We start from the raw sequence: 115,343 nt of genomic DNA on the forward strand, positions 1-115,343 counted from the left end.
CCATAAGTTCCATAGCATGAGTAGGCAAAAAATAGATTACACTTTCTTGGCCGGGTGCATGTCCGCTTCTTCCGGCACGCTGTATAAATCTGGCCACTCCTTTTGGCCCTCCTATCTGGATGATGGTTTCCACAGGAGCGAAATCAACACCTAGGTCCAGGCTGGAAGTGGCCACAACAGCCTTTAGACGACCATTCCTTATAGCTTGTTCCACCCATAACCGTGTCTCCTTATTGATACTGCCGTGGTGCATGGCCAGTTCTCCAGCAAATTCAGGATATTTTTGAATTAGCCTTTGAAACCATAATTCACACTGGGAACGAGTATTGGTAAACAGCAAAGTTGTTTTGGACTTTTTAATAATAGGTGCCACCTCATCTATTAAATGCAACCCGAGATGGCCCCGCCAGGGAAACCGCTCCATTTTCTCTGGAATAATTGAATGAACCCTTATCCTCTTTTTTATTTTGGCCCTGATCATAACCGAATTCTTCCAGGCACTGGAACTCGGTCCAAGCAACACCTCTCTGGCTTGCTCAAGATTGCCTATAGTCGCTGAAACGCCCCAGATGCGCATCTCTTCTGAAAGGTTTTTTAACCGGGAAAGTGCCAATTCCATCTGAACTCCGCGTTTTGTCCCCATTAATTCATGCCATTCATCAACAATAACAGCATTAAGATTCGCAAAGGTTTTATCATAGTACTTTGAAGAAAGTAGAAGTTGAAGGCTTTCAGGAGTTGTGATCAATAAATCCGGCATCGATCTTTTTTGTGCAGCCCTTTCTTTTTGTGAGGTATCCCCGGAACGAATTCCTACTGTCAACCCGCTATTTAAATCATTGGCAAACTGGCTTGTTGCCTGTTCAATTTCTATTGAAAGTGCACGAAGAGGCGTGATCCATAGCGCTTTTAATCCTTTTTTATGCCTCTTCTTATAGTCAGGGTTTTTGCGTATGTAATCTAATACAATAGGCACCCATAGTGCGTAGGTTTTTCCACTACCAGTGGGTGCATTGAGTAGACCATTCTTCCCCTTTAAAAAGGCCTTCCAGGTTTGTTTTTGGAATGAAAAAGCTTGCCATCCTCTTTGATCAAACCAGTTTTCTGCTAATTTTATGACTTGATCATTTTCCATTTAGAAGATTTCTCATAAGCGTTAATTACCACAAAGTCTGTTCATGTTTATTCATCTGGTATCAGGGCCTTTAACTCTTCAAGGGTATTGGCTTGATGAATGTTCTTATCTTTCCGCCAACGTACCATTCTGGGGAACCTTGTGGCCACTCCACTTTTATGACGCTTCGACTCCGCTACGCCTTCAAAGGCAATCTCAAAAACATGATAAGGAGTTACACTCCGCACAGGACCGAAACGCTCAAGGGTATTTTTCCTTATCCAGGCATCAAGTTTGCTGAATTCAGCATCGGTAAGCCCGGAATAGGCCTTTGCAAAAGTCACTAGTTCCTTTCTTTCTTTATCCCACAAGCCGAAAGTATAATCAGTGAACAGACTACTTCTCCTACCATGGCCACGCATTGCATAAGTGAGCACTGCATCTATAGTGAGCGGATCGACTTTCCATTTCCACCAAGCTCCCTTTTTTCTACCTACCAGATAGGGTGAATCCATGCGCTTTAGCATTAAGCCTTCCGATTTTTCTTGGCGAGCTCTTTCCCTTTCTTCAGCAATTTCAGCCCAAGACTTAAAAGATATTCTTTGAGATAAATGAAGTGGTAAATTTTCAGAAGAAACCTCAGTATACAATAATTCTAGGATTTTTCGTCTCACGGCAAATGGATGATTCCTGATATCCTTCCCTTTCCATTCCAGCACATCGTATGCTTTAAGAATTACAGGGACATTTTTTAACAGTTTCTTGCTGATATTTTTTCGACTAATCCGGGTTTGAAGTTCATTAAAGGTTCCGATTCGTCCATTGGGAAAGGGAAGAATCTCACCATCCAATACGGTTCCGTTGGGGATTACTCCAATTAACTTCTTAAACTCAGGGTATTTATCTGTAACCAGTTCCTCACCTCTGGTCCAAACAAACAATTCCTTGTTGCGAACAATGACCTGAGAACGAATTCCATCCCATTTGTGTTCAACACTCCATTGGGAAACATCGCCCAACTCCTCCACATCCCTATCTATCGCATAGGCTAGATAAAAAGGATAGGGCTTGGATAGGAAATCTTCCTCGTTTTCTTTAAGAATTAGGTTCTCAAAGGAGGTATTTAATGGATCCCAGTTTCCCATTATTTTATAAGCCAAAACATCTTCATCTATTTTTGTAGCGATGGAAAGTGCCCGGGTCATTAATTTCTGACTTACTCCAATCCTAAAACTTCCTGTAATAAGTTTAGTAAAGACAAAACGTTCGTAATAATTTAGAGCTAACCAGTTTGTTTGAAGGTATTCTTTTTTTTTATCTTCACTCTCAAGCTTAAGATCGATTATTTCCCTAATAAACTGATTGAGGCTTTTTTCTGAAGATTGTGTTGCCGGGGGAATTACCAAAGCAATTGTTTCTGCCAGGTCTCCCACGATATGATATGACTCTTCAAATAACCAAAGAGGAATTCCCGCTAATTCTGTAGCCCATTTTCGCATTAATGTGGTATTGACAGGTCTGGACGGGCGCCGATGAGATAAAATTGCGATAGTCCAGACCTTATCCTTATCAGGGGCCGTCCGGAAATAATCACTAAGTGCCTCAACCTTAAGAGAGGTTTTATTGGTGACATCTAGTGTTCTTATCAGGGCTGCAAATCTTTTCATATATAGGTCGGCATCACTATGTAAACCATCTAATTGTTGATTTTCATTGTATTAACATTTCTCCCGCTTCACCTTCAAATTGCGTGTCTACAGTTCGAGCATCATAGCCCTGTTCGGATAAAAAACGGGAGAATATTTCGGTATAACCATGGGTGCAAATTATTTTATCGGCTCCTGTAGCTTTTATTGATTTTAATAATCCCTGCCAGTCACAATGGTCGGATAAGACAAACCCACGGTCAATGGCACGCCTTCTCCTGGCTCCTCTAAAGGTCATCCATCCGCTTGCAGATGCGCTTACATAAGGTTGCATTTTTTTCATCCAGGGGGTACCGTGCGCACTGGGTGGAGCTATTACCATATTACCTTTAATTTCCTCCTTCCTGACATCTCCAGTTACCCTGATGGTCTTGGGTAAATTTACTTTGGACCTCAAGACATCAGTCATATTTTCTATTGCTCCATGGGTGAAAATTTTTCCGTTGGAAGGGTCTAAATGTTTTAAAAGGCGTTGGGCCTTACCTAGAGAATAACCAAATAGCACCGAGGTCATACCGTTTTCCCGGTTCTGGCCCCACCAGGAATTAATCTCTTCAAAAACTTCCTTTTGGGGTTGCCATTTGAAAGCAGGAAGACCAAAGGTACATTCGGTAATAAAAGTATGACATTTTATAGGTTCAAATGGCACCGTCAATCCATCGTTTTCATCCTTATAATCGCCGCTAAAAACCCAGATCTCCCCTTTATACTCTACCCGTATTTGAGAAGATCCGATAATATGGCCAGCAGGATGCAGGGAAAACTTCACTCCATTAATGGTAAAACTTTCATTCCATCCCCTGCCACTTACTTCCACATCCCCTAACCGGTGTCTAATGATAGGAACATTGTTATGATGGGTTATATATTTTTTATGGCCAGAGCGGGAATGATCCGCATGACCATGGGAAATGATTGCTTTTCCCACTGGTCTCCAGGGATCGATATAGACATCTGCTATGGAACAATAAATACCCTTATGATCAAATACTAAAAGAGGTTTATCCATTTTTCCTTGCTTGTAATTGAAATTACCCAAATTGTCTTTTATAAAAAAACGATTAAGAAAAGATTAGGGAAAGTCCAAACCAACCTGCTTTTTAGCAGACTTTTAAAAGAAAATACTTTTGGCTTTAGCTATATTTGTAGTATAAAATTCAATCAAATGTCAATTTCAGATTTATTCGGATCGGGAGAACATCTCCGAAATATTAACCATTTTGCCTGCATTGTCAACCTTGCCAGTGTGGATGGAGAAATCAATGAACAAGAGGAAGTTCTATTAAAACGTTTCGCCGGAAAACTGGACATTACCGAGTCAGAATATAAGTCGGTAGTGAGAAATCCAGAAGAATTTCCGGTTAACTCATATAATAGTGTTGAACAACGTCTGGAGCGTTTACATGATCTTTTCAAAATTATATTTGCCGATAGTCATATTGACCGAGAGGAAGAGGAATTGATTAAACGTTATGCTATCGGGCTCGGGTTCTCAGGTAAGGCTTCTGAAACTATTATCAAACGTTCCATACAGATTTTTTCAGGACAAATAAATTTCGAAGACTATAGGTTATTACTTGATAGAAAAGAATAATTCCGATTTAAGATAATGTATACCAGATCCCGCAAAAGCGGGATTTTTTATTTCCGGCCGAAATAGCTTCTACTTAAATAGCTTCATAAATTCTTCTGCTTTCTCCACCATGTTCTTGCTTCCTGCAAAAAATGGTGCTCGCTGATGCAACTCCTTCGGTTGGATGTCCATAATCCGGGAGAAGCCGTCACTGGCTTTTCCTCCGGCCTGTTCAATGATAAAGGCCATAGGGTTGCATTCATAGAGCAGGCGTAATTTACCATTGAAAGCTTTCGAACTTTTTGGGTAAATGAATATTCCCCCCTTTATCATGTTTCTATGAATATCGGAAACCATGGATCCGATATACCTGGAAGTATAAGGTCTGTCTTCCTTCTCCTCCTGGCAGTATTTGATATATTTTTTTACTCCTTCGGGGAAATGCACATAATTACCTTCGTTAATAGAATAGATTCTTCCATTCTCAGGAAACTTCATATCAGGATGGGAAAGATACCAAGAGCCAAGTGCAGGGTTTAAGGTAAAACCATTCACCCCATGTCCAGTGGTATAAACCAGCATGGTGGAGGTCCCGTAAATTATATAACCTGCAGCCACCTGTTTATTCCCGGGTTGGAGGAAATCTTCCCTGGTAACCGGCGTGCCAATAGGTGTTACCCGCCGATAAACAGAAAAAATTGTTCCAACAGAAACATTTACATCGATATTAGAACTTCCGTCTAAAGGATCCATCAGGACCACATATTTATTTTTATGATCGTTATTGCATCCAGAAATTGTGATGAAGTCGTCATTTTCCTCAGAAGCTATTCCACAAACAATCTCCCTGTTAGTAAGGGTTTGAATAAATTTCTGGTTAGCGTAAACATCCAGTTTTTGTTGGTCTTCTCCCTGGACGTTGGTTTCTCCATAAGCTCCAATAATATCTACCAGTCCGGCCTTATTTACCTCGTGATTTACCACTTTTGCAGCAAGGCGGATAGAATTTATTAATCTGGACAGCTCACCAGATGAATAAGGAAAGTCGGCCTGATTATCAATTATAAATTCTCCCAGAGTTTGATATTGCTTAGCCATCATCTTGATTTTGTTGGTCAAAAATATCTAAAAATTATACTTGCTACAACGTTTTCGTAAATAATATATTTCAAGTTGTACTTTTGTTATAAACAAATTTTAATATGGATTATATTATCAGAAAAGCAGTTCCGGAAGACATGCCAGCTGTTTTGGAGCTTATTCAAGAGCTTGCTGAATTCGAAAAAGAACCCGACGCCGTAATAATCACTGCCGAAGACCTTAAAAGAGATGGATTTGGCGAGAAACCCTCTTTTATCTGTTTTGTTGCAGAAGTAAATGGTAAAATTGAAGGAATGGCCCTTTGCTATTATCGTTATTCAACCTGGAAAGGAAAAACAGTGCATTTAGAAGATCTGGTAATCAGAAAGGAATTCAGGCAGAAAGGTTTAGGTAAAGCGCTCTATACCAAAGTAATCGAATACGCTAAAGAACAAGGAGTAAAACGGGTGGAATGGGTAGTGCTGGATTGGAATACCCCAGCAAAGAATTTCTATACTAAAAGTGGAGCGTTAGTATTTGACGACTGGTGTACCGTTCAGATGGATGAGCAGGCAATGGAGGAATATTTAAAAAAAGCCCGTTAATTTAAAGCTAAGCCCCTGTATATTTAATAAATCTATTCCTAATTTTGATGTATACCAACTAAAAAGCAGAAATTATGAGTGTTGATTATATTATCAGGGAGGCTAACCGCGAGGATATGCCTGCAGTTCTTGAACTTATCAAAGAACTGGCCGAATATGAAAATGCCGCCGATGAAGTTGAAATTCATCTAGATGATTTGATAAATGAGGGTTTTAAGGAGAAACACTTTAAATGTTTTGTAGCTGAAGTTAAAGGAAGAATCGAAGGAATGGCATTGGTTTATTTCCGATTTTCCACCTGGAAAGGTCGGACCGTTCACCTCGAAGACCTAATTGTTCGAAAAAAAATGAGGGGGACTGGTCTGGGTGGGGCTCTTTATAACCAAGTAGTAAAATATGCCTATGAAAATGGCGTTAGACGCGTGGAATGGGTAGTTTCTGAAGGAAACAAAAACGCCATTGAATTCTATGAAAATACCGGCGCCGAAATTAAAAAAAACTGGTATACCGTACATATGGACGAAAGCGGGATCCAAAAAAACGTTGAGAAACTAGAATGAAAATATACAAGTTTGGAGGAGCTTCAGTAAAAGATCCTCTGGCCATAAAAAATCTATTAAACTTACTGACTTCTAAGGACCATGGGAGACTTCTTATTGTAATTTCAGCGATGGGAAAAACTACCAATGCCTTCGAAAACGTGGTGATAAAATACCTGAAGGATAACAGGGTTCCGGAAGAATTTCTGACCATTGAAAAGTCACACCTGGAAATTGCAGGAGAACTCTTCCCAGATACGTCTAATCCGGTATATTCCAAAATTGCCGCTTTAATTAAGGAGCTTCGGAATTTCATGGAGCACAATAAATCCAATCGCTATGATTATGTGTATGATCAGATTGTGAGTTACGGAGAATTACTTTCGACGACCATTATTAGTGAGTATCTTAATCTTCATAATTATAAAAATACCTGGCTGGATGCACGAACTGTCATTAAAACCGACAGTACTTATCGTGACGCTCAAGTAAACTGGGAAGATACTCAGGAAGCCATTGAAGAAACTATCAACAGAAACCAAATACATATTACGCAGGGGTTTATCGCCTCGGATCCAGATAATTTTACCACTACTCTGGGAAGGGAAGGAAGTGATTATACCGCTGGTATTTTCGCCTATTGTCTTAATGCTGAAAGTTTAAGTATTTGGAAAGATGTTCCCGGGGTCCTAAATGCAGATCCCCGAGAATTTACCAAAACTTCTCTGCTCAACCAGATCTCTTATGAAGAAGCCATAGAACTCGCTTTCTACGGCGCTTCGGTGATTCACCCAAAGACTCTGCAGCCGCTTCAGAAAAAAGAAATCCCACTGTACGTGAAATCATTTGTAGACCCTGATGGCACCGGCACTTCAGTAAGGAGAGGCCATAGGATTGAACCTAAAATTCCCTGTTTCATAGTCAAAAAAAACCTTGTCCTCATTTCGCTTTCATCCCTTGACTTTTCATTCATGATGGAAGAAAATATAAGTGAAATTTTCAGGCTTTTTCATCATTATCAAATGAAGGTGGATCTCATTCAAAATTCAGCGATTAGTTTCTCAGTATGTGTTGATAACAGATTTAACCGGCTGGAAAAACTTATCCAACATTTAAAAGCCAGATTCAGGGTAAAATATAATAAAGGAGTTTCCCTGTATACCATCCGGCATTTCAATGATGTAGCAATAGCTAGTCTGGAAAAGGATAAGGAAATTCTCCTAAAACAAATAACGCGGGATACAGTTCAGTTGGTTACGCGGGATTAATTGTATGTTTAGTCCCACGCCTGTTAATTTCATGTTATTCTATAACTTGTCTTAGGGAAATTTTTATTTCATTCTTATCTTTCAACTTATACGATAATTCAAAAAAAATACTATGGAAAGGATACTTATCGCTGGAGCGACAGGACATACGGGAAAAAGGGTGATTGAAATTCTCAACAATACTCAAAATTTTAAACCTATCGCAATGATTCGGGATGAGTCACAAAAGCAGATGTTTGATGATATGGATGTTGAAACTGTTTTTGCTGATCTAGAAGAAGATATCGACCACGCCTTTAAAAAGATCGATAGGGTAATATTTACAGCCGGTTCAGGTAGTAAAACAGGACCAGACAAAACCACAAGTGTAGACCAGGAAGGTGCAAAGAAAATGGTGGATGCTGCTAAAAAATATAAAGTAAAAAAGTTCATCATGCTCAGTGCTATGGGAACGGATGATCCTTCCCAAAATAAGGACTTGGAACATTATCTGAAAGCAAAAAAAGAAGCTGATGATTATCTTGTAGACAGTGGTATTCCATACACAATTGTAAGACCCGGAGCCTTAAATGATGATCTTGGCCTTGCTAAGGTAAAAATTGCACCAAAACTTGAAGAGCATGGGGAAATCTCTCGCGATGACGTAGCTTTCTTACTGGTAATGTGTCTGGCTGACCCACTGGCCAAGAATATGGCTTTTGAAGCTTTAGAAGGTGAGGAATCTATAAAATCTGCATTAATTGAATTGAGCCAGAATAATTAATGGCTGAAGGATAAAGGTCTGCATTTGAAATTAATTTCAAATGCAGACCTTTTAAATTTTTTATTTGGGAGCTATTTCTTATCTCCTTCCCCGAATTTTCCAATTATTTTTTCTGCTATAACACTGGCCAGTTTTTTATGAGATTCCACCGTCCACCCTGCTACATGAGGGCTAAGAATAACATTTTGTAAAAACATTAATTCTTGCATTGCTCTGGGAATATTATTTTCTACACTAAGGGCAATATTTTTCTTATTTGAAAACAAACTTTCAAAGGAATCTTTTTCATATTCCAAAACATCCAGGCCAGCGCCCAGAATTCTGCCATCCTTAAGAGCTTCTACCAGATCTTCCGTAACGACGCTTTTCCCACGTGCAGTATTGATAAACCAAAAAGGTTTTTTAAATTTTCCAATGAATTCTTTATTTACCATTTGATTGGTTTGAGGTGTCAACGGGGTATGCAGGCTTACTACATCTACCTTATTGCAAAATTCTTCAAGAGATACCTGTCTGGCATTTTCATCCTCTACATTTTCCTTTATATCATAGCAGAGTATTTCCACCTCAAAACCTTTTAACTTTTTGGCAAAAGCTTTTCCCATATTTCCATAGCCTATAATACCTATGATTTTTCCATCCAGTTCCAGCCCTCGGTTTTCCTCCCTATGCCATAATCCATCTCTTACTTCTCGATCAGCCTTATTCAGTTTATTGAAAAGAGATAAAAGCATTCCTAGAGAATGTTCGGCTACGGCATTTCGGTTTCCTTCAGGGGCAGAGAACAATTCGATATTGTGCTCCCTAGCATATTCTACATCAATACTCTCTAGTCCAGCCCCTACCCTTGCTATAAATTTTAGGTTGGGAGCCGCATCTATAAATTCCTTGTCAATGGTGTATCGGCTTCTGATGACAATCCCGTCATATAGGTGTTGATTAGCCAATGTATCTTCCCTGCTTTGGGTGTAAGCTTCGATATTATGGTGACCGGCTTCCTCCAGTTGTTTTATAAGGGTTGGATGATTGGTATCAGCGTGTAAAATGATCATTTTTTTTGTTTTAATTCTAAAAAATTAATGAAACGGCTGGCTTTCAGAAACTTTCGCCTGAAGCTCCAAACCTAACCAGCAAAGATAAAGAATGATGCCGAAACAAGGAAAAATCGAAGACAGAGCTTCTAAAAACCAAGGATAACCTTGGATAAATAAAAGAAAAGAAAAATTCCAAAAATATCGTTGCTTGTTGTAATGAATGGTCCGGTTGCAATTGCAGGATCAACTCCGCGTTTATCCAGGATAATAGGTACAAAAGTACCTATTAAGGCTGCCAAAATAATGACACTTAATAAGGAAACAGCTATGGTAAGGCTTACAAGTTGGGGTTGCCCCACTAGCTGTCCGAAAATTATAATTAATAACCCAAGGACCACACCATTGATAAGACTAAGGCCCAGCTCCTTTAAAAGCCGGTTAAAAAGGCTCCCCTTTAAGTTGTTATTTGCCAGACCCTGAACAATTATCGCACTGGATTGTACACCAACGTTTCCAGCCATTGCAGCAATAAGAGGTGTAAAAAAGAATAATACTGGAAAACGTGCGAGAGCTTCTTCAAAACCCTGCATCACGTATACACTCCCTAATCCACCAAAAAGACCGAGCACCAACCAGGGTAGGCGTGCACGGGTTAGGCGCCATAGACTGTCATCTGCTTCTACCCCTTCAGAAATACCTGCTGCCATCTGATAATCCTTTTCCGCTTCCTCTTTGATAAAATCTACGATATCATCAATGGTTACCCGACCTACCAAACGCCCCATTTCATCCACCACGGGGATAGCCTCCAAATCATATTTCTGCATTACCCGGGCAACTTCTTCCCCATCGGTATGCACGTTCACGTAATCAACCTGGGGGATATAAACATCACTGATATTGGCGTGACTAGGTGCAGTAAGAAGGTCCTTTAAAGACAACCTTCCTTTCAATTTATTCTTATCATCGACCACGTAAATAGAATGAACCCGAGTCACATTTTCCGCTTGTTGACGCATTTCGGTCATACAACCAGTGACACTCCAGTTTTCATTGACCTTTACTAACTCTTTGGCCATCAGACCCCCCGCAGAATTTTCATCATAACGCAACAATTCCACAATATTATCGGCATGTTCCTCATCGGCCATTTCAGCGATAACATTCTGCTGGCGTTCCAGGGATAATTCAGAAATAATATCCGCTGCATCATCGGTATCCATTTCCTCAAGCTCATCCGCAATCTCTTTAGGAGTAAGGGTATCGAGAATCCGTTCCCTGACATTTTCCTCTAGTTCCATCAAAGCTTCGGCTGTCTTCTGACTATCCAGCAGTTTTACTACATAAACAGCTTCTTCCAGGCTTAGTTCGGTAAGGATTTCAGCAATATCGGCGTGATGCACATCTTCAAGGTGCAAAAGCAGTTCCTCGTTGTTTTTTTCTTCTACGAGGAATTTTATTTTTTCTATTAACTCATTGCTGATCTGAAATTGCATAGGGCTGAATTTTTAAGGTCAATTCAATAAATGCATCGTGGCCCAGTTGCTCAGGACGCTTGTCAAATATAGCATCTTCCCTTAAACTATTGGGTAAATTGAAACTTTTTAAGCTATTTCTAAGAGTTTTTCGGCGTTGATTAAAAGCTGTTTTAACAATTCTAAAAAAAAGCTTTTCATCACAGGCTAATTTCAAATTTTGCTTCCGGGTTAATTTCAATACTCCACTTTCTACCTTTGGAGGTGGATTAAAAACCGAAGGAGGTACCGTAAAAAGATATTCGGCTTCATAAAAGGCCTGAACCAGAACCGATAGGATCCCATAAGTTTTATTGCCTTCTTTCTCACAAATACGTTTTGCTACCTCCTTTTGAAACATCCCCGAAAATTCAGGAATTTGCTCTTTCATTTGCAGCACTTTAAATACAATCTGTGTTGAGATGTTATATGGGAAATTACCGATAACAGCAAATGGTTGGTCACCAAAAATTTCAGAAAGGTTAAACTTCAAAAAATCCTTTTCATGAATTCGACCTTCAAGTTGAGGATAGTTCTCGTGGAGGTAAGCAACACTTTCAGCATCGATTTCAATTACATGAATTTCAGCATCCTTCTGTAGCAAATATTTAGTTAGAACACCCATCCCCGGTCCAACCTCAAGTACTTTTTTATAGTCCGAGAATTTTAAAGTGTCTGCAATTTTCTCAGCAATTTTTTCATCGGTAAGGAAATGTTGTCCCAGATGTTTTTTTGCCCTGACCTCATATTCAGAAAGGCCAGCTGTACGTTTTTTACGAGATTTCCCCATCAAATACCGGTGTTTCTAATTAGATTTCTGCTCGGTGATCACCTCAAGTTCTGTGCGAAAAGTCACCATTTTCCCTTTGAAGGCTTTTCCCCGTGAACGCAAATCCTGAGCATGCTCCCGATAATAATTCTCCAGGCTTTCTTTATCTGGTGCAGTGTATTGCACAGAGTAAGTGATTCCACCCATTTCTTCTTTTACCATAACACGTGTCATTAGAGCCTTTATGAAATTTCCGGTATCTAACATATCTGGAATATGCTCGGTTTTCATCCAGTCTAGCCATTGTTCATGGACAGACTCTTCGATATTAATTGTTACATTATAGATGTACATAGGGAATATATTATTCGATGATATCACCCCTAAGGCGACGATATTTTTTACGGGCTTCTAGAAAATAAATACTATCAGCAAAGTTAAAGATTATTTGCTCGTAATAATCCTTAGCCCTTCCTGGATTATTGAGATGATTCAAATAGAGTTCGGCAAGATAATAATTCGCATTATCGGCAAGAATATCTGTATTGAAATATTTTATAATTTGAAGATAATTCGATTCTGCCTTCTCATATTCTCCGATATTTTCGTAGAGTTTTGCCTGTTTTAAAAGGGATTCATCCTCAATCTTAGATCCTTTATGGTTGATAAGAATTGTATCTAGAGTCTCGATGGCAGTCTTATCTTTCCCCTGGAATGCCAAGAGATCAGCTCTGGCAAATTTTTTTAACGCCAATTGAGAGGTATCCTTAATGGAATTATCCTCAATCAGTAAACTAAGCTCCATGGCATCGTTTGCAATGAGTTGAGAAGTAGAAGATTTAAGGACATCCAACTGGGTTTTGGCCCACTTAAAATCCCCTTTAAAATAACTGGTTTTAGCCACTTTAAAACGGGCTTGTTGAGACATCTCGTCATTCTTAACAAGGTTTTGTATCTGAGAATAATAAATCAAGGCCTCATTAAATTTCTCTTCCATAACCAACACATCAGCAAGCTGCATTTTTATTCGGGCCTTGTCGTAATTTGACCGGGCTTTTTCTGGCAAATTTCTAAGTTGAGCTATAGCGCGCTCTGGCTCACCTAAATTAAAAGCAAGAAGGCGAGTATAATCCAGCTGAAGATTCAGGGTTTTTAAACCGAGTCCGAATTCTTCAAAAAGAGATTGATATTCCTTTTCAATCTCTTCCAAATTTGGATTAACATCCTTTGATTCCAGGTTAAGCAAAAATTGTTTTCCCTGCAGAACAATATTTTCTGACGGGGCTTCTTCTATGACATAAGCAACGATTTCTTTGGCTATTTGCAAATCTCCAGCACTTTCAGCCAGAACAGCGAGCTTAAGAATATCTCGTAAACCAACTTCTCCCCGTCGATATATCGCTTTTTCCTGAGCGAAGGCTTTATCAAAATCCTTTTGCTGAATGAATAACCAGGCTAACATTTCATTATAAAAAACTTGAGGATTCTCCTGTAGCTTTTTAAGTAACAATTTTCGAAAGATCAAATTGGCTTCCGATTTGGCATCCTCGGTGATATATCGGCCAAATTCCCGGTTGGCGACATGGAACAGATTGGGATTTTCCTCGATAAGTTCCAGATAATTAACAAACATCTCTTCGATCTTTCCTTGTTCACCATAGATCCTTGCTAATTGAAGGTTGAAATTGTGATCACTGTGAAGGGCCATTCCTTTTTCATAAGCTGTGGCCGCTTCATCCAACAAATTGTATTTTTCAAATGCCCTGGCGATGCCATAAGCATAATTAGGCCGGGCGTCTATCGCATCCAGAGCTTCTCTGTAAAATTCTTCCGCTTTTGTAGCATTTTCCCTTAATTCGAAATTATGGCCAAGTTCAATTAGTAAATTGGGATTATTGGCTGTATTTTCAAGTTTTTCCCGTAATAACTCCTCAGCATCATCAAACTTTTCAAGTTGTTGATATGAAGAAATCAGACCATAGAAAAAAACAGGATTCCCAGGATTTTCTTTGATTAACTGCTGATAGATTTTCATGGCCTTCTCGTATTCGCCCTGGTCAAAGAAATTTCGAGCAAGATCGTCTGACTGGCCATTGAGTTGAAAAACCCCCAAAAAGAAAACGAATATTAAAAGCAAATTCTGCATCATGTAAAGATAAGAATTTGACTTGTTTTGCAGTGAATTTCAGTAGGTTAATCTATCCGATCAAAGCCAGTATAAGGAACTAAAACCTCAGGAATTTTAATTCCGTCCTCAGTTTGGTAATTCTCTAGAATCCCAGCAAGTACACGAGGCAGAGCTAGAGCACTCCCATTTAACGTGTGTACGAGCTCCTTCTTTCCATTCTTATCTTTGTATCGAAGTTTCAAGCGGTTTGCCTGGAAGGTTTCAAAATTTGAAACTGAACTTATCTCTAACCAGCGATCCTGCGCAGTTGAGAAAACTTCAAAATCGTAAGTGAGAGCCGAAGTAAACCCAAGATCCCCTCCACATAAACGCAAAATACGATAAGGCAATTTGAGGTCCCTTAGCAATTCTTTTATGTGGTCTACCATCTTATCTAAGGCCACATAAGAGTCAGAAGGTTTTTCAATTCTTACAAGCTCTACCTTATCAAACTGGTGGAGGCGGTTCAGTCCACGAACATGAGCGCCATAAGAACCAGCTTCTCTTCTAAAACAAGGGGTATACCCGGTACAGGAAATCGGAAGTTCCTTATCGTTTAGAAGATTGTTGCGGAACATATTGGTAATAGGAACTTCGGCCGTTGGGATCATATATAGATTATCCTCGCCCATATGGTACATCTGTCCTTCCTTATCTGGCAGTTGTCCTGTACCAAATCCAGAAGCTTCATTTACCATTAAAGGTACCTGGAATTCAGTATATCCAGCCTCAGTAGCTCTGTCCAGGAAATACGAGATAAGGGCCCGTTGCAACCTAGCACCTTTCCCTTTATAAACTGGGAAACCTGCCCCCGTGATTTTATTTCCAAGTTCAAAATCAATAATATCATATTTTCTAGCTAGTTCCCAGTGAGGAAGTGCGTTAAGTTCTAGGTCAGGAACATCGCCTTCTTTGAATACCACTTCATTATCCTCTTCATTAACTCCTGCTGGTACATCCTCATGGGGCACATTTGGAATGGTAAAGAGCAACTGTTCTAGTTTTTCGATAGTGACAGAAAGCTTTTCTGAAAGTTCTTTAGAGTTTTCTTTTAATCTTCCAGTCCTTTCTTTGATTAAATTGGCTTTTTGGTGTTCACCATTTTTGAATAATTTCCCAATTTCCTTAGAAAGTTTATTGGATTCAGCCAGAATATCGTCGAGACTCGTTTGGGTGTTTCGCCGCGTTTCGTCGAGGGCTAACACCTCATCCAGAACAGCCTTAGCCTCAAAATTCCTTTTTGCCAACGCCCTTATGTATTGTTCTTTATGCGCTCTTATATTATTGACTTGTAACATAGCTTTGTTTCTACCGGTTTAAAGCAGCAAATGTAACAAAAGCCCCGAAATGTTTTAGTCTAATTTAGAAGGTAAAATCCAGTCTTTGTGTTTAAAATGTTCCCATTTTTCCGCTGCCATATCAACTGTAGGATCAGTGAACTGTTCTGCCGGTCTGCCATTAACCCTTACCTGGGCATCGATATACACTTCAATCTCCTTTCCCTCTCTAGCATACTCTTCTTCCAAACGTTGGGCAAATTGCCAGAGCATATCGGGTTTAGAATTAATTGCTCGAAGTTGTTTGTTTGAGAGATAGTTTGATTTCTTTACGTATATGGTATCAGTCGTGCCTTTCTCCACCACTTTAAAAGTGCTCCTTCCTCCTTTGGAACGTAACATCATACGCCAACTTAATCGGTGACCTTCTTCTGTCCATAGGACATTATCCTTAAAGAACCAGTGACGCAAAGGCAGGGACACTTGCACTATAAACCACCCTGAAATAAGAAAAACAATGATGTTCCGGTGTTTTGGTATTTTAATTTCTTCACCATCATAATATGGTTTTCTACTGAAGAGAAACCATTTATTGATCTTTTCTGAAGGAAAGAAGAAAAGACTAAAGGCAAGTGAGAGATACGGAAATATCCCTATATGAAAAATAAAGCTATTGAAAAGGTGAAAGAAAATCGCTGCCAGGAAGGCCAAAAGTCTAGTTTTCTTCCAAAGAAGAGCGGGAATAATGAGCAAATCAAATAACAATCCAAAATAAGCGATGGCGTAACGCACCCACCATTGTTGAAGAAATTCACCTACAAGCCAATAATCCTGCTTGCTTTTCATTAAAATTGCCGGTAGGGTTCCATCCAGCCAGTCTGGATACATCTTTGCAACTGAGGCGTAAGTAAAAACAATCCATAACTGTAGGACTATCACCAGCCAGACCCAGCGAGGCATAGATATATTTTTGATATCTTTATTTTTCCAGGCATCAATGGAAAAATATCGGTGTGCCGGTAGAAAAACAAATATCATGCAAAGCAGCATCAATAAATAGTAATGATTGTTGTAAGAGGACTTCTGCATCAGGTAAACTGACGCCCACATTACCCCAAAAGCAAACATACTAAGCCGGTATTTGAACCCCAGCATTACAAAAATGCCCAAAAGTCCCATAACACCATAATACCAAAGCATTCCGTCACCGGGGAGAGGCTGAAGAAATTCAAAACCTATAAAATTAAAGGTGAATTGTGGCTCAATAAGAGTTCGTTTTATCCAACCCGTCCAAATAGAGCCCCAGGCTTCGATAGTGATTAGCAACCCAAAAAATACTCTAAAAACAATGAGTGCCGAATTATCTATTTCTTTAAAAAGCCACCTATTGAGCATAGTTATCCTTGATGTATTGCTTTGAAAAAGCTTCATCTTGTTTCATAGCATTTTTAAGAGCATTAATAGAATCGAATTTCTTTTCATCCCTTATTCTCACCAGCATTTCAATCCTAAGAGTTTTTCCGTACAAGTCTTTATCAAGGTTAAAAAAGTAAGTTTCAATTGTCCTTTCCTCTCCGCCCACAGTAGGATTAGTTCCAATATTCATCATTCCAAAAAAACTTTCCCCATCAATTTCGGACCTGACCACATAAACCCCATTTTTTGGAATGAGTTTATAATCTTCAGCAATTTGAAGGTTTGCAGTTGGGTAATTAAAATCTCTTCCTAAACCACGACCTTTGACTATTGCTCCACATAGTGAGAACGGCTGTTGGAGATAATTATTAGCTCGTTCTACACGGCCATCCAGCAAGGCTTTCCTTATCTTGGTGGAACTCACTGCAACCTGATCCACTTCCTCCTTTGTAATTTCATCCACTTCAAAACCAAACTGTTTGCCAAATTCTTTCAGGTTTGTGATATCGGCAGTCCGGTTTCGACCAAAACGATGATCGTAGCCAATAATAACATGGCTGGCCTTAAGTTTATTCACTAAGATATCCCTTACGAATTCAAGAGCGGTAAGCCGCGAAAACTGACGGGTAAATGGGTGAATGACAAGATGATCCACCCCCGTTTCTGAAAGTATACGCTTTCGTTCTTCAATGGTATGGATTAGTTTTATTTCAGAATCCTGTTGCAGGACCATTCGTGGGTGTGGAAAAAAAGTGAGGATTACCGAATCTAAATTACCGGCCTTGGCAGTATTAACCAAACGGTCTATAATTTTTCGGTGACCAGCGTGGACCCCATCAAAGGTGCCAATCGTAACCACCGTTGGTCGCTCGCTGATAAAGGCGTTAGCTCCATTATGTGTTTTCAAAGCCAGATCATTTTCCGTTAAAGGTATTCATTGTATTGTTCACTCCTGCAGTTGCGAACGATTTTATAAGTTCGTACGATTTTTCAAGCCTTTCTGGGAGCTTTCTAAGTTCCTCTTCCCCCCATTCTCCCAGTACATAATCAACCTGGTTCCCTTTAGAAAACTCATCGCTTATTCCGAACCTAAAGCGATTATACTTAGTCGTATTCAAAGTATTCTGAATATCTTTAAGACCATTATGTCCTCCGTCACTACCTTTGGTCTTAAGACGTAAGGTTCCGAAATCGAGATTCAGATCATCTGTAATAACCAACAGATTTTCCAGTGAGATCTTTTCCTTTTGGAGCCAGTAATTAACAGCCTTTCCGCTAAGATTCATATAGGTGGAGGGTTTTAATAAGACAAAGGTTCTGCCTTTAAAATTAAAACGAGCGATATCTCCTAGTTTATCAGTGCTAAAACTGATCTTTTCCTTTTCGGCCAGGAAATCCAGAATTCTGAATCCTATATTATGCCGGGTATTTTCATATTTTTGGCCGATGTTCCCTAGCCCCACTATCAAAAATTTCTTCATAGGATCTGTTTCTTCTTCCCAGTGCCTTTTATTATTGAGTAATCTTCCGAAGAAAGAAAGCATAATTTTCTTTTGGTAAATATAAAATTATTAAAATTCTTTACAACGAAGGTTCGGAAAAGCACGGACAATCTTTTAATAAAAAAGCATCCCTGGAAGGGATGCTTCTATATTTTTACCAAGAATAAAAAGATTAATTATCTTCTCCTTCTTTTACTGCAGCAGCGTCATCTGTTTCAGTTGATGGCACTTCATCTGCTGGTACCTCGTCTTCATCTTCATCCTCAATAGCAACAATATTACGGGATGTTCTTACCTGACAAATTACCGTGTTATCCGGATGTTGGATTTCATAACTATCATCGGCTACAGCAGTAACATAAAGCTTTTGACCAATTTTAAGTTTGGTTACGTTTGCAGTAATATAATCCGGCAATTCATTAGCCAAACCTCTTACTTTCAAACGACGCAAATTATAACGTAAAACACCACCATTTTTAACTCCTTTGGCAACACCTTCGGTATGGATAGGAATTTCCATAGTGATTGGTTTATCATCACTAATTTGATAGAAATCTACGTGCAAAATTGCATCGGTAACCGGGTGGAATTGAATGTCCTGAAGGATGGCATTAAATTTCTCACCATCTTCGAACTTAATCTCCACAGTATGCACATCTGGGGTGTACACAAGGTTGTTAAACGAAATTTCTTCTGTTGCAAAATGCAACGGCTTGGCATCTCCCCCGTATAATACGCAAGGAACCTGTCCAGCATTACGTAGGGCCTTGGTGGCTTTCTTTCCTACGCTTTCTCTTTTAGATCCGTTGATCGTAATTGATTTCATTGTTGAAAAATTTTAGGCTGCAAAAGTAAACTTTTTTGTGTCTATTAAAAACTTAAAAATGAATTATTTGCAAATATCTGTATTCTTAATTTTAATATGGAACTACATTATGAATTTTGAGCTAATTGACTCGTTTTCATGAACCCGCTTCATTACATCTGCTACAAGATCAGCGCAGGTTACTACTTTAATCTTTTTACTTTTCTTTTTAAGAGGAATTGAATCAGTAACAATTAACTCCTGTAGTTTAGAGTTTTCAATGCGGTCATAAGCTTCACCGGAAAGGACTGGATGGGTACAGATAGCTCGAACACTTATTGCTCCGCGTTCCATCATCACATCGGCAGCTTTAGTTAAAGTCCCTGCGGTATCCACCATATCGTCCACTAAAACCACATTTTTTCCTTCTACATTCCCGATTAATTCCATATGGGAAATCTTATTGGCTTTTGCTCTTTGTTTATAACAGATCACCACATCGCTTTCTAAGGCCTTGGAATAGGCATAAGCCCTTTTTGAGCCACCCATGTCCGGAGAAGCAATCGTTAAATTATCCAGATTTAGCGCCCGTAAGTGAGGAAGAAACACGGTAGAGGCAAAGAGATGATCAACCGGTTTTTCGAAGAATCCCTGAATTTGATCAGCGTGAAGATCCATAGTGATTATTCTTGTAGCCCCAGCAGTTTCCAGTATACTGGCAACCATCTTTGCAGCGATTGGCACCCGGGGTTTATCCTTTCGGTCTTGCCTTGCCCAACCAAAATATGGGATCACCGCTGTGATATGTCTGGCGGAAGCGCGTTTGGCTGCATCAAGCATTAAAAGCATTTCCATTAGGTGGTCAGAACCAGGATGAGTTGACCCAATAATAAAAACTCGAGAACCTCTAACCGATTCCTCAAAAGAAGGCTGAAATTCCCCGTCGCTGTAAGTGGATGTAATTACATTTCCAAGTTTAGAACCATAGGAAGCCGCAATTTTTTCAGCAAGCTCCCTGCTTTGGGTGCAATTAAAAATTTTTGCGTCGGGATGAAAAGTAGACATGGTGTTGTGTTGTTAAAGTGTTATTAAAACTGTGCGCAGCAAATTTAAAAATTATATCTGTTTAAGAGCCCTAACGTGCAATTGCTTATAAAATATTTTAAACAAGTTACATATTAGCTTTTCAAACCGATTAAAAATCAAAAATTCTCGCTTCCAAAACAGATTTTTTTTATAATTTTGCGCTCCACTAGGCTCGAGTGGCGGAACTGGTAGACGCGCTGGATTCAAAATCCAGTGACTTCGGTCGTGCGGGTTCGATTCCCGCCTCGAGTACTTTTAAGACTTCAAATGAAGCCAAAACCCCATAAACTTCACTGTTTATGGGGTTTTTCTTTTTTTATGATATCAAATAATATCATTTAAATAGGTATGAAAAGTGTCCTATTCGGTGACCTTTTTGAGTTTCAAAAATAGGTCACCGAATAGGGTGCAATGGTTTGATATACCGATATTTACAGGTGTTTAAATTAAATATAATTGGTTAAATTTAGCCATCTAAAGGAAACCATTATGCAGAATTTACTATCTATTCTCTTCTATATCAAGAGACGAAAAGTTGACAAACAAGGAAAAGTACCCATTTATATGAGAATTACCTACAATGGGAAACGAGCTGAAGTCAGCGCAATGAGAAAAGTGGAATTGAACAAATGGAATTCAAAAGCCAATTGTTATAAGGGCTATTCTAAGGAAGCTAAATTAATAAATAGGAATCTCGATATTATGAGGAATCGTATATATGAGATATATCAAAAACTTCAGGATTCAGGGGAAAATGTTACAGCTACCTTATTAAAGGATATTTATATAGGTAATGACGATTCCAAAAAAGGAATTCTTCAAATGTTCGAGGACCATAATTTCAGAATGAAAAAACTGGTCGGAAAAGATTATTCTTTTAGAACGCTTCAGCGTTACAAGACCACAGAAAAACACTTAACTAATTTCATTTCATCTAACTATAATGCAGAAGATTATCGTGTGAGAGATATTGACACTAAATTTATCAATAGTTTTATATACTATCTCAAAACCGAACTGAACCATTCTCATAATTCAGCTTTAAAATATTTAGCCTATTTCAAAAAAATTGTTCGGGTTGCCGTTGCCAACGGTTGGATCGACAATGATCCTTTTTATAATTTCAAGCTTAAACGCCAGGTTATTGATCGTGAGTTTTTGACCAAAGAAGAAATTATTAAAATAATGGAAAAAGGCTTCACCATCCCCAGGATGGAACAGGTAAGAGATATCTTTCTTTTCTCTTGTTACACCGGTTTGTCATACTCTGATGTTTCCAAACTCACTTCTAATGATATTATTATAGGTGTTGATGGCACCCAATGGATTAAAGTTAAGAGGACAAAAACCAAGTCTCTTAGTAGTATCCCCCTTTTAACCGTTCCGGAAGAGATAATTAAAAAATACAGAAATTTTGAAAATCCTAAGGGTACATTGCTTCCTGTATTTTCAAATCAAAAAACCAATAGTTATTTAAAGGAAATTGCCGACGTGTGCGAAATTAATAAGAACCTAACTTTCCATATGGCAAGACATACATTCGCTACAACAGTTACACTTTCAAATGGGGTACCTATTGAGAGTGTAAGCAAAATGCTTGGGCATAGATCATTAAAAACCACCCAGCATTACGCAAAGATTTTAGACAACAGGTTAAGTGAGGATATGAATAATCTAAGAGGACGAATGGCTGCCAAAGAGAACAAATAAAATTTAACCAGTTTTTTCTATTCATCCTACACGCTTCCATTCTTGAATATAGGAATTTTCCTACAAATCGTTTGTCAAAGAAGGCATTCACCAAGTATTTAAGTTGTTGGGCTGAAAGTTTTTTGCAGTGCCTCCTTTCTTCTTATGTTCGCAAGGCCATAACATAAGTAGGTTAAGTTCATGGTAGATTTGGGGCAAAAGGTGGATGATTTATCCGCCTTTTTTTATGTTCAATTTTCTGGAATCTGAATCAAAAAATAAATAGCAGAAAACCATCTTTCATCCTGATCTATAACGGGATAATTTTATGCTGAATTGAATAAATTTTAGGCGACTATTTCGAAATTTTGTCATAATTCTTCAGTTTCCCTCATTTTTCTATGAGATTTCCATTTTTAGATTCTAAGCCTCAAATGATCATTTTATATCAAATGATATCTTTCTGCATTACATAAATCATTCTGGTATATCAAATTACATTATTCTCAATCAAAATATATTATTGGTGTTTTATATTCATTTATTAATTCATTTTTGTAAATTTAATTGACTATTAATCAGTTATTACAACTAATGAATTAATTTCATCAATGAAGAATCCGAACTCATATATCAGAGTTGGAACTCAGTATTACAAATTGGTAAAAACGCCCAGTATTTCAGGCCAGGTAAATGAATCCATGGTTTCCTGGAATATTGAGACCATTCGACAAGATCACGGTAAAACCTATCTGGCCGCAATTCCAAAATTCGATGGCTTTACCTGTATTCCTGATCATATAAACTTTAAATATTCACATTACAATTTCTATAATACCTATGCCCCACTTAGCCATAAATTAGAAGAGGGGAATTGCCCTGTATCCCTGGAATTCGTCCGCCATATCTTTGGCGATCACTACGAACTGGGCCTGGATTACCTGCAGCTTTTATTTATAAAACCTATCCAGATCCTCCCTATTCTTTGCCTGGTCTCCAGAGAACGCTCTACCGGAAAAAGCACTTTTCTTAAGTGGTTAAAGCTCATATTCGAAAACAATCTTACCTACCTCACCAATGATAGCTTTACCAGTCAATTTAATTCCGATTGGGCCAATAAACTCCTGATCTGTATTGATGAAGTGCTATTCAATAAAGAAGAGCTTACCGAAAGAATAAAATATTTAAGTACCACCAATATCAATAAGCTTGAGGCCAAAGGAAAAGATAAACGTGAAGTGGAGTTCTTCGGAAAGTTTGTCCTGTGCAGCAATAATGAAGAGAATTTTATTAAAATCGACCATCATGAAACCCGTTTTTGGGTCATCAAAGTCCCTAATATCAAAAAGGAACATACTGATTTTTTAGAAACGCTTAGAGCAGAAATCCCGGCTTTCCTGTTTTACCTGAAAAATCGAAAACTATCAACTAGCCACCAAACCCGGATGTGGTTTTCTGCTGAACAAATAGAAACACCTGCTTTACGGAAACTGGTACAGCATAATAAAAACCGGATCGAAAAAGAGCTAGCCAATATTCTATTAATGGTCATGGAAAATCACGACCTGGAAGAGGTCAACATTTGTCCTATGGATGCCCTGAATGCCATAGGTAAAACCAGGCTTCGCACCGATCTTACACAAATACGAAAAATACTAAAGAAGGACTGGAAGCTAGAGAGCCAGCCTAATTCCCATAAGTATCAAAAGTTTACCATTTGGGGTGATGGAAGCACCACTTTCACAGATGGCAAAGGCCGCTATTTCACTATAAATAAAATGTTTCTGACAGAAAATTTTCCAGAGCAGCAACCTGGCTGAATTAGGGCTCCCGAGGAAAAAAATGATGAACTGATGACAAAATGATGCCGGAGAACCCCCAGTGTTTACAGGGGCTCCCGTGCGCTATCATCATCTCATCAAAATAAAGGCTGCTTTTGAAAGAAAAGGGTTTTATATCCTTCTATTTTTTGATGATTGATGACAGAATAAGATTAGACCAGTGATAGCAAGGGTTTAGGCTGTCATCAAAATGTCATCAAACTGTCATCAAAAAATAATGATGCCAAAAATGAGGTAGGAATTCAAAATCACAAACCGAGCTAATACTATTTAAAAAAAATGCTGATGAAAAAAGAAAGATTAAGCTGTGAAAAAGCCCGCAACATTTGCATCGTCAAAAGCCTCGCAAAGCTGGGGCACTTTCCCAGCAGCACAACGGAAAAAGAAGCCTGGTTTCTGAGTCCCCTACGGTCAGAAACACAGGCCTCTTTTAAGGTTTCTAAAATACGCAACAGCTGGTATGACTTCGGAATGGGAAAAGGCGGAAATTTAATTGATCTGGTATGCCTTATAAACGATTGTAAGGTTAAAGAGGCTTTACAATATTTACAGCAAGATAAAGTAACCCCCTATTTCAATCCACCCAAAAAACAGCCTTTAAAAAAAAGAAAAATTCAAATTACAGCTGTGGAACCTCTGAGTCATGCTGCATTAATAAACTATTTAAAATCTAGGAGAATTCCAGTTAAAATAGCATTGCGATATTGTTATCAAGTTCGGTACCGTTGGAAAGACAAACAATATTTTGCCATTGGCCTTGAGAATCATAAAGGCGGTTGGGAATTCAGAAATAAATACTTTAAAAATTCCAGTAGCCCAAAAACCTTTTCCTTCTTTGAAAAAGGATCTAAAAATCTACTGATTACAGAAGGGATGTTCGATTTTCTTTCCCTGGCATCTATGAATGAGAAGCTGGTAAAGAATTCAGACGCTGTTGTCCTGAACTCTTTAGCTTTTATTGAAAAGATAAAATCATTGATTCCAAAATATAAACAGGTACTTCTCTACCTGGATAATGATCCTGCAGGAATAAAAGCTACCGGAATGCTTTTAAACCTTTATCCCAATATCACCGATAAAAGTGATTCTTATAAGCCTTATAAAGACCTGAATGAAAAACTAAAAAATGAAGGGCTCTGAAGAATTTAATAACAAAGATGATCTTCAGAAAAAATTAAAACCTGATCATCAATATTTCCTTCCAATACCTCTGGAGAGTCAGCAAAATGAGGTTTCTACAGAAGATTACCGGGAAGTAAAAACTTCAGAATCTGGTAGAAATTTGGAAGGTAATTCAAGATGTGTGTCTGTGGACACAATCTTGATTTCTCCCGATGGTCGCAATAAAAAAAAGATGTTTAAGGGGAAAAGTGAGCTGGTGAAATTCAGATGCACGATTTATGAAAAAAAGCTCCTTAAGATCAAAGCTAAACACAGCGGAATTACCATTAGTGATTATTGTAGAAGAGCGGTTTTTGAAAAGGAGATCAAAGAGCGACTTTCTGATGATCATATTGAAATCTATAAAACCCTGCTGAAGTTTCATAACAACTTTAAATCCATCGGAAATATGTTCCGAAGGAAAGATCCTAAGCTGACCAAAGAGGTTTACGCTCTTGCCAACACAATTAAATCCAAACTTAAAGATTTAAAGCAATGATAGGTAAAGGCAAATCCATTTCACACACCCGGGCCTCCATGTCCTATGGTTGGAACCAGGAGAAAGATGCTAAGATAGTCTACTCTCAAAATATTATAGGGGAGACTCCTAAAGAGGTGACTGAAGAATTCAGGTTTATCCAGGAGCTAAATCAGAATTGCGAGAAGAATACACTCTCCTTTGTGATTAGCCCTACTATCGATGATGGGAAATACCTGCAGAAAAAAGAATTATCGAAGATATGTGAGAATTTTATGAAGGAGATGGATCTAAAAGATCGCCAAGCGATTGCTTTTGTTCATCAGGATAAATCCCATAAACACATTCATCTTTATGTAAACCGTATTGATTTTAAAGGTCAGGCCTACAAGGATAGTTTTATAGGAAAACGGAGTCAGCATGCTGCAGAGAAAGTAGCGGAAAGAATGCAGCTGACTACAGTGAAACAGGTGCAATGGGAGAAAGAACATAACTTATTGGCCATTAGAACGGAGATTAAGAGACGGCACGATCTAACGATGAAACAGTTTAAGCCACGTACTTTTCCCGCCTATATTAAAGCAATGGAAACCAATGGGGTTAAAGTGATTCCTTCGATTAATAAAGCGAATAAACTCCAGGGATTTCGGTTTGAGTTTGATGGGTATAACCTTAAAGGTAGTGAGATACACCGCTCGATGACCGGTGGGAATATTGGCAAGAGCCTGGCCTCAGAAAAAAGTATTTCCAGCTTCCTTAAAGAAAATACCCAGCTTAATCTGGCCGGGAAAGCGGTAGAACTTTCTTCCGGGATGGCTAAAGCAATAGCAAAACAAATAATTAAGAAAACAATCTCAAAAGGTCTGGATATGGGAATGTGATAATAAATTAAAAGTTATGACCAAATTAGAACAACTTAGTGAATTGCTGGTTGCAGAAATCAGCCAGTTTGAAAAAACGGTGGAGAAATTGGAGAAAATTCAACAGCAGAAAATCGAAATAGATAGCAGGGCCATAGAGTTACTATTTAGAAAGCATCAAGCAAAAGTGGAAGAAGTCCTGGAGATTCATTCCAGAGAAATCCAAGATCTTAAAGTACACCTACAAAATGCCAAAGCCTATCCGGCCTGGGCATTAATACTCTTTTGTGGGTCGCTAATTATTAATGGAATTTTGATTTATGTGTTTTTTACTTAACCAGTAAAATTTGAAAAAAATTTTTCTTTTACATTTCTAGAATTTTGGACCGACTTAAATCTATGATTTAGAAATAATGCATTTATCCCATTTTAAATGTTAATTAAAAAGTATTTTAGCTTTTATATAACGAGTTGGGACTTTTATTCAATGCTTCGAAATACGAAAGAAATACAAGAAAGAATTGGGCTTCTTCAAGAAGCTTTAAAGGAGTTTACGGACAATTATCAGAACCCCTTTGCAATGCTAGCGGAAATGATAAAAACCATCGAAGAAAAAGCTCCAGATGGATTTAGAGAATTAGCAAAATATGGTTGGTATTTAGATTATAGCTGTCTTCCAAAAACACCTTTAGAATTAGGAGAAAAATTGAAAAAAGGTAAAGTTGATGAAGTTGATCAATTCTTAATAAATTACTATGAAAACGAATTAGAGAATATCCGGACCCGATTAATTAAAAAAAATGGTCATAGAAAGGAAATTATAGATGAAGCCTTAGAGAATCATAACAAAAAGAACTATAATTCTTCAATCACATTATTACTCACCCAAGCAGATGGCTTATGTTATGACAAAACAAAAAAGCTATTTTTTAAAAACAATTCTAAACTATCGAGAAAGAATAAATATAAGCCGGAAATTGAAGAAATCTTAGCTAATGATACAGCCATGTTATTAAAGGAATTTTTAGCTCCTATGAATGAACCCACAGCTATAAATGAACTAAGTAGTAAACTTGAAAAATTTCCAGTTCGACTCAACAGACACGAAATATTGCACGGAATGGATTATAATTATGGAACAAAAATAAATTCCTTAAAGATTATTTCATTTTTGAGTTATATAAATGATGTATTGCACTAAAAAACTGGCTCCACCGGTGAATAACACAAATTGACAACCTTTTAAAATAGAATTTAACGGACAATTTTATCTATCCTTCCCGCAACTTGCGTTATTCGGGACGTTGGCAATAATAATTTTAAACAAAAATGAAAGAAACAGAATACGACACTAATTGTCGACCAATTAGAAGGGCTAACATTCCAAGCTACAGAAGATATCTTAAATAGAGCTAAATCCCACGCCAATATAAAATATACACTAACAAAAACTACTTAATATTCCTCTTTATATCCTCATAAAGTTCGTTAGTCCTAATCCAACTCCCATCACTGAGTAAAACTGACGCATTATGATTGTCGTTTGATAGTTTTGTAAGCTTCCCTTAAAACCGAACTGTTTAAAAGTAGAATAATTCTTAATTTTAAGCAGTATGAAAAAAAGTAAATTTTCCCCTCAGAAAATCTCTAAGATCCTTAAAGAATTCGATAACGGTAAAACCGCCGCTGAGATCAGCCGTGAGTATGGCATCAGCACAGCTGCTTTTTATAAGTGGCGTGAGCGTTATAGTGGCATGAATGGTAAAGAATTAAAACGCCTTAAGGAGCTTGAAGAAGAGAATCGTCGGCTCAAACAAATGTATGCTACCCTTTCTTTGGATCATGAGATGGCTAAAGAGATCATCGAAAAAAAGCTCTAAAGCCTTGCCGTAAGAGAACCATAGCTAAAGAACTTGCTCATTACGGTATAAGCAGGGCGTGCCGTGTCCTAAATCTGAGCAAGAGTGTGTTTTATTATATTCCGCTTCCTAAAGATGATAAGCCTATAGAAAAAGCCTTACAGGAAAAGGCAGAGAAATATAGTGAAGAAGGCTTTTGGATGGCTTATGAGAGACTGCGTAAAGAAGGAAAACCATGGAACCACAAGCGAGTTTATCGTGTATACAAGAATCTTGGGCTAAGTCTAAGGCGTAAAGTGAAGAAAAGACTACCAGCAAGAATAAAAGAACCCTTAGAAGTACCTAAAACCCTCAACCATACCTGGAGTATGGATTTTGTAACAGATGTTCTGGATAATAAGAGAAGGTTTAGAGCCTTTACCATTATTGATGATTACAACCGGGAAGCACTTCATATAGAAGTTGATTTTTCCTTGCCCAGCAATAGGGTAATTTGGGTGTTAAACCACTTAATCAACCGAAGAACAAAACCTCAGAAGATAAGAATGGACAATGGTCCTGAATTTATTGCTAAAATAGCTTCAGAATGGAGTCAGATGCATGGAATAGACTTCCAGTATATCCAGCCAGGAAAACCTACACAAAATGCTTTTATTGAACGATTCAACGGAAGTTATAGAAGAGGAGTTTTAAATAAATACATTTTTGAAGACTTGGACCAGGTAAGGGAACAAACACAAATCTGGATGGACGATTATAATCATCAAAGACCTCACGATGCTTTAGGAAAAATGGCACCTATAGAATATGCAAAATTTAATTCTCTATTAGAAACCACAGATCAAACGAAAAACAATAATTTTATACCATCAAGCAGTTCTAATTAGGGGAAGCTTACAGTTTAACAGCTTGTACTTCTGAAAATCTGATTAACATATCGCCATCGTCAGAATGTTGTTTGATAAAATCTTTCATAATCATTGTGTTTTACAGCCAAGATAAAAGAAATAAAACAGACATATTTGCGGAAAACCTTATTTTAAGTTAAAAAGATAAGTTTATCTTAGTTAATAAAAAGAAATTAAATGCGGGATTTTAAGATTATAGTGGGCCTCTTATTAATAGGATTTTCTCTTTTCACTTTTGGTAACACTTATGATCAATATAAAGGCGAAGAAATTTATGGTGCTTTAACCACATTTATTTTACTCATTTTAGTTGGTGTTGCCTTAATTTATAGTACACAGCATAAAAAAATTCAAGAAGAAAAAAGGAAAGAAAAAGCATATTTAAGGGAAAGAGCAATAATTAATGAAATTTCGGAAAAAGAAGAAAATTTAATAAACTTAAGAGATAAAGGTATTCTTTCGGAGGGAGAATTTAAATCTAAAATTTCAAAAATTCATCAAGATAAGGCTTATACAGAGCTTGAAAAAACTAAAGAATACCAACAGCTTAAACAGCTTTATAATTCGGGAGTTCTTACAAAAGAGGAGTATGATTCAAAAGTAAAAATACTAATAGAGAAACAGAATTCTGATTTGAAGGCGGGAGGATTAAAAAGTAAGCTTGAAAATACAGAATATCATCAAATAAGCCAGTTTAAAGAAAATCGAGGAAGAATATGGGACAAAAATCAATTGTTTGGTTTCATAGATGAAAATTATGATACTATTGTAGAGCCTAAATATACCATTGCAGAAGATTTCAATGAAGGGTTAGCTTTAGTTATGTTATATGATAATTATGGATTCATAAATAAAAAAGGAGATATTGTAATTCATTTGCAATATGAATTCGCTAAAAGCTTTGAAAACGGAGTTGCCAAAGTACGATTAGGAAAAGAAGAGTTTTATATAAACAAAACTGGTCAAGAAGTAGCCAAATAATATTAAAAAGACGGACACAACCCGCCTTAAACAAGAACCCTTATTTTTTGAAATATTTGGGTTTTGATCTGTAAAAGTACTTACGCCCATCTTAAAGGGCTTGTCTACTCTTACAAATTTGTCTTATGAATTCGCCATAGCTCTTCCATTTTGTGTGAATAAAAAGAGGTGCATTTTGAGGACCACCAAAGGGTTTATACGAGACGTTGCGCCTATTGTTATGGTACGGTAAAGGGAGATCCTTTACATAGTTAAAGGGACATAGTTTACACTTTTAAGATTTATAAATTACGTGAAAATGTAATTTATCATGGTCTGGAAAGCAAAAACTAAAATGGAACAAAAAGTAGAATTCATTCATGAATGGTTAACTCAAAAATACACCATCACAGAACTTTGTAGGTCATTTCATATATCCCGGCCAACCGCTTACAAGCTTATTTCCAGATATGAAAAAATGGGACTATCCGGGTTAATTGAGCAAGAAAGAGCTCCGATTAATCATCCTAACAGGACCGATCAAAAAGTTGAAGATTCGATTTTAAAATTGAAGAACAAACACCTGCTTTGGGGTGCCAAGAAAATTCGGATTTTGTTGTTTAAACAGTACCCTGAAGAACTTATTCCAAGTGTGGTTACGGTTCATAACATTCTTTCCAGAAATGGCCTGGTTAAACCTCAAAAGCGAAGCCGCAGGGTCAAGCCAGTATTTCCCATTTTTGATCCTAAGAAGTGCAACGAAGTTTGGAGCGCAGACTATAAAGGGAAGTTTTTAATGGGGAACAAAATATACTGTCATCCGCTCACCATTGCTGATTCCAAGAGTAGATTTTTGTTTACGGCAAAAGGACATTACAAAGAGAACTTTCAGTCTGTCAAGCAAGAGTTTACGCAGGTCTTCAGGAAGTATGGTATCCCTAAACAAATACATACCGACAATGGAAGTCCGTTTGGATCTGTGTCTGCTATTCAAAGATATACCAGGCTATCCTACTGGTTTATCGAGTTGGGTATTGATCCGGTTTATTCCGACCCGGCAAGACCAGACCAAAATGGTCGGCACGAGCGTATGCACCGTGATTTAAAGGCAGCTTGTGCGAAACCTTCATCATTCGACCTGAAGTCTCAACAACGTAGCTTAAACCGGTTTGTGAAAGAATATAACCACGTTAGACCTCATGAATCTTTAGGGATGAAAACACCTGCAGATTGCCATGATTTTTCTACAAGACCATACCCTGAAAAAATCCCTAATTATGACTATCCCTCGACCATGAAAGTGATGAAAGTATGTCAAAATGGATCCTTGCGTTGGAAGTCGGTTTACTGGGTATTTTTAACCTCAGGACTTAAAGGAAAATACATCGGTGTTGAAGACCAGGGAAATGGAATCTGGAGGGTATTTTACAGAGAAGTTTTTTTAGGTTACTTTAACGAAAAGAAAATAAGAGATAAACAAGTATCAATTAGACTAAGTCAGAATCTAGTGTAAAGTATGTGACTTTAACTTTGTAAACTATGTGCCTTAACGAACATATGAAGGAAATTTATAGAAATATATCAATTGTATTTGAGATTGAGAGATCCGTCAAATTTCTGATAATTGGATTAGGTGAAATTCAAAAAATAACTTCAATAAACGATTTTTATGATCCAATTTTAATTTACTTATCAAATGGATTAGAACGGTTATTTAAAACAATGCTTTGTTTAAGTTTTAAAGAAAATCACAATCGGCTTCCAAATTTAAATGAAGTTTGGAATAATAAGAATGGTCACGATTTATTATTTCTGAAAAACGAAGTGGAAAAAATTTGCATTGAATATTCCCAATTCTCATGGGACAAAGATTATGAGATAATTAGAAATGATAAATTAATAAATTCAGTTTGCGAAACACTGTCAGAATATGGAAAAAGGTCCAGATATTTTGATCTAGATGCTATTCTTGGCAAAAAACAAGAATTTAATGCTACTAAAGCCTGGAATAAAATTGAAACTCAATTAAGCATTGATAAATATGGAGAAGATGAATATTATCGAATTCTAGGTGATCCTAGAAACCTTGAGAAAATCTATTCAGATTTAAATAAAGAATTAATAATTCGCCTTGAATTATTCTTTAGAGCATTAACACGGCAATTTACACTTGGAAATTTTTCTAAAGATTCAAAAATTTATTATTTCCAGATAAAGGATTTTCTGGATATTAGAGATTCTGAACTAGGAAAGACAGATTACAGAAATTTAATTATAAAGTGAAGCCTAAAACAAAACTAGGGACAGTACATCATAAATGAAATATTCTTGTCTCTCAAAAAAATGTTTAATTTCTATTATTTTATTTTTAGGGTGGTGATTTTTTAATGAAGGTTTGCTTCATTAAGAATTCAATGTAAAAATAAGTGAGCCCACGCGTTGTATATGCTATTCGCATTTAGTGAGTGTGATTTATCGACCTCACCTTGCGGGTGTACAAGCACCCTCGAAATTATATCTTCAATCTATAATAAGTTCAATACCTGCTTTTTCGGCCTTGTACTTTATTTTAGTCATTAAATCATAATAGCTCCAGTTTCTAAGTATAAATTCCTCCTCTTTAGCGATGCCGATCTTGTCCTGCTGATTTAATAAAATTAGCGTCCCAGCCTGGTGTTTAATGCAAAAATCGATTAACCTCCTGCTGTATACGTGGATGCGATGGTGTACATAATTACGCTCCGTATTACGAAACTTGGTTACTGCTTTTGTTTTTCTTTTGCGCCCTTTGCCTGATTTCGAATAGGTTGCTCCAACCCGTGCTCTTTTACAGGCTGCTTGTATCGCTAACCTTCGGTGTAAAAACTCTTCCCTGCTGCCAATGCTAAGTTTAGCTTTACCGGTTTTCACTACAATGGGATATTCAAGGGACAAAGAGGCCTCCGCGATTACTTCCGGTTTTAGGCACTGCTTTTCTTTTTCAATTTCAAAAACCGGAAGCCAGAAGATTTTGCCATCTTTCAATTTGATATGGGAAGTACAAAGCTTGATTTCCCCTTTTACTACTCGGTGCAACAACAATGGTTTGTCAGTATAATCAGTACCTAAATAAGTTCGAAATGGTATTTGAAATAAACGAAAGCAAAAGACTTTTCTCTCTTCATTATAGGATAATCCGCTGATGCCTTCCAGGCTAAACGGAAAAGCCATGTCCCTCCTGAAGTTCTTTAGTGAGCGCTCTCCTCTCCAGTATTCCGGCCTGTTTTTATTGAAGGAAGAAATTAAAGCCCTGTTCAGGTTTGACAATATGTTTGTCGGGATTTCTCCTTTAAAGCGATCTGATACCACCCGGTAGGTTGTATTGATTCGGGAGCGTTGCAGGATTCCGTCCTCATCTTTTTTTTCATCAGCCAATTTATACTTTATCCCTTCTGATAAATAAAAAAATTCCTTGATCATTTCCTGTACATAGAGGTGGGAAACAATAAGATTGGCGGCTCTAAAGCATCGGTTCTGCCATTGGTAAAGTTTATCCAGGGCCTCCTTTCTTTCTTCTTGGGTAGGCAGGTCCACCACTAGCTGGATCTTTCGCGTGAGTTTTAGCTTAGACTTTTCCATATTAAGCCGATTGTGGTTGCTGTTGGTGTTTCTCCTCCATGAGTTTATAGGCGGCCATAAATTCCTGGTGGACCTCCTTTTGAGATAGGTTAAGCTCTGTAGCAATGGAAGCAAAAGAATAATTCTTTTCACATCGCAATTTTAACACCTTTTCCTGTTCTGCAGTCATTTCACCCTGGACCTTTATTGCTTTAGCAGGTTCCTCTTTCATTTCAAGCGTGCCTCCCTGATTGATAATGTTCTTGATATCCTGGATAGCCTTCTTTACCTCCTTACTAGTTTCCGTGATGCTTGTTCCCATCACCTTGGCAATCGCTTTATACTGAAAGCCATACTTCAAACAGAGTTCTATTAAATGTTTTCTTTCTGAAGTCAATAATGGCAATACGCTTTTAATCCGATCGAAAGCTTTTTGATCCTGCTCATGGTCCTTCAGACTTTCAGAATCACTTACTGGATCATATCCCACCAGATAGTCCTGGTAGTTCTCATAGCTTTCTAATGAATTGACTTTCCTAAAAAACTTATTTTTAGGACGGGCATAATAGGAAAAACACTCCCTTTTCATTACCATTCTTAAGAAAAAGAAAATATGCTTAGGGGTTTCTATGTGATCACGATGAACCCATAATTTTAAAAAGGTATCCTGAAGCAAGGATTCTACGACAAAATCATCATGGAGAATTTGCTTACCTACCCAGAAGATACTTCGGTTATACCTAGCGTGAATATTCACTAAAGCAGCAGGATCGCCCTTTTTTAATAATTCGAAATTATGATCCCTTGAAGTTGACAACATTCGATTACGAATAGTAATTAATTATTTACTAAAGGTAATTAAATATACTTAAAAAACAAATTTTCATTTATTATAAGTATATTAATCAATACCATAAATGAATTTGTTGTCATTTTAGGGTGAACAAAATACCCCATGACAAAAGACGACCAACATAAAGACCCTACATTACTCTCCATAGGATCAATGTTTGAAACGGGTAAAATCAAGAAGATGTATACGCTTTCTGAATTATATCCCACCAAAATAGCTAAATCACTTGGGATAAATTACGGTAGATATATGGTTAAACTAAGCCATCCAGAGAAGTTTACTATGGGAGAGATTGTAAAACTTGCCAACCTTTTAAACGTAGATCCTGATACGATTACAAAAGTTATTTATTCAGAAATGAAATAATGGTTCTGGGGCATAAATCTGACCGTGTAATTACGTCTGGAAATAATTGAGTCCTATTTGTAAAATAAATGAACCATTTCTGTACTTTAATCCAAACTATAAGGAGATAGTTGTTATGGTCTTTATAGTTCATTATGGTTTTTCGTACTCTCCTCTTATTCTAATGTTTTATATTTAGCAAAACCTCCGTATATCCCAGGATATTTATTATAAAAAAGGTAAATTAACTGGGATATAAGGAGTTGGCAGCAATACATCATCAAAATTCTGAGTAAAAATAAATGATGAAGAACAATAATTTAAAAGAATAATTATTATAAAGCACAAGTACTTAATTACAGAAAAAGAGTTTATTAATATTGCAAAGATTTATATTTATAATCTGCCTATTATTTTCATCTATACTTTATGGACAAAATAACACTGAACTAAAGGGAATAATAAGAACCGATTCAATTATCAATCCTGTTAATGTTGTAAATCTTACTCAAAAAACAGGAATTAGTGTCCTTCCATTTCAAAATTTCATATTAAAAGTCCGCAAAAACGATACATTAAGTTTTTCCGCTTTAAATCTTCAAAATAAAATAATCATAGTCGATACAGAAATACTTAGAAAGAAAACAATAGAAATTTTCCTAAAGGAGAAACTCAATGAATTGGAAGAAGTAAGAATTCACAAATTATCAGGGAACCTAGAAAAAGATATTGAAAGGATTGAAACTTTCGATAAATTTAAATTAAATGCTCCAATGTCTAGAAAAAAGCCTCCAACTCAAACAGAAAGAAAAATATACACAGCCACGACGGGACCTGGAGGAACAAAACTTAATCTATTTACCATATTATCAGGAAGGATCCCAATTGATCCATTATTAAATACAATTAATGGGAGAACTAAAAAATTAAAAAATCTCAAAAAAATAGATGAAAATGTAAAACTCTTGAATGAGTTAAAAATTAAATTTCCTAAAACATTTTTTGTGGAAATTTGTAAAATAGAAGAATCAGATATTTATCTTTTTCTAATGAATTGTATTGAAAATCCGGAGTTTCCGAATAAAGTAGAATCATTAAATCAAGTTGAATTAATAGATTCATTAAAAGAAAATTCCGTTTATTTTAACGAGGTTTATAAACAATGAGATGAGTTAGTAAATGTACTGCAGCCAACATCGGTAACCGTTGCACAAGCCTCTAATTCTCCTCGTTGAATTAGATTTTCAATTGATTCAAGGCTTTTTAAACAATTCCTTTTTTATGATCTGGGAAATCCAAACTCCAAAAAACAACCCTTAGAACAGCTTGAAAGGTCAATAATTCCCTATTTATAAAGGAAAAAGAATAGCTAAGGCCCTTTGGTAGAGCATTTGCCCCGGATTTAGCTTTTTTTGTTGTTGATTTAAGATATTTCTTCAGGTTATAAGCTATTGCGGCCAGGTGCATGCATTTGTTTGCCTGTCTGATCCCAATGGTGTTTACCTTTCGCAACCCCAGGAATTCTTTTAGAGTACCAAAAACAGGTTCTACAGTGCTTTGTCGTTTGCCTTTCATATAGCGGCCACGACTGCTCTTTACCCGTTCAATATTTCTTTCATACTCTTCGCGATAGGCGGTAATATTGATTCGTTTTTCATGGCTTTTGCCAATGCAGGCCTGTTTTATAGGACAGCCTTTACAGTCAGCCCGTGTAGTAAAATAATTATCCTTTAGATTACCGTTTTCCATTTTCTGCTTCCGGAAGGTAACTTTCTTACCCTGTGGACACAGCCAGTAATTACCATCTTTGATATACTCAAATCCTTCAGGTCCGCCTTTGTAGGTCCCGTGCGGTGGGATATAAGTGGTGAGGCCTTTCCTTTCGAAGTAGGCATAATTCTCTCCACTACTATAACCTGCATCTGCCAGTACATTTTCCCAGATGAGGCCTTCCCGGCGAAGACGTCTGTTTAATCTCCCGGCGGTGTCCTGAAGGTATTTAGTGTCTTTTTTATCTGCGTGGTAGGCTTGTACATCTGTTATCACATTTGTCCTGATATCAACGGCGATGTTGCACAGATAATTCAGTTTCCTGGCCTTGCCGGGTTTGACACTAATACGCGCATCGGGATCTGTAGGGCTGTAATGGGTTTTGTTACTGGTGTATTTACTGCCTTTGTTTTTTGCTCCGGGTTTCATATCCTGGTCCTTGCTCCATTTCTTGTTTCGGCTCTTGATTTCCTGTAGTTCAGATTTACTGGCCGTTATACTTTGTTGTTCTTTAGGAGCTTTGTTCCCTTTGGCCTTTCGGTCGCTGCTGCTTTGAACACGCAGCTTTGAGAGATGCTCCTCGAGATCTTCTGCCGGGACCTTGATCTCCAGGCTGTCCATGGAAGCATTGGCCTTTACAGGGGCAGAGTCAATAGCCTGAGTGTGGCCGCTTACGAGTCCTGCATCGATGCACAGTTTTAAAACTTTAGTGAACACGTCTTCAAAAACATCTTCGGGGAACAGTTGCCGGGTGCGGCTTATAGTACTGTGCCAGGGCAGTTCTTCGTCTACATCATAGCCTAAAAAGTAAAGGATGTCCAACCGCATTGAACAATGGTTCATCAGCCCGCGATCGGTAGTGATGTTCTCCAGGTATCCCACCAGACAGAGCTTGAAAAATACCACGGGGTCAATACTTTTTTGCCCACTACCACCATAGAATTTTTCGGTAGTTGAGTAAAGATACTCCAGATCGAGAATGTCCTTTAAACGCCTGTAGAAATTGTGCTCCGGGATTCTGTCGCTCAGTTGAAAGGAAGTGAAGAGTTTTTCCTGATAGTCTTTTTTGCCTTGCATACCATGAAATTACCTAATTTCAGTAACTTGTGCAACAGGCACATCGGTTAAGTGCAAATAGCGGGCATTCTGGTAAAAAGTGCTATTTTAGACATCAAGAAACAAACAACTAAGCCGACAAGAATGCGTCCCTACTCCACGCTACTTGCCTTAACCAAGACCGTTGGCAAGAATTAATATGAGAGAAGATTTTTCCAAAGAAGGAATAGAAAATCAAAAAAAATTAATAGGCGAATTTGTCATATTATTTGAAGATATTAATGACTGGATTCGTTTATTAATCCCAGAAATCGTATTGCAGAATAGTGCAAATTACCAACAAAAGAAGAACGTTGAAACTCTTCTAACTGATCTTACGGCTGAACCATTAAAATCGAAATTCGACTCGTTGATTTTTGATAACTTTTCTGAATTTCCAGAATTAATTAATACCAATAAAAAGTTATCGAAAAAAGTTTCTAATCTTAATATAATTAGAAACTCCATTGTACACGGATCTTACCGGTTAGGATGGAAAAATTTTGAAGGAGAATTAAGTGATCAAACTTTTTCAATAAGACACAGTAAAACAACAGGAAAAGGTTACCAAAAGCGTTCAAAAATATTTAGAACATCTGATTTAATTAATCTAAACAAAAATCTTAGAAAAATATCTGGTTGTTATAATAGCTTAGCTGTAATTATCCTTCATTCTAATATTTTCAAACAAAAAAATAACGCTGAAGAACAAATAAAAAACTTCCAAGAGTGTGTTGAGGAAATAGAAAATATAAAATTAGAACATTTAGATATACTAAATTAACTCTTGCCAATCGAGTAGACGGCTCCGCCGTTAATTGACGGAGTGCGCCTCTCACACCACCGTACGTAAGGGTCTCGTATACGGCGGTTCGATAATGAAACTCATGGATTATAGTATTCGATTAAACTAACATAACCTTTCATCTTTAAGTGTTTTATGGTAATGGTGGTACGCAAAATGGGACTTTGAGCTACCGCCCAGCCACCCATTCGGGTACGACTCCAGGCATAGGCTTGATCTGGATTAATTCCCAATCGAATAAGGTTTTTCCTCTTCCTCTCGGACTTTTTCCAATGATGACAAATACAATATCGTAAACGATTCCTTAACCATTCTTCCAACTTTTTAAGCTTTCCTAGATGGATACCGGTTTGAAGTAGTTTATCCATTTAAAGCGAATTATTACAATAATGTACTATTGAATAAATTAACCCAATCAGCGTAAAAATCGAACATTTTGTCGAAAAATTGTACTCACAGTTAATTTTTAGCTTAATCTGTTTGGTAATATCATTGTGATATATCTATATTTGTTTTATAAGTTCTTTGAAAGAGTGCTCATAAGTAATAATTAGTAATGGTCCGATTCCAATGTGTACTTGATTACACGGTATCCTACGCCTTTTACTGGTGGAATTCTTAGTTGGTCGCGCCGTGTCTCCGATAGTTCTGTTGAAATTCAGCTTAATGTAAGCTTGATAATATTATGATGCAGAAGGTTAGAATCGATAGGGAGCGAAATTGAAAACGCGCGAAGAAAGAGTCGCGATAACTCCGCTAGATACCTCTAGAGAAGACGAACTTGAAAAGTTTTATAAGTCTTACTTAAAATTAAAAACGGAATGAGCTGTGCTAGACACGGCCATTCCTAATTATTCACTTTAAATAGTAAGCTTATGATGCACAATTTTGATTATCAATTTGATGAACTCTCTGATTTATTAGAGATCATCCTTTCAAGGAACCGCAGTTCTTTGTCAATTACCGACGTAGCTTGTTTGGAAAGGTGTATTGCCTTAACAAATGAGCTGAAGAAAGAGTCAAGCCAATCGGGTAGGAAAGATATTTTGTATGGTATCGGTTTAAGGCTTCTGGAAATATTTTCAAAACCAGAAATACTAGAACCTCTTCGAAATATTTTGAATCAGCTTGGAAACCTTAATTGACCCGTTTTTAATTTATTATTACCAATATGAACTTAGGTGAAGCAATAAGGAACCAAAGAAAAAATCTAAAGATTAAGCAGAGTGATTTAGCTAAAGAATGCCAGATCACTCCTTCCTATCTATCTATGATTGAGAAAAATAAGAAAGAGCCTAACCTATCTACATTAAAAAAATTAAGTGAGAATTTAAATCTCCCGTTACCTGTATTATTTTTTAAATCTTTAGATTCTTCAGATATCCCTGAAGAAAAAAGAGAAGCTTACAAACTAGTTAGTGAAACTTTTAGTAATCTTATAAATAACATCTTTCTAAAAACAGATTCAAAGTAATGATCCAGTATCCAAAAGAATTAGCTTATAACCTTGGTTTTGAAATAAGCAAAATTCGAAAGGTTATTGGTGATATTGATTCTTACTATGATGGATTCTCTAAAATTAAATACGACAAATTCGGGAACCCTAAGATCAAAAATGGAGAGGTTCAAAAAAGACATTTCAAGTACAGTATAGGTGATTTAAGAATACTTCAAAATCTTCTCTTAAGTAGAGTATTAAAAGACGTTCCAATTTTGCCTAACCTAAAAGGTGGTGGTATTGGAGAAAGCGGTGTTAAAAATGCGAAAACCCATAGAGGAAATCAATTTATATTTCAAACAGATATACAAAGCTTTTATCCTTCTATTTCGCGAGAAATGGTCTTCTATGCCTTGAAAAATAAAGGTTTTTCTAAACAAGTGGCGAATATAATTACCGATCTGACTGTAATAAATTCTGGCGATTCTTATAGAGGTGAAACTCTCCCTCAGGGTGCTTCAACTAGTCCAATCCTATCCAATATTGTCTTTGAAAGAGTAGTGAAACGAATGCTTGATCTGTATGAAGGTTTAAATATAGAATTAACGACTTGGATTGATGATGTGACGATATCTTCCAACCATGATTTTAAAGATAAACTCCAAGAAACAATAGAGATAATAGGTAGGAATGGTTTCAAAGTCAGTCGGAAGAAAACAACTTATAGGCAAGGAAAGACCGTTATAACTGGTGTTTTAATTGGTCATTCAACAATGAAAGTTACCGATAGCTTTAGAATAAAAGGAAAGGGGGAGTTAACTGATTTACAACTAATAGGTAGAGAAGCCTATAAAGATTATGTATATAGAGTCGATAAAAATATAATTTAAGATCCTCCAACATTAATATAAACTTCCCTCCATTTCCTTTATATTTTTCATATTCCCACCCTCCAGGAATATTTAATCGCAGCCAAATCATTATACTCGGGCTATTTTAATAAACTACAAGACCCAACCTACCATACGTGGCAAAAACAGATATAGTTTTTGAAAAGGAACTCTGGTAAGCGGCCTTCGAAATTAGTAGTGCCATTTTCAGGATAAATACTTCTACTGGTATTTGAAGAACAAATTAATTGTCAATAAAGAAATTTAGTTCACATACTTAAAAAATTGTGAAATTCTTATCTTGCCTTCCTTAACAGCTCCTATAAATTTGAAGGAACAATTTAAAATCGTGTTGTAAAAAGCGATAATCTCGGACTAGAGCGCTAAATGAGTTTGTTCGCTACGTTATAGGTAATGAACTTCAACAATTTATTGTAAGAAAATTTGCATGACTAAGGAACACCAAATTGAGGAAAACTTAATCGCTCAGCTCAAAGAGCTAAAATACACCCATCGGCCTGATATTACTAACAAGAAAACGCTCGAGCAGAATTTCAAAGCCAAATTTGAAGCTCTAAACAGAGTGCGTTTATCCGATAGCGAATTCTTGCGCTTACGAGAAGAAATTATTAAGCCCGATGTTTTTGCGGCCTCTAAACTCTTACGTGAAAAACAATATTTTCAACGCGAAGATGGCACTCCTCTGCACTATACTTTAGTAAATATTAAAGACTGGTGTAAAAACGATTTTGAAGTAATTAGTCAATTACGTATCAATACAGAATACAGCAATCAGCGTTTCGATATCATCCTTTTGATTAATGGGTTGCCGGTGGTTCAGATTGAATTGAAAAAATTAGACATCTCTCCACGGAAAGCCATGCAGCAAATTGTGGAATACAAAAATGAACCGGGTAACGGATATGGTAATTCGCTACTATGTTTTATGCAGTTGTTTATTGTTAGTAACCGTTCCAATACCATCTATTTTGCTAATAATAAAAAACAGCATTTTCAGTTTAATGCAGACGAACAGTTTTTGCCTATTTACCAATTGGCCGATGAGAAGAATCAAAAAATAAGGCATCTCGAATCCTTCACCGAAAAATTTCTGAAGAAGTGTACTCTTGGTGAAATGATAAGTAAATATATGGTGCTGGTGGAAAGCGAGCAGAAATTGCTCGTCATGCGTCCATATCAGATATATGCGGTAAAAGCCATTGTTGATTGCATTCAACAAAACCGTGGTAACGGCTTTATTTGGCATACTACGGGAAGTGGTAAAACTTTAACTTCTTTCAAGGCTTCAACCTTGCTGAAAGATAATCCTGATATTGAAAAATGTTTGTTCGTAGTAGACCGAAAAGATCTTGACCGCCAAACCCGGGAAGAGTTTAATAAATTTCAGGAAGGCAGTGTTGAAGAAAACACCAATACCGAAACTTTAGTAAGGCGTTTACTTTCTACCGATTATTCCGATAAGGTAATTGTTACCACTATCCAGAAATTAGGCCTGGCACTGGACGGCACCTACAAAAGAAACTATAAAGATCGCCTGGAGCCTTTGAGCGATAAGCGTATGGTGTTCATCTTTGATGAATGTCACCGGTCTCAGTTTGGTGAAAATCATAAAGCTATCAAGGAGTTTTTTCCTAATGCACAACTCTTTGGTTTTACGGGTACACCCATTTTTGATGAAAATTCCACCCAGAAGATCAGGGAAGATCAATACGAAACTTACAAAACCACCGAAAGTATCTTTGAAAAGCAGTTGCACGCCTATACAATTACTCATGCCATAGATGACCGAAACGTACTGCGTTTTCATATTGACTACTTCAAAGGGAATGGCAATCAAAATCCTAAACCGGGAGAACCAATTGCGCAGCAGGCAGTAGCAGAAGCAATTATCGATAAACACAACGCGGCGACCAATCAGCGAAAATTTAATGCAACTCTGGCTACTGCCTCAATTAATAATGCCATTGAATATTATCGTTTATTTAAAGAAATTCAGGCAAAAAAGAAGGCTCAGAACCCAGACTATGTGCCATTGAATATTGCTTGTGTTTTTTCTCCTCCTGCTCAATTAATAGCAAAGAATGGGGACCAACAAAGTCAAAGAAATGCAGCCGATATAAAACAGCTTCAGGAAGACCTTGCCCAGGAAAAGGAAGATAACAAACAAAATCCTGAAGAGAAGAAAAAAGCTTTAATGGAAATCATTGCCGATTTCAATACTCAATACGGTACAAATCACGACATCAACAATTTTGATTTGTATTATCAGGATATCCAAAGTCGAATAAAAAACCAAAAGTTCAGCAATAAGGATTATCCCCACAAGAATAAAATAGATATTACTATTGTCGTGGATATGTTGCTCACCGGTTTTGATTCAAAATATCTTAATACGCTCTATGTAGATAAAAACCTAAAATATCACGGTTTAATTCAAGCATTTTCCCGCACCAATAGGGTACTGAATGACACAAAACCTTACGGTAATATTTTAGATTTTCGCTCGCAACAGGAAGCCGTAAATCAAGCCATAACCCTATTTTCTGGAGAAGAAGGTGGAAAAGCAAAAGAAATCTGGATGGTAGATCCAGCCCCGGTGGTTATTGACCAATACAAGGAAGCCGTTGAAAAATTGGGGGAGTTTATGCGTGAACATAATTTGGCAAATGAGCCTGCGGAAGTATATAACCTCAAGGGTGACGCGGCCCGTATTGGTTTTGTAAAAAACTTCAAGGAAGTTCAGCGACTTAAAACGCAACTGGATCAATACACCGATTTAGACGAAGAGCAGCAAGCCAAAATTGAGACTATCCTGCCTCAAGACAGCTTACAGGAGTTTAGAAGTTCCTATATAGAAACCGCAAAACAGCTCAAGGAAATTCAGCAAAAAGAAGGAGAGGCCGCACCTGAAGAAATCCAGGAACTGGATTTTGAATTCGTGCTTTTTGCCTCTGCGGTGATTGATTATGATTACATCATGAGCTTGATTGCCGATAGTACCCAACAAAAGCCTTCTAAGCAAAAAATGACCAAGACACAAGTGATTAGTTTGCTGAAATCCAATTCAAATCTCATGGACGAAGAGGAAGATCTTACAGACTACATTGAGCAGGTGGACTGGACAAAAGGACAAACTGCCGAAGAATTAAAGAAAAACTTTGAAATTTTTAAAGTTGAAAAGCATGACAAGGAACTGGCAGACATTGCTAACAAACATGGATTGAGAACCGCCGACCTGAAAATTTTTGTAGAAAAAATAATGAGCCGAATGATTTTTGACGGAGAAAAACTTACCGATTTGATGGAACCATTAGAACTTGGATGGAAACAACGAAGCAAAGCAGAGACCGCTTTGATGGAAGATCTGGTTCCTCAATTAAAAAAACTAGCTCAAGGGCGTGAAATTTCCGGATTAGCAGCTTATGAGTAAAGAACTAACTATTTCACAAAAGGAAATTGAAAGCCGAATTTTCGTTTTTCGAGACTCCCAGGTAATGCTTGACCGGGATTTAGCAGAAATGTATCAGGTAGAAACTAAGGTTTTAAATCAAGCAGTAAAGCGAAATATAGAAAGATTCCCGCAACAGTTTCGTTTTCAGCTTTCTGACGATGAAAAAACAGAACTGGTCACAAATTGTGACCGGTTCGAATCTTTAAAACATTCTTCGGTAAATCCTTTCGCTTTTACAGAACAGGGTGTAGCAATGCTTTCTGCCGTGTTGCGTAGTGATGTGGCTGTAAAAACAAGCATTCAAATTATCAATGCCTTTGTAGAAATGCGAAAAATAATTGCTAATCATAGTGGCCTACTACAACGAATGGACGGTCTTGAACGCAAACAGTTGGAAACTGACAAGAAATTCGAACGAATTTTCAACGCCCTGGAAAGCAATAATGAAATCCCCAACCAGGGGGTGTTTTTTGACGGACAAGTGTTTGATGCCTACGAACTCACTTCTAAAATAATTCGCTCAGCTAAAAAGAACATTGTTCTGATTGATAATTATATAGATGAAAGTACGTTGACCCATTTATCCAAGAAAACAAAAACTGTAAGGGTGCTGCTGTTGACCAAAACCATTTCTAAGCAATTAAAATTAGATGTAAAAAAGGCCAACCAACAATACGGCAATTTTGAGCTAAAAACCTTCTCCAAAAGCCACGACCGTTTTTTGATTATTGATAATACAGAAGTATATCACTTGGGAGCTTCTCTAAAAGATTTGGGCAAAAAGTGGTTTGCTTTCTCCAAGTTGGAGAAAAATTCAATAACTAACATCTTAAAAGAAATTGGGGAATGAGTAAAGAAAAGAAATTAATTCCCGAATTAAGGTTTCCTGAGTTTGAAGGAGAATGGAACCCGAAAGATTTAGAGCAGTGTTTAAAATATTTGCAACCAACACCATATTTAGTGCAAAGCACAAAGTATAATGATGAATACGAAACTCCCGTATTGACAGCTGGTAAATCCTTTGTTTTGGGATACACAGATGAAAAGGAGGGTGTTTTTAAGGAAAATCTACCTGTAATAATTTTTGACGATTTTACCACAGCATCAAAATTTGTTGACTTCCCTTTTAAAACGAAATCCTCTGCAATGAAAATTTTGTTGGCAAAAAATGGCAGCAATATCAAGTTTGTGTATGAAATAATACAGACTCTTGATTATGAAATTGGGGTACACAAAAGGCATTGGATTTCAGTTTTTTCTAAACTAAAAATAGCTCTACCGCAACCCAAAGAACAACAAAAAATCGCCTCCTGCCTTTCTTCTTTAGATGAGCTGATAGCCGCCCATAACAATGAGCTACAAGCGCTCAAAGATCACAAAAAAGGCTTGATGCAAAACCTTTTCCCGCAAGAAGGGGAAACCGTGCCTAAGGTTAGATTTCCAGAATTTGTGAACGATCGGGAGTGGAATGTAAGGAAACTAGGTGAAATTGCAAATATTTCGAAATTAGCCGGTTACGAGTTTACCAAACATGTTAAATATGAGTCTACTGGTAGAATAATAGCTCTTCGGGGATTAAATATCAAGAACAATTCACTGGATCTAACAGATGTTAAGTATATCGATAATAGTGAATTATCTATGCTAGAAAGAAGTAAACTCTACATTGATGATTTAATGTTCACATATATTGGCACAATAGGAGAAGTAGCATTAATCGAAGAAAATGATAGATTTTACTTAGCACCTAATGTTTCACGTATAAGACCAGATAAAAAGAAAGTTATTCCTCAATTTTTGTTACAACATTTTAACATACCAAGATTTAAGATCTTCGAGGTTGGAAAATTTATTTCTTCTAGCTCTCAACCCGCACTTACAATGGGAAATGTTCGAAAATTTGAATTAAACATTCCTTCATTACAAGAACAACAAAAAATTGCCTCCTGTCTTTCGGCTATAGATGAACTCATCACCGCCCAGACAGAAAAAATTGAGCAATTACAGCAGCATAAAAAGGGATTAATGCAAGGCTTATTTCCAAAAATTAATAATTAAAGAATGGCCACCATAAACGATATAGCAGAGGAATTACATGGGTTAGATGAAAGTATTATTCTTATTTACGCTCTTAATTCAACTGGGAAAACAAGACTATCGGTAGCATATAAAGATTTCACTAAAACCAGGAATGCCGGAAATCATGCTGGGGTTTATTTCAATGCTTTTAGCGAAGATCTATTTGTATGGGATAATGACGAGCCAAATGATAATGCTGATTTGAAATTAAACATACTACCCAGCAGCCTTAGTCAATTCCACAGTTTTCTCGTCGAAGATGATGCTATAATTCGAGAGAAGCTGGAACCATACTATCCAAAGTATGATTTCAAATTAAATCAACATACAAATCCAGAAAACGGTATTGAATCTATTACCTTTTTTGTAGATGAAGAAACTCAATCCCCAATAAAGATATCACGTGGTGAGGAGCGAATTTTTGTATGGTGTTTCTTTTTAGCACTTTTTGAAGTTGACGGCTGGGCCGATCAACAAGACGCTCATATTCTTATAGATGACCCTGTATCAAGCCTAGATGAACATAATATCTTTATTACAACCAGATCCATCTTAGAATTGATAAAAGGAAATTATTTAAGAAAACAGAAAATGATAATTTCAACTCATCATATTGGCTTGTTTTCCATTTTGGCAACATGGCTTAAAAGCGATAATAGCAAGGGAGGTGTCGGAAACCTTACTAAACCTCTTATTCTTAAAAATAAAAACGGAGACCTTAGTTTTAAATCCACAAATAAAGAAGTCTTCTTGTATCACTTGCATCTTTTGCAAACTTTACAGAAAGCAAAAAACGAGCAACTTTTTAAATACCATATAGTCTTACTGCGGCAAGTACTTGAAAATATTAACTCCTTCATTGGTTCAAGAAAAATAGGAAGGATTTTAACGGATATTGGAGTGGAAGATGTTGATCAAAAGGCAGACGAAATAAACTCATTATCTCATAAACAGGCATATCAATATCAATTCAGTGAAATGTCTCAGGCCGAAGAGGCCCTCTTTAATGAAGTATTTGACAAACTAATCGCCAAGTACAACTTCAAACTAAATTGAAAAAATGACACAAAAACAACAAGATAAATTAGGTAAAACACTCTGGGCAATAGCAGACAATCTTCGTGGAGCCATGAATGCAGATTCGTTCCGCGATTATATGCTATCATTTTTGTTTTTACGCTACCTGTCACATAACTATGAAGAATCAGCGAAAAAGGAATTGGGAAGAGATTATCCTGATAATACTCCTGAAGATGTTTTAAAAAAATTAGGAGTTAATAATCCTCTTGAAATTTGGTACCTGGAGAATAAAGAAGATGTAGCTGAATTCGAGAAGCAAATGCGCAAAAAGGTACATTATGTTATTAAACCTAATCACTTGTGGAGTAACATCACAGAATTGGCGCGTATACAGCATAACGACCTGTTAGTTACCCTGGAAGAAGGTTTCCGGTACATCGAAAATGAATCCTTCGACAATTCTTTTCAGGGTTTGTTTTCAGAAATTAATCTGAATTCAGAAAAGCTTGGTAAAACCCCAACAGAAAGGAACACTAAGCTATGTACCATAATAACGAAGATTTCAGAAGGTATTGCAGATTTCTCAACAGATTCTGACACCCTGGGTGATGCATACGAATATTTAATTGGTCAATTTGCCGCAGGTTCAGGTAAAAAAGCGGGAGAATTTTATACGCCACAAGAGATTTCAACCATCCTTTCAGAGATTGTTACTTTAGACAGTCAGGATCCATCTACCGGTAAAAAAAGCAAGCTTGATAAAGTGCTGGACTTTGCCTGTGGCTCAGGTTCCTTATTATTGAATGTACGTAAGCGTATTAAAGACAATGGTGGTACAGTCGGTAAAATCTACGGCCAGGAAAACAACATAACTACTTACAACCTGGCAAGAATGAATATGCTGTTGCACGGCATGAAAGATACTGAGTTTGAGATTTTTCATGGGGATACCTTAAAAAACCAGTGGGATGTTTTAAATGAAATGAACCCCTCAAAGAAAACTGAGTTTGATGCCATAGTTGCCAATCCACCTTTCAGTTTGCGATGGGAACCAAACGATACCCTGGCAGAAGATTTTCGTTTTAAGAGTTACGGTTTAGCCCCTAAATCAGCAGCCGACTTTTCTTTCTTGCTACATGGTTTTCACTTTCTGGGTAAAGAAGGCACGATGGCAATAATTTTACCTCATGGGGTATTATTCCGTGGAGGAGCCGAGGAAAGGATCAGAACCAAACTTCTAAAAGACAATAACATTGATGCTGTTATAGGTCTTCCGGCGAATTTATTCTATTCAACCGGTATACCGGTGTGTATTCTCGTGTTGAAGAAATGTAAAAAAGAAGATGATGTATTGTTTATAAATGCCAGCGAACACTTCGAGAAAGGAAAACGACAAAATTCCCTAAATGAAAAGAATATTGAAGGCATTGTAGAAACCTACAAGTTTAGACAAGAGAAGGAGCGCTATTCCAGAAAAGTCGCTATGGAAGAGATCGAAAAAAATGGATATAACCTGAACATTTCGAGGTATGTAAGTACAGCTGAAGATGAAATTCAAATTGACTTAGAGGAAGTCAATAAAAGTTTGAATTCAATCAATGAGCGTATTCAGCAAAAAACTAATGAACATAATGAATATTTGAAAGAGTTGGGGTTAAAGACAATATAAGCCTCTATATTATCGCATAAGTGAGTCAGGTTCCCTTCTATTGACCTGTGGAGGCTTAGTAGAGGTTTTGAGGGTGGATATTACAAACAGGAAATTGCGGATAAAAAGCTAAAATAATGAGTGATTTAATGCGCTACCAGCGTAAACTAATTGGAGTAGAAAAGAAACTGGGGTTTTTATATGTTCCTGCGGGAGTTAGAGAGATGTTGCCTAATGAAAATGCTGAAATAAAGGTATTATTTCCCGGTGAAAATAAACCGAAAGCTAAAAGTTACAACTCAGACCACAATAGAATTTTTGGTTTAACACCTTTCTATAGAAAACACAACTTAGCTGCCGGTGATATGATTTCGGTAGAAGTCTCTGTGGATTTAATTAACATTAGCTTAGAGGAAAAGGCGAAAATAGAAGATTCGGAAGAAAAGGAAGATGAAAACTTTATAGACATCTCTGGCCTGTCTTCCCAGTCTAAAGGGAATATTGGTGAAGATAGAGTGAAAGAAATAATTTTGCTTTACAGCCAGGGTCTTTTGAACGTATATAAACCGGTAATTGATGATCGGGGCATTGACTTGATTGTACTTAAAGAGAAAATATATAACCCCATTTATATTCAGGTAAAAACAAGGTTTAATGTTCACAAGAGAAATCGGTTAATACTCACTATTAATGGCAATACCTTTAAGCCTCATCATTCCTATTACGTGATTGGGCTAATGTTCAATCAGGAAAAGATGGAAATGGATGAGAATATTCTATTTATTCCTTCTAAAGAAATTCCCGATTTAGCAAGTCAATTAAGTGATGGAAATTGGAGAGTAACCGTATCCCTAACTAACGGCAAGACCACCGGCAAGTACAAAAAGTACTTTGTGACCAAAGAAGAACTCGTAAACCGGCTTCTGGAACGAATTGATTTGGTGAATGAGATTGTGAATTGAAAATCTATGAATTGAACAACGAATATGGAGATTTATATGTGTATTTTGGTAATTAGTCATATTAAGAGGAAGTTGGATGAAATATACTATGCTGATTTTTCTAATGGAGAATTATTAAAATATATTTGTAAAAATGATTTAATATTAGATGTGACTAGGATGTGACTAAACTATGTTGCTACAACCTAAACCCCTGAATACAAGGAAAAAATATATGATATAGATGTGACTAAAGATAGTATTCGTTTCTGAAAAGTCCACATTTTAGTGCATTCGTCTACGTTACAGGAGATGATAAAAGGCAAGTGGGAACTACAGCCACACTTTCGTTTCTAAATTGAGGTGTGTGAAACGGATGGGGTTGAAACTAAATTTTCCTTAGAAATCTTTAGTTTTAACCATTCATAATAGTTAAAAATAAGTTAAAGGTGTCTAATTCGGGGGCACTCCAAAACCTCCTAACCGAAATCGTTTGTAAATACGGGACAACAGACATTCTGAACACTCCCGCCTCGAGTACTTTTAAGATTCCAAGAAACCAAAACCCCTTAAACTTCACTGTTTAAGGGGTTTTTTCATTTTTTACGGTATCAAATAATATCATTTTACTAGGTATAAAAAGTCCCCCATACGATGGCACTTCGAAAATCAAATTAGGTGTGCCCGAACGGCACACAATCTCCTTTTAAATAAGTGTTTAGAGCTTTGACCAACGCATCCAAGACTGAACCGACCGATCCGCGTCCTCTACTCCGCCAACTTGTATTATGTGAAACCGCCAGACATAATTTTGACTGAAGATGGTAACAAAAAGAACAATTTCCGGTCTTATAAAGAAATCATCAATCAAAATATCAAAATGAAATACTTCCAATTTCTAATGCTATTTGCAGTTATCAGCTTCAATTCAACCGCCCAACACAATTCACAATTAAAAACCAACCGGCAAGTCACTTATGTAATAAAGAATGTGAATTTAATTCCAATGACCAAAGAAAATAAAATCATTGAAAATGCCACAGTAGTAATAAAGGAGAACAAAATCTACTCTATCAATAAATCAATTCCTGAAAACTCGACTATTATTGACGGAACAGATAAATGGATAATTCCTGGATTAATTGATATGCACGTGCATACACTTGCCGATGGAAGCCCTTTTGTAATATATCCTACTAAAGGACCATTAGTTAGCTTCAATACGCAATACAATTTGACTCCTTACATAGCTAATGGTGTAACTACTGTATTTGATTTAGGAGCTAGACCAGAACATTTCGGACAACGTAATGAAATTATTAGAGGAGATGTAATTGGTCCGCGAATGGCATTAGCCAAAGTAATAGGAGGAAAAAAATCGAATATTACAGCAGAAAACCCATCCGATGGAAGAAATGCAGTACGTTTTGCTAAAGAGGAAGGATATGAATTCATTAAGGTCTACACTTGGCTAGATGAAGAAACCTTCAAAGCAGTTATAGATGAGGCCGAGAAACAAAATATGAAAGTAGTGGGTCATATTCCAGTCGCTTTCAAGGGCAAACGCGCCAAAGATTTTTTTGTTCCTCATTTTGGTTTAATTGCACACGCAGAAGAGTTATCAAAACAAACAGAGGATTATAGCTATGAAAAAGCACAGGAATTTGCTCGTTTAGCAAAAAATAATGGTACTTGGTTAATACCTAATTTGACTAATATGCTTTCAATTAGTCAACAAGCTGAATCATTACAGAACATCGAAAACTTACAAGGTTTTAAATATGTTCATCCTCTTATGCAAAGTAAATGGTTAACTTCAAATGGTTACTATGGAGCGTCTGAAAAATTAATTGAATATTATAATAAATTATATGACTTTCATATTCTTATTGTAAAAGCTTTTAAGGAAGCTGGCGTACCTATGGTTGCTGGAACAGACGCTGGAATATCTGGTATTGTTTGGGGGTTTTCGCTTCACGACGAACTAAAATTGTTAGTAGGAGCTGGCTTAACTAACCAAGAAGCTTTGGCTTCTGCAACAAGATTAGGTGCTGAATGGCTTGAAATTGGTGATAAAATCGGGACTATTGAAATTGGTAAATTTGCAGATTTAATTTTACTCAATGAAAATCCTTTGGAGAACATCAGTAATACACGCAAAATTTCAGGTGTATTTGTAAATGGTAAGTGGATAGATAAAAATAAAATTAACATTATGCTATCTGATGTTGAGAATTGGAATAATGCTAACAAAGAAAGGTATGACTGGAAAGAACTCTTGAATAGTCTAGAAAATTAAAAAAACTGTGCTTAGTCGAGTTGACGGCTTCGCCAGTAAATGGTTGAGTGTGCCTCTCTTAAGGCTCCCGAAAGCTTTCAGGGTACGAGTCTTCCCATCGGGACAGGTGTTTCGATAATGAAACTCATCTATTGTAGTATTCGATAAAACTTACATATCCTTTCCTCTAGTACGTAAATCGGGAGGAGATCAAAAACAATAAATTTATACCATCAAGCAGTTCTAATTAGGGAAAGCTTACAGAACTTCCACCTCATTCCTTTTTTATATAGAAGTACCTTTCAAAGTGGCACTGTTTGACCGAAACCGGTGGACCATCACTCCGAAATAGCCATAAGCCAAAATCTCATAAACTACACTATTTATGGGCTTTTCATTTTTTACGATATCACATAATATCATTTGTACCACCTTTTTTATTGCAACTCAAACATTGATGTGAAAATTCATTTTCCAAGCTTAAGGATCCTTATGGCACCCTGAATCACCAGGATAAAAACAATAGTACCAATAACCAGATCGGGTTTATTGGAATTGAGCCAGTAAACGAGTAAGCCAGCAGTAATAACACCCAGATTAATAATCACATCGTTCGAAGTGAAAATCATACTTGCTTTCATATGAGCATCCTCTTTATTCTTAGATTTCTGAAGTAAAAACAAAGAAAAAGCATTCGCAAAAAGAGCAAGAACAGAAACGATAATCATTGTACTGAAATCAGGAAGGTTTTCCTTGAAAAAGAAACGTCTTAAAACCTCAACAAACCCGATTATAGCCAGAATTATCTGAAAATACCCAGCTAGCTTGGCAATGCTTTTTTTTCTTGTCAGCGTACCTCCCACTGCCAAAAGGCTAATTCCATAAACAAAGGAATCGGCCATCATATCCAAGCTGTCGGCAACCAAACCCATAGAGCCTGAGATAATACCTGTAGCCATCTCGATAATAAAAAAGGTGAAATTGATAGCAAGCACTGACCAAAGCAATTTTTTCTGGGTTGCATTTTCATCAAATACGGTTTGGTCAGTTTGTACGGAAGATAACTTTTGCGCGCCTAAATTCAGATCCTGAAGTGATTTTTCGATTTGTTCCAAATGGCCAGTATGGAAAACACTGAGTTTACGGTTTGGAATATCAAAGTCCAGGTTTTTAATCCCGGAAATTCCTTCAAGTTTCATCCGGATAAGATTTTCCTCGGAAGGGCAGTCCATTTCAGAGATTTGGAAATTCGTTTTTTGCATGTTTCCCCTTTTCAAGATTAACAATATTAAATTAAAGCCTTTAAAAATATTTGAGGATAATAAATCTTAAGAATGTTTTCTCATCTCTTAAAAATATAAGAATTTTTATTTTTGTATATTTAATTTGACTATAGGCCTACTTTATGTTATAAAGAATTTAATTCTTTTACATAATGAGGGATGATCGGTTAACAAACTTATTGAAATTTCTTTTACTCTTGGCCAGTGTTCTTTTAGCCATTTTTATTGTAGCGAAGATATCGGGCTAAGGCCCGGCAATCACTGGTTCATCCTTCCCGGACTCAGCGTTGTCCATCGTGGTTCCCTTTTCTAACTTCCAATAAATCATAGAACTGAATAAATTGTCAAGCGAAGAATGACATTGTTTGATGGCATTGGTTAGGGTGGATGCTGGAACAGCATTTTTTCCGCGATGGGTCAAGTGATCATACAGGTAGTTTATGGTTTTATTATAAAACTCTTCGTTTTCCTTTATCCAACTGGTGGGAAGGTTAGCATGCCATTCAGGATCCACCTTCTCCGTAAATATAAACTCATGAATTTCATTTAGACGATTGCTTATATGGTTGCTTAACTTTTTAAGAATATCCGTACTTACATTATCCTCACTATCCAGAATAACCCTAATGTTATGCATAACATCCTTTATATCTTTGGCACCATAAATCATAGATCGTAAGCCCATCATACTTGCCGTTAATTGCCAGGCCTGTTCAATATTAAGATTTTTCTCCTGAAGTTGAGCGTAATAAACTGCGAGTTCATCCTCCAATCGTTTTATCTTCTCATATTTCCGGGTGAGATTTGTGACGCTGCTAAAATTTTTTTTCCATTGAGATACTCTGTTACTATCCCTGGCACCAAGTTGAAAACATCCAAAACGAACTCTTCGGTATAAAGAAATATTTGATTAAGCTCCTTATCAAGTGCTTGAATGGCTACATCTGGCACTTCAGGAGGAATATTTTAAATAAAAAAGGTTTCTCCCTGAGGAACGGCTTTGACGAACAGGCTTTTCAGAAATTTAGTGAAGGGCCTGTTACCAGCATTGTTGCCTTAAAAATGTTTCAGGAGAATACATGACGAATCAAAGTTTAAGGGAACGTTTGATTTAGATAAAAAAAATTACTCTATAATATCCAGGTTAATAAGAGAAGCTATTGGAGCTGGTGTTATTGCAGAATAACCCAAAAATTTGCAATATCAATTGTAGTATTGCAAATATTAAGGATTATTTGCAAAACATAAAAAGTTTACTGCAAGAGAAAGGGGCTTTAGAATTTGGATTGCAGAGTTACTCCAGGAAATATCTTGTTTTACCCATCCTCTCATTGGGGAGTTTGGAGAAAGTTCTGTGAAACGGAACCGGCTAATTAAAGTGTCTTACCCCAAAAAAATGTTAAAATTGCTAATTCGGGCGCACTCCTTATCCGATAGTCTCCATCCCTCTGCAGATTGGAGGTGAGGGAGGTTATATAAATTTCCGCCTCGGGTACTTTTAAAACCTGTATTAGTATTGTTAACCAATGCTTTACATGTTTTTAGTTGCTCAAAAACCAAAAGAATTAAATAGCAACAGTTTTTTTCTTTTGTAACCGGAATTACAAATTTGGTTCTCTCTAAATTTCTTTGTGAAGACAACCAGAAGGGATGAATTAATTAATCGGTAGCATGCTCCTCAATAGCTTCAATGGTTTTGGTATCATCGGTCCCTAATCCCTCTTTTTGATGCACCAGCACACCGTTTTTATCAAAAACGCTAATAATATTGGAGTGAGAAAAGTCCATTGGAGAGATGCGTTTATAATTTACGGCCAGCACTGCAGCAAACTCCCTGGTAGCATCCTTATTTCCCCTAAGAAAAACCCATTGGTCATTATTCATTTTATTCTCTTTGGCAAATGTTTTTAATCGTTTTGGGGTGTCTACTTCAGGATCTATACTTACAAAAACATATTTGGTTTCTTCGTTAGCTTCTTCTGAAACTTTTTTCTGAATGTTTCTCATATCAGCTACCAGCCTGGGGCAGGCAGCCTGACAGGAAGTGTAGATCATCACCATAACGAGTACTTCACCACGCAGTTCCTCCAATTGAATATCTTCCCCTTCCTGAGTAGTCCAGGATGACGGAAGTTGAAAAACACTCATTTCCGGTAGTGCCTCGGTTTCGGCCTGAGCCACCGGCTCGGTTTCTTTGCTTTTGTTTTTATCATTTTTGCAGGAAACCCCTAATAGCAGAAAGCTAAGGAGCATCAATTTATAAAGCTTCATTTGCTGAATTTTCTTTTTCGTTACTATGCTGTGCACATCTGAATCCCAAATTTCTTATGGAATAATTTCCCTTTACACTGCTTCGGAAGGCATAACGCATAAAGGCCGCATAATTCATGAGATCGGAAGAACCAATGGCTGCACTTCCGCAGAAAAGATTATTATCCTGGTTTTCATCGCGCCTGGTTTCTCCCGAAATGATTACCGAGTTGAAATCGGAGGTCCATTCCCACACCATCCCGTGCATATCATAAACCCCCCAGTAATTTTTATAAGTACTTCCTACCTTTTGGTGAAAAGATTTTGGTCTTTCATACCAGCTAAGGATAAATTCATTATAACCATCCTTCTTTCGCGCATCTGCGGTTACTTTATCAGCCATCGCCACATATTCCCACTCATCAAGGCTTGGAAGGCGCTTTCCCCGCCATTTGCAATATGCCCTGGCTGCAAACCAGGAGACATTCGTCACGGGAGCATCCTCCAGTTCATCAGATCTTAAATGGCTATCATCCTGCCAATGGGCTAAATACCGGCCATCGGCGAATAACGCCCGGACTTCCGATTTTTTCCATTTGGGATTCTCCAGCACAAACTTCCGGTAATCCCTATTTGTAACAGGATATATATCTATTTTAAAGTTTTCAACACTTACCGGCAGAGAATCATTTCCATAGAGTGGAATGTAAGTGCCCCCCTCTATTTCTGCCATTTCTGGTTCCTGAGAAAAACCCGCGGAAATCATAAAAAAATATACCCCTAAAAGGATAAATCTATACATATAGTTTATTTTAATTCCTTCGCTGAGCTTTCACCATTTCTTCGGTAACCTCGGTACCATTATTCCCCCAGTTGTTATAGATATAAGTAAGGACATTCGCAGCCTCCTGGTCACTTATATTTTGGGCAGTCATCACACTATTATAAGTTTCTCCATTTACTGTAATCTCCCCTGATTTTCCGTGAAGCACGATATCAATAGCTCTTTTTACATCTTCATTCAGGTAATCAGACTCAGCAAGTGGAGGGAATACCGAAGGTATTCCTTGTCCGCTAGCCTGGTGACAAGCCACACAGGTACGACCGTAAACGTTTTTACCCAGCTCCATTTTTTCTTCCAAATCTGGTTTTTCTGAAGGTCGGGAAGCCGCTAATTCTTCTTCATCCACAGGCATTTCCTGAATTCCTCCACCTTCAGGCAGATAAATACCCTCTTCAATCTTTCCTGAAAACACCTTTTTATTTTCTTCCCCTTCGGCTTTTATTTGTGCAAGGGCGCCTTTATTAAATGCTCTGAAAATCGAATGGTCAACCAGAATATATTCTCCTGGGGTTTCGATTTTAAATTCTACAATAGCAGCACCACCGGCAGGAATCAAAGTGGTTTGAACATTTTCATTGACGAGATCTCCGCCTTCTACATACACCTTATCGAAAATTTCTCCAATCACGTGAAAGGAGGACACCAGGTTTGGTCCTCCGTTACCAACATACAGTCTGACGGTTTCACCCACTTCGGCAGTAAGCGAATTATCACCGGTCATAGCACCTACTTTTCCGTTGAAAACTACATAATCTGCGTCTTCATCAATAGCTTTTTTCATATCAAAAGGCTGTAAACCGGGCTCTCCAAATTCACCTTTGGTATAAAAATCACCCTGCATGATGTAATACTCCCTGTTCACTTCGGGCAAGCCCTCTTTTGGTTCTACCAGGATCAAGCCGTACATTCCATTGGCGATATGCATCCCAACCGGTGCCGTGGCACAGTGATATACATATAAGCCGGGGTTTAATACTTTAAAAGAGAAAACAACTTCATGGCCAGGCGCCACAAATGAAGATTCGGCGCCTCCACCTGGGCCATTTACGGCATGTAAATCTATATTATGAGGTAATTTATTGTCAGGATGATTTTTTAGATGAAATTCCACCTCATCACCAACTTTGGTTCTTATGAAACTTCCAGGAACAGTGCCGTCAAAGGTCCAATAAACATATTTAACCCCGTCGGTCATTTCACTTTCTTCTTCAATAACCTCCATGTCGACCACCAGCTTTTTTGCTTTACGCCTTCCCGTAGGTTTAGGAACCTGGGGCGGGGCTGTCAATTCAGCATTCATGGTTTGACTAACTTTGATATCTTCAGCCTCCCTGGTATCTCCATCATCATTTTTACAAGATGCAAATACTATTAAAACAAAACTTAGTAATAAGGTGAGAATAGTAGATTTTAACCTAAAATTTAGTGTGGCCATAATTATTTTAGTTAGTAGCTAAGTGATTTTTGAAGCAAAATTAAGACTTGTTTATTGTTAAATCTATATAATTTTTAGAATAACTCAAAAAATATTTAAAAACAGGGCGCTAAAAAGTAAAAAATTCACTTTAATCTCAATTGTCGCCCCAATTAGGTTCTGACTTTACCGTAGTAATTTGCTTTAAAACTTCAGGTCTTATACTATGATATTTGTATATTTAATTTTCCCTGCAGACCTACTTTATGTTATAGATAATTCTAAATCTAAACATAATGAGGGATGATCGCTTAGCAAATATGTTGAAATTTCTATTTCTTCTGGGAAGTGTTCTACTAGCTATTTTTATCGTGGCCAGGATGTCGGGCTAGGACTTAACCTGATCTTCTATCTTCGGATTGAGCTTCACTGTTTCAGAGTTGTCCAGAGTTGTTCCCTTTTCTAACTTCCAGTAGATAATGGAACTGCATAGATTATCTATTGAAGAATGACTTTGCTTAATTACATTGGTTAAGGTAGAAACCGGTACCGCATTTTTGCCCCGGTGAGTTAAATGCACGTAAAGATAGTTTATGGTGGTATTATAAAAATCTTCGTTTTCCTTTAACCAGCCGGCAGGAAGGCTAGCCTGCAATTCCAGGTCAATCTCCCCGGCAATTATAAATTCATGAATTTCCTTTAATCTAAGGCTCATATGCTTACTTAAACTTTTAAGAATTTCGGTTCCCAGTTTATCATCACTATCCAGAATAAACCTGATGTTATGCATGACATCCTTAATATCTTTAGCACCATAGATCATGGATCGTAAGCCCATCATACCCGCGGTAAGTTTCCGGGCCTGCTCAATGCTAAGATTTTTCTCCTGGAGTTGGGCATAATAAACAGTGAGTTCATCTTCCAGACGTTTTATTTTTTCATATTTCCTGTTGAGGTTTGTGGCACTGCTGAATATTTTTTTCCATTGGGATTCTCTGTTCTTATCTTTTGCTCCAATTTGAAAACAATCGAGAATAAACTCTTCAGTATAAAGGAATATTTGATTCAGCTCTTTATCAAGTGCTTTTATGGCCACGTCGGGCACTTCAGTAGGGATATTTTTAACGAATAAGGTTTCTCCCTTGGGAACGGCTTTAGCGAAAAGGCTTTTAAGAAACTTAGTGAATGGCTTAAGAAAAGGGTAAAACAACAGAATTCCGAAGAGGTTGATAAGAGTATTCAGCAGGACCAATTCCATCAACGGGTCCCCTATACCAAAAACAGAATAGGTGAAATTCACCAATTCTTCTATTAAGAAAAAGATAGAGATGCCGGCGACCAGATTAAAAATCAGGTGGGCAATTGCCAATCTTTTTTTATCGCTGGTGCCACCCAGGGAACCGATAATCATGGTAGCTGTGGTGCCAATATTAGCGCCAATTACTAGCGCGACCGCCTGATAAATATCAATAAGCTGGGCATTTAGCGCACTTAAAATAATCACTATTAAAGCTGAGCTTGATTGTAATAAAGCAGTAATTACGATTCCGGTTAAAAGGAAAGCCCACAGGCCGTAGACAGCAATTTTAGTCATATCTACCTGATTCGCAATACTTTCTATAGAGTCCTTCATATAATCAAGCCCCAGAAAAAGCAAACCAAAGCCAACCAGAAAACCGCCGAGGCTTTTAAGAACCGGTCTGGAATTAAAGAACAGATAGCTTAATATCCCCACGGCCAGGAAAGGAAAAGAAAAATCGGCAATATTCATTTTAAAACCCAGGGCAGCGACCATCCAGGCTGTGAAAGTAGTTCCCAGGTTAGCCCCTAATACCACTCCAAGAGAATTCTTTAAGCCTATCATTCCCCCACCCAGGAAAGCCAGGACCAACAGGGTTACCATAGAGCTGCTCTGTAAAATGGCAGTAACTATGGTTCCGGTTATTATTCCTTTCCAGCTCTTGTTAGTAAAACGCTGAAGCAATTTTCTAAAAGCCTTGCCGGTTAAACCTTTAAGACCTTGCTCAAGATGATGCATCCCGAAAAGAAATATTCCGAGACCTGCTGAGAACATCCAGAAATCAAAACTGGTAGCTTCCATATCTAATTTTGCGTATAATAAAGATACTTAATCTAATAGATTTAAGAGCCTAACTTTCACCAATTCAATAGGGAATAACGATCAAAAAGTATATATCAAATTTGCAAAACAATTAGATTTAAAACTTTTAAAGAACAAGGAAATATTATTTTAATCCATCAATTTGAAGGGAGAGAATAACCCGGTCTATATGAGCCGCTTATTATTGTTCACGATATAGCCAGGAAAATATCCGTTTTGAGCATTTATAATATTTAATCTTATGGCGGAGGGAACGGCAGGAATAATCTCTCTTATTTTCAGAATATTATCATTCCGGCACTTTTTGTCATTTTGCCAATATATTGTACTTTCGGACACTTCATAACCCTAATATTATGTCCCAATTTTGGTTGTACTTCAGGCTTGGTCTTGAACACGTTCTAGACTGGCAGGCCTACGATCATATCCTCTTTCTTATAGTCCTGGTAGCTGCATATAGTTTTACCAGCTGGAAGAGGATCGTTTGGCTGGTAACCCTTTTCACCCTAGGTCATACCCTGGCACTTTTTCTCTCGGTTTATGAAATCGTAAGAGTAGACCCCGCCTGGGTTGAGCTTTTAATTCCGGTCACAATAATTATTACAGCGTTATATAACATTTTAACTGCAGGAAGGAAGGAGCGTAATAGAAACGCAAACTTATTATACTTCACAACGATTTTTTTCGGATTGATACACGGACTCGGCTTTTCCAGCTATTTTAAGATGGTAGCTTCTAATACCGACAGCTATTTTATTCCTCTTATAGAATTTGCTCTTGGGATAGAAACTGCGCAAATCATTGTTGTCCTCGGCATTATGATTTTTGGCTTTATCGCCCAGAATATTTTCCAGGTGTCTAAACGAGACTGGGTTCTGGTAGTTTCTTCCATAGTTGTAGGAATTATTTTACCTATACTCCAGGAAAATTTTCTGGCTATTTAATAAATTAGCCAGTTAACCAAATTCACAATAAATTTTAACCCAATGGGTTAGTATTGTATAAACCATGAATAAGAAAAAACAACTAAAGTTTGATAAGGCTTATTTAAGAATAGCTCGGGAATGGAGTAAACTTTCTCATTGCAATCGTAAACAGGTTGGCGCACTTATTGTTAAAGATAGAATGATAATCTCTGATGGTTACAACGGAACACCCAGCGGTTTTGAAAATTATTGTGAAGATGATGAAGGTTACACCAAATGGTATGTATTACATGCAGAAGCAAATGCCATTTTAAAAGTTGCTGGCTCTACCCAATCCTGCCAGGGTGCAACCCTGTACATTACAATGTCCCCTTGCAAGGAGTGTAGCAAATTAATCCACCAGGCGGGAATTACACGACTGGTTTACCACATTGGTTATAAAGATAACTCCGGCCTTGAATTCTTGAATAAGGCCGGGGTGGAACTTGAACAAATAAACGATCTGGAAGATTGAAAGGAAACTACAAAATATATACACCAATGTTATTGGCGATGGCTTGTGCTCTAGGTATATTTCTTGGAGCCCAGCTAAATTTTTCTTCTTCTTCAGATGGCCTGTTTTCTTCCAATCCAAAAAAGGAGAAACTTAACAAACTGATAGATTATATAGACTATGAATATGTAGATGATGTCAATACCGACAGTATAGTTGATATAACAGTTAACAAGATCCTGGAAAATCTGGACCCGCATTCTGTGTATATCCCTCAAAATGAATATGCCAATGTCACGGAAAACATGCAGGGAGATTTTGTAGGTATAGGCGTTAGTTTTTATAATGTGAATGACACCGTAGTGGTCATCCAGGCCTTGGAAGGTGGACCCAGTGAAAAACTAGGTATTCGCGGGGGAGACCGTATTCTCTATGCCGATGGCACCCAACTATTTAATAAAAATTTCAGCAATGATTCACTGACCCGCTTCTTAAAAGGAGAAGAAGATTCGAAGGTAACTCTAAAAGTACACCGCCAGGGCACTGAAGACCTGCTTACCTTCAAAATTCGTCGGGGGAGGGTACCTATTAAGAGCGTAAATGCTGCTTATATGCTAACACCCAAATTAGGCTATATCAAGATAAACCGTTTTGCGGAAACCACATTTAAGGAATTCAGAAAGAGTCTGAAGGAACTTGAAAAGCAAGGTGCCACGGAAATTGCGCTGGATCTGCGCGACAATCCCGGTGGCTACCTTTCAGAGGCCATCAATATCGCAGATGAATTTCTAGAAGACGATAAACTTATACTCTATACCAAAAATAAAAGTGGTGCTATTGAGGAAACCTACGCACGTCGCAAAGGCGCTTTTGAGAACTCTCCAGTGTATGTTATTATAAATGAAAATTCCGCATCTGCCAGTGAAGTAGTTGCAGGAGCGCTCCAAGATAATGATGTAGGCACCATTGTAGGAAGGCGATCCTATGGTAAGGGTCTTGTACAAAGGGAAATGGAACTTGGAGATGGCAGCGCGGTAAGACTTACCATTGCGCGATACTACACGCCAACAGGGCGCTCTATTCAGAAACCATATAATAATGGAAATGAATCTTATTTTAAAGACTATGTTCATCGGTATGAAAACGGGGAATTTAAAAGCATCGACAGTATAGATGTAAATGATTCATTAAAATATGAGACACCCGAAGGCAAAGTTGTTTACGGCGGGGGCGGCATTATTCCGGATGTCTTTGTAGGACGGGACACCAATGCCGAAATGGAAAATATAATATTAATGCATAAAAGCGGTATGATGAGCCGATTTATTTTTGATGAATTGGAAAAGAACCGGAAATTCTATAATGCACTTCACAGAGAAGATTTTAATAAAAATATCCAGATTAGTGATGAGATGATTCGTGATTTCCTGCAGTTCGGAAGAACCGAAAATATTAATGTAAGAGTCTACCGGTATAAAGATGTTTTAAAAAAATACCTTAAGGCCACTATGGCCGCACAGCTTTATGGAACTGATGCCTTTGAGAAATTAATAAACAATGGTGACAAAATAATTGAAAAAGTAATTGAATTGTCTGAGAAAAAACAATAAATTGCGTCAGTGAATGAACTCTATGAAAATTTCGTAATTTTCCTTGTAGTATCCCCCCTGTTTTTCTTCATAATCGCTGTAAGCTTCAGGTTGTTGGATAACAGTGCTTTATTATTTCTTCAAAAAGAGATCCTTGTTACTAGCTCGAATGTCTCAGATAAGTGTATAAGATATCAGATCTCAAACCATCCCGATACTGATTTTACCAGAAGACTTAAAATCGCCCTGCTTTATAAAAAATTACACCGGACATTTATCATCATGATGTTCATTTCCATACCTCTGATGTTAATCGGATATTTCCTATTAAGCTAATTTATCATGAACCTTGGTATGTTCTCCATTCCAATTAGTTAAGATATCTGTAGCAACACTAGCCCCACTTCCACAAGCTATGGCAAACTGACTCCGGCATCCTGATAAGGTGCCCGCAACATATAAGCCAGGTTGTATCAGATGATCCTCATTTTTTAACTGTATACGATTTTTTTCAGGTTTTGATTTTTTATGCGGTATTACATATTTTTCAAGGCCTCTGATAGTAAGTGAATTGGTATAGCCTACGGCTATAACAACTTTTTTAGCAGAATAAACCCCCTTATTACTTTTCACCTGGAAGACCTCTCCATGAGCAATAATTTCCTTTACTTTTTCCTTTTGTATTTGAACCAATTCTGGGTAGTTTGCAGCGAGATGTTTAAGGCCATCAGCCAGAATTTTAGCACCAGGAGTACCTGCAGGAATACCTAACACATTATTAAAAAGGGCAGTTTGGAGATGCGAGGTTTTCTGGTGGGTAATAATGCCTACTTTCTTATCTCTTGCAAAATCTTTATCCAGGGCTGATCCAAGGATTAAGGCACAAGACATACCTGCCGCCCCTCCACCGATTATTAATACATCGAAATTCATAATCTAATTATCCTGTTTCTTATAGATTTTACGGGAGAGCAGAAGAATTATCATTAAAATTATAACACATAAACTGGCGGTAATTGCTACCACAGCTTTAGCGCTATCCCCCTCTAAAAAATTATTAAAATCAAGAATAGTAGAACTATATCCTATCAGGACTATAGCAAGTAAAATAATACTATAAATTAATATTTTCATACAAATAAACTCTGAATGTTAGTCGCAAATAATTTAACGGCAATAGCCAGCAATATAACACCAAATACTTTTCTAATTACACTTATACCTTGACTTCCCAAAATTCTTTCAATCTTTGCCGATGCCTTTAAAACCGCATAAACTACGATAAGATTGATTAAGATAGCAACAATGATATTAATAGTCTGGTATTCCGCTTGTAGGGAAACCAAAGTAGTCATGGTACCTGCCCCGGCAATCAGCGGAAAAGCCAGCGGTACAATTGAAGCGGTTTCGGGCTCATCATCTTTATAAAGACTGATCCCTAGTATCATTTCTAAAGCCAGGAAGAAGAGAATAAAAGCTCCAGCAACTGCAAAGGAGTTTACATCGATACCGATTAAATTCAATATTTCTTTTCCTAGGAAAAGGAATACAATCATAAGAATTCCAGCAACGATGGAAGCCTTTTCACTTTGAATATGTCCAACTTTCTTACGAAGATCTATAATAATTGGAATATTGCCAATGATATCAATGACCGCAAAAAGTATCATCCCAGCAGTAAAAACCTGTTTTAGATCAAAATGTTTCCACATAACTCCAGTTCTGAAAATTTTGTGCAAAAGTAAATTTTAAAAATGAGGTGCCAAGTTTTTGTTTACTAATTCTTTATAAATTAAAAATAGAGTTTAATTGGTAACTGTTTCCCATTTTAGAAACCTGAAATTCTTGAAAAATGTGTCTACAGGAACTCAATATGAATGAATTAACATTTTAATTCTGACTGTTTATTTCACAAACAGTTTTCAACAATTATCTTTGCCATATGTTTCAGATAAAAAAGACCATAGTTTCAGAAGAGATCATCAATAAAGATTTTGTTTGTAATCTATCGGCTTGTAAAGGGGCCTGTTGTGTTGATGGTGATGCCGGTGCACCGGTTGAACCTGATGAACGGGAAATCATGAATGAAATCTATCCGAAAGTAAAACCTTTTCTTCGGCCAGAAGGCATTAAAGCTATCGAAGCTCAAGGAACTTATACTACTAATGAAGATGGTGAATTCGAAACCCCCCTTATCGATGGTGCCGATTGCGCCTATGTAACCTTTGACAAGAAGGGTACAGCTCTTTGCGGCATAGAGAAAGCCAATATGAAAGGCCTTATTGATTTCAAAAAACCAATTTCCTGCCATCTTTATCCGATAAGAGTACAAGACTATTCAAGCTTTTCTGCAGTAAATTATCACCAGTGGTATATTTGTGATGATGCCTGCAGTCTGGGAAAAGAACTTCAGGTACCTATTTATAAATTCACAAAAGAAGCACTAATAAGAAAATTCGGAAAAGAATGGTATAAAGAACTTGAAGAAACTGTGCAGCAACTTAAAAAGAAAAAATAGCAGCAAAATATACTTTATTCGGAATCATACTTTCTTGTTCTGAATTATTTTTATTATCTTGAATTTTCAATGCTTTATCCTACATTATACCGGATTTCCTACCTCCGGCTTTGAAATAATCCTACCTTATTTCCATTTTGCCCCTACTAGTAAAGGTTGACATTTTACTTTATAATCAAAATTATATATTATGAAAAAACTAATCTTTTTAGGGTTGTCGCTTCTATTTTGTTTCTCTACTATGGAAGCCCAGTTTTTAAAAAAGTTAAAGGAAAAAGTCGAAAAAAAAGTTGAGCATGCGGTAACCGAAAACATTTCTGATAAAGCTGCAAATCAAGCCAATAAATCCCTTAATAAAATGTGGGCAACCGATTTAAAAAACAGTCCCATTCCGATGGGTACCAGTCGTGTTGATATTAGTGAGGTACCTCAGTCTTACAATTTTAACTGGGAATACCAATTAAATATGAAAACAAAAGAAGGTGATATGGAAATGACCTATCTTTTTAAGGAAAATGCCTCATATTTCGGAATGCAAATGCCTCAATCAGAAAATATGTTCCTAGTGCTGGATATGAACAAAAAATTAAGTATAATGTATTTCTCTTCAGGAGAAAATAAATTTATAAGTGCCAGCAAAATAGATAATTTTCACGACCGGGAAGACCAAAAAAATCCTTATAGCCACTCAAAACTTAAAAAAATCGGCACAAAAGACATCCTCGGATATCATTGCCAAGGCTATGAAACTGAAACTGAAGAACACAAGATTACCTTCTATATTACCCAACAAGCCCCCATTAGTTTTGCTCATTTGTATAGTGATGAAAAAAGCAAAATACCGAAAGGTTGGAATGCCGATTGGCTTGAAAATAGTGATGCCTTGATGATGGAAATGCAGATGGTAAACAAGAAAGATCCAACTGAAAATGTGAAAATGCGATGTACACGCTTAAACAATAAATCCTTTTCAATTAACAAGGAGAATTATGTGGCTTTGAGTTCATCGAATTAAATAATGTTAGATATTGGAAGGTTTTGGGCCTTGTTGAATTAAAAAAATCAAAGATTCATGGTTTTACTCATTCAAGTATCAAAGCAGTAATAAGAAACTTTTACACCCGAAAGACATCTACTTAGTGATTTTAATTCCCCGTCGAAATTGTATCCACCCATTACTATACTGCAGCATGACCTAACTTTTGTCGGAGACTATTGTTGAAAACTTTGTTGAAAAGGTTTATGCTTTACTTATCTGATTTTCAAAACATTTCATCATATTTGTTTTGAGCCTCCAAACCAAAAAGGCTCACGCCACCCAATATGTCAAAATCGCTACAGGAAATTACACTGAAAGATGATAAAAATCGGTTCATCATTTTCCCTGTCAAGCATAATGATATATGGGATTGGTATAAAAAAATGGAATCTCGTTTCTGGACAACTCATACCGATATTGCAGACCATAAAATAGAAATCAGAGAACAAAAGTTAACTACCAACGAGAATCATTTTCTTAAAAATTTAATGGCATTTCTAGCCGGTTCCCAAAACTTATCAACACAGAATATTACCCGGAACCTTAATGGGGAGTTTCCAGAAGCAAACTTTTGTTTTGATTTCCAGGCTGTTTCAGAAAATGTACACCTGGAAAGCTTTTCTTTACTCACCCGCGCGTTTTTAAACCGTCCAAAAACTGAAGAGCGACTTTTTTCACAAATTAATCCACAAGTGAAAATTGTTGAAAAACAGATCCAGAATTGGAAAAACTCAGATTCTATGGGCGTAATCCTTATAATATCTGCTTCATTAAATGCCATTTTCTTTCCCGCAGCTTTATCTTCGCTTTTATGGCTAAAAAAACGGAAAGATCTTTCCGCATTGAACTATTATTGTGATCTTATTTCCAGGGATAAAGCTTATCACCGCGATCTTGCAATAAGCCTTTATTCAGAAAAAATTAAAAAGAATATTTCTCCTGAAGAAGTAAAAAAAATCATATTTGAAACTCAAAATTTGATAGGGGATTTTCTTTTAAAAAGTTTCCCGGTTAATTTAGTAGGAATGCCTGGAGAGCAAATGGAGCATTACTTGAAATTGCTAAGCGATGATCTTTTAACAAAATTAGGATATACTACAGAAAATCAAACAGAACAACGGCTGAGTCTTGCCCAGCAGCGTGTTGGCAAATTTCAACAAGCAGGCCGAAAAAAGGATGAAGATTCTGATAAAATCAGTTTTAAAACTGATTTGTAAAGCCTCAAAAACGTTACGTCCCCCAACGTGACGTTTTTTGAGTTTTTATAAATGTACACTCCTGGATAAAAAATTTATAGATAAGCCCAGCCACCAAATTGATCTCCCTGAAAACAAAGGCGAAATTAAGAAGTAATTCACCATCGGAAATCTTGGGAATTATTATTTTTGACCTGACTTTTGCCACAAGTCCTAATAATTACACAAATGATGAACTGGGAACAACTTCTCTCCTTGAAGCGATTTGGAGACACCAATAAACGACTTAGAAAAGAACAGAATGAAACTCGTCTTGGCTTTGAGGTTGATTACGACCGCGTAATCTTTTCTTCTGCATTTAGGAGCTTACAGGATAAAACCCAGGTTATTCCCCTTTCCAAAACTGATTTTGTTCATACACGTCTCACTCATAGCCTTGAAGTATCTGTTGTAGGACGTTCCCTGGGTCGCCTGGCTGGACAGAAGATTTTGGAGAAGCATCCGCACCTTGAGACAATTCACGGTTATCGTATGAATGATTTTGGTGGAATTGTGGCGGCTGCAGCCTTGGCACATGATATTGGAAATCCCCCATTTGGACATCCAGGAGAAAAAGCTATTGGAGAATATTTTAAATATGGTAAAGGTAAACGCTTTAAAGAACAACTCTCTGAGAAAGAATATCAAGATCTGGTGAAATTTGAAGGAAATGCCAATGGCTATAAAATTCTAACTGAAACCAGACCAGGAATACCTGGTGGCCTAAGGCTATCTTATGCCACCCTGGGCGCATTTACAAAATACCCTAAAGAATGTCTTCCGCATAAACCCACATCAAATATTGCCGATAAGAAATTTGGTTTTTTCCAGTTACAAAGCAACAATTTTCAGGAAGTGGCACAGGAATTAGGTCTAATCCAAACGGGACAGAATGGTCATTTGGGTTACGCCAGACATCCATTAGCCTTTCTGGTAGAGGCAGCCGATGATATTTGTTATACCATTATCGATTTTGAAGACGGTATTAACCTGGGACTCATAGATGAAGATTATGCCCTGGAATACCTCATAAAACTTGTTAAAGACAATATTAATACCCAAAAATATAATACACTCCAAAATACCTCAGATAGACTTGCTTATTTAAGAGCACTTGCTATTAATACATTAATTTCTGAAGCTGTTGAGACCTTTCTGAAGAACGAGGAAGCAATTCTGGAAGGAAAATACCATCACGCTTTATTTGATAAAAGCGGTTATGAAGCCCAGATAAAAGACATAATAAAAATTAGTATAGAGCGTATTTATCAGAGCGAAGAGGTAATTAATAAAGAGATTGCTGGCTACAAGATGCTCTCCTATCTTCTTGACACCTATACTAGCGCATTATTACCTACACAGGAGGAGAAGAACTCGAATTTCAATAGACTTATATTAAAATCAGTTCCTAAACTTCAGCATTTACAGAATGAAACCTCGGTATATAAAGTTCTTTTGGAAATATGTTCCTACATAGCCTCACTTACCGATGGATTAACCGTTGCTTCCTTTGAAAGATTTAAGGGTTTAAGGGTATGACTAGAACTCATAAATGAAACCAACCCCGAGTAACTGCTTAAACTGTACTCGAGGACCAAAAGTCTCCAACTCACCATCTCCATTGGTGTCCTCCTTATATTTTACATCATCGTCATATCGCAACTGGGCTCCTATATTAGCTCTTATAAAATCGTTTACCTTTAGGTCAGCATTTACTTCCCAGTCCACATCAACATTCCCGAATTTATTGAGATAATCAGAATAGAGACTTATCCGGTTATCTAGTTTAACATTGGTAAATATTTTTTTGGTAAAATTACTCGTAACTAAAAACCCTATTTCCGTTCTTACGTTTTCTCCTTCCTCTATCAAATTTCCAAGATCATCATACTGAGCCCTCTGGACCCCGAACATTCCCTCATTGGCAAGACGTTGGTCGAGAACGAAGGTAGATTTCTGGGTTAAGGGTGAGATATAAATATCCAGGGATTCGTCCTTACTGGTATATTGACTACCTACACCAACAAAAAGATATCCTGGAGCCATAAACTTCGATATTGGTTTATCGGTTTCAGGATATTTATAACCATTAGCTATTTGTGTATTAAAATTGAATTTTGCCGAATAATACCAATTAGAGATAGAATCCCTCCGATAACCAAAAGAAGAATTTAAACGAAATTCATCATCGGTTTTTCTCACCTCACGGCCTTCCTGGGCATTTAATCCATATTTAAATGAAACTACATTTTTCCAGGACAGCAATTTTTTCTTGTAATTACGTTCAAAGTTTCCATGAACAAGGGCGGAGACCGAATTATTACCCCCTGCATTCCAATTTATAAAAGTGACTTCGTTCAGGTTAAGTCCAACGGCATTCTTTTCGGTCCAGAAAACAACCATAGGAGGCTCTAGGTCAATGGTATCCAAAACCACCGACAGGGTGTCCTGAACTGGTGCAGGAGCTGAAACTTTTATTGTATCAGATGGTTTTATAGTATCTGGAATTGTCTGGTAATACGATCGGGAAGAAGCATTTAACGCAAAAAGACACGCCAAAAAGCTCAGGATTTGGATTTTCATTGGATAATTTGGATTCTTCGGATTATTCGGATTCGCAAAAATAATTAATTCAGAGCTGAGATAAAATCACCTCACGTATATTTTCAACGTTAATTCCGCATTTTTCTTGTAATATGTTTACCTTACCGTGCTCAATAAATTCATCCGGAACCCCTAAACACTTGATTTTTAAACTATAAGAGTTTTCAGAAGCAAATTCAAGAATGGCACTTCCAAAGCCCCCTTTGACAACTCCGTCCTCCACGGTAATAATATTGTCATAGTACCTAAAAACCCGATGCAGTAATTTCTTATCCAATGGTTTCACATACAGCATATCAAAATGCCCGATGGCATCTTTTTTTTCAGTTTCTATTCCCTCAATAGCCAACTTTACATTCTCTGTCATATTACCAATACTTAGCAGGGCCACTTTTTTTCCCTCTTTTAGGCACCTCCCTTTCCCAATTTCTAATTCTTCGAATGGCTGTCTCCAGTCCTTCAATTTCCCCCTTCCTCTTGGATATCGAATAACTAGAGGGGCATCAAGCGCCAGCTGAGCAGTATAAAGCAGGTTTCGAAAATCAATTTCATTGGATGGAGCTGCAATAATAAGGTTAGGAATACTCCGGAGATAGGCAATATCAAAAACTCCATGATGGGTTGCCCCATCCTCTCCTACCAGCCCTGCACGGTCAAGACAGAATATCACAGGAAGATTCTGTATGGCAACATCATGGATGACCTGATCATAAGCTCTTTGAAGGAAAGTGGAGTATATCGCACAATAAACCTTGAACCCTCTTGTAGACATTCCTGCAGCTAGAGTTACCGCATGTTGTTCTGCAATTCCTACATCAAAGGCACGATCGGGAAAGGCCTGCATCATATACTTAAGAGAACTACCGGTAGGCATAGCAGGAGTGATCCCTATTATTTTTTCATTTTTTTCAGCTAACTCTAAAAGACTTAACCCAAAAACATCCTGGTATTTTAAGGGCAGGTTTTCAGTGGCTTTAGGTAGAAGCTCCCCTGTTGCAGGTTCAAATTTTCCCGGGGCATGGTATCTAACCTGGTCTTCTTCAGCCATTTTCAACCCTTTTCCTTTGGTAGTGACTACGTGTAGAAACTTAGGACCTTTTATTTTACTAAGCTTTGTAAGAATCTTAATTAAACCGGAGATATCGTGCCCATCGACCGGACCAAAATACCGAAAATTAAGTGCCTCAATGATATTATCTTGTTTTGGTTTATATCCCACCCTGGCTTTTGTAAGATACTGTTTTAAAGCCCCAACACTTGGATCAATACCTATCGCATTGTCATTTAGGATTACCAATAGATTAGCATCGGTCACACCGGCGTGATTAAGACCTTCAAAAGCCATACCGCTAGCTATAGAAGCATCTCCAATAACTGCAATATGTTGTTTTTCTTTTTTGCCCTGAAGATTTGAAGCAATAGCCATTCCCAATGCCGCTGAAATCGATGTAGACGAATGCCCTGTGCCAAAAGTATCAAAAATACTTTCTGAGCGCTTGGGAAAACCACTTATACCTCCAAACTGACGATTGGTATGAAATTGCTCCCTGCGACCGGTGAGAATTTTGTGTCCATATGCCTGATGACCTACATCCCAAACAAGTAAGTCCTCAGGTGTTTTAAAAACGTAATGCAGCACAATGGTGAGCTCTACCACTCCCAGGCTTGCTCCTAGGTGACCTTCTTTAATAGCGATGATATCAATAATGAATTTACGAAGCTCCCCGGCCAAACGGTAAAGATCTTCCAAAGACAACTTCCGAAGGTCTTCTGGGTTGTTAATTGTATTTAATAAAGATGTAGGCATCCCCGCAAAGTTAAGTTATGAATTTGTAAATATCGTAAGCATTTTAAATACAACTACACGAATATCTTTATCTTTCGAAAAATCTAAAAAAATGCTCAGCCCTTTTAATGATGAATATTTTATGCGCAAAGCCATAGAAGAAGCTGAAGTGGCTTATTCAAAAGGTGAGATACCTGTGGGGGTTGTTGTGGTTATTAACGACAGAATAATAGCACGAGGACACAATCTTACCGAAACATTAAACGATGTGACAGCTCATGCTGAAATGCAGGCAATTACTGCTGCAGCTAACTCATTGGGTGGAAAATACCTGATCAATTGTACGATGTATGTCACTCTTGAACCCTGTCAGATGTGTGCCGGGGCTCTCTATTGGAGTCAACTATCAAAATTAGTTTTCGCAGCCGAGGACCACCAACGGGGTTACCGTAAAACCGGGGTGCAACTTCACCCAAAAACCAAGGTAAAATACGGTCTTCTTGAACAAGAAGCTTCAGCTTTATTAAGGCGATTCTTTATGGAAAAGAGGAACTTAAACTAAAAAGCACCATCAGAGAATTGGTGCTTTTTAGATAAATATTAGATTTTATGGCACTTTTTTCAATTCCTCTGGAATTTCCCACATATCTTCAAGTTCTTCCAGCGATTTCCCTTTTGTTTCAGGAATATATTTCATCGTAAATATTATAATTCCCAGAATAAAAATCGAAAAGATAAAATAAGGTAAAGAGCCACTCCAGAAATCATTATTGTTTACTTCACTTTCTGCAATAATTGGAAAGGATTGGGATACCACATAATTGGCAGCCCACTGTGCTGCCACAGCAATGGACATCGCTACAGATCTAATTTTATTGGGAAACATTTCCGAAAGCACTACCCAAACTACAGGACCCATAGACATAGCAAAGGCCGCAACAAACATCAACACCCCAATTAGGGATACAAGACCAACATTGCCGGTCATAAGAGACACTCCAAGTAAAAGGAAACCAACGATCATTCCGACGGAACCTATATAAATTAAAGGTTTTCTCCCAAATCTATCTACGGTAGCCATCGCTACAAAGGTAAAGACCAGATTTACCCCTGCCAGTAAAATTTGCTGGGCCAATACATCTTCTTTTCCAAAGCCTAGGGCTTTTTCAAATATATCAGCACCATAATAAAGCACGGCATTAATACCGGTAAATTGCTGCAAAACAGAAAGTACTGTTCCTATAACTATAATTGAAAATATACCTTTTGCAAAAATATTCACTTTCTTGCGGCCTTCTTCTTTCTTCAGGGATTTCTCGATTTCCTGAATTTCAATATTGGCAACTTCTTTTCCATGAATTTTTGTAAGTACTTCAAGAGCCTGGGATTTCAATCCCTTCAGGGCTAACCATCTCGGACTTTTTGGAACAAAGAATAATAGTATTAAAAATGACAGACTGGGTATAAGCTCAGACCATAGCATATAACGCCAACCATTTTCAATATTTTCAGCTTCGGTAGCAGTGCTTCCTATAAAATAAGTGGCTAGAAAGACTACAAAAAACCCAATTACTATAGCAAGTTGGTAATAGCTCACTAAAGTACCTCGAATTTTGGCTGGGGCGATTTCCGCAATATAAGTGGGTGCATTCATTGAAGCAAGCCCAATTCCGAGGCCCCCAATAAGTCTGAAGGCCACCAAAAGCGATACAGATTGAGGAAGGAAATCGGGTAGGCCTGATCCCCAGGCGGACAACGAAAAAAGAATACTGGAAAGGATTAAGGAATACTTCCTTCCCATAAAATTACTGATGGGTCCTGCGATAATAGCACCGACAAAACATCCTAACAGGGCACTGCCTACAACCCAGCCTTTCATCAGGGCATCAAGATCAAAATATTGACTAAAATAATATTGAGAGCCATTTATCACTCCGGTATCGTAACCAAATAACAATCCACCCAGGGCAGAAACGATAGTGGTTAAAATCAGGTAAGATTTACTATGCATGAGATTTTTTCTTTAGGGTGGGTGAAGATAAGAATTATCAATTAATTCCTGACTTTTTTCAGCAGCGTATCTACATGTTAAGGAATTGTGTATCACACGACTATTAGGCCATTGTGTTCAGAATTATTGAAAAATTTCCCTTTAATTCAAAATATTGAGATCAATATCCTAAAATGTTATAATCAGTTAAAATTTATGGATTGCAAGATTTTTTTTCTGAAACTTGGAATATGTTAAATTAATTTGAATTAATCCATGCTCCTAATATCTATGAAATACAGATGCTCTAAGCTAATCTCCACAACCAAAGCCCTCTTATTTTTATTGATGACATTTGTGGCTTCAGGCACTTATTCCCAGGAGAATCAGACGAATAACGAAATTTCACATTCGATTTATTTCACTGCAAATACAGGTCTGGAGGATTCCTCATCTACAGCATTAATCCTAAATCAAATAAACGAAGCTTCCCAAAGTGATCTGGAAGCATCAGTTGTAATTTTAGGAAATATCACACCCAAAGGTGGTTATCCTCCAAAAAAAAGCGAGCGAAAAAAAACAGAAGATTATCTAAAGAATAGACTTATGAAACCTCTAGAAGGTTTCAACGGAAATATAATTTATAACCCGGGCGTTAACGAATGGAACAAAGAGGGTCACCAAAATATAGACGATCTGGAATCTTTTCTTCAGGATAACAGCCAGGCGGAATTCTGGCCTAATGATGGGTGTCCAATTGAAGGGGAAGATCTTAATGACGATGTTCGTTTGACCATGGTGGATTCTCAGTGGTTCCTGGAAGAATGGGACAAACACCCATATATCAATGACAAATGTGAGATTAAAACCAGAAAGCAGTTTTTTATTGAATTTAAAGATGAGTTAAAAGATGAGCAAGGCAAAACTATCATAGTCAGTATTCATCACCCTGTGATGTCCAACACCCGACATGGATTTATCAATAAAATCGCTGGTTTTACTGAGCAATCCTACCAAAACCCACTACGAAAAGAACTTCGCAACAGGCTGCAGACGCTCTCAAGACAATTTGAAGATGTAATCTTTGTTTCAGGTAACGACAGGAATTTGCAATTTATAAAAGATGATAACACTCCACAGATCATAAGCGGGGCAATCGGGAAACTTCAGAAATCGAAACCTGAAGGAGAAACTGATTTTGCCTCAAACAGGCCAGGATTTGTTAAATTAAATGTATATAAAGATGGTAGCTCAGTAGCAAATTTTTTTGAATCTACCGCATCCGGACCACGCCTTATACATAGCCAGGCTATCAAACGTGAAAGAATTAGCAAAGACCAGGTTTCCTATCATACTAAAGAGGAATTTGAATCCACATATAAAGCTTCGGTATACTCCGAAGAAGAGGTAAATAAATCATTCCCTTATAAAAAAATGTGGGGGGAGCATTACCGCCAGGTTTACGGCAAACAAATCGAAGTTCCCGTATTATTTCTGGATACCCTACCCGGAAACCCCATTGCTATTAATGAAGGTGGTGGTAAACAATCTCGCTCCCTTCGATTGCGTGATGACAATGACAATGAATTCACCTTAAGAGAAATCCGAAAAAGTGCACTCCGGTTTATTCAGGGAAATATTCCTGGGCATTACATCTACGATTATATGCAAAATACAGTCGCAGAAAGGATCGTACAGGATTTTTACACCACGGCCCACCCTTTTGCTCCCTTTGCCGTTAATGATATCATGGAAAACCTTGATCTATATCATGCCAACCCAAAACTTTATTACGTTCCCAAACAAAAAAATCTAAATATCTATAACGAAGATTATGGGGATAAGCTCTATATGCTGGAAGAGCACGTGGGTGACCATAATAAAGAATTTGAAGATTTCGGAAATGCTGATGATATACTCAGTACTGCTGATCTTTTGCTTGAATTGAGGAAAACAAAAAACATTTATGTCCACGAGCCCACTTACATAAGAGCCCGACTTACCGACATGTTAATAGGAGATTGGGATAGGCACGAAGACCAGTGGCGCTGGGCAGAATTTAAAGAAAATGATTCGGTTAAGATGTATAAGCCAATTCCACGGGATCGCGATCAGGCATTCTCAAAATATGATGGTTTTATGGTGAGGTTATTGAAATTTGGTTTCCCTGAGATGAGAGCTTTTCAAAGTTTTAAACCCGATCTTACAGACATCAAATGGTTTAACAAAGCAGCCTATCCCTTGGACAAAGCTTTTATAAGAGAGGCTAAATGGGAGGAATGGGAAGATCAGGTTAGTTATATCCAACAAAATTTAACCGATGAAAAAATTGAAGAAGCTTTTGCTGCACTTCCTGAAGATACCCGGGATGAAAGCATAGACCATATTAAAAAAACCCTTAAAGCCCGGCGTGACAACCTCGAAGATATCGCTAAACGCTATAGTGAATTCCTTAACTTATATGATATTGTTACCGGAACAAAGGAGGATGATTCCATCCTTATTACACGAAGGTCGAATGGTGTAACTGATATTCAGGTAAAGGGCGGAGATGGTTCAGAATTTCAAAGGTCTTATTCTTCACAAGACACTAAAGAAATTTGGGTGTATGGCCTGGAAGGTAAAGATGATTTCCAGGTTAAGGGAGAGGGAAATGACCTTATTAAATTTAAAATTATCGGAGGCAAAAACCACGATACTTATAATCTTGACAATTCACATAAAACTAAAATATACGATTATAAAAGTAAGCAGAACAGTTTTGAGAAGACCGGTTCAAAAATGTTGACGAACAACTATGATATAAATAATTATGACCCGGAAAAACATAAACATTCAACCAATGTATTCTTTCCCAGTATTGGTTTTGATCCCGATGCAGGATTTAAGATAGGAGTAAAGAACACTTACACTACTTATGGTCTGGCCAGAAATCCATTTACCGCACAACATGGCCTTGCCCTCAATTACTTTTTTGCAACTGATGGGTTTTCCGCTGAATATTTCGGGGAATTTGCACATTTTTTCCCCAATTGGAATCTGGGACTTGAAGCAAAATACACCAGTCCTAATTACACACTCAATTACTTCGGGACTGGGAATGATAGTTTTTATGATGAAAACCTGGTAGATATGGATTTTAACAGGGTTAGAATCCAGCAAATAAGCTTTACTCCCTTATTAAAAAGGGAGAATAATCGAGGAAGTAGTTTTTACCTAAAAGGAATCCTTGAATCCATGGAAGTTGCTTATGATGAAAATGAATTTGTAGGACAGGTCTTCGATAAAAATAGTACTCTTTTCGAACAACAATTTTACGGTGGAGCCGAATTGTATTACCGATATTTTAATCAGGACAACCCCTCTTTCCCTAGCCGAGGTTTGGATTTTAGCCTCACCACGGGCTATATGAAAAATATTGATCAGCATAATAATGAATTCGGATATCTTAAACCCACTTTAGGCATTAATTACCCTCTACATTCCAGTGGAATAGCTACCATAGCGACAAAAGTTGGAGGGGAATTAATCTTTGGTGATAATTATGAATTCTATCACGGGGCTACCCTGGGAGGAAACAATAGTCTGAGAGCTTATCGCAACGAGCGTTTTAATGGAAATACTGCTTTTTTTCATAGTACTGATATAAGAGTCGGTCTTTCCAAATTACGAACTAATTTTATCCCACTTAGATTTGGGATAACTGGAGGATACGATTATGGCAGGGTTTGGAGTGATAAGGCGGAATCTAATGACTGGCACGACAATTATGGAGGTTCAGTCTTTATTAATGGTTTTAACGCCTTAACTGCAAATATTGGTTATTATCTGGGAGATGATGGAAACAGGATAATGTTTAGCCTAGGATTTAACTTTTAAACCTTTATAGTAAAAAAAACCGGAATGTAAATCACTCCGGTTTTTATTGTTAATTAATTTCCTTAATCGAGATCTTTATAATCAAATTTCTGTCCACCGACAGAAACTTCTATCATAGCCCCCGCTTTTGGCATGGTTACAATAGCTCTTCCGTTTTCAAATTCTACACTTTTAGCTTTCCCTTCTTCGAGTATAACCGCCGATGCATTTCCGGATAATTTATAATTCCCTTCTTTGAAATTATCCAGTTCCGATTGAGTTTGAAAAAGGATAGCCTGCCTGAAGGCCTGGCCTCCCAGTTGAAATCCAATATCCAACTGTCTTAACTCAGCAAAACCGATTAGCTCTCCCTTTTGATAAACCACACCATTTCCGGCTGCTCCCCCTAAAATATAGGCACCCTTTCCAACATTGGGAAAAATCACATACCCAGCCGAAATAGAGAATAATTCTTCCAATTCCGGATTATCGGTTATAAAAGCTGTTTTAGCTCTATCAGCGTCATCTATCAATCGCTTCTGATCTTCTGTTTGTGCAAATATGGTACTCACAAACAACAAAGTAAACAAGAAACTGTAAACGAAATTTAATTGAAATTTTTCCATCATTAAACATTTTTAATTATAATCATTTGAATTTAAGTATTTAACGACACAACTACTGTTAAGCATCTGTTATATTCAAACGGTAAGAAGGAGTCCACAAAAACTGTAGAATTCTACACCAGTTTTCGGAAACTAAATAAAGGATGCTATCCAACCACAAGTTAAAATTATTTAATAAATACCATTTAAAACACTGAAAACAAATTAATTATGCAATTAAAAGATAAAGGAGATCGAGATTGGTAAGATAGTTGGTTTTAAGGCCTGAACCCAAATCGAAATGATGTTGACAGATATAAATTTGCTTTTAAATATTACCCAAGTTATTTTCCTGATCCCATTTATATATCTGATAAACCAAAGGATATTTAAGCGCCTTAAAAGAACACATAGCTTTTTCTCTTTTAGGTTAATGAACAGCCTATTCTTTTATCACCTTCTCTTTGGGGCAATTTACTATACTTATGCCTCCTTTAACCCGTCAGACTCCCACAGATATTTCCGAGTTCCACAAGGAGAAGGCAAAGAATGGTTAGATTTTGTCACAACCGGGACCGGTTTCATAGATCTTATATCCTATCCATTTGTCAACTACTTTGATTTCAGTTATGAAATGATGATGTTGCTTTTCACCTGGATTGGATACCTGGGCTTCGTATACGCATACCTAATTTTTAGAGAGAATATTCCACATACCATCAAAGTATTTAAAAAGGTCAATCTATTACCTCTGCTACTTTTTCTTCCCAATATGCACTTTTGGACTGCCTCATTGGGGAAAGGTGCACCAATTTTTTTAGGCCTTATGATGTTCGCATATGCTGTTAAAAAGCCAGAATACCGCTGGCAACAGCTCCTTTTTGGCTCTCTTTTGGTTTTTTGTATAAGGCCACATATATTTCTGCTTATATCGGTTGTTGCCATACTTGGAATATTACTCAGTAATAAACAAATTGCCTGGAAGAAGAAATTGGTCTATTCAGGTTTTATTGCAGGCTTACTCCTGATTTTCAGAGATCAGATTCTCGGAGTAGTTAACCTAGGGAATTCCGAGGATCTTATCAGTGATTTTATTGCTTTTACTAGTAAAAGGGCAGATAGTCTTGGAAGGGCTTCCTCAGGCATAGCTATGAGCGATTACTCCCTATTAGAAAAGTTTTTTACTTTCTGGTTCAGGCCCTTGTTCTTTGATGCTCCAGGATTCTTTGGTATAATCGTATCTGCTGAAAATCTAATCTATCTTTTACTGGTAGTAAAACTATTCAAAAGAAATTTTTTTAAGTTTATCACGAGGGCACCTATTAAGGTCAAAATGAGCCTGGTATTGTTTTTACTGAGTTCTTTTGCAATGACTTTTGTTATGTCTAATCTGGGAATAATCATCAGGCAAAAAACAATGGTAATGTATTTTCTCTTCTTTGTGATTTATTATTTTCTTGCCCATGAACAAATGCTAAAGTCCAAGCCGAAACTCAGATCTTTACAAGCTTTTAGTCAAAAGGCTGCATAATAAAACCAAGTCTGCCCGCAAGGACTACACTAAAATTGTTGCCCAAGCTTATTAAATTCAAATGTAAAACATACATTTAATATAAATTTAATTATCTTTGAAACAATCTTATATCATATTTAGTTTATTATACTAAATGCATATTTCCGCCCCTTATTTGGTTTCATTACGGATATTTAATATTTCCCTAATCTTAGTCATGCTCCCTTTTTTTTCAGGGTGCAATCAAAACGAAAAGGAAGTCTACCTTCCAATTGAAAATTCAGGAGAAATTTCGTCTCAATCAGGAACCTTTATAGGCTCAAAAGCCTGTGCCGCATGTCACCAAGAAGAATATACTGAATGGCAGGAGTCACACCATTATCAGGCAATGCAGATAGCCGATTCGAGTACCGTCTTAGGAAATTTCGAAGATCAACAATTTAAACATCAGGATAAGCTTACTCGGTTCTTTAAGAGAGATGACAAGTTTTTTGTAAATACGGAAGGTTCTGAAGGTGAGAATAAGAATTTTGAGATCTTATATACCTTCGGGGTTTATCCATTACAACAATATATTGTGAAATTCCCTGACGGAGCATACCAATGTCTACCGGTTGCCTGGGATTCTGAAAAATCGAAATGGTTCCATCTTCAGCCAGACCTGGATATAAAACATGATGAATGGATGCATTGGACTGGGGGAGCAATGAACTGGAATACCATGTGTGCGGATTGTCACTCGACCGATTTAGAAAAGAATTATAATCCAGACAAAAAGGTTTACAAGACCCAATACAGTGAAATAAACGTAAGCTGTGAAGCTTGTCACGGTCCAGCAAGTCAACATGTGAGCTTTTACAAGAAAGGAGCTGAACAAGGCGAACCTAATGCGCTTTATATGGGCAAGGACCTTCCCTCTACTGAATTAGTAGATAAATGCGCCAGATGTCATTCCAGAAGAACCCAAATAACAGAGAAATTTAATTATAAAGGAAATTTTTTTGATCATTATGAACCTCATCTCTTGACAGATCCTGAATATGAAATTGATGGTCAAATTGATGATGAAGATTATGTGTATGGTTCTTTTGTTCAGAGTAAGATGTACCAACATGGGGTTTCCTGCGCAGATTGTCATAATGTGCATACTACTAAATTAAAGAAAACAGGAAATAAACTTTGTTTGAGTTGTCATAGTGCAGACTATAATACCCCATCTCATCATATGCATAAGGAAAACAGTATCGGTTCATCTTGTATCGAATGCCATATGACAGGTAAGACATATATGGGAAATGATTTTAGAAGAGATCATAGTTTTAGGATACCACGCCCAGATCAAAGCATGATTTATGGAACTCCAAATGCATGTAACCAGTGTCACGACGATAAAACTCCCCAATGGGCAAGTGATGTAATAGTAAAGAATTTTGGTAAAGAAAGAGCAGACCACTTTTCCGATCATTTACTGCCAGGAAGTTTGGGAGATATAAAACCCTTATATCTTTTATTGGAAAATACTAATTATCCCGAGATTGTCAGAGCCACGGCTGTAAGAAGATTATCAGATCACATTCTTGATAAAAAGGGACGAGACCTGATTTTTGATTTACTACAGGACTCATCAGCCTTAGTAAGAAATGAAGCCATTAAACTATCTACACTACAAGGTGATATTGGGATCTCAGGATATATTCAATCTCTGCTGAATGACCCCTCGAGGATGGTACGGATATCTGCAGCAAATTATTTCATTAGAAATCAAAAAGAACCTTCGTCTCAATCTTTTGAAAAGGCAGAAGAAGAGTTTCTTAAAAGCTTGAAAATGAATTCCGATTTTGCATCTGGACAAGTTCAACAGGCATTATATTATGAGGCCAAAGGTGAAATTAATCTAGCTAAAAAAGCCTATGAGAGAGCACTTCAAATTGACCGACATTACAATGTTGCCAGGATGAATTTAGCATTATTATCATTTAACCAAGGTGATATTAGAACCGCTGAATCACTTTACCTCAAGGTTGCCGAATTAGAACCGGATTATGCTGACTCTTATTTTATGCTTGGTTTGCTCTACAATGAAACGGGGGAAGAAAAAAAATCTTTATTTTACTTATCTGAGGCTTGCCAACGAAACAATCCAAGAGCTTGTTACAATTACGCGTTAAAATTACAGGAAAATAAGGAATTTAATAAATCATTGGATGTTTTAAATAAGAGCCTAAAATCAAACCCTCACAATGAAAATCTTCATTATGTAAAATTGATCGGAGAGTTAAAAACCGGTAAAAAAGACAGTGCATTAAATACTATCAACAAATTATTGGAAATTTCACCTAATAATCCAACTTATCGGGATATATTAAAAAGTCTCAAAAAATAAATTTTTAATCAGGTCCTAAGGAGTTATTCCAGTAATAACCTCATTCAACTTCTTCCATTGTAGGATTGCTCCCTAATAGAGAACAGATTCAAATCTATTTCTATATGGGTCTACAAAAAGGTCTTCCAGATTAATACTAATCAATTTATTCAACACAAAAAAACCTTGATATCGTTAATCCACCAGGAATTTTCAAATTTGATTCGATCAAGCACCCGAGATATAGAAATTTTTTCGATCATATTTTTCTTATTAATACAACAAAAGCACAAATAAGAAATATTTATATGCTTATTGGTGTCTTTTTAGTCAAAATAGAGAAAAGTAAATGCCTTTTGGCTATTTCGGAGTGATGGTGCCACCTGTTTCGGTCAAACAGTGCCACTTTGAAAGATACTGCAATTATATAAAAAATTAATGTTACTCGTTCTTTAAAGCTCCTTTTCTTAGAGACTCTCCTTTGAGGTCAATCCGATGTGAGGAGTTCACGATCCTGTCTAAAATAGCGTCTGCTATAGTTCCTTCCCCAATAATATCATACCAGGCTGATACAGGTATTTGTGAAGCTATAATTGTGGAGGCTTTATTGTACCGGTCATCGATGATATCCATAAGAGTCTCCCTGGCGTGGTTATCAAAACTCTGCAGGCCAAAGTCATCCAGGATCAGTACATCTGCTTTGATGAGTTTTCCAAGTTCCTTAAGATAAGTACCATCCACTTTACTAAGTTTTAATTTCTTAAAAAGGCGGGCAGTATTGGTGTAAATGGTTTTGTATTCCATCATACATCCCTGATGCCCTAAAGCCTGGGCTAAGTAACTTTTGCCAACCCCGGATGCCCCGGTAATGATAATATTTTCCTTTCTGGTGATAAAATCCAGTGTCCCCAGGCGGGTAAACATGTTCTTATCCAGGTTGCGTTGCTGGGTATAATTCACATCGGCCAGGTTTGCTTCTTGTTTAAAGCCAGCCTGTTTTAAGAGCCGCTCTATCTTCCGGTTCTGCCGGTCTTCCCATTGGTGATCGATCAGCAGAGCCAGGTATTCATCAGCAGTGATGTTCTCTATACGATTGTCCTTAATATGCTGCAGGTGCAACTGGGCCATAGCCCCCAGGCGCATTTGTTTTAGTTTTTCAATAGTCTGATTGTTGTTCATATTCATTGGATTTAAAGGATTTATTATTGATATGCAGAAGCACCCCGCAAGTTATCGTGTTCCGGGATGTGTGGTTTATCTTCTTCGAGGTCTTGGTAAAACAGGGAGCTTTTGTCCAGGTTGTTTTTCAGGATATTTTTAATGCGCAGGTAAGTAACCGCATCTGCTTGCAAAGCTCTTTTACAGGCATCATCCAATCGCTGGGAGCCATAGGATTTATGGAGCTGGATGACCCCCATAGCTCGTTTGTATCCTATTTCAGGATAGTCCACTGCGGTGATTATTTTCTCGATACACCCCAGCACGTGCTCCCCGTGCAGGGCCGCTTTCTTTTTAAAAAATTCAGGGCTCCAATCGCTATAGTATTTATGAGTACTGCTAAGATGCTCTTTGTTGGTATTATAACTACCTTTTGATGGGTTGCGCTGGTGCAGGGCGATCCGCTGATGATAATAATATACTTCTACCACGGAACTGGTATAATGGATGGTGGTTTCTTTTCCTATGTAACGATAGGGTGCGCTGTAATAGCTTTTATCCGGGGAGAAGTATACATAGCCTATTTTCTGAACCTTTGCCCTTCGGTACCCTTTCAGTTCATAGACTGTCTCTGGCAAGGGCTTTAGGTATTCCCGTTCCACGGATTGGAAGAGTTCCCTGCGACTGGCTTCTTTGCGGGAGAACAACAGGTCATTGTACCGCTCCAACAAGCGTTTTATCTCCCGGTTAAGATCTTCCAAAGAGAAGAAGCTCATCTCCCGAAGGGGGTAATAGATCCGCTGGTAGGCAAGGTTTACGGCATTCTCCACCAAAGCTTTATCCTGTGGGGCATAGCCCCGGGCAGGATTAATCACACAGTCGTAATGCCGTGCGAAGTCTTTAAAACTCCTGTTGATATCAGCCTCATACCTGCTGGCACGGGTAACCGCTGATTTTAGGTTGTCGGAGACAATGGCTTTGGGAACGCCTCCATAAAAGTGCAGGGCATTACAGCAACAGGTAATCAGGTCCTCACGTTTCTGGCTCCTGCAGGCTTCCACGTAAGTGTACTGGCTGTTGGGAAGGATGGCCACAAATACTTCTACCGGGATCAATTCACCGGTTTCCTTATCAATAATTTGGAGCTTTTTGCCGGCATAATCAATAAAGACTTCATTCCCAGGATCGTGTTCAAGTTTCATCGAACCTTTAACCTTGGCATATTTGCGCCGGTAGTGTTCCATAAACTGGGTATAACCATAAGGATCTTTAGCCTGCGCTACATATTCCTGATAATGGTATAAAAAAGTAAACCCTGGATGATTCCGGGCTTTGTTGACCCCCTCAAAATATAACATCAGTTCCTCATAGCGAGGGTTGTCAATAGTAGTGTGCGAAGGAAAAAGCTTTTCTAAGCCAGCATTATCAAGGGCCAATAATTCTTTAAGGGAAGAACCGCTGGCCTTGAACAGCCGCATATAAGTGTTTACCGTATTGCGGGAGATCCCAAGGGTGGCACCTATTTTACGGTTGCTAAATCCATCGAGATGTAAGGAAATAATTTGTTTTAAGTCCATTGGATCAAGTGTATTGGCCATATCGCTTGTTTTTAAGCGACAAGGTATTATTTACTTGATCTTTCAAAGTGGCACAAAACGAACCGATATGGGTTCAACTAACAGCCAAAAGTGGCACAATTTGAACCGAAATGCCTGGCACTAACCGACCGAAATCACTGGCACAAATCGATCCGAGATATCCACCTTTTATTTCTTATTTATTCATTTAGAAACTATCATAGGACCAAAACGGGCGTGGGTCGGAATATTCAGAAAACGGGTTTTTGGGGTTTGCTTGTTTTTGTGATGATCCCATTACCGAGGCGGGAGTGTTTAGAATCTCTGTTATCCCGTATTTACAAAGCTTTTCAAACACCCCATTTTAGAATGCCCCCGAATTAGTCACCTTTAACTTTAAGTTAACTATTAAAGAGTGTTCTGGTTATGATGAAATATACTGAATGTTCATATAAAAAGGAAGGAGATGGAAAATCGAACAACATTGAAAATAGTCTTTCGGCTTTCATTTAATGTCATTAAAAATCATCACCTTACTTCGACATTCCATTCAATAGTAAGCAATCTATACCTTATATTATTTAAAGTCAAAAACAGTTCTTTTTCAATAAGAGATTATACAAATCATATAGATGCCTTATTTTTTATATAATAAACTGGACATTTTCCAAATAAATTTTGGTGATAACTGCAGATGGCGCTAATCTCTTTTAAATATTTATTCATTTTTTGATTTGATATAGTAGGAAGAAGACTTCCATTTTTGGTCCGAAAAGGATCGTTCTTAAATTTTTCCATGATATCAATTGCTTTTCTTTATAAAGGCACCTTAACTGAGCTTCCATTTTTCATTCTCTTTGTAACAATCCAAAGTTTTCCATCAATACCAAAAGTTAGATTTTCAGGTTTCAATAGTATCAGATCCCCATAGCTTATTCCGGTGTAACAACTAAAAACGAATAAATCCCTTACCCTTATTAATCTTTCTAAGTCCAAATCAATATTTTCAAAGGTTTCTAATTCCGTGGCCGATAGATACTCTCTTTCCCGGGACACTAAAGTAGATTTGTAATTTAAAAATGGATTCTTTTCAATCCAGTCCATACGGTGTGCCAGGGATATCATTTTTTTCAACCTTTGAATATGTTTCATTACCGCATTATGCTGTAAATTCTTTCTATAATGTTTAGGCTTAACCGATCTCAGATAATGTTCAAACTTTAATGCAAAGTTGTATTCAATCTCATGTAAGAAAAAATCTTTCCTTCCGAATTCTTTCTGAACAAATTTTCGAAGATAATTCTGGCAGGTATGGTACAGTCTTGTAGTATGTGGTCTCAGCTGGGAAAAACAAGTGGTATTATGATACTCGAAAATTTCTTCTAATGAGTAGATTTTGGTATCCTCCCCCAGGTATTTCTTCTTAATATTTTCCAGGGATAGAACCCTACCCTCAAATTTTAATTCCTGATAACATTGAAAAAACCTAGAGTATTCCTGGTCTAAGAACTCATTTAGTTCCTGGGAGAATGGGTCTAAACTATTTAGACGTTGCTTATTTGGGTCCCACAGGTCTGTATCAGCCTTTCGCTTGAGACTAATATTTAAATTTTTGTTATTCAGCGTAATACGGGCATAAAAAGTGCTTGCCCATGCTTAGCCCTTTGAGTATATACCCAAAAAAGCACCGAAAATGTTGACGTACTTCTCATGATTTGACAGTTTAAATTAAACAAGGTCGAAAGTCAAATCAGTGATAATCAGAAAATTGAATGTATAAAGATAAAAATTGGTCAAAAAATGTTAACGATCTGTGAACCAAAGTAGATGATATCAATCAATATCACATGATATCAAAAAAAATAAAACCTTGAAAACCATACGATTAACAAGGTTTGGGTTTTGGTTAAAACACTCCCAGTAGCCTCGCCAGGAATCGAACCTGGATCTAAAGTTTAGGAAACTTCTATTCTATCCATTGAACTACGAGGCCGTATAAAGGCCACAAAAATAATAATGTTTTGAGAAAAAATTCAAATTCCCTCTTAAAACTTGGTAAAGCATCTGGAAACTTTGTAATTTCAGTTAGAACCTAATTTTTCCATTATGAAATTACTCGTAACATTAAGCAGTTTAATATTTTTATTTGCCAACACCTGTAATTCTCCCGAAGGTAATGGCAATCAACTTCAGATTAGCGGAACCCTTGAAGCAACAGGTATCACCTCTTACCAATATGGCAGTCACATCCTTACCACCGAAGATACTTTTTATGCCCTTCGGAGTGAGAAGGTAGACCTTAGTCAGTTTGAGGGAAAAACCGTAAGCATTGAAGGCGAAAAAGTAGAAGGTTACCCAGTGGATGGGGGGCCGGATTATATTGAAGTAATTACCATTAATGTGAAGAAATAACAATTTTCCATTATTCTTTTCTCATCATCCTTTCAGGATAGCATTTTTTATATTCCGGTTAGGTATCTAATAAGATTGCATATCTTTAATATCTAAATACTTAAAAAATGAAAACAATTTTACTTTCGATCCTGGTTATGTTTTTAAGCCTGCCGATTTTTTCTCAAAATCCCGGAATTGAAAAAGATGCATTTGCCCATACGTATTCTATCGTAGCCAGAGATACTGCTACCGGAGAAATGGCAGTTGGAGTGCAGAGTCATTGGTTTTCTGTTGGACCATTAGTCGCTTGGGGAAAAAGTGGGGTTGGGGTTGTTGCCACTCAATCTTTTGTGAACCCCGAATATGGACCAAAAGGTCTTGAATTGATGGAAAAAGGGCATACGGCAGAAGAGGCTTTGGAAGAAATTGCGAATTCAGATAATGGACGCGAATTTAGGCAGGTGGCTTTTTTAGATAGTCAAGGTAATACTGCTGCTTTCACCGGGGAAAATTGTGTAGAAGCCGCTAGTCATATTACAGATAAAAACTTTTCAGTGCAAGCAAATATGATGCTTAACCAAGAAACTGTGCCTGCAATGGCAGAAAATTTCAGTCGCAATTCTCACCTCCCATTAGCCGAAAGGGTACTTGAAGCTTTAAAAGCAGCCCAGGAAACAGGAGGTGACATCCGGGGTAAACAATCGGCAGCCCTAATTGTTGTAGGGGCTGAAAAGGTTGAACAAAGCTGGAAAGATAAAAAAATAGATCTTAGGGTTGATGATCATGCAGAACCCATCAAAGAGCTGGAAAGACTGCTAAAAACTGCACGCGCCTACGAATTTATGAATCGTGGCGACCTCGCAATGGAAGATGGCAATATAGAGAAGGCCTTACAGGAATATGGCGCCGCAGAAGAAATGTTTCCCCATAACTTGGAAATGCAATTCTGGAAAGCAGTAGCTTTGGTCAATGCTGGGAAAATGAGCGAGGCCAAACCTGTTTTCGATAAGATTTTCAAAAAAGATGGAAATTGGCGAAAAATGCTAAAAAGATTACCACAAGCTGGACTTTTAGAGGTCAGCGACGAAGAATTGCAGCAACTTATTGATTAGATTATTAATTCAAAGTCTTTCTTCTTAACTTGCATTACAGGAAAATTAAAACTCTCATGAAAAATACAGTAACAAAAATATTACTTTCGATCCTGGTGGTAAGCCTTTCACTTTTTACTTCCTGTAAGGAACAAGAAGAGAATTCGGAATCAACAACAACGCCGAACGTGAATTCTACTACTCAAGAAAACAGCACTAATGCTTCCCAAGCACCCGATTTGAATCCTAGACACGGAGAACCTTATCATCGATGTGATTTACCGGTAGGAGCACCTTTAGAGCAGGCAGGCACTACCCAACAGAATACTAGTACTCAGTCACCGGTGCGATTGAGGAGCTCAACTCCAAAGATCAACCCACCCCATGGAGAGCCAGGACATTCCTGTTCCATTCCAGTTGGCGCCCCTTTGGAAGGATAATCATAAAAAAGTCCGTAGCTTCTAGAACTACGGACTTTTTATTCAATTTCATTTTATTGAGTTAATCCAAGCCTCCTCTTCGTGTTGCATCTTTGGGTTCTGGCCAAGTCATTTGTTCTCCGGTTCTTCTGTTAACTGGTAGTACACTTTTCTCACGGGAAGTAGTTTCAGGATCTTCACTCGCCATATAGGTTAAAATCGCGGTTAGAATCACGTTGCTTCTCACATCATCAAAAACAATTTTATCATAAGTGTCCAAATTGGTATGCCAGGTATAATTCCAGTAGTTCCAGCTAAGCGAACCTAACATAAATCCCGGTGCACTTGCTGCCACAAAAGAAGAATGGTCTGATCCTCCTTCGGAAGGTGTTCCTGGGAAAGTAGTTTCAATTTCATTCTTGATATCCTCAGGCACCGGCTCCATCCACCTTCTTAAGAAATTGTAGGAATGCAAAAACCCCTGTCCGTTTATACTTGTCACCCTCCCAGTTCCATTGTCCTGATTGAATAATGCCTGAATATTTTCGACGATCTCCGGGTTATCTTTTACAAAGGCTCGGGAACCATTTAACCCTTGCTCTTCGCTGCCCCAGTGACCGGCAAGAATGGTTCGCTTCGGGTTAGGGTAAAGTTTTTTAAGAATCCTCATAGTCTCCATCATAACCATGGTTCCAGTTCCATTATCAGTAGCCCCGGTACCGCCATCCCAGGAATCGAAATGTGCAGAAAGAATAATATATTCTTCCGGTTTTTCTGTCCCTTCGATTCTTGCAATGGTATTAAAAACAGGTACTTCACCAAGATCTTCCGATTCAGCAATAATTCTTAGTTCCGGTTTATCACCATATTCTGCAAGTCGGTAAAGCAGGCCATAATCTTCCAGATTCATATCGATGGTGGGTATATTTTTGATGTAGGCCCCAAAAATTTTGTTCGCACCAAATCCTCGTGACCAATAAGAAGTTACAATTCCAACAGCTCCCGCTTCTTCCAGGGCAAGGTGCAGACTTTTATTATTATGACCAGTTCTCTGCATCCGATCCCTCCAAGCCTCTTCCTGTTTCTCACGCTTTTCTTTCATTTTCTGAAAAGATTCCTCGGTAGCCCATTCTTCCCAGTTCTCATCGGGTCTTCCGGTGGCTTGATAAATGGAAGCCAAAACGATTTTCCCTTTCACTGAAACAAGTTTATTTACAAATTCAAGAGAATCCGAAGCCTCTGGAAGCAAAACAACTTCCGCAGTAATCCCTTTCCTTTTTGTGGAAGGACTCCAGGCAAGTTGTCGTGCCTGCAAACTCTGAACTCTTGGTTCGACAAGATCCACGTGTGTGATACCTCGTTCCCAACCTTTCCAGGTCCCCCATTGCTGGTTTTCAGCAGAAATGCCCCAGCTTTCATATTTTTCCACTGCCCAATCATGAGCATTAGCCATCTGTGGTGTTCCCACAAGTCTTGGACCAACAACATCTATTAATTCATGGCCGAGTGCCTTCAATTGGGAATTTTCTTGAGCTTCTTTAATAATGCTCTGTATAATCTGGTCTTCTTGTGCAAAAATTGTTGTTGAAACCAAAAAAGCACAAAGTACTACGAGTAATTTGTTATTCATTGTATGTAAATTTTATTTTTTTCAAATATATCACAAAAAAAACCGCCTCAATGGGCAGTTCCTTTATCAGGTTAAATTAATAATCAATCTATCCAAACCATATCGAATAAAATGATTTTGTATTCCTTTTTTATATTATCATAACTTATCCGATAGCGGGTTGGATAAAAGACGTTGTTTACTTGATATTGCGTTGGCTGAGGAATATCAAAACTTTCATCCAATCTTTTTTGTAGATAATCCAGGGTAATCATAGGCTCCAGAAAATTGAATGCCCCATTATATGAACCATAAATAAATGTTTGTGAAAACACACCCCCTTCTTTAAGTTCTGGAGCATCCCCGCTCAACCAGTGTTTTCCCATATATGGTTCATAACCGGGCCCCGGAAAATAGCTAACAGGCCAGTATCGTGGATCAGGAAGAATTTCGGCTTCTGTATCATCTATAATTTTCATTTTTTCTTCTTTCGATATCATATAAAAATGTATATCAAAATGAGGGAACTGGTAAAAGAAAGGTTCATGCCCATTTTTCATCCAACCAAGATCTATATGATCAAATGGTAGTTTGTTTGCTTTCTTATGAATTTTAAGGCTAAACTCTTCAATATGTGCAGGTAATCTTTCCAACACCTTTTCTGACATTTTTAATCCTATCTCTTCGGGATTTCCTTCATGATTAATAGTTACAAGACTGCGCACCACTCCATTTCCAAATGGAACTGCAGGGCCATAATAGGTATTGGTTTTCGCAGCTTTTTCAGCCTTTTCCTCCATCTCCAGATTTATCTGGTCGACCTGAGTAGTGGGTATATTTTCCTGCTCACAAGCAGTAAAAATCAATAATAAAAAAGGAAAAATGCAAAGCAGAATTCCGAAGGCATTTTCATTTTTGTGAATTTTTTTCATAATACAAATATTTGGTTATCAGACTTTTAAAAATAAAAAAATGAAACCCAGTTACAAAAGATAATCTCCTTTTACTATAAAATTACAGGAAAACCAGTAACAAAATTTTAATTATATTGGCTTCTCATTCATAAAAATTAACAAAGTAAAATCCCCGGGTCCACACCCTTTTATTTCCTCATTTCATGAAAAAGAACTTATTACTATTCCTTTTTTTTATTGCTTTTATGCCTGTGCTTGCACAAGAAAGCGACCTTTCCGTTGAAAAAATAATGCAGGACCCTTCCTGGATGGGAACTTTCCCTGAAAACATCCAATGGGGTCATAATAGCCGTAATATCTATTTTGACTACAATCCCGATACTAATCCTGGAGATTCCCTTTATAAGATCAATGTTCAGAATAAATATGATATCCGGAAAGTTGGCCTGGAAGAACGTCGAAAAATGATTCCTGCAGCAGGAGATTTTAATGAGAAAAGAACAAAAAAGCTCGTTATAAAAGACGAAAACCTGGCTATTGTAGACCTTAAATCTGACAATCTTACCCAACTTGTCGATCTTCCTGAAAAAATTGAAGATCCACAATTTATGGCCAATGAAAACTTAGTTACTTTTATTTCAGGTAACAATGCCTTCCTATTCAATTTAAAAAATGCAAAGCTTGATCAGCTTACCAATATTGAAAAAGGTAACAAAAAAGAAGAAAAATCCAAGGATATTTCTGAAAAGGACGAGTGGGTACAGAAAGAAAATCTGGAACTGTTAAGAGTTGTAAAACAAAGAAAAACTAAAAAAGAAGAAACGGAAGCACATCGAAAAGCGGTCGCCAAAAAGGAAGACTATACTTTCTACCTTGAAGAGCGGACCATAAGCAACCTCCAAGTTGCTCCTAATGCTCAATTTGCCACATTTAATCTCATAACCCGTAAACGGGATAAAAACACTGAAGTACCTAATTATGTAGATGAGTCCGGATACACGGTTAATCTTCCCGCTAGACCAAAAGTAGGTGACGAAGAAACTAATGTAGAACTTGCCATTTATAATTTCAAAAAGGATACGGTTTTTATTCTGAATACGGAAACCCTCCCTGGCCTGGAGGACCTTCCTAATTATACCGAAGATTATCCCGATCGCGACTGGAAAGAATTGAAGAGAGAGGTAATCCCCTCAAAGGCCCACTTTTCTGATAACGGAGAAAAAGCAGTGGTCAATATTCGTTCCAAGGACAATAAAGACAGATGGATTGTATCCATAAATTTGGAGAACGGCGAGCTAACCAATCTTGACCGCCAACGTGATGAAGCCTGGATCGCAGGTCCCGGTGTCGGTTATGCTTATTATGGAGGAGGTACTTTTGGTTGGTTACCGGATAACAAACATATTTATTTCCAAAGTGAGGAAACAGGCTATTCTCACCTTTATTTATTAAATGTAGAAAACGGAAATAAAAAGGCACTTACCAGTGGGGAATACGAAGTTTTTGATCCCGAATTATCCAATGATAAAAATCATTGGTTTCTAACTACTTCGGAGGTCGGACCAGGAGAAAGGCATTTCTATAAGATGCCGCTTATGGGGGGCAAAAAGGAGAAATTAACCCAGATGCCAGGAAACAATGAAGTTCATCTCTCCCCGGATGAGAAATATATGGCTATCAGACATTCCTACAGCAATCAACCCTGGGAATTATATCTCAAGAGAACTGGTGCGAATGCCAAAGCTGAAAAATTAACCAACGGACAGTCGGCAGAATTTAAATCATATCCTTGGCGAGTACCTGAAATGATTGAATTTGAAGCGAAAGACGGAGCGATGGTTCCCGCTAGACTTTATTCTCCAAATGCGGAAACCAAAAATAACGCCGCTGTCGTCTTTGTTCATGGGGCAGGCTATCTTCAAAATGTGCATAAATGGTGGAGTAGTTATTTTAGAGAATATATGTTCCACAACCTCCTAACGGACCTAGGTTATACTGTAATTGACATTGATTACAGAGGTAGTGCAGGTTATGGCAGGGACTGGAGAACCGGGATCTATCGCCATATGGGTGGAAAAGATCTGAGTGACCAGGTAGATGGGGTTAAATATCTTATCGAGGAACATGATATTAATCCTGAGAAAGTGGGTATTTACGGAGGCAGCTACGGTGGTTTTATTACTTTAATGGGAATGTTTACTGAACCGGAAACATTTAAAGCTGGGGCCGCATTGAGATCGGTGACCGATTGGGCACACTACAATCATGGATACACTTCTAATATATTAAATGAACCTGCACTTGATCCCATTGCTTATCGCAGATCTTCTCCAATTTATTTTGCTGAAGGTCTGGAAGGCCACCTCCTCATCGCCCATGGCATGCTTGATGTGAACGTACATTTTCAGGATGTTGTAAGACTTGCACAACGCCTTATAGAGCTTGGTAAAGAGGACTGGGAGATGGCCGTTTATCCGGTTGAGGACCATGGCTTTGTTGAACCCAGCAGCTGGACCGATGAATATAAGCGTATTCTAGAACTGTTTAACGAAAGTCTTCTGAAGTAATGGATATACATTTTGTACGTCGGCAATTTCCGGCCCTGGAACAGGACTTTACCTATATGGATAATGCTGGTGGATCACAGACCCTGGCGAAGGTTGCTGAGAGAATAAGCGGTTATCTATTACATCATAATGTACAATTAGGTGCATCTTACAAAGTATCCCGAGAAGCTGGCGAAAAATTAAGTTACGCAACAAATGAAGTATCAAAATATATCAATGCTTCCCGTCCTGAAGAGGTGGTTATAGGTCCATCCTCAAGTATGCTACTGCGTATATTAAGCATTTGTATTAGTGAACAATGGCAGGAAAACGACGAGGTAATAGTTACCAATACCGACCACGAAGCCAATATTTCACCCTGGACCGACCTGGAAAAAAAAGGAATTAAGATTAAGATCTGGAAAGTAAACCCCGAAACCCTGGAACTGGAGCTTTCCGAACTTGAGAAATTGCTTACTAAGCACACAAAGCTGGTTGCAGTAACTCATGTATCAAATATACTTGGGACGATAAATCCAATAAAGAAGATTACTGAGATCGTCCACAGATCCGGGGCATTAATTTGTGTTGATGGTGTTGCTTATGCGCCTCACAGGCAGGTGAATGTAAGAGAACTTGATGTCGATTTTTATGTTTTTAGCTGGTATAAAGCATATGGTCCTCATCTTGCTGTTATGTTCGGGAAATATGATTTATTATATGAAATGGAGGGAATAAACCATTATTTTTTCAGCAAAAAAGATGTGCCTTATAAATTTCAGCCAGGGAATTTAAATTTTGAACTCACCTACAGTCTACTGGGAATCACCGAATATTATGAGGAATTCTATCGGGAGCATTTCCGAAATACTAAAAAATTAAACCCCCAGCAAAAACTGGCCAAAAGCTTTGATATTGTTGCACGCTATGAAGAAAGGATAAGTGGTCTTTTATTGACTTACTTAAAAGGGAATTCTGACATCAGGATTATTGGTTACCCGGAAGCTGATAGAACAAAAAGGGTCCCTACCATCTCTTTTGTGCACGCAAGAAAGAAAAGTGATGAAATTGTAAAAAAAATAGATGAGTTCCGCATCGGTATCAGGTTTGGAGACTTTTATGCAAAAAAACTCATCCAGGATCTGGAGCTGCAAGAAAAAAATGGTGTAGTGAGAATTAGCCTTGTGCACTACAATAATGCAGAAGAGGTGAAAAGGTTGATTGAGGTGTTGAAAATAATCCTTTAAGGATAAAAAGCCACGAATTCCGAAAAAATTCGTGGCAAATATCTTGACTTAAACTCAAATTATCCCAAAGCCTGCTTTAAATCTTCTATTAGGTCTTCTTTATCCTCTACACCTACACTTAGACGAATAAGTGAATCTACAACACCGGTTTTTGCTCTTTCCTCTTGTGGAATTGAAGCATGGGTCATACTTGCCGGATGTCCAGCCAGTGATTCCACTCCCCCAAGTGATTCCGCGAGGGTAAAAACCTGAAGGTTCTCAACTATGTTGGTTGCGCTTTTCAGGGTATTATCCTTGGTGGTAAAAGAGATCATTCCACCAAAACCTGTCATTTGTTTTTTAGCGATATCATGGTTAGGGTGATCTTCAAAACCAGGCCAATATACCTTGTCTACTTTTGGATGGGTTTTGAGGAATTTCGCAACTGCTTCCCCATTCTCACAGTGTCTTTGCATTCGCAGGTGCAAAGTTTTTATACCACGAAGCACAAGAAAACTGTCCTGAGGTCCGCAAACCGCACCACTGGCATTCTGAATGAAATATAATCTTTCAGCAAGTTTTTCATCATTGACCGCAAGGGCACCCATTACCACATCACTATGGCCACCAAGGTATTTTGTTGCACTATGCATTACGATATCTGCCCCCAGATCCATGGGCTGCTGTAAATATGGAGTAGCAAAGGTGTTGTCTACTGCGAGATACAAACTGTGTTTCTTGGCAATTTGAGAAACCGCCGCGATATCGATAATATTCATCATGGGATTGGTCGGTGTTTCTACCCAGATTAATTTGGTGTTCTCATTAATATACTCTTCAATTTTTGAGGCATCCTGCATCCCGATAAAATGAAATTTTATTCCGAAATTCTCAAAAATGGAGGTAAAAAGACGGTAAGATCCTCCATAAAGATCATTGGTCGAGATAATCTCATCACCAGGTCGGAATAACTTCATAACTGCGTCAATAGCAGCGAGCCCAGAACCAAATGCCAAACCAAATTTGGCGTTCTCAATACTTGCAAGGGATTTTTCCAAGGCAGTTCTTGTTGGATTTCCACTTCGAGAATATTCGAATCCCTTGTGTCCGCCGGGGGTACTTTGAGAATACGTACTGGTTTGATAAATAGGAGGCATTACCGACCCATATGCTGGATCTGTATTATCCTGCCCCCCATGTATTGTTTTGGTATTGAATTTCATATGTATTGAGTTTAAAGCAAATGTAGCATACCTATTGGGCATTAGCAAAATTGGCTGTACCTTTATCATTCAGTTTAACAACCTTAAAATTGAAAAAGCTACTCCCTATTTTTAGCCTATTATTGCTTTTTTCCGCTTGCGAGCAGGAAACCAAAATTCTGGAATTCTCGAGCAATTCAGTGGAAAGAAGAGCGGATAACTGTAACCCGGAAGCGGAAAAATGCAGCTTTATAAATCTTAATTTCCCTTTGGCTTCTGGTTCTGGCTCACGGGAAAAGGAAATTAATGAAGAAATTCAAAATCATCTAAGTTATATATTGGGTTATGAAGATGAGCCCAATATGGAATCGGTAGAAAATATTGCAAATATCTTCATCCAGAATTACGAGAAAACGAAAGATGATTTCCCTGGATATAATACTCCTTGGGAAGCTACGGTTTATGGTGAAATTAGTTATGAGTCTGATAAACTTATTTCTATTCAGTTTAATTCTGAAGTTTTTGAAGGTGGGGCACATGGCTACAGTAGTATTACCTGGCTGAATTTTAATCCTGATACCGGGGCGATTTACTCCCAGGATGAACTTTTCACCGAAGACTTCAAAAACTTTATAGAGCATAGATTCAGGGAAGAACAGGGAATCCCAGAAGGAAAATCTATAAACAGTACAGGGCTATTTTTCGAAAATGATGAATTCCACCTTCCGCAAAATATAGGATTCAATAATACTAAAGTTATCCTCTATTATAATGCGTACGAGATTGCGGCCTACGCCGATGGGCCATATCGGATGGAGTTTTCTCAAACTGAAATTTCAGAATATATAAAGATTGAATTATAAGGTATTTCAATATGAAAAAGATTTATCACCTCTCAAGCTGTGATACAAATAGAAGAATCCTTAAAGAACTGGATCCTCCAGCCGCTTTTAAACTTCAGGATATAAAAATGGAAGGGATCACCGAAGAGCAAATCGATGAGATGAAGGAGCTAGCCGGAAGTTATGAAGCTCTTTTCAGCAAACGAGCCCGACGCTACAGAGAAAAAGAACTACACCTTGAAGAACTCACCGAAGACCAATATAGAAATCTTATTCTAGAACACTACACATTTTTGAAACGCCCTGTGATTATCAATAATGATGATATCTTTATAGGGAATTTAAAAAAAACAATTGAAGCTGCGAAAAACTCAATAAATGAGTAATAGAGCCCTGGCAATTATTGCAGCAACCATTGCCAGTGCTATTTATGGGGTGAACCATACGGTAGCCAAAGGGGTGATGCCCTTCCACATTGAACCTTTTGGGTTTATTTTCCTTAGGGTTTTTGGCGCAGCGATATTATTTTGGGCAATTAGTTTCCTTGGGCCACGAGAGAAAATAGCAACTTCAGACTGGCCACGTATCCTTGGTTGTGCTGTTTTTGGTATGGTGATAAATATGCTGTTCTTTTTCAAAGGCCTAAGTCTATCAACACCTATAAACAGCTCGGTGATCGTAACGCTATCCCCGGTGATGGTGTTAATCCTGGCTTCTATTTTGATACGGGAACGCATCACAATTTTAAAAAGTATAGGAATAATTATTGGGCTTGCAGGAGCACTAATTTTGGTTCTTTTTAGCGCAGACACAGGGAGCAATGCACCTAATATTCCTATGGGAAATGTACTTTTTATTGTGAACGCCTTTTCCTACGGGCTTTACCTGATTCTTGTAAAACCTTTAACCTCTAAATATCATCCCTTTACTCTTATGAAATGGCTATTCCTCATTGCCGTTTTTATAAACCTCCCTATCACCATTGATGAATTTACCAGTGTTCAATGGAGTAGTTTACCATTTGACGCCATTTGGAAAATGGCCTTCGTTGTAGTAGGCACTACCTTTTCTACATATTTGCTTAATATTTATGCGCTAAAACAACTTTCAGCTTCCACCATAAGTGCCTTTATTTACCTGCAACCGCTTATCGCAATCGTGTATGCTATAAGTACAGGTGCCGATTCGCTGAATCTCACCAAGGTTATTGCCGCCATGCTGGTATTTGCCGGAGTTTATATGGTCACCAAAAAGAAAACCGAATTAAGAGCGTAATTAAAGTTGGTGCGGTTCAACATGCTGTGGACGTTTTCCGTACTTTCTGGTATCTTCTTTTGTTAAGGTCCTGAAGTCATCTGTATGAGAAAGTCCGTTTAGGTTATCGAACAATTCCGGTGGAAGTTTAGTGAGTTTCCTCTCTTTTAGGTCTATCCAACTTCCCATCATCTCACAGCTGGCGAAATTCCTTCCTTTATGGTCGTAAAAATTATGCAGGAATTCAAAATACATCCCATCTTCGGAAAGGCCTTTTAATTCGAGGGTCACTTTCACAGGTTGACCAGCAAATACTTCTTTAAAATAATACATGTGCTCATAAAACACCACTGGGCCTAAATTATATGTTGCCAATTCTTTGTGGCCAAAACCATTTTCCATTAAGAAGCTCATTCTGGTATGGCTCATGAAATTTATGTATGCTGTGTTAGCCAGGTGACGATTGGCATCTATATCACTCCAACGAATATCAAATTCTTTAATGTACATCGCTAATTTTTCATAAAATTAATAATAAATATTATGCACGCATAATTATTGCATTTAAAATTAAATTACTGAAATTAGCCACCTATGCCATTGGTAAAAAGCACATATACTGGCCCCCGGATATTTAGGAATGCTCATTTCTCTACCATTTTTGCCGCTACCCTTAGAAAAGTACCTTTTTCCACCACCCAACGCGATCGCATAGAACTGGAAGATGGAGATTTTATTGATCTTGACCGCAGTTTCTCTCCTGAGGGAAACAGTGAAAAGTTAGTACTCCTTCTTCATGGACTTGCAGGAAATGCGCAGCGTCCATATATGACAGGCATGGGACGAATTTTTGCTGAATCTGGTTGGGACACCGCATCAATGAATTTCAGGGGTTGTAGTGGAGCGATGAACCGACTTTACCGCAGCTACAATGCTGGAGCAACCGAAGATCTAGAAGCCGTTTTAAAACATATTTTAGCTGAAAAAAGATATACTAGGATCGCTTTGGTGGGATTTAGCCTGGGCGGAAATCTAATGTTAAAATATTTGGGCGAGACTTTTGATATTCCTTCAGAAATAATTTCGGCCGTGGCGGTTTCAACGCCCTGTGATCTCGGAGCTTCTCTTGAGGAACTAAACCAGACCCGGAATATTATCTATTCAAAACGTTTTGTGCGAAACCTAAAAAAAGAATTGTTCCGGCGGCATCTTATTTACCCGGATAAAATAACCAAAGAAGAGATCGCTAATTGCAGGACCCTGCGTGATATTGACGAACTTTATACCAGCAAGGCGCATGGTTTTAAAAATGCGAAAGATTATTACCAGAAAAGCAGTTCCCTACGATTTTTACCAAATATTAAAATCCCCACCTTACTCATCAATGCTGAAAATGATTCGTTTTTATCGAAAACTTCATATCCGGTAGAAATAGCAGAAAATTCAGAAAATTTCCATCTGGAGATTCCCGCCCACGGGGGACATGTAGGTTTTATTCAGAATAAAAAAACATATTATCACGAGGAACGGGCCTTGGAATTTGTTAAGAATTTTTCTAAAACGGTGTTTTAAAATAGCCTTTAGCTCGCTTTGCGCTGCTTTAGAATTGATTATCTTTGCGCAAGCTTAAAAATCGCCTATGATTCAGTCAATGACAGGTTTTGGAAAAAGCGTTACGCAACTTCCGGCCAAAAAGATTACCGTAGAGATCAAATCTCTAAACAGTAAAAACCTTGATGTAAATGCGCGTATTCCTTCACAATATCGCGAGAAAGAACTTCAACTTAGAAATACTATAGCTAAATCCCTTATCCGGGGAAAAATAGATTTTTCTCTTTTTGTGGAAATCACAGGTGAAGAGACCTCGGCTTCAGTAAACCCCGGAGTTGTGCGAAAATATATTGAACAATTAAAACTAATTGTTAACGGCGATGAAACGGAGTTGCTGAAAATGGCAGTGAGAATGCCTGATTCCTTAAGCACAGTTCGTGAAGAAATTGACGAGAGTGAATTCAAGGCTATCGAAGGAGCGGTAATAGAAGCCCTTGAAGAGATCAATGATTTTAGAAATGCAGAAGGTAAAGCCCTGGAAAAAGATCTCAAACTCCGGGTTGAAAATATTGGTAAATTGCTTGAAGAGATAAAAAAAATTGACCCTGAAAGAGTTGAAGCCGTCAGGGAACGTCTTAAAAAAGGTATAGCTGACCTCAGGGAAAATGTAGATGAAAACCGTTTTGAACAGGAACTTGTTTACTATATCGAGAAATTCGACATTACTGAAGAGAAAGTAAGGCTGGAAAACCACCTCGATTATTTTATGGAAAGCATTAATTCCGAGGATTCAAATGGAAGAAAATTGGGCTTCATCTCCCAGGAAATGGGTCGCGAGATCAATACTATTGGTAGTAAATCCAATTACGCTCCCATGCAGCAATTGGTGGTCCAAATGAAGGATGAGCTGGAAAAAATAAAGGAACAACTCTTAAACGTACTCTAAATGAGCGATGGTAAACTTATCGTGTTTTCGGCGCCATCCGGCTCAGGAAAGACCACGATAGTCCAACATTTATTAAAACAGAAGGAACTTAACCTGGAATTCTCCATATCAGCGACCTCACGTGCACCCCGAGGTGATGAAGTAGATGGAAAGCATTATTACTTTCTTTCTACCGAAGACTTTAAAAGAAAGATAAAAAACGATGAATTCCTTGAATGGGAAGAAGTTTATCGTGACAACTTCTACGGTACTTTAAAAGCTGAAGTAGAACGAATTTGGGCTAAGGGTAAGAATGTTATCTTTGATATCGATGTGGTGGGAGGCCTGGATATAAAAAACATTTATCCGGAAAAGACCCTCGCGGTTTTTGTAAAACCGCCAAGTATAGAAGAATTAAAGATTCGACTTAAAAAAAGAAAGACCGAAAGCGATGATAAAATTAATATGAGGGTGGCGAAAGCTTCTATAGAACTTGCAACGGCCCCTCAGTTTGATTTTATTATTGAAAACCATCATTTGGAAACCGCCCTTAAAGAGGCCTACGATTTAGTTTCAAGTTATGTGAACGCGAAAAAGCCGGGGGAAAATGAATAGAAAAGTAGGTTTGTTCTTTGGTACATTTAATCCGGTACATATTGGCCATTTAATAATTGCTAATCATATGGCCGAATTTTCAGACTTAGAAGAAGTCTGGCTGGTGGTTACCCCCCACAATCCCTTAAAAAAGAAGAGCAGTTTACTGGAAAATCATCATCGTCTGGAAATGGTTTATAAGGCTTGTGAAGACTTCGAGAATTTAAAGCCCAGCGATATCGAATTTGGGCTGCCTCAGCCTAACTACACCGTAACTACACTTGCCCATCTTCAGGAGAAATATCCCAGCAACGAGTTTTGCCCCATTATGGGGGAAGACAACCTGAAAAGCTTTCAAAAGTGGAAGAATTATGAGGTGATTCTGGAGAATCATCAGCTCTATGTTTATCCGAGAATGGCCGCTGGCGAACTTAAAGAACAATTTAAGGATCACCCAAAGATTACCCGGGTTGCCGCCCCGGTTATGGAAATTTCTTCAACTTTCATAAGGCAGGCGATAAAAATGGAGAAAAATATAAAACCTATGCTGCCAGCAGCAGTTTGGGACTATATCAAGTTGATGAATTTTTACAGGTAAACCTTCTTTAAGAAACCTCTACATTCTTTTTATAAATAATTTTCCACTCTCCATCTTTCTTCCTCAAAAGATAAAGATTCATAAAACCTGCCAATTCATGGGTTTTATGGCCAGCAAGTAGTACTGCCTTATTAAATTCAGAATTGAAGGAAATTCTCGAAAAAGCAACCATTTGAGAGTATTTACCAACATAATCGTCCAGGGATGCGCCAAAAATTAAATGATGACCTTTTTTACTTTTAATAAAATCTTTATTGATTGATTTTTCTGGTAATTTTTTTTATTCATTTTTTAAAAATTTAAATTTATTATAACCTTCAGGCAGATTATGATTGATTTTAGCCTGAAACATTGTGGTATCAACTACTAACCGCACTTTCAGCTTCTTCAAAGAATCAATATTAATTTTCTTCACCGGGTTCCATCTTTAGGAGGCGGAGGGGGCACTGGAAATGGCATCGCCAGCTCATCTATTAATATCGATATTATTCTCCCTTCTTCTTGTTCAGTTTTATTTTGGGAGAAGAGCTCACACGAAAAGAATAGAATGGACAGAAAAAATAGTAAAAGAAATTTATTCATCGCAGGTTATATTAAAGTTAAGAGTAACCTCATTCCGATATTGACCATAATCCTCATCGATACTACCTAATGAATTATTAGGATCAAAATCTCTTAAACCATCCCAAGCAAAGGTTTTATATTAATCAAGAGGATATTGGTCGTCATGAAAAGGAATTATTCTTAAAAAGAAAGACTGTTTAAAAACCTTTTTTGGCCGTTCAGTTTAGCTGATTGAACCTACTTTTTTCATCGTGGAACTACAAGCTGTAGGACGTCGTCTGCCCTCAATGTAACTTCCTCAAAATTTTTAAACAGTCTTATTTTTATTTTCTTTCCAAGTGCGGAACTCTAAGTACCTGCCCCGGATATATCTTATCAGGATCTTTAAGCATAGGCCTATTAGCTTCAAAGATCACCGGGTATTTCATTGCATCGCCGTAATGTTCTTTTGCGATTTTGCTTAAAGTATCTCCACGTTCAACGGAGTGAAACTTGGCTTCGGGTTCGGTTTTATCTACGGTCATTCTATCGTCCACCTTTGCAATCCCTTCTGAATTTCCGACCACCAGTACTACTTTTTCCTTGGTACTCTGGTCCTGAGCTTTTCCGGTGATGGTTGCGATATCTTCTTCGATCTTAATATTCAAATTTTCCACATTTAATTTAAGATCCTGAAGAGTTTCCTCTAATTTGGAAGCAGCCCTCGCATTTTCACGTTCCGCTTTTTCTTGGGTGTTTTCGGTTTTTTCAGTTGGCTTTTCGGCCTCTTTTTTATCTCGGCCAAAGATCTTTTCTCCGGCATCCTTAATAAATGAAAATATTCCCATCTTTTTTGACCTTTTTGTTTACAGTAAATTACGAAAGCAAACACATTAAAAATCCAAAACTCCTCCTAAAATTTTGTTAGATTTTTTTAGCTAAAAAAACGCCGGAAGATCAAAAGACCTAGCGGCGTTTTCCAAACTAAATAACCAACCAAAAAAACTAAGAAAATCCATTCTTCTCCTTTTTGGATTAAAGAACAAATAAATAACGAGCTGCCTTTCAGAAAGATTGCTCCTAAGGATTACTTTAACATGTTAAATTTCAAATAATTTATAATTATTATCTCTGGTTGCCTCCTAATTTTCCTGGTTTCTTTATCCTTTTATTTTGTTTATTTTTGGCAATAGAAAATCTAATTATGGAAAAATCTCCTTCTTTTGCCGTTATTGGCGGAGGCAGCTGGGCGACTGCAATTGTAAAAATGCTTAGTGAAAACGTAGAAACCATTCATTGGTATATGCGGAGCACCTATGCCATTGAGCACCTGAAAAAACAGGAGCACAATCCCAATTACCTCAGTTCAGTAGAATTCGATATCAACCAACTTGACCTGAGTTCGGACATCAACAAAACGGTGGAAGCAGCTGATTATCTTATCTTTGCCATTCCTTCTGTTTTTTTGAAAAGAGAGCTCGACAGGCTTAAAGTTTCTCTGGAAGGGAAAGTGATCTTCTCGGCAATTAAAGGAATTGTACCCGAATCAAGCCTCATAGTAGGAGAGCATTTTGAAAAATTCCATAAGGTACCCGCTGAAAATATAGGTGTGATTACGGGACCCTGCCATGCGGAAGAAGTTGCCCTGGAGCGCCTTTCTTATCTTACTATAGCCTGCAGCGATGAAGAAAAAGCCAAAGTGGTTGCAAGCCACCTTAGTAGTGAATACATTAAATGTAAGATAAGTGATGATGTTACAGGAACCGAATATGCCGCAATGCTGAAGAATATTTACGCCATTGCCGCTGGGATTGCACACGGGCTTGGCTACGGAGATAACTTTCAAAGCGTATTGATGAGCAACGCCATCAGGGAGATGAAGAAATTCATTAAGAAGGTGCATAAGATGAAACGCAATATCAATGATTCAGCATATCTTGGGGATCTTTTGGTTACGGGATATTCAGTATTTAGCCGTAACCGTATGTTTGGAAATATGATTGGGAAGGGCTATACCGTAAAAAGCGCCCAAATGGAGATGAGCATGATCGCAGAAGGTTTTTATGCCACTGAGAGCGCCTATAAAATCAACCAGGAAATAGGAGCTAAAACGCCAATTATCAATGCAGTTTACGGAATTCTATACGAAGGAAAAAATCCGAAGAAAGTATTTAAAAAGCTCGCAGAAAAGTTAAACTAGACGCAATTTTCTTTTAAATTTTTTAAAAAATGCTGAAAAGTTATTTTAGCAATACCCCTTTTTCAGGTATTAAGGGAAGTTCGCTCAGTGCCTTTTCGTTGATGGTATTTTTTCTGAAGAGGAATTTTTTATCAAACATCTTATTTTCAGCAAAAAAAGTCACCTGAAATTCGTTATTCAATGCCAGCACTTCATCCTGAAGGAATTCGATCTTAGCAAAAGATTTAGGTGGTAACTTTTCAATTTTATGGCGCATGACCGAGGTAGAATCCTTTTCTGAAAAACCACGACTAACAATAAGTACCATTTCCAGTGTATCCTCCCGGTCGTTTATGAGATAAGCATTCCATTCCTCAGCCCTAAAGTCTTTATTGAATTGTTTGACCGCTGCCAAATAAACACCTTTCACCTCAGGTATGTTGATATCTTCTTTCACTAATCTCGAACTTTATTTTTTGCCCATTTATATATGCCCCAGAGTATAAGCGCAGCTATTCCTAATAGGATCATTCCTAAAGCAAGTTCAATTAATTCTACAACAATTAGAATAATTATTACCGCAAGGGCGAAAATGCCTAAGATAACTAAACCAACTGTTTTCATAAGTCATTATTTTTTCACAAGTTAATTATAATTATCAAAGTAGGCTTACTTGAATAATTCTTTAAATAGATGATTTAAACTGCTCCAGGAACCGAACATCATTCTCGTAGAACATCCTGATATCCCCAATTTGATAGAGCAGCATAGCAATTCTTTCTATCCCCATTCCAAAAGCGAATCCTGAATATTCCGTTGGATCAATATTACAGTTTCTAAGCACATTTGGATCCACCATACCGCAACCCATAATCTCAAGCCAACCGGTTCCTTTGGTTATGCGGTAATCGGTTTCAGTTTCCAGTCCCCAGTAGATATCAACTTCGGCACTGGGTTCGGTAAAGGGAAAATAAGAAGGTCTAAGCCTTATTTTGGATTTACCAAAAAGCTGTTTAGTGAAGTATAGTAAAGTTTGTTTTAGGTCGGCAAAACTCACATCCTTGTCTATGTAAAGTCCTTCTACCTGATGAAAAATACAATGAGAACGTGCCGAGATGGCTTCATTTCTAAATACCCGTCCAGGAGAAATGGTTCTGATTGGGGGTTTGTTCTTCTCCATATACCTTACCTGCACTGAAGAGGTATGGGTACGCAACAAGATGTCGGGGTCTGTCTGAATAAAGAACGTATCCTGCATATCGCGGGCCGGGTGATATTCCGGCAAATTCAATGCGGTAAAGTTATGCCAGTCGTCTTCGATCTCTGGCCCTTCAGAAACATTAAAACCAATATTTGAAAATATTTCGATTATTTGATTTTTAACGATAGATATCGGATGGCGAGAACCAATTTCTATGGGTTCGGCCGGTCGGAACAGATCGTCGTAGACGCCTTTTTCTTCCTGCTTACTCTCCAACATTTCTTTTAGGGAAGTCACTTTTGCTTCAGCAGCTTTTTTCAAAGCATTTACTGCCTGACCAAAATCCTTTTTCTGCTCATTTGGTACCGATTTGAATTCGGCAAAATAACCGTTTAAAATTCCCTTTTTCCCAAGGTACTTAATACGGAAAGTTTCAATCTGGTCAGCAGTTTCAGCCTTAAATGCCTCAACTTCAGCAATGTGTTCCTTTATTTGGTCTATCATGAATACTTTTCTTTTTCAGAAAGGCAAATTTAGTAAAAATCAATTTTTCAGCAGGCAATTAATCAATATAACCATTCTGAATAAAATATTGTACGATGGCTTCTTTCATCAAAACGCTTTGTTCCCCGGCTTTAAGAACAGGTAATTGTTCAAGAGTTTTATAATGGGGCCAACCATCTTCATCAAAATAATCAAATTCATAATATCCGTATGGTTCCAAAAGTCTGCATATAGCTATATGCATAAGATCAATTTTATGATCTTTTTTAAACTTTCGGTGCACCTGTCCTAATTCCTGTACTCCGATCACGTATATTATCGCATCAAGGTCCATTAATTCTCCATCTGCAAACTGAGCTGAAAGCTTTTGCTGCAGCCCTTCCCAGCGTTCCTTTAATTGTTCATCTCTTGCCATAGCGCAAAGATAATATCTTACTTATTGAAATTACTATATTTGAAGTATGAATACAATAGATATTGTTCTTGCCCTTATCCTACTCTATGGACTAATAAGAGGATTTTTCAGAGGTATCCTGGCAGAAGTAGCTTCGCTAGTAGGGATTGTATTAGGAATTTATGCAGCAATTCATTTCTCCTATATTCTGGCCGATTTCTTTTCCGAGAATATGGGATGGGACACTCAGTATGTAAATCTTATTGCTTTTGCTATCACCTTTATTTTAATTGTATTTCTGATCTCCCTGGCCGGAAGAATTCTTACAAAAATAGCTGCTTTTGCGGCTTTAGGACTGGTGAACAAATTCCTCGGAGGGGCCTTTGGTTTAATTAAAGTAGCTTTTCTGGTCAGTGTGGTAATAATGTTCTTTAAAGCCACCAATGAGGAAATTGATATTGTCCCACAGGAAAGCCTGGAACATTCGGTTCTCTATGAACCCATCGAAAGTATTGCGCCATTGGTATTACCCTCTATCATAAGGGAGGCCAAAGAACAAGACCTACTCAAAGATTTTGACCATTATCCTGAAAAAACAAAAGCCCGAAATTAATCGGGCCTCCATCAGTATATTCAACTAGAATTATATATTCAACTGGTAGATACTAGCCAACTGGCTGTTGTTTTCTACAGTTACTTCAAGATCCTTGATGATTCCTGAACCTACACCGTATACCCAACCGTGCAGTTGCAATTCCTGACCTTTTTGCCAAGCATTTTGAACAATTGAAGTCTTGGAAAGATCGTAAACCTGCTCCTTAACATTCAATTCAACATACCTATCCTGGCGTTCCTTTTTATCTTCAATAGCATCAAGCTCATTTTTGTGAAGTCTGTACACATCCTTTATATGTCTTAACCAGTTATCGATAAGCCCAATGCTTTCGTTACCCATAGCAGCAGCGACTCCACCACAACCGTAATGTCCGCAAACAATCACATGTTTAACCTTAAGGGCATTTACAGCATAATCCAAAACACTTAGCATATTCATATCGCTGTGAACCACCATGTTAGCAATGTTTCGATGAACAAAAACCTCACCAGGTTGTGCTCCAATAATCTGATTGGCAGGTACCCGGCTATCTGCACAGCCTATCCATAGTACCGGCGGTTGCTGTCCTTCCGCTAGCTTTTTAAAATAATTGGGGTCTTCCTTTAGTTGGCTTTCAACCCACTTTCTATTGTTCTCTTTTAGTTTATTATAAAATGCGTCCATAGCTAGAATTTTATTTTAAGTATTTAAATTAGTATAATTAGATTAAACAGGCATATCGAGACCAAAAAATTTTCTATAACTTTCTGGATTCTCAACTGTGCCCCGGTCCGAAATTAGTTTAATTGTGATATTTTTTCTTTTTGCCTTGATAGCAAATTCATCTAGAATCTCCAGGATGTCATAATCCAAAACCCGGGTTTTCGAAACATCAAGTCTTACTGTTGCATTTTCAGGTAATGCGTTAAGTTCACGGATAATAGCACCTTTATTCAGGAAGGTAACCTCTTCGGCCAGGGTAATCTGATACTGACCATCAGGAATATCATAACCTTCTTTATGAAGAAAGTGAGAGTTCTTGTAACTGTTAATCAGAATAACTGAAATTCCTACTAATAATCCAAGTCCGATTCCCATAAGCAGATCTGTAAATACCACTCCTGCAACAGTTACAATAAAGGGTATAAACTGCGATTTACCCAAGGCAAACATTTGTTTAAACAATGCAGGTTTTGCCAATTTGTATCCAACAATAAGAAGTACCGCGGCTAAAACAGCTAACGGAATCATGTTAAGCAAGGTAGGTATGGCAATAATAGATCCAAGGATTAGAAAACCGTGAATAATGGTTGAAAGTTTGGTTTTGCCCCCTGATTGTGTATTTGCAGAACTCCTTACAATCACCTGGGTAATTGGCAATCCTCCAATTAGACCAGAAACTATATTTCCTGACCCCTGTGCAAAAAGCTCTCTGTTTGTAGGAGTCGTTCTTTTTTCAGGATCGATCTTATCGATAGCTTCTACACTTAACAGGGTTTCCAAACTCGCTACGATAGCCAGGGTAATAGCAACAATCCAGATTTCAGAATTTCCAATTTGGGTGAAATCAGGCAGCGTGAATTGTGCTAAAAAAGAAGAAACATCATCTGGGACAGGCACAGTTACTAATTGGTTTTCACTTATGCCTAATTCGCCTGCAGGAACAAAGGCATAATACAGTACTCCAATAGCCACAGCTACTAGAGAACCAGGAATCAATTTAAAGATCTTATGTTTATGAACAAAGATGTTTTCCCAGGAGAGCAAAATTGTCAAGGCCACTATAGTTAGAATTACAGCTCCTGGAGAAATCATCTCAGCAAACTGACCAAACGCAGCTAAGATTCCATCTCCATAACTAAAGGTTTCAAGGTTTTCACTATTAAACCCAAAAACATTGGGAATTTGCGAAATGGCAATGGTAATTCCTATTCCGGTAAGCATTCCTTTAATTACTGATGAAGGAAAGTAGTAGCCGATAATCCCCGCTTTTAAAACTCCGAGAATTATTTGAAAAACACCGGCAATTACAACAGCCAGTAAAAAACTTTCGAAGGCACCAAGAGATTGGATAGCGCTTAGTACAATAACCGCTAGCCCAGCAGCCGGACCACTTACTCCAAGCTGGGCTCCTGAGAGCGCTCCGACAACTATTCCACCAACCATACCGGCGATCAATCCGGAAAAAAGCGGTGCACCACTGGCCAATGCTATCCCCAAACAAAGGGGAAGGGCAACAAAAAAAACGACTATACTGGCAGAAAAATCTTTATTAAAATGTTTAAACATATATGCAGGTTTATAAAGGAGCCGAAAACACTCCTAAAGTCTTAATTTTAAAATTGAAAAATGAAAAGCTAAAGGATCCAGCCTATTCTGAAAAAATCATAAAATACTTTATACCCGCATGGCTAAAACAATATGCAGATAAAAGAATAGATCCTTAAAATGGGAAAGATTAAACCTGTTTTGGGGGTGGTGAGATTACATCAATAAATACCACAGGATAAGCCTCTGAATAGAAATGTCCTGCACTATTTTGTTCTTGTAGATAGTGGATACTGAGGTAATTTGATTGTGTTTCCTCCCAATTAAATTCTAAATTAATTTGGGTTTTGGAACTTTCCTCCTCATTAACACTATAGGCCATAGAGACATCTGCCGATTTATCTATTAAGACGACAAAGCTTGGAGTAACCAAAAAGGTCACAAACAAAAAGGCCAGTATGTAAGCTGTTTTGTTCACTTCCGGCAAAAATATGATTCTTCTTAGAAAATCCATACTCATTAACGATAATTTATTACTTATCGATTCTCTATTTATTTATAGCTTTCTCAGGTTTTCCCTTAAGGTCCATCCCTGGGTACCATTGGCAAGTTCCAATTTCACCCAACCCTGATAATCTTCGAGAACCCTGGCCTTGGTGCCTTCATGAAGGCTAAAAGTATTATCAGCGCGTTGACTTGGTTCATCTCTTATTTCCGCTTCTTCCACATAAATTATAGCAAATTTATTGTTAAGCTGAATTTCCTGTTGTTGGAATGCAAAAAATACAGACATGGCCATCAAAACAAACATAAAAACCGCCCCCCCGAAGAAGATTCGCTTAACCAGAGGTTGGGTATTGAAATAATAAATCAGGAAAAAAACCGCAAGCAACACCGACCAGATTATGGCCAAAATTCCCCAGGTATTATATGAAAACAAAGAAATAAGCTCATTTACGGTTTTTGAAAAACCTGAGGTCTCAACCTGCGGAATAGCATCAAGTGTCATATTACGAGCGAATTCCAGATTATTTTGCACATCCTCATCCTTAGGATCAAGCTGAAGAGCTTTTTCATAATAATAAATACTGGGTCCTACATTATTGAGTTTATAATGTGCATTCCCTAAATTATAATAGACGGGAACTGAGGTTTCATCATTTTGGATAATTTGCTCGTAGAGAGAGATGGCTTCCTTATAATTCCCCTCAGCGTACTGGGCATTTGCCTTTTCAAAAAACGCTTCATTCTGGGCCGGAAGCACCCAGGAAATAAGAAATATGAGGTAGATTAAATTTTTCATATCAAAGCTGTTTATCCAGGGTTGAAATCACCGAAACGGCTTTCTGGTAGTCCTCCTCCATACTTACCTCAGAAGCCGGTGTATACCTCGCGTATTCACAGCTTTTCAGCAAATTGGTGAAGGCCAATATATCTTCGTCCTTTATATCCTTTTCCTTTAAGATAGCGCTTATTTTCTCCTTACTCATCTCTGAAGTTTGAATATGGAGTTTCGCCTTGAGATAATTATGCAATGAGCGTTCCAGCGCATCATAGAATTCCTTCTGATCACCTAATTTTTTATTCGCTTCTGAAAGATATTTTCTGGCAAGTCTGTCAGCTTTTTTTATACGCTTACCCCTTTCATCGCCAGCAATTTCCTGTCTCCTTCTACCGAAAAGGACAAGAAGCGGAATGGCAAGTATCGGAAGGGCCAAACTACCCCAAAATACAGGAGAATTAAAAAATGATGATTGTCCAATGGGTTTTAAATCCGGTTTAAGTTTTATATACCTGAATTGATCGGAAGGTAAATTCATCCCTGTTCTTCCTTTCGAGCTTCCGGCAACTGATGTAGCTGCAGGACCACGTTTTACATTAATCAGGATTTCTTCAGAATTAAGTCTGTGATAGGATTCAGTTTTCGGGTTGAAATAAGAAAAACTTACCGGGTGAATCGGGTATTTCCCCTTTTGAGTGGGAACTATAGTGTAATTTTCTGAAATAGTTCCTTCCTGTCCTCTTAAACTCACATTTACATTTTCGCTCCTTTCCGGATCATACACCTCCAGAGATGAAGGAAGCTCCAGCACAGGAAGCTCAAAAAGGTTTAGGTTACCATTTCCTTTAACCTTGATGGTGGCCTGCAATGATTCTGAGGCATCTAATTCGGTTTTGCTCACCTTAACATCAAAACTAAACTCACCGACTGCACCGGTAAAATCCACAGGTTTGCCCTCAACAGGTAGGGGTTTGACATCCAGTTTCCTAGTACTTGAACTTACCGTTTTATTGATTGTTTTATACAATCTGCGACCGAATAGATCCCTTCGTTCTCCTGGGACATCTACCGCAATGGAAAGCGTAAGTGGCTCGATTTCCAATTCTCCGGTCTTTTGCGGATAAAGAATACTTTTTCGTAACTCTACATAACGGTAAGGTTCACCCTTGTACTGACCATTTTCTACTCGAAGTTCCCTTATGTCTATATTTTGGCTCCAAAAATCAGTGAAATTAGGACTGTCAACCTCCCTCCAATCACTCACACTTATATTAGGGCTAACATATAATTTATAGACTACGGTAACTGCCTCGTTAAGATAGGGATCACCTTTTGAAACTTCAGCCACCAGGTGAAGGTTTTCGGCTGCCATAATTTCAGCATCATTCCCATCGGTAGGTTTGTCTACGGCTGCCGTTACTTCGATGTCCACGGGGGAAGTTTTATAGGTAGTATCATCAATGATGATCTCTGCCTGCCCAATGGTTTTATTTCCTCTGGAATTGGGTTGAAGAAAAAAGGAGTAGGTTTTTGAATACGAACGCTTTCCATTGACAAAGCTCTGGCTAACTGACTGATTAGGTCCTCCCACTACAGTAAAACCCTCAAAAGAAGGCGGTCTGAAATTATCACCATCTTTGTTCATTTCAAAATCAACCCTCAAGCGCTCATTAACTCCAAGCTTGTTTTTGCTAACCTTAGCTTCAAACTTCACCTGGGCCTGCACGCCCGTGGCCATTAGAAACAATATACTTATTAATAGATATTTTAATTTCATATAAACATAAAAATCCTTCTCGTCGGTTTTTTCTTCTCTGCAAAAATTCTACCAATCTTTATCGGTCTTCACTTTGGCGCCTTTTGTCCTTTCAGCATTTATCTTATCCTGTACTTTACGTTCTTCATTATTCATGGCCTCCAACAGACTTTTTATCTGTTGTGGAGATAATTCTCCCTGCTGGGGTTGAGGTTGTTGCTGCTCCTGTTGATCACCTTCCTGGTCCTGGTCCTGTTCACCCTCTTTATCGTTTTCATCTTCCTGCTGATCACCTTTATCTTCTTTTTCGTTCTGTTCCCCTTCATCATCAGATTCCTGCTGATTCTCGCCATCGCCCCCCTGATTTTCCTGGTCCTCCTGTTGGTTTTGTTTATCTTCCTGGTCCTGTTCCTGGTTATCACCTCCCTTGTTATCATCCTGGTTCTCCTCCTGCTGTTGTTCTTCTTCGAGCATCTTCTTAGCTAGGGCCAGGTTATAACGAGTCTCATCATCATTGGGATTATTTCTAAGGGCATCCTTATAAGCCTCTACCGCTTCCTTATACTTTTCCTGTCTCATATAAGAATTGCCTAAATTATGGAAGGCTTTATGTTTGGTTTTCTTAGCATCGGCTACTTTACCAGCCTGACTTAATCGATTTCCGGCCTCAGATGGCTTTTCTTTATTATAATAGAGGTTTCCCAAATTATATTTGGCTGTAGGGTTGTCCGGATCTTTCGCAATAGCTTTGCGATAGGCTGCCTCTGCAGAGGCAAAATCATTTTCTGAAAGAGCTTCTTGAGCCTCCTCTAAATACACTTCGGCTTCACGCTGTTCCTTTCTGTTGGTTTCCTGGGCCTCTACACCAATAGTCAGAAATAGAAACGGCAATATCAAAAAAAGTCTTATGAAGTTCATTTTATAGCTCATACTATTTCTCATCATTTTTCTTTCGCTCATTAAACAAATTGAGCCTTTTCACCCATGCTGTTTTTCTTTCCAGGAGAAAGATATCTAACAATAGCAAGATTACCGCGAGACCTAAAAACCACTGAAACTGTGATTTATAATCTGCAAACTGCTTTGCCTCGAATTCGGTTTTTTCAATATCCTGCAGGACGTCCATAACCTGGTCTATCACATCTGAAGTAACGCTGCCATCTATATATTTTCCATTGGTTTCTGAGGCTATGCTCCTTAGAGTTTCCGGATTAAGTCTGGTAATTACAGTTTCTCCCTGGGCATCTTTTTTATAGTTCTGAATTATATTGTTCTGTTTAATGGGAATAGGCCCACCTTTTTCTGTACCTACTCCTATTGTAAATACCCTAATCCCTGCTCTGGCAGCTTCTTCTGCAATATCTTCCGTATTACCTTCGTGGTCTTCTCCATCGCTAATAATAAAGAGCACCCTGTTAGTCTGCCCTTCCTCATCATAATAAGTAGTTGCCAGTTTAATTGCTTCGCTTATCGCAGTCCCCTGGGAAGAAATCATATCTGTATTTAAAGCCTGTAAAAACATTTTTGCCGAGGCATAATCCGTAGTGATAGGAAGCTGGGGAAAGGCGCTACCGGCATAGGCTATAAGCCCTACCCTGTCACTCCCTAAATTCTCCAGAATCTGTCGTACCAATTGCTTTGATTTTTCCAGCCGATTTGGTGCGATATCTTCGGCCTCCATACTTTTTGAAACATCAATAGCGAATACAATATCTACCCCTTCCCTTTTCACTGTTTCCAATTGAGAACCAATCTTTGGGTTAACCATTGCAATTACCAGACTTCCCAAAGCGAAAAGAATAAGCAGCATTTTAAGCCAAGGTTTAAAAACAGAGCGGTTAGGGCTAAGCTGAGAAAACATGGCGGGATTGGCAAAATTCCGACGGGTACGTTGTTGCCAAATCCTGTAAGCCAGAAAAACAAGTAATACGGCCGGAATCGCCAGCAATAACCAAAAATATATCTTTTCTTCTAATACCATACTTATTAAATAAAACTCCTAAACAAGGTATACCTCAGCAATATTTCAAAAAGTAGCAAAGCTCCTGCCAGTAATATCAATGGGCGATATTTTTCATCATAGTT

At 37.7% G+C, this 115,343-nt stretch carries 105 protein-coding genes, 2 tRNA genes and 1 pseudogene (2 of these 108 running past the window's edge); 55 read left to right on the forward strand and 53 right to left on the reverse strand.

The genetic code is table 11. The annotated features are described in order from the left end of the window. The 3 genes in view from ACW6NC_RS01875 to ACW6NC_RS01885 are tightly spaced (at most 47 nt apart) and all read right to left on the reverse strand, a layout consistent with a single transcriptional unit that may run on beyond the window. On the reverse strand, positions 1 to 1,135 hold the 5' end (the start) of the coding sequence (locus tag ACW6NC_RS01875; protein ID WP_457863463.1) for a ligase-associated DNA damage response DEXH box helicase. Its footprint begins 1,337 nt before the window's first position; only the first 1,135 of its 2,472 coding nucleotides appear in the window; the start codon lies at positions 1,133 to 1,135; its stop codon lies off the left edge, out of view. Between the two features lie 47 nt (positions 1,136 to 1,182). After that, complete coding sequence (locus ACW6NC_RS01880) at positions 1,183 to 2,781, reverse strand: ATP-dependent DNA ligase (RefSeq protein WP_457863465.1); 1,599 nt, start codon at positions 2,779 to 2,781, stop codon at positions 1,183 to 1,185. Positions 2,782 to 2,824: 43 nt separating this feature from the next. Further along, complete coding sequence (locus ACW6NC_RS01885) at positions 2,825 to 3,829, reverse strand: ligase-associated DNA damage response exonuclease (protein WP_457863467.1); 1,005 nt, start codon at positions 3,827 to 3,829, stop codon at positions 2,825 to 2,827. Positions 3,830 to 3,985: 156 nt separating this feature from the next. Between ACW6NC_RS01885 and ACW6NC_RS01890 the strand changes: the two genes are divergently transcribed. Further along, a complete protein-coding gene (locus ACW6NC_RS01890) occupies positions 3,986 to 4,414 on the forward strand; it encodes a TerB family tellurite resistance protein (RefSeq protein WP_457863469.1) in 429 nt (142 codons plus the stop codon). A 69-nt stretch (positions 4,415 to 4,483) separates the two neighbouring features. On the opposite strand, the gene fbp is transcribed toward ACW6NC_RS01890, so the two are convergent. Then, on the reverse strand, positions 4,484 to 5,491 hold the full coding sequence (fbp, locus tag ACW6NC_RS01895; RefSeq protein WP_457863665.1) for a class 1 fructose-bisphosphatase: 1,008 nt from the start codon (positions 5,489 to 5,491) through the stop codon (positions 4,484 to 4,486). 104 nt (positions 5,492 to 5,595) lie between these two features. Between fbp and ACW6NC_RS01900 the strand changes: the two genes are divergently transcribed. The 4 genes from ACW6NC_RS01900 to ACW6NC_RS01915 all read left to right on the forward strand — a co-directional run bounded on the left by ACW6NC_RS01900 (position 5,596) and on the right by ACW6NC_RS01915 (position 8,648). Continuing rightward, positions 5,596 to 6,078 carry an N-acetyltransferase family protein gene (locus ACW6NC_RS01900; protein WP_457863471.1) on the forward strand — a complete coding sequence of 161 codons (483 nt, stop codon included), beginning with the start codon at positions 5,596 to 5,598 and terminating at the stop codon, positions 6,076 to 6,078. Between the two features lie 74 nt (positions 6,079 to 6,152). Continuing rightward, positions 6,153 to 6,638, forward strand: coding sequence for an N-acetyltransferase family protein (locus ACW6NC_RS01905; protein WP_457863473.1), 486 nt, complete (start codon positions 6,153 to 6,155; stop codon positions 6,636 to 6,638). Continuing rightward, positions 6,635 to 7,885 (forward strand): aspartate kinase, encoded by a 1,251-nt coding sequence (locus tag ACW6NC_RS01910; protein WP_457863474.1) that lies wholly within the window; start codon positions 6,635 to 6,637, stop codon positions 7,883 to 7,885. The genes ACW6NC_RS01905 and ACW6NC_RS01910 overlap by 4 nt, the downstream gene beginning before the upstream one ends. Positions 7,886 to 7,997: 112 nt before the next feature. Further along, on the forward strand, positions 7,998 to 8,648 hold the full coding sequence (locus ACW6NC_RS01915; RefSeq protein WP_457863476.1) for an SDR family oxidoreductase: 651 nt from the start codon (positions 7,998 to 8,000) through the stop codon (positions 8,646 to 8,648). A 71-nt stretch (positions 8,649 to 8,719) separates the two neighbouring features. On the opposite strand, the gene ACW6NC_RS01920 is transcribed toward ACW6NC_RS01915, so the two are convergent. From ACW6NC_RS01920 to ACW6NC_RS01970, 11 genes are all read right to left on the reverse strand, one after another. After that, positions 8,720 to 9,700: a 2-hydroxyacid dehydrogenase gene (locus ACW6NC_RS01920; RefSeq protein WP_457863478.1), complete on the reverse strand. Its 981-nt coding sequence runs from the start codon at positions 9,698 to 9,700 to the stop codon at positions 8,720 to 8,722. A 128-nt stretch (positions 9,701 to 9,828) separates the two neighbouring features. Then, positions 9,829 to 11,178, reverse strand: coding sequence for a magnesium transporter (gene mgtE / locus ACW6NC_RS01925; RefSeq protein ID WP_457863480.1), 1,350 nt, complete (start codon positions 11,176 to 11,178; stop codon positions 9,829 to 9,831). Next, the gene (gene rsmA, locus ACW6NC_RS01930) at positions 11,156 to 11,986 is read right to left on the reverse strand and encodes a 16S rRNA (adenine(1518)-N(6)/adenine(1519)-N(6))-dimethyltransferase RsmA (protein ID WP_457863482.1); all 831 of its coding nucleotides are present in this window, start codon (positions 11,984 to 11,986) and stop codon (positions 11,156 to 11,158) included. The genes mgtE and rsmA overlap by 23 nt, the downstream gene beginning before the upstream one ends. Positions 11,987 to 12,001: 15 nt before the next feature. Further along, positions 12,002 to 12,319 (reverse strand): DUF4286 family protein, encoded by a 318-nt coding sequence (locus ACW6NC_RS01935; RefSeq protein ID WP_457863484.1) that lies wholly within the window; start codon positions 12,317 to 12,319, stop codon positions 12,002 to 12,004. 10 nt (positions 12,320 to 12,329) lie between these two features. After that, complete coding sequence (locus ACW6NC_RS01940) at positions 12,330 to 14,114, reverse strand: tetratricopeptide repeat protein (RefSeq protein ID WP_457863485.1); 1,785 nt, start codon at positions 14,112 to 14,114, stop codon at positions 12,330 to 12,332. A gap of 44 nt (positions 14,115 to 14,158) precedes the next feature. Further along, positions 14,159 to 15,430 carry a serine--tRNA ligase gene (serS, locus tag ACW6NC_RS01945; protein ID WP_457863487.1) on the reverse strand — a complete coding sequence of 424 codons (1,272 nt, stop codon included), beginning with the start codon at positions 15,428 to 15,430 and terminating at the stop codon, positions 14,159 to 14,161. Between the two features lie 54 nt (positions 15,431 to 15,484). Further along, entirely contained in the window at positions 15,485 to 16,804 is a 1,320-nt protein-coding gene (locus ACW6NC_RS01950) for an HTTM domain-containing protein (RefSeq protein WP_457863666.1), read from the reverse strand. After that, positions 16,794 to 17,732 carry a bifunctional riboflavin kinase/FAD synthetase gene (locus tag ACW6NC_RS01955; protein WP_457863489.1) on the reverse strand — a complete coding sequence of 313 codons (939 nt, stop codon included), beginning with the start codon at positions 17,730 to 17,732 and terminating at the stop codon, positions 16,794 to 16,796. Before ACW6NC_RS01955 ends, ACW6NC_RS01950 begins: the two co-directional genes overlap by 11 nt. A gap of 7 nt (positions 17,733 to 17,739) precedes the next feature. After that, positions 17,740 to 18,369 (reverse strand): aminoacyl-tRNA hydrolase, encoded by a 630-nt coding sequence (pth, locus tag ACW6NC_RS01960; RefSeq protein WP_457863491.1) that lies wholly within the window; start codon positions 18,367 to 18,369, stop codon positions 17,740 to 17,742. A 130-nt stretch (positions 18,370 to 18,499) separates the two neighbouring features. Then, a complete protein-coding gene (locus ACW6NC_RS01965) occupies positions 18,500 to 19,153 on the reverse strand; it encodes a 50S ribosomal protein L25/general stress protein Ctc (protein ID WP_457863493.1) in 654 nt (217 codons plus the stop codon). A 102-nt stretch (positions 19,154 to 19,255) separates the two neighbouring features. Beyond that, positions 19,256 to 20,197, reverse strand: a complete 942-nt coding sequence (locus ACW6NC_RS01970; RefSeq protein ID WP_457863495.1) for a ribose-phosphate pyrophosphokinase — start codon at positions 20,195 to 20,197, stop codon at positions 19,256 to 19,258. Between the two features lie 191 nt (positions 20,198 to 20,388). Here ACW6NC_RS01970 and ACW6NC_RS01975 point away from each other — a divergent pair. From ACW6NC_RS01975 to ACW6NC_RS02030, 12 genes are all read left to right on the forward strand, one after another. Beyond that, positions 20,389 to 20,470: transfer RNA gene (locus tag ACW6NC_RS01975), tRNA-Leu, on the forward strand. Positions 20,471 to 20,707: 237 nt separating this feature from the next. Next, entirely contained in the window at positions 20,708 to 21,928 is a 1,221-nt protein-coding gene (locus tag ACW6NC_RS01980) for a site-specific integrase (RefSeq protein WP_457863497.1), read from the forward strand. A gap of 590 nt (positions 21,929 to 22,518) precedes the next feature. Next, complete coding sequence (locus ACW6NC_RS01985) at positions 22,519 to 23,727, forward strand: primase-helicase family protein (protein ID WP_457863499.1); 1,209 nt, start codon at positions 22,519 to 22,521, stop codon at positions 23,725 to 23,727. Positions 23,728 to 24,033: 306 nt separating this feature from the next. Beyond that, positions 24,034 to 24,888, forward strand: coding sequence for a toprim domain-containing protein (locus ACW6NC_RS01990; protein ID WP_457863501.1), 855 nt, complete (start codon positions 24,034 to 24,036; stop codon positions 24,886 to 24,888). After that, positions 24,875 to 25,408, forward strand: coding sequence for a mobilization protein MbpA (mbpA, locus tag ACW6NC_RS01995; protein ID WP_457863503.1), 534 nt, complete (start codon positions 24,875 to 24,877; stop codon positions 25,406 to 25,408). The genes ACW6NC_RS01990 and mbpA overlap by 14 nt, the downstream gene beginning before the upstream one ends. After that, positions 25,405 to 26,268 (forward strand): relaxase/mobilization nuclease domain-containing protein, encoded by an 864-nt coding sequence (locus tag ACW6NC_RS02000; protein ID WP_457863505.1) that lies wholly within the window; start codon positions 25,405 to 25,407, stop codon positions 26,266 to 26,268. Before mbpA ends, ACW6NC_RS02000 begins: the two co-directional genes overlap by 4 nt. A gap of 16 nt (positions 26,269 to 26,284) precedes the next feature. Beyond that, entirely contained in the window at positions 26,285 to 26,584 is a 300-nt protein-coding gene (locus tag ACW6NC_RS02005) for a DUF6730 family protein (protein ID WP_457863507.1), read from the forward strand. A 96-nt stretch (positions 26,585 to 26,680) separates the two neighbouring features. Next, entirely contained in the window at positions 26,681 to 27,448 is a 768-nt protein-coding gene (locus ACW6NC_RS02010) for a hypothetical protein (RefSeq protein WP_457863509.1), read from the forward strand. Positions 27,449 to 27,860: 412 nt separating this feature from the next. Then, positions 27,861 to 28,993 (forward strand): IS3 family transposase gene (locus ACW6NC_RS02015; RefSeq protein WP_457863511.1). Its coding sequence is split into 2 segments (ribosomal slippage): positions 27,861 to 28,122 and positions 28,122 to 28,993, totalling 1,134 coding nucleotides; the frame shifts between segments, so codons are not numbered across the junction. Positions 28,994 to 29,191: 198 nt separating this feature from the next. Beyond that, positions 29,192 to 29,995 carry a WG repeat-containing protein gene (locus tag ACW6NC_RS02020; protein WP_457863512.1) on the forward strand — a complete coding sequence of 268 codons (804 nt, stop codon included), beginning with the start codon at positions 29,192 to 29,194 and terminating at the stop codon, positions 29,993 to 29,995. Between the two features lie 334 nt (positions 29,996 to 30,329). Beyond that, positions 30,330 to 31,487, forward strand: coding sequence for an integrase core domain-containing protein (locus tag ACW6NC_RS02025; RefSeq protein ID WP_457863513.1), 1,158 nt, complete (start codon positions 30,330 to 30,332; stop codon positions 31,485 to 31,487). Positions 31,488 to 31,531: 44 nt separating this feature from the next. Further along, positions 31,532 to 32,257, forward strand: coding sequence for a hypothetical protein (locus tag ACW6NC_RS02030; protein ID WP_457863514.1), 726 nt, complete (start codon positions 31,532 to 31,534; stop codon positions 32,255 to 32,257). Between the two features lie 237 nt (positions 32,258 to 32,494). Here the strand turns inward: ACW6NC_RS02030 and ACW6NC_RS02035 are convergent, their stop codons facing one another. Both ACW6NC_RS02035 and ACW6NC_RS02040 read right to left on the reverse strand, forming a co-directional pair. Further along, positions 32,495 to 33,592, reverse strand: coding sequence for a hypothetical protein (locus ACW6NC_RS02035; RefSeq protein WP_457863515.1), 1,098 nt, complete (start codon positions 33,590 to 33,592; stop codon positions 32,495 to 32,497). Position 33,593: 1 nt separating this feature from the next. After that, positions 33,594 to 34,391 carry an RNA polymerase sigma factor gene (locus ACW6NC_RS02040; RefSeq protein ID WP_457863516.1) on the reverse strand — a complete coding sequence of 266 codons (798 nt, stop codon included), beginning with the start codon at positions 34,389 to 34,391 and terminating at the stop codon, positions 33,594 to 33,596. A 135-nt stretch (positions 34,392 to 34,526) separates the two neighbouring features. Between ACW6NC_RS02040 and ACW6NC_RS02045 the strand changes: the two genes are divergently transcribed. Both ACW6NC_RS02045 and ACW6NC_RS02050 read left to right on the forward strand, forming a co-directional pair. Further along, positions 34,527 to 34,790 carry a hypothetical protein gene (locus tag ACW6NC_RS02045; protein WP_457863517.1) on the forward strand — a complete coding sequence of 88 codons (264 nt, stop codon included), beginning with the start codon at positions 34,527 to 34,529 and terminating at the stop codon, positions 34,788 to 34,790. A 359-nt stretch (positions 34,791 to 35,149) separates the two neighbouring features. Then, a complete protein-coding gene (locus ACW6NC_RS02050; RefSeq protein WP_457863518.1) occupies positions 35,150 to 35,935 on the forward strand; it encodes a hypothetical protein in 786 nt (261 codons plus the stop codon). 97 nt (positions 35,936 to 36,032) lie between these two features. Here the strand turns inward: ACW6NC_RS02050 and ACW6NC_RS02055 are convergent, their stop codons facing one another. Further along, positions 36,033 to 37,616, reverse strand: a complete 1,584-nt coding sequence (locus tag ACW6NC_RS02055; RefSeq protein WP_457863519.1) for an IS1182 family transposase — start codon at positions 37,614 to 37,616, stop codon at positions 36,033 to 36,035. 163 nt (positions 37,617 to 37,779) lie between these two features. On the opposite strand from ACW6NC_RS02055, the gene ACW6NC_RS02060 reads away from it, so the two are divergent. Continuing rightward, a complete protein-coding gene (locus ACW6NC_RS02060) occupies positions 37,780 to 38,418 on the forward strand; it encodes a hypothetical protein (RefSeq protein WP_457863520.1) in 639 nt (212 codons plus the stop codon). A gap of 101 nt (positions 38,419 to 38,519) precedes the next feature. Here ACW6NC_RS02060 and ACW6NC_RS02065 read toward each other — a convergent pair whose 3' ends face one another. Then, positions 38,520 to 38,807 (reverse strand): hypothetical protein, encoded by a 288-nt coding sequence (locus ACW6NC_RS02065; RefSeq protein ID WP_457863521.1) that lies wholly within the window; start codon positions 38,805 to 38,807, stop codon positions 38,520 to 38,522. A gap of 507 nt (positions 38,808 to 39,314) precedes the next feature. Here ACW6NC_RS02065 and ACW6NC_RS02070 point away from each other — a divergent pair. From ACW6NC_RS02070 to ACW6NC_RS02115, 10 genes are all read left to right on the forward strand, one after another. Next, the gene (locus tag ACW6NC_RS02070) at positions 39,315 to 39,584 is read left to right on the forward strand and encodes a hypothetical protein (RefSeq protein WP_457863522.1); all 270 of its coding nucleotides are present in this window, start codon (positions 39,315 to 39,317) and stop codon (positions 39,582 to 39,584) included. Positions 39,585 to 39,610: 26 nt separating this feature from the next. Beyond that, the gene (locus ACW6NC_RS02075; RefSeq protein ID WP_457863523.1) at positions 39,611 to 39,913 is read left to right on the forward strand and encodes a helix-turn-helix domain-containing protein; all 303 of its coding nucleotides are present in this window, start codon (positions 39,611 to 39,613) and stop codon (positions 39,911 to 39,913) included. Next, on the forward strand, positions 39,913 to 40,767 hold the full coding sequence (locus ACW6NC_RS02080; protein ID WP_457863524.1) for a reverse transcriptase domain-containing protein: 855 nt from the start codon (positions 39,913 to 39,915) through the stop codon (positions 40,765 to 40,767). Before ACW6NC_RS02075 ends, ACW6NC_RS02080 begins: the two co-directional genes overlap by 1 nt. Positions 40,768 to 41,215: 448 nt before the next feature. After that, on the forward strand, positions 41,216 to 44,218 hold the full coding sequence (locus ACW6NC_RS02085; RefSeq protein ID WP_457863525.1) for a type I restriction endonuclease subunit R: 3,003 nt from the start codon (positions 41,216 to 41,218) through the stop codon (positions 44,216 to 44,218). Beyond that, on the forward strand, positions 44,211 to 45,089 hold the full coding sequence (locus ACW6NC_RS02090) for an ORF6N domain-containing protein (protein ID WP_457863526.1): 879 nt from the start codon (positions 44,211 to 44,213) through the stop codon (positions 45,087 to 45,089). The genes ACW6NC_RS02085 and ACW6NC_RS02090 overlap by 8 nt, the downstream gene beginning before the upstream one ends. Next, positions 45,086 to 46,297 (forward strand): restriction endonuclease subunit S, encoded by a 1,212-nt coding sequence (locus ACW6NC_RS02095; RefSeq protein WP_457863527.1) that lies wholly within the window; start codon positions 45,086 to 45,088, stop codon positions 46,295 to 46,297. Before ACW6NC_RS02090 ends, ACW6NC_RS02095 begins: the two co-directional genes overlap by 4 nt. Positions 46,298 to 46,300: 3 nt before the next feature. Then, positions 46,301 to 47,374 carry an AAA family ATPase gene (locus ACW6NC_RS02100; protein ID WP_457863528.1) on the forward strand — a complete coding sequence of 358 codons (1,074 nt, stop codon included), beginning with the start codon at positions 46,301 to 46,303 and terminating at the stop codon, positions 47,372 to 47,374. 4 nt (positions 47,375 to 47,378) lie between these two features. Continuing rightward, positions 47,379 to 49,007: a type I restriction-modification system subunit M gene (locus ACW6NC_RS02105; RefSeq protein WP_457863529.1), complete on the forward strand. Its 1,629-nt coding sequence runs from the start codon at positions 47,379 to 47,381 to the stop codon at positions 49,005 to 49,007. A gap of 116 nt (positions 49,008 to 49,123) precedes the next feature. Then, positions 49,124 to 49,948: a hypothetical protein gene (locus tag ACW6NC_RS02110; RefSeq protein WP_457863530.1), complete on the forward strand. Its 825-nt coding sequence runs from the start codon at positions 49,124 to 49,126 to the stop codon at positions 49,946 to 49,948. Positions 49,949 to 50,717: 769 nt separating this feature from the next. Further along, positions 50,718 to 52,226 (forward strand): amidohydrolase family protein, encoded by a 1,509-nt coding sequence (locus ACW6NC_RS02115; protein ID WP_457863531.1) that lies wholly within the window; start codon positions 50,718 to 50,720, stop codon positions 52,224 to 52,226. A gap of 446 nt (positions 52,227 to 52,672) precedes the next feature. On the opposite strand, the gene ACW6NC_RS02120 is transcribed toward ACW6NC_RS02115, so the two are convergent. The 6 genes from ACW6NC_RS02120 to ACW6NC_RS02145 form a co-directional block, all read right to left on the reverse strand. Then, positions 52,673 to 53,467 carry a cation transporter gene (locus tag ACW6NC_RS02120; protein WP_457863532.1) on the reverse strand — a complete coding sequence of 265 codons (795 nt, stop codon included), beginning with the start codon at positions 53,465 to 53,467 and terminating at the stop codon, positions 52,673 to 52,675. A gap of 265 nt (positions 53,468 to 53,732) precedes the next feature. Next, positions 53,733 to 54,260 (reverse strand): hypothetical protein, encoded by a 528-nt coding sequence (locus ACW6NC_RS02125; protein ID WP_457863533.1) that lies wholly within the window; start codon positions 54,258 to 54,260, stop codon positions 53,733 to 53,735. 887 nt (positions 54,261 to 55,147) lie between these two features. Beyond that, positions 55,148 to 55,759, reverse strand: coding sequence for an SCO family protein (locus tag ACW6NC_RS02130; protein WP_457863534.1), 612 nt, complete (start codon positions 55,757 to 55,759; stop codon positions 55,148 to 55,150). Then, positions 55,746 to 56,540 (reverse strand): formylglycine-generating enzyme family protein, encoded by a 795-nt coding sequence (locus ACW6NC_RS02135; RefSeq protein WP_457863535.1) that lies wholly within the window; start codon positions 56,538 to 56,540, stop codon positions 55,746 to 55,748. The genes ACW6NC_RS02130 and ACW6NC_RS02135 overlap by 14 nt, the downstream gene beginning before the upstream one ends. A 10-nt stretch (positions 56,541 to 56,550) precedes the next feature. Next, on the reverse strand, positions 56,551 to 58,017 hold the full coding sequence (gene nirK / locus ACW6NC_RS02140; protein ID WP_457863536.1) for a copper-containing nitrite reductase: 1,467 nt from the start codon (positions 58,015 to 58,017) through the stop codon (positions 56,551 to 56,553). A gap of 367 nt (positions 58,018 to 58,384) precedes the next feature. Further along, positions 58,385 to 60,097, reverse strand: a complete 1,713-nt coding sequence (locus tag ACW6NC_RS02145; protein ID WP_457863537.1) for a Na/Pi cotransporter family protein — start codon at positions 60,095 to 60,097, stop codon at positions 58,385 to 58,387. Positions 60,098 to 60,474: 377 nt separating this feature from the next. On the opposite strand from ACW6NC_RS02145, the gene ACW6NC_RS02150 reads away from it, so the two are divergent. The 3 genes from ACW6NC_RS02150 (at position 60,475) to ACW6NC_RS02160 (ending at position 63,147) form a co-directional block, all read left to right on the forward strand. Continuing rightward, positions 60,475 to 61,062, forward strand: coding sequence for a HupE/UreJ family protein (locus ACW6NC_RS02150; RefSeq protein WP_457863538.1), 588 nt, complete (start codon positions 60,475 to 60,477; stop codon positions 61,060 to 61,062). Between the two features lie 64 nt (positions 61,063 to 61,126). Continuing rightward, a complete protein-coding gene (locus tag ACW6NC_RS02155; RefSeq protein ID WP_457863539.1) occupies positions 61,127 to 61,558 on the forward strand; it encodes a deoxycytidylate deaminase in 432 nt (143 codons plus the stop codon). Positions 61,559 to 61,584: 26 nt separating this feature from the next. Further along, positions 61,585 to 63,147 (forward strand): S41 family peptidase, encoded by a 1,563-nt coding sequence (locus ACW6NC_RS02160; protein WP_457863540.1) that lies wholly within the window; start codon positions 61,585 to 61,587, stop codon positions 63,145 to 63,147. A 306-nt stretch (positions 63,148 to 63,453) separates the two neighbouring features. On the opposite strand, the gene ACW6NC_RS02165 is transcribed toward ACW6NC_RS02160, so the two are convergent. Together ACW6NC_RS02165 and ACW6NC_RS02170 are read right to left on the reverse strand one after the other, a co-directional pair. Beyond that, positions 63,454 to 64,059 (reverse strand): FAD-dependent oxidoreductase, encoded by a 606-nt coding sequence (locus tag ACW6NC_RS02165; RefSeq protein ID WP_457863541.1) that lies wholly within the window; start codon positions 64,057 to 64,059, stop codon positions 63,454 to 63,456. 197 nt (positions 64,060 to 64,256) lie between these two features. Further along, positions 64,257 to 64,838, reverse strand: coding sequence for a MarC family protein (locus tag ACW6NC_RS02170; protein WP_457863667.1), 582 nt, complete (start codon positions 64,836 to 64,838; stop codon positions 64,257 to 64,259). Positions 64,839 to 65,068: 230 nt separating this feature from the next. Between ACW6NC_RS02170 and ACW6NC_RS02175 the strand changes: the two genes are divergently transcribed. The 4 genes from ACW6NC_RS02175 (at position 65,069) to dgt (ending at position 69,457) form a co-directional block, all read left to right on the forward strand. Continuing rightward, positions 65,069 to 65,644, forward strand: coding sequence for a DUF3109 family protein (locus tag ACW6NC_RS02175; RefSeq protein ID WP_457863542.1), 576 nt, complete (start codon positions 65,069 to 65,071; stop codon positions 65,642 to 65,644). 190 nt (positions 65,645 to 65,834) lie between these two features. Further along, positions 65,835 to 66,659, forward strand: a complete 825-nt coding sequence (locus tag ACW6NC_RS02180; protein ID WP_457863543.1) for a DUF4412 domain-containing protein — start codon at positions 65,835 to 65,837, stop codon at positions 66,657 to 66,659. Between the two features lie 308 nt (positions 66,660 to 66,967). Further along, complete coding sequence (locus ACW6NC_RS02185) at positions 66,968 to 67,900, forward strand: ribonucleotide-diphosphate reductase subunit beta (protein ID WP_457863544.1); 933 nt, start codon at positions 66,968 to 66,970, stop codon at positions 67,898 to 67,900. Positions 67,901 to 68,110: 210 nt separating this feature from the next. Then, complete coding sequence (gene dgt / locus ACW6NC_RS02190; protein ID WP_457863668.1) at positions 68,111 to 69,457, forward strand: dGTP triphosphohydrolase; 1,347 nt, start codon at positions 68,111 to 68,113, stop codon at positions 69,455 to 69,457. On the opposite strand, the gene ACW6NC_RS02195 is transcribed toward dgt, so the two are convergent. Both ACW6NC_RS02195 and ACW6NC_RS02200 read right to left on the reverse strand, forming a co-directional pair. Continuing rightward, positions 69,458 to 70,501: a DUF3078 domain-containing protein gene (locus ACW6NC_RS02195; protein WP_457863545.1), complete on the reverse strand. Its 1,044-nt coding sequence runs from the start codon at positions 70,499 to 70,501 to the stop codon at positions 69,458 to 69,460. 49 nt (positions 70,502 to 70,550) lie between these two features. Next, positions 70,551 to 72,329, reverse strand: a complete 1,779-nt coding sequence (locus ACW6NC_RS02200) for a 1-deoxy-D-xylulose-5-phosphate synthase (protein ID WP_457863546.1) — start codon at positions 72,327 to 72,329, stop codon at positions 70,551 to 70,553. Between the two features lie 91 nt (positions 72,330 to 72,420). Between ACW6NC_RS02200 and ACW6NC_RS02205 the strand changes: the two genes are divergently transcribed. Then, positions 72,421 to 72,870, forward strand: a complete 450-nt coding sequence (locus ACW6NC_RS02205; RefSeq protein WP_457863547.1) for a nucleoside deaminase — start codon at positions 72,421 to 72,423, stop codon at positions 72,868 to 72,870. Positions 72,871 to 72,915: 45 nt separating this feature from the next. On the opposite strand, the gene ACW6NC_RS02210 is transcribed toward ACW6NC_RS02205, so the two are convergent. Further along, positions 72,916 to 74,319, reverse strand: a complete 1,404-nt coding sequence (locus ACW6NC_RS02210) for a sugar porter family MFS transporter (RefSeq protein WP_457863548.1) — start codon at positions 74,317 to 74,319, stop codon at positions 72,916 to 72,918. A 327-nt stretch (positions 74,320 to 74,646) separates the two neighbouring features. On the opposite strand from ACW6NC_RS02210, the gene ACW6NC_RS02215 reads away from it, so the two are divergent. After that, positions 74,647 to 78,177: a metallophosphatase gene (locus ACW6NC_RS02215; protein ID WP_457863669.1), complete on the forward strand. Its 3,531-nt coding sequence runs from the start codon at positions 74,647 to 74,649 to the stop codon at positions 78,175 to 78,177. A 62-nt stretch (positions 78,178 to 78,239) separates the two neighbouring features. Here the strand turns inward: ACW6NC_RS02215 and ACW6NC_RS02220 are convergent, their stop codons facing one another. Then, on the reverse strand, positions 78,240 to 78,785 hold the full coding sequence (locus ACW6NC_RS02220; RefSeq protein WP_457863549.1) for a lipid-binding SYLF domain-containing protein: 546 nt from the start codon (positions 78,783 to 78,785) through the stop codon (positions 78,240 to 78,242). Positions 78,786 to 79,194: 409 nt separating this feature from the next. Here ACW6NC_RS02220 and ACW6NC_RS02225 point away from each other — a divergent pair, with 409 nt between their 5' ends. Beyond that, the gene (locus tag ACW6NC_RS02225; protein WP_457863550.1) at positions 79,195 to 80,292 is read left to right on the forward strand and encodes a hypothetical protein; all 1,098 of its coding nucleotides are present in this window, start codon (positions 79,195 to 79,197) and stop codon (positions 80,290 to 80,292) included. A 199-nt stretch (positions 80,293 to 80,491) separates the two neighbouring features. Beyond that, positions 80,492 to 82,657, forward strand: coding sequence for a cytochrome c3 family protein (locus ACW6NC_RS02230; RefSeq protein WP_457863551.1), 2,166 nt, complete (start codon positions 80,492 to 80,494; stop codon positions 82,655 to 82,657). A 420-nt stretch (positions 82,658 to 83,077) separates the two neighbouring features. On the opposite strand, the gene istB is transcribed toward ACW6NC_RS02230, so the two are convergent. The 5 genes and pseudogenes from istB to ACW6NC_RS02255 all read right to left on the reverse strand — a co-directional run bounded on the left by istB (position 83,078) and on the right by ACW6NC_RS02255 (position 87,364). Next, positions 83,078 to 83,815 (reverse strand): IS21-like element helper ATPase IstB, encoded by a 738-nt coding sequence (istB, locus tag ACW6NC_RS02235; RefSeq protein WP_457863552.1) that lies wholly within the window; start codon positions 83,813 to 83,815, stop codon positions 83,078 to 83,080. A 23-nt stretch (positions 83,816 to 83,838) separates the two neighbouring features. Further along, entirely contained in the window at positions 83,839 to 85,392 is a 1,554-nt protein-coding gene (gene istA / locus ACW6NC_RS02240; RefSeq protein ID WP_457863553.1) for an IS21 family transposase, read from the reverse strand. 795 nt (positions 85,393 to 86,187) lie between these two features. Beyond that, positions 86,188 to 86,808: a phage integrase SAM-like domain-containing protein gene (locus tag ACW6NC_RS02245; RefSeq protein WP_457863670.1), complete on the reverse strand. Its 621-nt coding sequence runs from the start codon at positions 86,806 to 86,808 to the stop codon at positions 86,188 to 86,190. After that, positions 86,806 to 87,003 (reverse strand): annotated as a pseudogene (locus ACW6NC_RS02250) (Arm DNA-binding domain-containing protein); the annotation flags it as partial. The gene ACW6NC_RS02245 and the pseudogene ACW6NC_RS02250, both read right to left, overlap by 3 nt. 289 nt (positions 87,004 to 87,292) lie before the next feature. Next, positions 87,293 to 87,364, reverse strand: a tRNA-Arg gene (locus ACW6NC_RS02255). 113 nt (positions 87,365 to 87,477) lie between these two features. Between ACW6NC_RS02255 and ACW6NC_RS02260 the strand changes: the two genes are divergently transcribed. From ACW6NC_RS02260 to ACW6NC_RS02270, 3 genes are all read left to right on the forward strand, one after another. Next, positions 87,478 to 87,783 carry a hypothetical protein gene (locus tag ACW6NC_RS02260; RefSeq protein ID WP_457863554.1) on the forward strand — a complete coding sequence of 102 codons (306 nt, stop codon included), beginning with the start codon at positions 87,478 to 87,480 and terminating at the stop codon, positions 87,781 to 87,783. Positions 87,784 to 87,890: 107 nt separating this feature from the next. Beyond that, a complete protein-coding gene (locus tag ACW6NC_RS02265; protein WP_457863555.1) occupies positions 87,891 to 88,877 on the forward strand; it encodes a DUF1028 domain-containing protein in 987 nt (328 codons plus the stop codon). A gap of 56 nt (positions 88,878 to 88,933) precedes the next feature. After that, positions 88,934 to 89,296, forward strand: coding sequence for a hypothetical protein (locus ACW6NC_RS02270; protein WP_457863556.1), 363 nt, complete (start codon positions 88,934 to 88,936; stop codon positions 89,294 to 89,296). 61 nt (positions 89,297 to 89,357) lie between these two features. On the opposite strand, the gene ACW6NC_RS02275 is transcribed toward ACW6NC_RS02270, so the two are convergent. Next, on the reverse strand, positions 89,358 to 90,905 hold the full coding sequence (locus ACW6NC_RS02275) for a M20/M25/M40 family metallo-hydrolase (protein WP_457863557.1): 1,548 nt from the start codon (positions 90,903 to 90,905) through the stop codon (positions 89,358 to 89,360). An 83-nt stretch (positions 90,906 to 90,988) separates the two neighbouring features. Further along, entirely contained in the window at positions 90,989 to 91,816 is an 828-nt protein-coding gene (locus tag ACW6NC_RS02280; protein ID WP_457863558.1) for a hypothetical protein, read from the reverse strand. Between the two features lie 185 nt (positions 91,817 to 92,001). Between ACW6NC_RS02280 and ACW6NC_RS02285 the strand changes: the two genes are divergently transcribed. After that, positions 92,002 to 94,365 (forward strand): prolyl oligopeptidase family serine peptidase, encoded by a 2,364-nt coding sequence (locus ACW6NC_RS02285; protein WP_457863559.1) that lies wholly within the window; start codon positions 92,002 to 92,004, stop codon positions 94,363 to 94,365. Beyond that, complete coding sequence (locus tag ACW6NC_RS02290; protein WP_457863560.1) at positions 94,365 to 95,591, forward strand: cysteine desulfurase-like protein; 1,227 nt, start codon at positions 94,365 to 94,367, stop codon at positions 95,589 to 95,591. Before ACW6NC_RS02285 ends, ACW6NC_RS02290 begins: the two co-directional genes overlap by 1 nt. 59 nt (positions 95,592 to 95,650) lie before the next feature. Here the strand turns inward: ACW6NC_RS02290 and ACW6NC_RS02295 are convergent, their stop codons facing one another. Beyond that, positions 95,651 to 96,793, reverse strand: a complete 1,143-nt coding sequence (locus ACW6NC_RS02295) for a cystathionine gamma-synthase (RefSeq protein WP_457863561.1) — start codon at positions 96,791 to 96,793, stop codon at positions 95,651 to 95,653. Positions 96,794 to 96,882: 89 nt separating this feature from the next. Between ACW6NC_RS02295 and ACW6NC_RS02300 the strand changes: the two genes are divergently transcribed. The 3 genes from ACW6NC_RS02300 to ACW6NC_RS02310 are packed head-to-tail and all read left to right on the forward strand — an operon-like array spanning position 96,883 to position 98,889. Continuing rightward, positions 96,883 to 97,635 (forward strand): PdaC/SigV domain-containing protein, encoded by a 753-nt coding sequence (locus tag ACW6NC_RS02300; RefSeq protein WP_457863562.1) that lies wholly within the window; start codon positions 96,883 to 96,885, stop codon positions 97,633 to 97,635. A gap of 11 nt (positions 97,636 to 97,646) precedes the next feature. Beyond that, on the forward strand, positions 97,647 to 98,000 hold the full coding sequence (locus ACW6NC_RS02305; RefSeq protein ID WP_457863563.1) for an arsenate reductase family protein: 354 nt from the start codon (positions 97,647 to 97,649) through the stop codon (positions 97,998 to 98,000). Then, complete coding sequence (locus ACW6NC_RS02310) at positions 97,993 to 98,889, forward strand: DMT family transporter (RefSeq protein WP_457863564.1); 897 nt, start codon at positions 97,993 to 97,995, stop codon at positions 98,887 to 98,889. Before ACW6NC_RS02305 ends, ACW6NC_RS02310 begins: the two co-directional genes overlap by 8 nt. Here the strand turns inward: ACW6NC_RS02310 and ACW6NC_RS02315 are convergent, their stop codons facing one another. Further along, positions 98,890 to 99,378 carry an acyl-CoA thioesterase gene (locus tag ACW6NC_RS02315; RefSeq protein ID WP_457863565.1) on the reverse strand — a complete coding sequence of 163 codons (489 nt, stop codon included), beginning with the start codon at positions 99,376 to 99,378 and terminating at the stop codon, positions 98,890 to 98,892. It lies immediately after the preceding gene. Positions 99,379 to 99,462: 84 nt separating this feature from the next. Between ACW6NC_RS02315 and ACW6NC_RS02320 the strand changes: the two genes are divergently transcribed. The 4 genes from ACW6NC_RS02320 (at position 99,463) to nadD (ending at position 102,536) form a co-directional block, all read left to right on the forward strand. Beyond that, the gene (locus ACW6NC_RS02320; protein WP_457863566.1) at positions 99,463 to 100,440 is read left to right on the forward strand and encodes a YheT family hydrolase; all 978 of its coding nucleotides are present in this window, start codon (positions 99,463 to 99,465) and stop codon (positions 100,438 to 100,440) included. A gap of 67 nt (positions 100,441 to 100,507) precedes the next feature. Beyond that, positions 100,508 to 101,365 carry a YicC/YloC family endoribonuclease gene (locus ACW6NC_RS02325; protein ID WP_457863567.1) on the forward strand — a complete coding sequence of 286 codons (858 nt, stop codon included), beginning with the start codon at positions 100,508 to 100,510 and terminating at the stop codon, positions 101,363 to 101,365. Next, complete coding sequence (gene gmk / locus ACW6NC_RS02330) at positions 101,366 to 101,959, forward strand: guanylate kinase (protein ID WP_457863568.1); 594 nt, start codon at positions 101,366 to 101,368, stop codon at positions 101,957 to 101,959. Next, the gene (nadD, locus tag ACW6NC_RS02335) at positions 101,952 to 102,536 is read left to right on the forward strand and encodes a nicotinate (nicotinamide) nucleotide adenylyltransferase (RefSeq protein WP_457863569.1); all 585 of its coding nucleotides are present in this window, start codon (positions 101,952 to 101,954) and stop codon (positions 102,534 to 102,536) included. Before gmk ends, nadD begins: the two co-directional genes overlap by 8 nt. A gap of 887 nt (positions 102,537 to 103,423) precedes the next feature. Here the strand turns inward: nadD and lysM are convergent. Next, positions 103,424 to 103,927 carry a peptidoglycan-binding protein LysM gene (lysM, locus tag ACW6NC_RS02340; protein ID WP_457863570.1) on the reverse strand — a complete coding sequence of 168 codons (504 nt, stop codon included), beginning with the start codon at positions 103,925 to 103,927 and terminating at the stop codon, positions 103,424 to 103,426. Positions 103,928 to 104,283: 356 nt separating this feature from the next. Between lysM and ACW6NC_RS02345 the strand changes: the two genes are divergently transcribed. Further along, positions 104,284 to 105,279: an NAD(P)H-dependent glycerol-3-phosphate dehydrogenase gene (locus ACW6NC_RS02345; RefSeq protein ID WP_457863571.1), complete on the forward strand. Its 996-nt coding sequence runs from the start codon at positions 104,284 to 104,286 to the stop codon at positions 105,277 to 105,279. A 40-nt stretch (positions 105,280 to 105,319) separates the two neighbouring features. On the opposite strand, the gene ACW6NC_RS02350 is transcribed toward ACW6NC_RS02345, so the two are convergent. From ACW6NC_RS02350 to ACW6NC_RS02365, 4 genes are all read right to left on the reverse strand, one after another. Then, a complete protein-coding gene (locus ACW6NC_RS02350) occupies positions 105,320 to 105,715 on the reverse strand; it encodes a hypothetical protein (RefSeq protein ID WP_457863572.1) in 396 nt (131 codons plus the stop codon). Further along, positions 105,715 to 105,882: a hypothetical protein gene (locus tag ACW6NC_RS02355; RefSeq protein WP_457863573.1), complete on the reverse strand. Its 168-nt coding sequence runs from the start codon at positions 105,880 to 105,882 to the stop codon at positions 105,715 to 105,717. Before ACW6NC_RS02355 ends, ACW6NC_RS02350 begins: the two co-directional genes overlap by 1 nt. A 61-nt stretch (positions 105,883 to 105,943) precedes the next feature. Further along, positions 105,944 to 106,963, reverse strand: a complete 1,020-nt coding sequence (pheS, locus tag ACW6NC_RS02360) for a phenylalanine--tRNA ligase subunit alpha (RefSeq protein ID WP_457863574.1) — start codon at positions 106,961 to 106,963, stop codon at positions 105,944 to 105,946. Positions 106,964 to 107,021: 58 nt separating this feature from the next. After that, positions 107,022 to 107,378, reverse strand: coding sequence for a hypothetical protein (locus tag ACW6NC_RS02365; RefSeq protein ID WP_457863575.1), 357 nt, complete (start codon positions 107,376 to 107,378; stop codon positions 107,022 to 107,024). A gap of 46 nt (positions 107,379 to 107,424) precedes the next feature. Between ACW6NC_RS02365 and ACW6NC_RS02370 the strand changes: the two genes are divergently transcribed. Next, entirely contained in the window at positions 107,425 to 107,970 is a 546-nt protein-coding gene (locus ACW6NC_RS02370; RefSeq protein WP_457863576.1) for a CvpA family protein, read from the forward strand. A gap of 30 nt (positions 107,971 to 108,000) precedes the next feature. Here the strand turns inward: ACW6NC_RS02370 and can are convergent, their stop codons facing one another. The 8 genes from can to ACW6NC_RS02410 form a co-directional block, all read right to left on the reverse strand. Further along, a complete protein-coding gene (gene can, locus ACW6NC_RS02375) occupies positions 108,001 to 108,636 on the reverse strand; it encodes a carbonate dehydratase (RefSeq protein WP_457863577.1) in 636 nt (211 codons plus the stop codon). 42 nt (positions 108,637 to 108,678) lie between these two features. Then, positions 108,679 to 110,241, reverse strand: a complete 1,563-nt coding sequence (locus ACW6NC_RS02380) for a SulP family inorganic anion transporter (RefSeq protein WP_457863578.1) — start codon at positions 110,239 to 110,241, stop codon at positions 108,679 to 108,681. A gap of 169 nt (positions 110,242 to 110,410) precedes the next feature. Next, positions 110,411 to 110,740, reverse strand: coding sequence for a hypothetical protein (locus tag ACW6NC_RS02385; protein WP_457863579.1), 330 nt, complete (start codon positions 110,738 to 110,740; stop codon positions 110,411 to 110,413). A 36-nt stretch (positions 110,741 to 110,776) separates the two neighbouring features. Then, complete coding sequence (locus ACW6NC_RS02390) at positions 110,777 to 111,523, reverse strand: tetratricopeptide repeat protein (RefSeq protein WP_457863580.1); 747 nt, start codon at positions 111,521 to 111,523, stop codon at positions 110,777 to 110,779. Position 111,524: 1 nt separating this feature from the next. After that, entirely contained in the window at positions 111,525 to 113,240 is a 1,716-nt protein-coding gene (locus tag ACW6NC_RS02395; RefSeq protein WP_457863581.1) for a BatD family protein, read from the reverse strand. A gap of 87 nt (positions 113,241 to 113,327) precedes the next feature. Beyond that, complete coding sequence (locus tag ACW6NC_RS02400; protein WP_457863582.1) at positions 113,328 to 114,218, reverse strand: tetratricopeptide repeat protein; 891 nt, start codon at positions 114,216 to 114,218, stop codon at positions 113,328 to 113,330. Beyond that, entirely contained in the window at positions 114,190 to 115,239 is a 1,050-nt protein-coding gene (locus ACW6NC_RS02405; RefSeq protein WP_457863583.1) for a vWA domain-containing protein, read from the reverse strand. Before ACW6NC_RS02405 ends, ACW6NC_RS02400 begins: the two co-directional genes overlap by 29 nt. Before the next feature lie 5 nt (positions 115,240 to 115,244). Then, positions 115,245 to 115,343: the end of a vWA domain-containing protein gene (locus tag ACW6NC_RS02410; RefSeq protein ID WP_457863584.1), read on the reverse strand. It continues 906 nt past the right edge of the window; the window shows 99 of its 1,005 coding nt (coding positions 907-1,005); its start codon lies beyond the right edge, outside the window; its stop codon occupies positions 115,245 to 115,247.

Source organism: Salegentibacter profundi (assembly GCF_054121475.1).

What these genes read in the sequence shown, in the direction of transcription:
- ACW6NC_RS01880 (WP_457863465.1), bottom strand. Translation starts at nt 2,781, where the DNA reads ATGAAAAGATTTGCAGCCCTGATAAGAACACTAGATGTCACCAATAAA.
- ACW6NC_RS01885 (WP_457863467.1), bottom strand. Translation starts at nt 3,829, where the DNA reads ATGGATAAACCTCTTTTAGTATTTGATCATAAGGGTATTTATTGTTCC.
- ACW6NC_RS01890 (WP_457863469.1), top strand. Translation starts at nt 3,986, where the DNA reads ATGTCAATTTCAGATTTATTCGGATCGGGAGAACATCTCCGAAATATT.
- fbp (WP_457863665.1), bottom strand. Translation starts at nt 5,491, where the DNA reads ATGGCTAAGCAATATCAAACTCTGGGAGAATTTATAATTGATAATCAG.
- ACW6NC_RS01900 (WP_457863471.1), top strand. Translation starts at nt 5,596, where the DNA reads ATGGATTATATTATCAGAAAAGCAGTTCCGGAAGACATGCCAGCTGTT.
- ACW6NC_RS01905 (WP_457863473.1), top strand. Translation starts at nt 6,153, where the DNA reads ATGAGTGTTGATTATATTATCAGGGAGGCTAACCGCGAGGATATGCCT.
- ACW6NC_RS01910 (WP_457863474.1), top strand. Translation starts at nt 6,635, where the DNA reads ATGAAAATATACAAGTTTGGAGGAGCTTCAGTAAAAGATCCTCTGGCC.
- ACW6NC_RS01915 (WP_457863476.1), top strand. Translation starts at nt 7,998, where the DNA reads ATGGAAAGGATACTTATCGCTGGAGCGACAGGACATACGGGAAAAAGG.
- ACW6NC_RS01920 (WP_457863478.1), bottom strand. Translation starts at nt 9,700, where the DNA reads ATGATCATTTTACACGCTGATACCAATCATCCAACCCTTATAAAACAA.
- mgtE (WP_457863480.1), bottom strand. Translation starts at nt 11,178, where the DNA reads ATGCAATTTCAGATCAGCAATGAGTTAATAGAAAAAATAAAATTCCTC.
- rsmA (WP_457863482.1), bottom strand. Translation starts at nt 11,986, where the DNA reads ATGGGGAAATCTCGTAAAAAACGTACAGCTGGCCTTTCTGAATATGAG.
- ACW6NC_RS01935 (WP_457863484.1), bottom strand. Translation starts at nt 12,319, where the DNA reads ATGTACATCTATAATGTAACAATTAATATCGAAGAGTCTGTCCATGAA.
- ACW6NC_RS01940 (WP_457863485.1), bottom strand. Translation starts at nt 14,114, where the DNA reads ATGATGCAGAATTTGCTTTTAATATTCGTTTTCTTTTTGGGGGTTTTT.
- serS (WP_457863487.1), bottom strand. Translation starts at nt 15,430, where the DNA reads ATGTTACAAGTCAATAATATAAGAGCGCATAAAGAACAATACATAAGG.
- ACW6NC_RS01950 (WP_457863666.1), bottom strand. Translation starts at nt 16,804, where the DNA reads ATGCTCAATAGGTGGCTTTTTAAAGAAATAGATAATTCGGCACTCATT.
- pth (WP_457863491.1), bottom strand. Translation starts at nt 18,369, where the DNA reads ATGCTTTCTTTCTTCGGAAGATTACTCAATAATAAAAGGCACTGGGAA.
- ACW6NC_RS01965 (WP_457863493.1), bottom strand. Translation starts at nt 19,153, where the DNA reads ATGAAATCAATTACGATCAACGGATCTAAAAGAGAAAGCGTAGGAAAG.
- ACW6NC_RS01970 (WP_457863495.1), bottom strand. Translation starts at nt 20,197, where the DNA reads ATGTCTACTTTTCATCCCGACGCAAAAATTTTTAATTGCACCCAAAGC.
- ACW6NC_RS01980 (WP_457863497.1), top strand. Translation starts at nt 20,708, where the DNA reads ATGCAGAATTTACTATCTATTCTCTTCTATATCAAGAGACGAAAAGTT.
- ACW6NC_RS01985 (WP_457863499.1), top strand. Translation starts at nt 22,519, where the DNA reads ATGAAGAATCCGAACTCATATATCAGAGTTGGAACTCAGTATTACAAA.
- ACW6NC_RS01990 (WP_457863501.1), top strand. Translation starts at nt 24,034, where the DNA reads ATGAAAAAAGAAAGATTAAGCTGTGAAAAAGCCCGCAACATTTGCATC.
- mbpA (WP_457863503.1), top strand. Translation starts at nt 24,875, where the DNA reads ATGAAGGGCTCTGAAGAATTTAATAACAAAGATGATCTTCAGAAAAAA.
- ACW6NC_RS02000 (WP_457863505.1), top strand. Translation starts at nt 25,405, where the DNA reads ATGATAGGTAAAGGCAAATCCATTTCACACACCCGGGCCTCCATGTCC.
- ACW6NC_RS02005 (WP_457863507.1), top strand. Translation starts at nt 26,285, where the DNA reads ATGACCAAATTAGAACAACTTAGTGAATTGCTGGTTGCAGAAATCAGC.
- ACW6NC_RS02010 (WP_457863509.1), top strand. Translation starts at nt 26,681, where the DNA reads ATGTTAATTAAAAAGTATTTTAGCTTTTATATAACGAGTTGGGACTTT.
- ACW6NC_RS02020 (WP_457863512.1), top strand. Translation starts at nt 29,192, where the DNA reads ATGCGGGATTTTAAGATTATAGTGGGCCTCTTATTAATAGGATTTTCT.
- ACW6NC_RS02025 (WP_457863513.1), top strand. Translation starts at nt 30,330, where the DNA reads ATGGAACAAAAAGTAGAATTCATTCATGAATGGTTAACTCAAAAATAC.
- ACW6NC_RS02030 (WP_457863514.1), top strand. Translation starts at nt 31,532, where the DNA reads ATGAAGGAAATTTATAGAAATATATCAATTGTATTTGAGATTGAGAGA.
- ACW6NC_RS02035 (WP_457863515.1), bottom strand. Translation starts at nt 33,592, where the DNA reads ATGGAAAAGTCTAAGCTAAAACTCACGCGAAAGATCCAGCTAGTGGTG.
- ACW6NC_RS02040 (WP_457863516.1), bottom strand. Translation starts at nt 34,391, where the DNA reads ATGTTGTCAACTTCAAGGGATCATAATTTCGAATTATTAAAAAAGGGC.
- ACW6NC_RS02045 (WP_457863517.1), top strand. Translation starts at nt 34,527, where the DNA reads ATGACAAAAGACGACCAACATAAAGACCCTACATTACTCTCCATAGGA.
- ACW6NC_RS02055 (WP_457863519.1), bottom strand. Translation starts at nt 37,616, where the DNA reads ATGCAAGGCAAAAAAGACTATCAGGAAAAACTCTTCACTTCCTTTCAA.
- ACW6NC_RS02065 (WP_457863521.1), bottom strand. Translation starts at nt 38,807, where the DNA reads ATGGATAAACTACTTCAAACCGGTATCCATCTAGGAAAGCTTAAAAAG.
- ACW6NC_RS02070 (WP_457863522.1), top strand. Translation starts at nt 39,315, where the DNA reads ATGATGCACAATTTTGATTATCAATTTGATGAACTCTCTGATTTATTA.
- ACW6NC_RS02075 (WP_457863523.1), top strand. Translation starts at nt 39,611, where the DNA reads ATGAACTTAGGTGAAGCAATAAGGAACCAAAGAAAAAATCTAAAGATT.
- ACW6NC_RS02080 (WP_457863524.1), top strand. Translation starts at nt 39,913, where the DNA reads ATGATCCAGTATCCAAAAGAATTAGCTTATAACCTTGGTTTTGAAATA.
- ACW6NC_RS02085 (WP_457863525.1), top strand. Translation starts at nt 41,216, where the DNA reads ATGACTAAGGAACACCAAATTGAGGAAAACTTAATCGCTCAGCTCAAA.
- ACW6NC_RS02090 (WP_457863526.1), top strand. Translation starts at nt 44,211, where the DNA reads ATGAGTAAAGAACTAACTATTTCACAAAAGGAAATTGAAAGCCGAATT.
- ACW6NC_RS02095 (WP_457863527.1), top strand. Translation starts at nt 45,086, where the DNA reads ATGAGTAAAGAAAAGAAATTAATTCCCGAATTAAGGTTTCCTGAGTTT.
- ACW6NC_RS02100 (WP_457863528.1), top strand. Translation starts at nt 46,301, where the DNA reads ATGGCCACCATAAACGATATAGCAGAGGAATTACATGGGTTAGATGAA.
- ACW6NC_RS02105 (WP_457863529.1), top strand. Translation starts at nt 47,379, where the DNA reads ATGACACAAAAACAACAAGATAAATTAGGTAAAACACTCTGGGCAATA.
- ACW6NC_RS02110 (WP_457863530.1), top strand. Translation starts at nt 49,124, where the DNA reads ATGAGTGATTTAATGCGCTACCAGCGTAAACTAATTGGAGTAGAAAAG.
- ACW6NC_RS02120 (WP_457863532.1), bottom strand. Translation starts at nt 53,467, where the DNA reads ATGCAAAAAACGAATTTCCAAATCTCTGAAATGGACTGCCCTTCCGAG.
- ACW6NC_RS02130 (WP_457863534.1), bottom strand. Translation starts at nt 55,759, where the DNA reads ATGAAGCTTTATAAATTGATGCTCCTTAGCTTTCTGCTATTAGGGGTT.
- ACW6NC_RS02135 (WP_457863535.1), bottom strand. Translation starts at nt 56,540, where the DNA reads ATGTATAGATTTATCCTTTTAGGGGTATATTTTTTTATGATTTCCGCG.
- nirK (WP_457863536.1), bottom strand. Translation starts at nt 58,017, where the DNA reads ATGGCCACACTAAATTTTAGGTTAAAATCTACTATTCTCACCTTATTA.
- ACW6NC_RS02145 (WP_457863537.1), bottom strand. Translation starts at nt 60,097, where the DNA reads ATGGAAGCTACCAGTTTTGATTTCTGGATGTTCTCAGCAGGTCTCGGA.
- ACW6NC_RS02150 (WP_457863538.1), top strand. Translation starts at nt 60,475, where the DNA reads ATGTCCCAATTTTGGTTGTACTTCAGGCTTGGTCTTGAACACGTTCTA.
- ACW6NC_RS02155 (WP_457863539.1), top strand. Translation starts at nt 61,127, where the DNA reads ATGAATAAGAAAAAACAACTAAAGTTTGATAAGGCTTATTTAAGAATA.
- ACW6NC_RS02160 (WP_457863540.1), top strand. Translation starts at nt 61,585, where the DNA reads ATGTTATTGGCGATGGCTTGTGCTCTAGGTATATTTCTTGGAGCCCAG.
- ACW6NC_RS02165 (WP_457863541.1), bottom strand. Translation starts at nt 64,059, where the DNA reads ATGAATTTCGATGTATTAATAATCGGTGGAGGGGCGGCAGGTATGTCT.
- ACW6NC_RS02170 (WP_457863667.1), bottom strand. Translation starts at nt 64,838, where the DNA reads ATGTGGAAACATTTTGATCTAAAACAGGTTTTTACTGCTGGGATGATA.
- ACW6NC_RS02175 (WP_457863542.1), top strand. Translation starts at nt 65,069, where the DNA reads ATGTTTCAGATAAAAAAGACCATAGTTTCAGAAGAGATCATCAATAAA.
- ACW6NC_RS02180 (WP_457863543.1), top strand. Translation starts at nt 65,835, where the DNA reads ATGAAAAAACTAATCTTTTTAGGGTTGTCGCTTCTATTTTGTTTCTCT.
- ACW6NC_RS02185 (WP_457863544.1), top strand. Translation starts at nt 66,968, where the DNA reads ATGTCAAAATCGCTACAGGAAATTACACTGAAAGATGATAAAAATCGG.
- dgt (WP_457863668.1), top strand. Translation starts at nt 68,111, where the DNA reads ATGAACTGGGAACAACTTCTCTCCTTGAAGCGATTTGGAGACACCAAT.
- ACW6NC_RS02195 (WP_457863545.1), bottom strand. Translation starts at nt 70,501, where the DNA reads ATGAAAATCCAAATCCTGAGCTTTTTGGCGTGTCTTTTTGCGTTAAAT.
- ACW6NC_RS02200 (WP_457863546.1), bottom strand. Translation starts at nt 72,329, where the DNA reads ATGCCTACATCTTTATTAAATACAATTAACAACCCAGAAGACCTTCGG.
- ACW6NC_RS02205 (WP_457863547.1), top strand. Translation starts at nt 72,421, where the DNA reads ATGCTCAGCCCTTTTAATGATGAATATTTTATGCGCAAAGCCATAGAA.
- ACW6NC_RS02210 (WP_457863548.1), bottom strand. Translation starts at nt 74,319, where the DNA reads ATGCATAGTAAATCTTACCTGATTTTAACCACTATCGTTTCTGCCCTG.
- ACW6NC_RS02215 (WP_457863669.1), top strand. Translation starts at nt 74,647, where the DNA reads ATGACATTTGTGGCTTCAGGCACTTATTCCCAGGAGAATCAGACGAAT.
- ACW6NC_RS02220 (WP_457863549.1), bottom strand. Translation starts at nt 78,785, where the DNA reads ATGATGGAAAAATTTCAATTAAATTTCGTTTACAGTTTCTTGTTTACT.
- ACW6NC_RS02225 (WP_457863550.1), top strand. Translation starts at nt 79,195, where the DNA reads ATGAACAGCCTATTCTTTTATCACCTTCTCTTTGGGGCAATTTACTAT.
- ACW6NC_RS02230 (WP_457863551.1), top strand. Translation starts at nt 80,492, where the DNA reads ATGCTCCCTTTTTTTTCAGGGTGCAATCAAAACGAAAAGGAAGTCTAC.
- istB (WP_457863552.1), bottom strand. Translation starts at nt 83,815, where the DNA reads ATGAACAACAATCAGACTATTGAAAAACTAAAACAAATGCGCCTGGGG.
- istA (WP_457863553.1), bottom strand. Translation starts at nt 85,392, where the DNA reads ATGGCCAATACACTTGATCCAATGGACTTAAAACAAATTATTTCCTTA.
- ACW6NC_RS02260 (WP_457863554.1), top strand. Translation starts at nt 87,478, where the DNA reads ATGAAATTACTCGTAACATTAAGCAGTTTAATATTTTTATTTGCCAAC.
- ACW6NC_RS02265 (WP_457863555.1), top strand. Translation starts at nt 87,891, where the DNA reads ATGAAAACAATTTTACTTTCGATCCTGGTTATGTTTTTAAGCCTGCCG.
- ACW6NC_RS02270 (WP_457863556.1), top strand. Translation starts at nt 88,934, where the DNA reads ATGAAAAATACAGTAACAAAAATATTACTTTCGATCCTGGTGGTAAGC.
- ACW6NC_RS02275 (WP_457863557.1), bottom strand. Translation starts at nt 90,905, where the DNA reads ATGAATAACAAATTACTCGTAGTACTTTGTGCTTTTTTGGTTTCAACA.
- ACW6NC_RS02280 (WP_457863558.1), bottom strand. Translation starts at nt 91,816, where the DNA reads ATGAAAAAAATTCACAAAAATGAAAATGCCTTCGGAATTCTGCTTTGC.
- ACW6NC_RS02285 (WP_457863559.1), top strand. Translation starts at nt 92,002, where the DNA reads ATGAAAAAGAACTTATTACTATTCCTTTTTTTTATTGCTTTTATGCCT.
- ACW6NC_RS02290 (WP_457863560.1), top strand. Translation starts at nt 94,365, where the DNA reads ATGGATATACATTTTGTACGTCGGCAATTTCCGGCCCTGGAACAGGAC.
- ACW6NC_RS02295 (WP_457863561.1), bottom strand. Translation starts at nt 96,793, where the DNA reads ATGAAATTCAATACCAAAACAATACATGGGGGGCAGGATAATACAGAT.
- ACW6NC_RS02305 (WP_457863563.1), top strand. Translation starts at nt 97,647, where the DNA reads ATGAAAAAGATTTATCACCTCTCAAGCTGTGATACAAATAGAAGAATC.
- ACW6NC_RS02310 (WP_457863564.1), top strand. Translation starts at nt 97,993, where the DNA reads ATGAGTAATAGAGCCCTGGCAATTATTGCAGCAACCATTGCCAGTGCT.
- ACW6NC_RS02315 (WP_457863565.1), bottom strand. Translation starts at nt 99,378, where the DNA reads ATGTACATTAAAGAATTTGATATTCGTTGGAGTGATATAGATGCCAAT.
- ACW6NC_RS02320 (WP_457863566.1), top strand. Translation starts at nt 99,463, where the DNA reads ATGCCATTGGTAAAAAGCACATATACTGGCCCCCGGATATTTAGGAAT.
- ACW6NC_RS02325 (WP_457863567.1), top strand. Translation starts at nt 100,508, where the DNA reads ATGATTCAGTCAATGACAGGTTTTGGAAAAAGCGTTACGCAACTTCCG.
- gmk (WP_457863568.1), top strand. Translation starts at nt 101,366, where the DNA reads ATGAGCGATGGTAAACTTATCGTGTTTTCGGCGCCATCCGGCTCAGGA.
- nadD (WP_457863569.1), top strand. Translation starts at nt 101,952, where the DNA reads ATGAATAGAAAAGTAGGTTTGTTCTTTGGTACATTTAATCCGGTACAT.
- lysM (WP_457863570.1), bottom strand. Translation starts at nt 103,927, where the DNA reads ATGGGAATATTTTCATTTATTAAGGATGCCGGAGAAAAGATCTTTGGC.
- ACW6NC_RS02345 (WP_457863571.1), top strand. Translation starts at nt 104,284, where the DNA reads ATGGAAAAATCTCCTTCTTTTGCCGTTATTGGCGGAGGCAGCTGGGCG.
- ACW6NC_RS02355 (WP_457863573.1), bottom strand. Translation starts at nt 105,882, where the DNA reads ATGAAAACAGTTGGTTTAGTTATCTTAGGCATTTTCGCCCTTGCGGTA.
- pheS (WP_457863574.1), bottom strand. Translation starts at nt 106,963, where the DNA reads ATGATAGACCAAATAAAGGAACACATTGCTGAAGTTGAGGCATTTAAG.
- ACW6NC_RS02365 (WP_457863575.1), bottom strand. Translation starts at nt 107,378, where the DNA reads ATGGCAAGAGATGAACAATTAAAGGAACGCTGGGAAGGGCTGCAGCAA.
- ACW6NC_RS02370 (WP_457863576.1), top strand. Translation starts at nt 107,425, where the DNA reads ATGAATACAATAGATATTGTTCTTGCCCTTATCCTACTCTATGGACTA.
- can (WP_457863577.1), bottom strand. Translation starts at nt 108,636, where the DNA reads ATGGACGCATTTTATAATAAACTAAAAGAGAACAATAGAAAGTGGGTT.
- ACW6NC_RS02380 (WP_457863578.1), bottom strand. Translation starts at nt 110,241, where the DNA reads ATGTTTAAACATTTTAATAAAGATTTTTCTGCCAGTATAGTCGTTTTT.
- ACW6NC_RS02385 (WP_457863579.1), bottom strand. Translation starts at nt 110,740, where the DNA reads ATGAGTATGGATTTTCTAAGAAGAATCATATTTTTGCCGGAAGTGAAC.
- ACW6NC_RS02390 (WP_457863580.1), bottom strand. Translation starts at nt 111,523, where the DNA reads ATGAAAAATTTAATCTACCTCATATTTCTTATTTCCTGGGTGCTTCCG.
- ACW6NC_RS02395 (WP_457863581.1), bottom strand. Translation starts at nt 113,240, where the DNA reads ATGGCCACGGGCGTGCAGGCCCAGGTGAAGTTTGAAGCTAAGGTTAGC.
- ACW6NC_RS02400 (WP_457863582.1), bottom strand. Translation starts at nt 114,218, where the DNA reads ATGAGCGAAAGAAAAATGATGAGAAATAGTATGAGCTATAAAATGAAC.
- ACW6NC_RS02405 (WP_457863583.1), bottom strand. Translation starts at nt 115,239, where the DNA reads ATGGTATTAGAAGAAAAGATATATTTTTGGTTATTGCTGGCGATTCCG.